At 57.4% G+C, this 115,343-nt stretch carries 98 protein-coding genes and 10 pseudogenes (1 of these 108 running past the window's edge); 60 read left to right on the top strand and 48 right to left on the bottom strand.

What is annotated here, in order from left to right; translation table 11 throughout:
• The 4 genes from BLW62_RS17500 to BLW62_RS17515 form a co-directional block, all read left to right on the top strand.
• Positions 1–980 (top strand): amidase (locus BLW62_RS17500; protein WP_090508330.1); only part of this gene is annotated, 980 nt, incomplete at its 5' end.
• A gap of 473 nt (positions 981–1,453) precedes the next feature.
• Complete coding sequence (locus BLW62_RS17505; protein WP_090508331.1) at positions 1,454–2,218, top strand: IclR family transcriptional regulator; 765 nt, start codon at positions 1,454–1,456, stop codon at positions 2,216–2,218.
• 72 nt (positions 2,219–2,290) lie between these two features.
• Entirely contained in the window at positions 2,291–3,292 is a 1,002-nt protein-coding gene (locus BLW62_RS17510) for an LLM class flavin-dependent oxidoreductase (RefSeq protein ID WP_090508332.1), read from the top strand.
• A 105-nt stretch (positions 3,293–3,397) separates the two neighbouring features.
• On the top strand, positions 3,398–4,186 hold the full coding sequence (locus BLW62_RS17515) for an enoyl-CoA hydratase/isomerase family protein (RefSeq protein WP_090508333.1): 789 nt from the start codon (positions 3,398–3,400) through the stop codon (positions 4,184–4,186).
• A gap of 11 nt (positions 4,187–4,197) precedes the next feature.
• On the opposite strand, the gene BLW62_RS17520 is transcribed toward BLW62_RS17515, so the two are convergent.
• Positions 4,198–6,171, bottom strand: coding sequence for a 3-hydroxyacyl-CoA dehydrogenase/enoyl-CoA hydratase family protein (locus BLW62_RS17520; protein ID WP_090508334.1), 1,974 nt, complete (start codon positions 6,169–6,171; stop codon positions 4,198–4,200).
• Between the two features lie 152 nt (positions 6,172–6,323).
• Between BLW62_RS17520 and BLW62_RS17525 the strand changes: the two genes are divergently transcribed.
• A complete protein-coding gene (locus BLW62_RS17525) occupies positions 6,324–7,547 on the top strand; it encodes an acyl-CoA dehydrogenase family protein (protein ID WP_090508335.1) in 1,224 nt (407 codons plus the stop codon).
• 49 nt (positions 7,548–7,596) lie between these two features.
• Here the strand turns inward: BLW62_RS17525 and BLW62_RS17530 are convergent, their stop codons facing one another.
• Positions 7,597–8,652, bottom strand: a complete 1,056-nt coding sequence (locus BLW62_RS17530) for a phosphotransferase family protein (RefSeq protein WP_090508336.1) — start codon at positions 8,650–8,652, stop codon at positions 7,597–7,599.
• A 236-nt stretch (positions 8,653–8,888) separates the two neighbouring features.
• On the opposite strand from BLW62_RS17530, the gene BLW62_RS17535 reads away from it, so the two are divergent.
• The 5 genes from BLW62_RS17535 to BLW62_RS17555 all read left to right on the top strand — a co-directional run bounded on the left by BLW62_RS17535 (position 8,889) and on the right by BLW62_RS17555 (position 13,868).
• Positions 8,889–10,061 (top strand): CaiB/BaiF CoA transferase family protein, encoded by a 1,173-nt coding sequence (locus tag BLW62_RS17535; RefSeq protein WP_090508337.1) that lies wholly within the window; start codon positions 8,889–8,891, stop codon positions 10,059–10,061.
• Between the two features lie 148 nt (positions 10,062–10,209).
• Positions 10,210–11,418 (top strand): acyl-CoA dehydrogenase family protein, encoded by a 1,209-nt coding sequence (locus tag BLW62_RS17540; RefSeq protein ID WP_090508338.1) that lies wholly within the window; start codon positions 10,210–10,212, stop codon positions 11,416–11,418.
• Positions 11,419–11,505: 87 nt separating this feature from the next.
• Positions 11,506–11,940 carry a universal stress protein gene (locus BLW62_RS17545; RefSeq protein ID WP_090508339.1) on the top strand — a complete coding sequence of 145 codons (435 nt, stop codon included), beginning with the start codon at positions 11,506–11,508 and terminating at the stop codon, positions 11,938–11,940.
• Between the two features lie 139 nt (positions 11,941–12,079).
• Entirely contained in the window at positions 12,080–12,367 is a 288-nt protein-coding gene (locus BLW62_RS17550) for a hypothetical protein (protein ID WP_245726744.1), read from the top strand.
• A 1-nt stretch (position 12,368) separates the two neighbouring features.
• On the top strand, positions 12,369–13,868 hold the full coding sequence (locus BLW62_RS17555; RefSeq protein ID WP_090508341.1) for a sodium:solute symporter family protein: 1,500 nt from the start codon (positions 12,369–12,371) through the stop codon (positions 13,866–13,868).
• 88 nt (positions 13,869–13,956) lie between these two features.
• Here the strand turns inward: BLW62_RS17555 and BLW62_RS17560 are convergent, their stop codons facing one another.
• From BLW62_RS17560 to BLW62_RS17575, 4 genes are all read right to left on the bottom strand, one after another.
• On the bottom strand, positions 13,957–14,481 hold the full coding sequence (locus BLW62_RS17560) for a hypothetical protein (RefSeq protein WP_090508342.1): 525 nt from the start codon (positions 14,479–14,481) through the stop codon (positions 13,957–13,959).
• A 143-nt stretch (positions 14,482–14,624) separates the two neighbouring features.
• A complete protein-coding gene (locus BLW62_RS17565) occupies positions 14,625–15,815 on the bottom strand; it encodes an iron-containing alcohol dehydrogenase family protein (RefSeq protein WP_090508343.1) in 1,191 nt (396 codons plus the stop codon).
• Between the two features lie 111 nt (positions 15,816–15,926).
• Entirely contained in the window at positions 15,927–16,307 is a 381-nt protein-coding gene (locus BLW62_RS17570; RefSeq protein WP_090508344.1) for a Zn-ribbon domain-containing OB-fold protein, read from the bottom strand.
• Positions 16,304–17,476 carry a thiolase domain-containing protein gene (locus tag BLW62_RS17575; protein ID WP_090508345.1) on the bottom strand — a complete coding sequence of 391 codons (1,173 nt, stop codon included), beginning with the start codon at positions 17,474–17,476 and terminating at the stop codon, positions 16,304–16,306. The genes BLW62_RS17570 and BLW62_RS17575 overlap by 4 nt, the downstream gene beginning before the upstream one ends.
• A gap of 163 nt (positions 17,477–17,639) precedes the next feature.
• On the opposite strand from BLW62_RS17575, the gene BLW62_RS17580 reads away from it, so the two are divergent.
• The 3 genes from BLW62_RS17580 to BLW62_RS17590 all read left to right on the top strand — a co-directional run bounded on the left by BLW62_RS17580 (position 17,640) and on the right by BLW62_RS17590 (position 21,948).
• Entirely contained in the window at positions 17,640–19,283 is a 1,644-nt protein-coding gene (locus tag BLW62_RS17580; RefSeq protein WP_090508346.1) for an acetate--CoA ligase, read from the top strand.
• Between the two features lie 293 nt (positions 19,284–19,576).
• The gene (locus BLW62_RS17585) at positions 19,577–21,184 is read left to right on the top strand and encodes a long-chain fatty acid--CoA ligase (RefSeq protein ID WP_090508347.1); all 1,608 of its coding nucleotides are present in this window, start codon (positions 19,577–19,579) and stop codon (positions 21,182–21,184) included.
• Positions 21,181–21,948, top strand: coding sequence for an SDR family NAD(P)-dependent oxidoreductase (locus BLW62_RS17590; protein WP_090508348.1), 768 nt, complete (start codon positions 21,181–21,183; stop codon positions 21,946–21,948). Before BLW62_RS17585 ends, BLW62_RS17590 begins: the two co-directional genes overlap by 4 nt.
• 345 nt (positions 21,949–22,293) lie before the next feature.
• Here the strand turns inward: BLW62_RS17590 and BLW62_RS17595 are convergent, their stop codons facing one another.
• The 6 genes from BLW62_RS17595 to BLW62_RS17620 form a co-directional block, all read right to left on the bottom strand.
• Positions 22,294–23,262, bottom strand: a complete 969-nt coding sequence (locus tag BLW62_RS17595) for an NAD(P)/FAD-dependent oxidoreductase (RefSeq protein WP_090508349.1) — start codon at positions 23,260–23,262, stop codon at positions 22,294–22,296.
• Between the two features lie 5 nt (positions 23,263–23,267).
• Positions 23,268–24,371, bottom strand: a complete 1,104-nt coding sequence (locus BLW62_RS17600) for a hypothetical protein (RefSeq protein WP_090508350.1) — start codon at positions 24,369–24,371, stop codon at positions 23,268–23,270.
• A gap of 4 nt (positions 24,372–24,375) precedes the next feature.
• Positions 24,376–24,963 (bottom strand): UGSC family (seleno)protein, encoded by a 588-nt coding sequence (locus tag BLW62_RS17605; protein ID WP_090508452.1) that lies wholly within the window; start codon positions 24,961–24,963, stop codon positions 24,376–24,378.
• A 303-nt stretch (positions 24,964–25,266) separates the two neighbouring features.
• Complete coding sequence (locus tag BLW62_RS17610) at positions 25,267–25,908, bottom strand: type 1 glutamine amidotransferase (RefSeq protein ID WP_090508351.1); 642 nt, start codon at positions 25,906–25,908, stop codon at positions 25,267–25,269.
• 113 nt (positions 25,909–26,021) lie between these two features.
• On the bottom strand, positions 26,022–27,389 hold the full coding sequence (locus tag BLW62_RS17615; protein WP_090508352.1) for a glutamine synthetase family protein: 1,368 nt from the start codon (positions 27,387–27,389) through the stop codon (positions 26,022–26,024).
• Positions 27,390–27,590: 201 nt separating this feature from the next.
• Positions 27,591–28,115 carry a pyridoxamine 5'-phosphate oxidase family protein gene (locus BLW62_RS17620; RefSeq protein ID WP_245726745.1) on the bottom strand — a complete coding sequence of 175 codons (525 nt, stop codon included), beginning with the start codon at positions 28,113–28,115 and terminating at the stop codon, positions 27,591–27,593.
• A gap of 261 nt (positions 28,116–28,376) precedes the next feature.
• Between BLW62_RS17620 and BLW62_RS17625 the strand changes: the two genes are divergently transcribed.
• Positions 28,377–29,549 (top strand): mandelate racemase/muconate lactonizing enzyme family protein, encoded by a 1,173-nt coding sequence (locus BLW62_RS17625; protein ID WP_090508353.1) that lies wholly within the window; start codon positions 28,377–28,379, stop codon positions 29,547–29,549.
• Positions 29,550–29,808: 259 nt separating this feature from the next.
• Here the strand turns inward: BLW62_RS17625 and BLW62_RS17630 are convergent, their stop codons facing one another.
• The 4 genes and pseudogenes from BLW62_RS17630 to BLW62_RS17640 form a co-directional block, all read right to left on the bottom strand.
• Positions 29,809–31,008, bottom strand: coding sequence for a Cdc6/Cdc18 family protein (locus tag BLW62_RS17630; RefSeq protein WP_090508354.1), 1,200 nt, complete (start codon positions 31,006–31,008; stop codon positions 29,809–29,811).
• A 692-nt stretch (positions 31,009–31,700) separates the two neighbouring features.
• Positions 31,701–31,883 (bottom strand): annotated as a pseudogene (locus BLW62_RS19255) (hypothetical protein); the annotation flags it as partial.
• 123 nt (positions 31,884–32,006) lie between these two features.
• Complete coding sequence (locus BLW62_RS17635) at positions 32,007–32,252, bottom strand: hypothetical protein (RefSeq protein WP_090508355.1); 246 nt, start codon at positions 32,250–32,252, stop codon at positions 32,007–32,009.
• A 38-nt stretch (positions 32,253–32,290) separates the two neighbouring features.
• Positions 32,291–32,701 carry a hypothetical protein gene (locus tag BLW62_RS17640; RefSeq protein ID WP_090508356.1) on the bottom strand — a complete coding sequence of 137 codons (411 nt, stop codon included), beginning with the start codon at positions 32,699–32,701 and terminating at the stop codon, positions 32,291–32,293.
• 83 nt (positions 32,702–32,784) lie between these two features.
• Between BLW62_RS17640 and BLW62_RS17645 the strand changes: the two genes are divergently transcribed.
• Complete coding sequence (locus BLW62_RS17645) at positions 32,785–33,930, top strand: amidohydrolase family protein (RefSeq protein WP_090508357.1); 1,146 nt, start codon at positions 32,785–32,787, stop codon at positions 33,928–33,930.
• A 5-nt stretch (positions 33,931–33,935) separates the two neighbouring features.
• Positions 33,936–34,292, top strand: a complete 357-nt coding sequence (locus tag BLW62_RS17650) for a Rieske (2Fe-2S) protein (protein ID WP_090508358.1) — start codon at positions 33,936–33,938, stop codon at positions 34,290–34,292.
• A gap of 242 nt (positions 34,293–34,534) precedes the next feature.
• Here BLW62_RS17650 and BLW62_RS19260 read toward each other — a convergent pair whose 3' ends face one another.
• On the bottom strand, positions 34,535–34,783 hold the full coding sequence (locus tag BLW62_RS19260) for a DUF3185 family protein (protein WP_090508359.1): 249 nt from the start codon (positions 34,781–34,783) through the stop codon (positions 34,535–34,537).
• Between the two features lie 610 nt (positions 34,784–35,393).
• On the opposite strand from BLW62_RS19260, the gene BLW62_RS18865 reads away from it, so the two are divergent.
• Both BLW62_RS18865 and BLW62_RS17670 read left to right on the top strand, forming a co-directional pair.
• Positions 35,394–35,531 carry a hypothetical protein gene (locus tag BLW62_RS18865; protein WP_175459797.1) on the top strand — a complete coding sequence of 46 codons (138 nt, stop codon included), beginning with the start codon at positions 35,394–35,396 and terminating at the stop codon, positions 35,529–35,531.
• 1,381 nt (positions 35,532–36,912) lie between these two features.
• Positions 36,913–38,781 carry an ATP-binding protein gene (locus BLW62_RS17670; protein ID WP_175459798.1) on the top strand — a complete coding sequence of 623 codons (1,869 nt, stop codon included), beginning with the start codon at positions 36,913–36,915 and terminating at the stop codon, positions 38,779–38,781.
• Positions 38,782–38,954: 173 nt separating this feature from the next.
• Here BLW62_RS17670 and BLW62_RS17675 read toward each other — a convergent pair whose 3' ends face one another.
• Both BLW62_RS17675 and BLW62_RS19050 read right to left on the bottom strand, forming a co-directional pair.
• Entirely contained in the window at positions 38,955–40,370 is a 1,416-nt protein-coding gene (locus BLW62_RS17675; RefSeq protein ID WP_090508363.1) for an ATP-binding protein, read from the bottom strand.
• Positions 40,371–40,592: 222 nt separating this feature from the next.
• Positions 40,593–40,941, bottom strand: a pseudogene (locus BLW62_RS19050) (DNA-binding protein); the annotation flags it as partial.
• A 1,078-nt stretch (positions 40,942–42,019) separates the two neighbouring features.
• On the opposite strand from BLW62_RS19050, the pseudogene BLW62_RS17690 reads away from it, so the two are divergent.
• Positions 42,020–42,256, top strand: a pseudogene (locus tag BLW62_RS17690) (IS6 family transposase); the annotation flags it as partial.
• A 138-nt stretch (positions 42,257–42,394) separates the two neighbouring features.
• Here the strand turns inward: BLW62_RS17690 and BLW62_RS17695 are convergent.
• Positions 42,395–43,393: a deoxyhypusine synthase gene (locus BLW62_RS17695; RefSeq protein ID WP_090508364.1), complete on the bottom strand. Its 999-nt coding sequence runs from the start codon at positions 43,391–43,393 to the stop codon at positions 42,395–42,397.
• A gap of 264 nt (positions 43,394–43,657) precedes the next feature.
• A complete protein-coding gene (locus tag BLW62_RS19060; protein WP_090508365.1) occupies positions 43,658–43,837 on the bottom strand; it encodes a DUF5786 family protein in 180 nt (59 codons plus the stop codon).
• A 700-nt stretch (positions 43,838–44,537) separates the two neighbouring features.
• On the opposite strand from BLW62_RS19060, the gene trkA reads away from it, so the two are divergent.
• Together trkA and BLW62_RS17710 are read left to right on the top strand one after the other, a co-directional pair.
• Positions 44,538–45,872, top strand: a complete 1,335-nt coding sequence (gene trkA / locus BLW62_RS17705; RefSeq protein WP_090508366.1) for a Trk system potassium transporter TrkA — start codon at positions 44,538–44,540, stop codon at positions 45,870–45,872.
• Between the two features lie 46 nt (positions 45,873–45,918).
• Positions 45,919–46,200: a DUF8072 family protein gene (locus BLW62_RS17710; protein WP_090508367.1), complete on the top strand. Its 282-nt coding sequence runs from the start codon at positions 45,919–45,921 to the stop codon at positions 46,198–46,200.
• A 346-nt stretch (positions 46,201–46,546) separates the two neighbouring features.
• On the opposite strand, the gene BLW62_RS17715 is transcribed toward BLW62_RS17710, so the two are convergent.
• Positions 46,547–47,347, bottom strand: coding sequence for an IclR family transcriptional regulator (locus BLW62_RS17715; RefSeq protein ID WP_090508368.1), 801 nt, complete (start codon positions 47,345–47,347; stop codon positions 46,547–46,549).
• A gap of 611 nt (positions 47,348–47,958) precedes the next feature.
• Between BLW62_RS17715 and BLW62_RS17725 the strand changes: the two genes are divergently transcribed.
• Positions 47,959–49,782, top strand: a complete 1,824-nt coding sequence (locus BLW62_RS17725) for a multicopper oxidase family protein (RefSeq protein ID WP_090508370.1) — start codon at positions 47,959–47,961, stop codon at positions 49,780–49,782.
• A gap of 171 nt (positions 49,783–49,953) precedes the next feature.
• Here BLW62_RS17725 and BLW62_RS17730 read toward each other — a convergent pair whose 3' ends face one another.
• Complete coding sequence (locus BLW62_RS17730; RefSeq protein WP_090508371.1) at positions 49,954–51,921, bottom strand: acetate--CoA ligase; 1,968 nt, start codon at positions 51,919–51,921, stop codon at positions 49,954–49,956.
• Between the two features lie 388 nt (positions 51,922–52,309).
• Here BLW62_RS17730 and BLW62_RS17735 point away from each other — a divergent pair, with 388 nt between their 5' ends.
• On the top strand, positions 52,310–53,266 hold the full coding sequence (locus BLW62_RS17735; protein ID WP_090508372.1) for a transcription initiation factor IIB: 957 nt from the start codon (positions 52,310–52,312) through the stop codon (positions 53,264–53,266).
• A 60-nt stretch (positions 53,267–53,326) separates the two neighbouring features.
• Positions 53,327–53,490, top strand: a pseudogene (locus BLW62_RS17740) (TrmB family transcriptional regulator); the annotation flags it as partial.
• A 376-nt stretch (positions 53,491–53,866) separates the two neighbouring features.
• Here the strand turns inward: BLW62_RS17740 and BLW62_RS17745 are convergent.
• Both BLW62_RS17745 and BLW62_RS18395 read right to left on the bottom strand, forming a co-directional pair.
• Positions 53,867–54,531 (bottom strand): annotated as a pseudogene (locus tag BLW62_RS17745) (HD domain-containing protein).
• An 802-nt stretch (positions 54,532–55,333) separates the two neighbouring features.
• Positions 55,334–56,716, bottom strand: coding sequence for an RNA-guided endonuclease TnpB family protein (locus tag BLW62_RS18395; RefSeq protein ID WP_139305428.1), 1,383 nt, complete (start codon positions 56,714–56,716; stop codon positions 55,334–55,336).
• Positions 56,717–57,074: 358 nt separating this feature from the next.
• Between BLW62_RS18395 and BLW62_RS17760 the strand changes: the two genes are divergently transcribed.
• Positions 57,075–57,707, top strand: a complete 633-nt coding sequence (locus BLW62_RS17760; protein ID WP_090508374.1) for a phosphoribosyltransferase — start codon at positions 57,075–57,077, stop codon at positions 57,705–57,707.
• 144 nt (positions 57,708–57,851) lie between these two features.
• On the opposite strand, the gene BLW62_RS17765 is transcribed toward BLW62_RS17760, so the two are convergent.
• On the bottom strand, positions 57,852–58,493 hold the full coding sequence (locus BLW62_RS17765) for a dienelactone hydrolase family protein (RefSeq protein ID WP_090508455.1): 642 nt from the start codon (positions 58,491–58,493) through the stop codon (positions 57,852–57,854).
• 185 nt (positions 58,494–58,678) lie between these two features.
• Here BLW62_RS17765 and prs point away from each other — a divergent pair, with 185 nt between their 5' ends.
• A complete protein-coding gene (gene prs / locus BLW62_RS17770; RefSeq protein WP_090508375.1) occupies positions 58,679–59,497 on the top strand; it encodes a ribose-phosphate diphosphokinase in 819 nt (272 codons plus the stop codon).
• Between the two features lie 105 nt (positions 59,498–59,602).
• Here prs and BLW62_RS17775 read toward each other — a convergent pair whose 3' ends face one another.
• Positions 59,603–60,934: a RimK family alpha-L-glutamate ligase gene (locus BLW62_RS17775; RefSeq protein ID WP_090508376.1), complete on the bottom strand. Its 1,332-nt coding sequence runs from the start codon at positions 60,932–60,934 to the stop codon at positions 59,603–59,605.
• A gap of 993 nt (positions 60,935–61,927) precedes the next feature.
• Between BLW62_RS17775 and BLW62_RS17780 the strand changes: the two genes are divergently transcribed.
• From BLW62_RS17780 to BLW62_RS17790, 3 genes are all read left to right on the top strand, one after another.
• Positions 61,928–62,680, top strand: a complete 753-nt coding sequence (locus BLW62_RS17780; RefSeq protein WP_090508377.1) for an ATP-grasp domain-containing protein — start codon at positions 61,928–61,930, stop codon at positions 62,678–62,680.
• A gap of 325 nt (positions 62,681–63,005) precedes the next feature.
• Positions 63,006–63,764: an alpha/beta fold hydrolase gene (locus BLW62_RS17785; RefSeq protein ID WP_217630546.1), complete on the top strand. Its 759-nt coding sequence runs from the start codon at positions 63,006–63,008 to the stop codon at positions 63,762–63,764.
• Positions 63,765–63,954: 190 nt separating this feature from the next.
• A complete protein-coding gene (locus BLW62_RS17790; RefSeq protein WP_090508378.1) occupies positions 63,955–64,284 on the top strand; it encodes a bacteriophage holin in 330 nt (109 codons plus the stop codon).
• Between the two features lie 61 nt (positions 64,285–64,345).
• Here BLW62_RS17790 and BLW62_RS17795 read toward each other — a convergent pair whose 3' ends face one another.
• The 3 genes from BLW62_RS17795 to BLW62_RS17805 form a co-directional block, all read right to left on the bottom strand.
• On the bottom strand, positions 64,346–65,008 hold the full coding sequence (locus tag BLW62_RS17795) for a DUF2238 domain-containing protein (protein ID WP_090508379.1): 663 nt from the start codon (positions 65,006–65,008) through the stop codon (positions 64,346–64,348).
• Positions 65,005–65,625, bottom strand: coding sequence for a hypothetical protein (locus BLW62_RS17800; protein WP_217630547.1), 621 nt, complete (start codon positions 65,623–65,625; stop codon positions 65,005–65,007). The genes BLW62_RS17795 and BLW62_RS17800 overlap by 4 nt, the downstream gene beginning before the upstream one ends.
• Before the next feature lie 324 nt (positions 65,626–65,949).
• Positions 65,950–66,324 (bottom strand): cupin domain-containing protein, encoded by a 375-nt coding sequence (locus BLW62_RS17805; RefSeq protein ID WP_090508380.1) that lies wholly within the window; start codon positions 66,322–66,324, stop codon positions 65,950–65,952.
• A gap of 301 nt (positions 66,325–66,625) precedes the next feature.
• On the opposite strand from BLW62_RS17805, the gene BLW62_RS17810 reads away from it, so the two are divergent.
• Positions 66,626–66,910: a GYD domain-containing protein gene (locus tag BLW62_RS17810; protein ID WP_090508381.1), complete on the top strand. Its 285-nt coding sequence runs from the start codon at positions 66,626–66,628 to the stop codon at positions 66,908–66,910.
• Here BLW62_RS17810 and BLW62_RS17815 read toward each other — a convergent pair.
• Positions 66,891–67,130 (bottom strand): RtcB family protein, encoded by a 240-nt coding sequence (locus tag BLW62_RS17815; RefSeq protein WP_139305429.1) that lies wholly within the window; start codon positions 67,128–67,130, stop codon positions 66,891–66,893. The genes BLW62_RS17810 and BLW62_RS17815 overlap by 20 nt on opposite strands.
• A 679-nt stretch (positions 67,131–67,809) precedes the next feature.
• Here BLW62_RS17815 and BLW62_RS17820 point away from each other — a divergent pair.
• Together BLW62_RS17820 and BLW62_RS17825 are read left to right on the top strand one after the other, a co-directional pair.
• Entirely contained in the window at positions 67,810–68,259 is a 450-nt protein-coding gene (locus BLW62_RS17820; protein ID WP_090508383.1) for an Hsp20/alpha crystallin family protein, read from the top strand.
• Between the two features lie 254 nt (positions 68,260–68,513).
• Positions 68,514–69,509, top strand: coding sequence for a CapA family protein (locus tag BLW62_RS17825; RefSeq protein WP_090508384.1), 996 nt, complete (start codon positions 68,514–68,516; stop codon positions 69,507–69,509).
• Between the two features lie 55 nt (positions 69,510–69,564).
• On the opposite strand, the gene BLW62_RS17830 is transcribed toward BLW62_RS17825, so the two are convergent.
• The gene (locus tag BLW62_RS17830; RefSeq protein ID WP_090508385.1) at positions 69,565–70,014 is read right to left on the bottom strand and encodes a universal stress protein; all 450 of its coding nucleotides are present in this window, start codon (positions 70,012–70,014) and stop codon (positions 69,565–69,567) included.
• 164 nt (positions 70,015–70,178) lie between these two features.
• Between BLW62_RS17830 and BLW62_RS18870 the strand changes: the two are divergent.
• The 5 genes and pseudogenes from BLW62_RS18870 to BLW62_RS17850 all read left to right on the top strand — a co-directional run.
• Positions 70,179–70,421, top strand: a pseudogene (locus BLW62_RS18870) (universal stress protein); the annotation flags it as partial.
• Positions 70,422–70,480: 59 nt separating this feature from the next.
• Entirely contained in the window at positions 70,481–70,711 is a 231-nt protein-coding gene (locus tag BLW62_RS18875; protein ID WP_175459799.1) for an HAD hydrolase family protein, read from the top strand.
• Between the two features lie 141 nt (positions 70,712–70,852).
• Positions 70,853–72,070, top strand: coding sequence for a CBS domain-containing protein (locus tag BLW62_RS17845; RefSeq protein ID WP_090508386.1), 1,218 nt, complete (start codon positions 70,853–70,855; stop codon positions 72,068–72,070).
• A 167-nt stretch (positions 72,071–72,237) separates the two neighbouring features.
• Complete coding sequence (locus BLW62_RS18880; RefSeq protein ID WP_175459800.1) at positions 72,238–72,381, top strand: DUF7557 family protein; 144 nt, start codon at positions 72,238–72,240, stop codon at positions 72,379–72,381.
• Positions 72,382–72,455: 74 nt separating this feature from the next.
• On the top strand, positions 72,456–73,055 hold the full coding sequence (locus BLW62_RS17850; protein ID WP_090508387.1) for a YbhB/YbcL family Raf kinase inhibitor-like protein: 600 nt from the start codon (positions 72,456–72,458) through the stop codon (positions 73,053–73,055).
• Between the two features lie 235 nt (positions 73,056–73,290).
• On the opposite strand, the gene BLW62_RS17855 is transcribed toward BLW62_RS17850, so the two are convergent.
• Both BLW62_RS17855 and BLW62_RS17860 read right to left on the bottom strand, forming a co-directional pair.
• Positions 73,291–74,322, bottom strand: coding sequence for an AI-2E family transporter (locus tag BLW62_RS17855; protein WP_090508388.1), 1,032 nt, complete (start codon positions 74,320–74,322; stop codon positions 73,291–73,293).
• Positions 74,323–74,557: 235 nt separating this feature from the next.
• Complete coding sequence (locus BLW62_RS17860; protein WP_139305431.1) at positions 74,558–74,803, bottom strand: hypothetical protein; 246 nt, start codon at positions 74,801–74,803, stop codon at positions 74,558–74,560.
• Positions 74,804–74,854: 51 nt separating this feature from the next.
• Here BLW62_RS17860 and BLW62_RS17865 point away from each other — a divergent pair, with 51 nt between their 5' ends.
• The 3 genes and pseudogenes from BLW62_RS17865 to BLW62_RS19265 all read left to right on the top strand — a co-directional run bounded on the left by BLW62_RS17865 (position 74,855) and on the right by BLW62_RS19265 (position 76,903).
• The gene (locus BLW62_RS17865) at positions 74,855–75,049 is read left to right on the top strand and encodes a hypothetical protein (protein ID WP_090508390.1); all 195 of its coding nucleotides are present in this window, start codon (positions 74,855–74,857) and stop codon (positions 75,047–75,049) included.
• A 229-nt stretch (positions 75,050–75,278) separates the two neighbouring features.
• Positions 75,279–75,682: pseudogene (locus BLW62_RS17870) on the top strand (universal stress protein).
• Positions 75,683–76,588: 906 nt separating this feature from the next.
• Positions 76,589–76,903 carry a 3-phosphoshikimate 1-carboxyvinyltransferase gene (locus BLW62_RS19265; protein ID WP_217630548.1) on the top strand — a complete coding sequence of 105 codons (315 nt, stop codon included), beginning with the start codon at positions 76,589–76,591 and terminating at the stop codon, positions 76,901–76,903.
• Positions 76,904–76,905: 2 nt separating this feature from the next.
• On the opposite strand, the pseudogene BLW62_RS19270 reads toward BLW62_RS19265, so the two are convergent.
• Positions 76,906–76,992 (bottom strand): annotated as a pseudogene (locus BLW62_RS19270) (DUF2267 domain-containing protein); the annotation flags it as partial.
• Positions 76,993–77,105: 113 nt separating this feature from the next.
• On the opposite strand from BLW62_RS19270, the pseudogene BLW62_RS18410 reads away from it, so the two are divergent.
• Positions 77,106–77,210: pseudogene (locus BLW62_RS18410) on the top strand (ZIP family metal transporter); the annotation flags it as partial.
• Positions 77,211–77,269: 59 nt separating this feature from the next.
• Here the strand turns inward: BLW62_RS18410 and BLW62_RS17895 are convergent.
• The gene (locus BLW62_RS17895) at positions 77,270–78,160 is read right to left on the bottom strand and encodes a universal stress protein (protein WP_090508395.1); all 891 of its coding nucleotides are present in this window, start codon (positions 78,158–78,160) and stop codon (positions 77,270–77,272) included.
• 130 nt (positions 78,161–78,290) lie between these two features.
• On the bottom strand, positions 78,291–79,241 hold the full coding sequence (locus BLW62_RS17900) for a CBS domain-containing protein (RefSeq protein WP_090508396.1): 951 nt from the start codon (positions 79,239–79,241) through the stop codon (positions 78,291–78,293).
• On the opposite strand from BLW62_RS17900, the pseudogene BLW62_RS17905 reads away from it, so the two are divergent.
• The 3 genes and pseudogenes from BLW62_RS17905 to BLW62_RS17915 form a co-directional block, all read left to right on the top strand.
• A pseudogene (locus BLW62_RS17905) lies at positions 79,227–79,757 on the top strand (DUF234 domain-containing protein); the annotation flags it as partial. The gene BLW62_RS17900 and the pseudogene BLW62_RS17905 sit on opposite strands and share 15 nt — an antisense overlap.
• Positions 79,758–80,209: 452 nt before the next feature.
• Positions 80,210–81,121: a ParA family protein gene (locus tag BLW62_RS17910; RefSeq protein WP_090508397.1), complete on the top strand. Its 912-nt coding sequence runs from the start codon at positions 80,210–80,212 to the stop codon at positions 81,119–81,121.
• Positions 81,122–81,135: 14 nt separating this feature from the next.
• On the top strand, positions 81,136–81,585 hold the full coding sequence (locus BLW62_RS17915) for a DUF8160 family protein (protein WP_175459808.1): 450 nt from the start codon (positions 81,136–81,138) through the stop codon (positions 81,583–81,585).
• Positions 81,586–81,926: 341 nt separating this feature from the next.
• On the opposite strand, the gene BLW62_RS19065 is transcribed toward BLW62_RS17915, so the two are convergent.
• On the bottom strand, positions 81,927–82,157 hold the full coding sequence (locus BLW62_RS19065; protein WP_245726748.1) for a DUF2238 domain-containing protein: 231 nt from the start codon (positions 82,155–82,157) through the stop codon (positions 81,927–81,929).
• Positions 82,158–82,284: 127 nt separating this feature from the next.
• Between BLW62_RS19065 and BLW62_RS17925 the strand changes: the two genes are divergently transcribed.
• Complete coding sequence (locus BLW62_RS17925; RefSeq protein WP_090508399.1) at positions 82,285–83,325, top strand: DHH family phosphoesterase; 1,041 nt, start codon at positions 82,285–82,287, stop codon at positions 83,323–83,325.
• Between the two features lie 83 nt (positions 83,326–83,408).
• Here the strand turns inward: BLW62_RS17925 and BLW62_RS17930 are convergent, their stop codons facing one another.
• Both BLW62_RS17930 and BLW62_RS17935 read right to left on the bottom strand, forming a co-directional pair.
• Positions 83,409–84,257, bottom strand: a complete 849-nt coding sequence (locus tag BLW62_RS17930; protein WP_245726749.1) for a carboxypeptidase-like regulatory domain-containing protein — start codon at positions 84,255–84,257, stop codon at positions 83,409–83,411.
• A 517-nt stretch (positions 84,258–84,774) separates the two neighbouring features.
• Positions 84,775–85,005 carry a DUF7542 family protein gene (locus BLW62_RS17935; protein ID WP_090508400.1) on the bottom strand — a complete coding sequence of 77 codons (231 nt, stop codon included), beginning with the start codon at positions 85,003–85,005 and terminating at the stop codon, positions 84,775–84,777.
• Positions 85,006–86,387: 1,382 nt separating this feature from the next.
• On the opposite strand from BLW62_RS17935, the gene BLW62_RS17940 reads away from it, so the two are divergent.
• A complete protein-coding gene (locus BLW62_RS17940; RefSeq protein ID WP_090508401.1) occupies positions 86,388–87,584 on the top strand; it encodes a 3-hydroxyacyl-CoA dehydrogenase in 1,197 nt (398 codons plus the stop codon).
• Positions 87,585–87,628: 44 nt separating this feature from the next.
• Here the strand turns inward: BLW62_RS17940 and BLW62_RS17945 are convergent, their stop codons facing one another.
• On the bottom strand, positions 87,629–88,699 hold the full coding sequence (locus BLW62_RS17945; RefSeq protein WP_090508402.1) for a phosphotransferase family protein: 1,071 nt from the start codon (positions 88,697–88,699) through the stop codon (positions 87,629–87,631).
• A 203-nt stretch (positions 88,700–88,902) separates the two neighbouring features.
• Here BLW62_RS17945 and BLW62_RS17950 point away from each other — a divergent pair, with 203 nt between their 5' ends.
• A complete protein-coding gene (locus BLW62_RS17950; RefSeq protein WP_090508403.1) occupies positions 88,903–90,186 on the top strand; it encodes an MFS transporter in 1,284 nt (427 codons plus the stop codon).
• Between the two features lie 14 nt (positions 90,187–90,200).
• Here the strand turns inward: BLW62_RS17950 and BLW62_RS17955 are convergent, their stop codons facing one another.
• Positions 90,201–90,977 carry an SDR family NAD(P)-dependent oxidoreductase gene (locus BLW62_RS17955; protein ID WP_090508404.1) on the bottom strand — a complete coding sequence of 259 codons (777 nt, stop codon included), beginning with the start codon at positions 90,975–90,977 and terminating at the stop codon, positions 90,201–90,203.
• A gap of 284 nt (positions 90,978–91,261) precedes the next feature.
• Here BLW62_RS17955 and BLW62_RS17960 point away from each other — a divergent pair, with 284 nt between their 5' ends.
• On the top strand, positions 91,262–92,254 hold the full coding sequence (locus BLW62_RS17960) for a TAXI family TRAP transporter solute-binding subunit (RefSeq protein WP_245726750.1): 993 nt from the start codon (positions 91,262–91,264) through the stop codon (positions 92,252–92,254).
• 12 nt (positions 92,255–92,266) lie between these two features.
• Positions 92,267–94,363: a TRAP transporter permease gene (locus BLW62_RS17965; RefSeq protein WP_090508406.1), complete on the top strand. Its 2,097-nt coding sequence runs from the start codon at positions 92,267–92,269 to the stop codon at positions 94,361–94,363.
• Positions 94,364–94,534: 171 nt separating this feature from the next.
• Here BLW62_RS17965 and BLW62_RS17970 read toward each other — a convergent pair whose 3' ends face one another.
• The 3 genes from BLW62_RS17970 to BLW62_RS17980 all read right to left on the bottom strand — a co-directional run bounded on the left by BLW62_RS17970 (position 94,535) and on the right by BLW62_RS17980 (position 97,384).
• A complete protein-coding gene (locus BLW62_RS17970; protein ID WP_090508407.1) occupies positions 94,535–95,275 on the bottom strand; it encodes an SDR family NAD(P)-dependent oxidoreductase in 741 nt (246 codons plus the stop codon).
• Positions 95,276–95,342: 67 nt separating this feature from the next.
• Positions 95,343–96,515 (bottom strand): thiolase family protein, encoded by a 1,173-nt coding sequence (locus BLW62_RS17975; protein WP_090508459.1) that lies wholly within the window; start codon positions 96,513–96,515, stop codon positions 95,343–95,345.
• An 83-nt stretch (positions 96,516–96,598) separates the two neighbouring features.
• On the bottom strand, positions 96,599–97,384 hold the full coding sequence (locus tag BLW62_RS17980; RefSeq protein ID WP_090508408.1) for an SDR family NAD(P)-dependent oxidoreductase: 786 nt from the start codon (positions 97,382–97,384) through the stop codon (positions 96,599–96,601).
• 636 nt (positions 97,385–98,020) lie between these two features.
• On the opposite strand from BLW62_RS17980, the gene BLW62_RS17985 reads away from it, so the two are divergent.
• The 3 genes from BLW62_RS17985 to BLW62_RS17995 all read left to right on the top strand — a co-directional run bounded on the left by BLW62_RS17985 (position 98,021) and on the right by BLW62_RS17995 (position 100,659).
• Positions 98,021–98,926: a TAXI family TRAP transporter solute-binding subunit gene (locus BLW62_RS17985; protein WP_245726752.1), complete on the top strand. Its 906-nt coding sequence runs from the start codon at positions 98,021–98,023 to the stop codon at positions 98,924–98,926.
• Between the two features lie 102 nt (positions 98,927–99,028).
• Positions 99,029–99,841, top strand: coding sequence for an enoyl-CoA hydratase/isomerase family protein (locus tag BLW62_RS17990; protein WP_090508410.1), 813 nt, complete (start codon positions 99,029–99,031; stop codon positions 99,839–99,841).
• Complete coding sequence (locus BLW62_RS17995) at positions 99,838–100,659, top strand: SDR family oxidoreductase (protein ID WP_090508411.1); 822 nt, start codon at positions 99,838–99,840, stop codon at positions 100,657–100,659. Before BLW62_RS17990 ends, BLW62_RS17995 begins: the two co-directional genes overlap by 4 nt.
• A gap of 225 nt (positions 100,660–100,884) precedes the next feature.
• Here the strand turns inward: BLW62_RS17995 and BLW62_RS18000 are convergent, their stop codons facing one another.
• Together BLW62_RS18000 and BLW62_RS18005 are read right to left on the bottom strand one after the other, a co-directional pair.
• A complete protein-coding gene (locus BLW62_RS18000; protein ID WP_090508460.1) occupies positions 100,885–102,573 on the bottom strand; it encodes an acyl-CoA carboxylase subunit beta in 1,689 nt (562 codons plus the stop codon).
• Positions 102,574–102,708: 135 nt separating this feature from the next.
• Positions 102,709–104,304, bottom strand: coding sequence for a class I adenylate-forming enzyme family protein (locus BLW62_RS18005; protein WP_090508412.1), 1,596 nt, complete (start codon positions 104,302–104,304; stop codon positions 102,709–102,711).
• Positions 104,305–104,478: 174 nt separating this feature from the next.
• On the opposite strand from BLW62_RS18005, the gene BLW62_RS18010 reads away from it, so the two are divergent.
• From BLW62_RS18010 to BLW62_RS18020, 3 genes are read left to right on the top strand one after another with little or no spacing between them, the layout of a single operon-like run.
• Positions 104,479–105,609: an acyl-CoA dehydrogenase family protein gene (locus BLW62_RS18010; RefSeq protein WP_090508461.1), complete on the top strand. Its 1,131-nt coding sequence runs from the start codon at positions 104,479–104,481 to the stop codon at positions 105,607–105,609.
• The gene (locus BLW62_RS18015; protein WP_090508413.1) at positions 105,606–106,943 is read left to right on the top strand and encodes an acyclic terpene utilization AtuA family protein; all 1,338 of its coding nucleotides are present in this window, start codon (positions 105,606–105,608) and stop codon (positions 106,941–106,943) included. The genes BLW62_RS18010 and BLW62_RS18015 overlap by 4 nt, the downstream gene beginning before the upstream one ends.
• Positions 106,940–107,278, top strand: coding sequence for an AtuA-related protein (locus tag BLW62_RS18020; protein ID WP_090508414.1), 339 nt, complete (start codon positions 106,940–106,942; stop codon positions 107,276–107,278). Before BLW62_RS18015 ends, BLW62_RS18020 begins: the two co-directional genes overlap by 4 nt.
• Positions 107,279–107,311: 33 nt before the next feature.
• Here BLW62_RS18020 and BLW62_RS18025 read toward each other — a convergent pair whose 3' ends face one another.
• Positions 107,312–108,499, bottom strand: coding sequence for an acyl-CoA dehydrogenase family protein (locus BLW62_RS18025; protein WP_090508415.1), 1,188 nt, complete (start codon positions 108,497–108,499; stop codon positions 107,312–107,314).
• A 264-nt stretch (positions 108,500–108,763) separates the two neighbouring features.
• On the opposite strand from BLW62_RS18025, the gene BLW62_RS18030 reads away from it, so the two are divergent.
• The 5 genes from BLW62_RS18030 to BLW62_RS18050 all read left to right on the top strand — a co-directional run.
• Positions 108,764–109,945, top strand: a complete 1,182-nt coding sequence (locus tag BLW62_RS18030; protein WP_090508416.1) for a CaiB/BaiF CoA transferase family protein — start codon at positions 108,764–108,766, stop codon at positions 109,943–109,945.
• A 549-nt stretch (positions 109,946–110,494) separates the two neighbouring features.
• Positions 110,495–111,508 (top strand): TAXI family TRAP transporter solute-binding subunit, encoded by a 1,014-nt coding sequence (locus tag BLW62_RS18035; protein WP_175459801.1) that lies wholly within the window; start codon positions 110,495–110,497, stop codon positions 111,506–111,508.
• 63 nt (positions 111,509–111,571) lie between these two features.
• A complete protein-coding gene (locus BLW62_RS18040) occupies positions 111,572–113,635 on the top strand; it encodes a TRAP transporter permease (RefSeq protein WP_175459802.1) in 2,064 nt (687 codons plus the stop codon).
• A gap of 317 nt (positions 113,636–113,952) precedes the next feature.
• Positions 113,953–115,158, top strand: a complete 1,206-nt coding sequence (locus BLW62_RS18045) for an acyl-CoA dehydrogenase family protein (protein WP_090508418.1) — start codon at positions 113,953–113,955, stop codon at positions 115,156–115,158.
• 2 nt (positions 115,159–115,160) lie between these two features.
• Positions 115,161–115,343: the 5' portion of an acyl-CoA dehydrogenase family protein gene (locus tag BLW62_RS18050; protein WP_090508419.1), read on the top strand. It continues 975 nt past the right edge of the window; 183 of the gene's 1,158 nt are visible here — the first part of the coding sequence; its start codon is at positions 115,161–115,163; its stop codon lies off the right edge, out of view.

Here is a 115,343-nt window from a genome sequence, read left to right on the forward strand (position 1 = left end):
GGAGCGCGGCCGCCGTCGCAGACGGACTCGCCCCTGCGGCGCAGGGATCCGACGCCGGCGGATCGGTTCGAATTCCAGCCGCCTGTTGTGGTGTTTACGGGTTCAAACCGACATTTGGACGAGTTCCGAACGGAAACCCGGCGAACGCCTTCGCCGAACACACGCCGTTCGTACAGCACGGCCCGCTGACCAGGACGGTCGAAGACGCGGCGATTTTGCTCGACGTGATGACGGGGCCCCACTCGAACGATCCGTTCACGCACCCCGAAATGACGGAATTGTACACCGATGGACTCGAGCGTAATATTGACGACTTCGAAATTGCGTACAGCCCCACGCTCGGGCTGTTCGACGTCGATTCTCGCGTTCGAGAGACACTCGACCGCGCGGTTGAATCGTTGTCGGCTGCGGGTGCGACGGTCGAGCGAATCGAGGTTACCTTCGATCGCAATCCGGGCGAGATACGGGATGCGTGGCGGACGATCTTTCAGGTGCTGATAGCGGACATCATTCGACAGCTAGACGACACACACGGGATGGATCTGCTCGAGGAACACGGTTCGAGTATCGATTCGCTGGTGAGCAGCATTGTCGAGGCGGGTCGTGCTCACTCCGTCACGGAATACAAGCGAGCCGACGCCGTTCGAACGGACGTGTATGCGGACGTTGCGACCATTTTCGAGGAGTACGATCTGTTGGTGACGCCGACGATGGCGATTCCACCGTTCGAGGCCGAGCAGATCGGACCGTCGGAAGTCGATGGGGTCGAAATAGATCCGTTTATCGACTGGATCTTCAGTTGGATATTCAATATGACAGATCACCCCGCAGCGTCCGTTCCGGCCGGATTCGTGGAGGAATCGCTCCCAGTTGGGATGCAACTCGTCGGCGATAGATTCGCCGATACTGACGTCATCGCGGTCAGTGCGGCCTTCGAACGGGAACGGCCGTGGAACGGTGCATATCCCTGGCAAAGCTGAGGTGTTGATCCCACGCTGGACAAAGCGAACACGGTATTCGACAGAGTAACTCGGCCCGAAGATTGTTTGCTGGTCGGTGGCGAACTCGAGTCGAAGACTTATCGAACCGTTCGATACTGGATCGGCAATTGGGGCGTTATTGTTAGACTCGAACCCACATACTGCCGGAGTACGGAATAACCGGAGCTACCTTCGGTAGAGATAAACATTACAAGTGTATTGGTGTAACGACGGTGTCGATTTTGCCCCACCGTGGAGGATAGTACGCGTGTAGATTCTTGTGTTACCTTATGTTAACACGACACATTCGGTATCGTCGGAATAGCCGGTCAATTGTGTCAACTGGGTTCGATCCACAAATAACGCGAATTCGCGCACGTGATCGAACAACCCACCTCGTGAGTCGTCTATCCACTCCTAACACCTCCGGAATTACCGGAACAATTATTTCCGGTAGAATGGTAGCACGCCGCATGACAATCGAAGTACAATCGATCGAACGGGCCGACCGGCTCTTACAGACGCTCGTGGACGTGGAGGGGGCGACAGCGTCCGAGTTGGCCGACGAAGTAGATATGCCGCTGAGTTCGGTCTACGATTACCTCACGACGTTCGAAGAGTTAGGGTACGTCGTCGACTCAGGCAACGGGCATTACGTGGTCTCGTTCGGCTTTCTCGAGCTCGGGAACCGGGTTCGGAATCAGTACGATGTCTATACCGTCGCGGAGTCGGAACTCAAAACGCTCTCTCGAGAGACCGGCGAATACGTCGTTTTAATGGTGGAAGAGGACGGTCTCGGGGTCGTCATCGGATTGCAGAAGGGGGACGAAAGTTCCAACATCCACATACGGCGGACGCATCCAGGGACGAAAACGCGCCTCAGCACGACCGCGAGTGGCAAATCGATCCTCGCTCAACTCTCCGACGAGCGAGTGCGTGAACTCGTCGATCGATACGGGCTCGCACCGAAAACCGAGAACACGATCACGGATACCGACGAACTGTTCGAGGAACTTGAACGGATTCGAGACGACTGCTACGCGATCGACGACGAGGAGCGATTCGAGGGGATGCGAGGGGTCGGCGCACCGGTAGCGACCGGAAACGAGTCAGTTACCGCCGGTATCGCGATCTACGGACCGGCGAATCGTCTCACCGAGACGGTACTCCACGAGGAGTATTCGAAACGGGTCCTCGAGACGGCCAACGTTATTCAGGTTAATCTGTCGTACTCGTGACCGGATAATACGGTTCACGAGTTGTGAGACGCAGCGCGTGGATTGATGCTGGTCGCACCACATTGGAACACTATGACCGAATTCGGCTTCGTTCTTCCAGACGAGTTCTCGCACGTTCCACTCGACCAGACCCTCGAGTTCGCCCGCCGAGCCGACGAGGCGGGACTCCACTCGGTCTGGAAACAGGAAGCCTCGGGCACGAACGGAGTCGCCACGCTCGCGGCCATCTCTCAGTGTACGTCTACCGTTCGGATCGGGACCGGCGTGGCGAGCGTCTTCTCTCGGAGTCCGTCACTGCTCGGAATGAGTGCGGCGACGCTTCAGGGACTCTCGAACGGGCGCGCACTGCTCGGCATCGGCGTGAGTTCTCCGCCGCTCGTCGAGCGCTGGCACGGGTGCGAGTTCGACCACCCGCTCAGACGACTCCGCGAAACGATCGAAATCGTCCGCCAGGTGACCGCCGGTGGAACGGTCGAGTACCACGGCGAGGTGTTCGACGTCGGACCGTACACGATGGCGCTCGAGACGAACGAAGACGTCCCCGTGTTCAACGCCGCGATCGGCGACGCGAACCGCGCGCTCACGGGGGAGTTCGCGGACGGATGGCTGCCGGCGTTCCTCCCTCGATCCACGTTTTCGGCGTTTGTCGACGACGTTCGAGAGAGCGCGCGAACCGCCGGACGAGACCCCGACGAGATCACCGTCGCGCCGTGGATTCCGACTGCAATCGACGACGACCCAGACCGTGCCGAACGCCGCGTCCGATACCTCCTCGCACAGGAAATGGCGATGGGGTACAACGAGCAACTCGACGAACACGGATTCGGAGACGCGCCGGACAGAGCACACGACCTGTTTCGCGACGGAGACCGTGAGGCAGCGGTTGCCGCGATCTCTGATCAGATGGTCGACGAACTGACCGTCTCTGGAACCGAATCCGACGTGCGAGACCAGTTCGACCGGTACGCTCACGGCGGCGCCGACCTCATCATCGCGATGCCCTCGATGGAAGCTTCGGTTCCCGAGTTGGAGACGGTCGTCGACGTCTTGGGTGAACTCAGCGACTCGACGTGAGCGAGCGGGTGGGCCTCGTCACGGCGCGTTCGACGCGACCGCCGACCGGCGAACGAGCCGCGGCGACGGTACGTATTAGGTGGTCTCCCTCGATAGCGCGTGTGTATGTCTACCGAATACGAAACCATCGAACTCGCCGTTAGCGACGACGGGCGAGCGACCGTCACGCTCGATCGACCCGACTCGCTGAACGCGCTCGACGACCGCATGGCCGAGGAACTACTCGACGCACTCGAGACCCTGCGCGAGGAGTCGGCGCGGGTCCTCGTTCTCCGCGGCCGGGACGGGAACTTCTGCGCCGGCGCGGATATCGGCACGTCGCCCGAGACGACGGCCCCGCACGAACAGACTCGTCGGTTTCGCCGACTACGGCGGCTGTTCGATCGGCTCGAGTCGTTTCCCCTTCCGACGGTCGCAGCGATCGAGGGGTACTGCCTCGGAGGCGGGTGCGAACTCGCCTGTTGCTGTGACACCCGGATCGCAACTGCGGACGCAACGATCGGCGTGCCCGAGATCACGCTCGGCGTCATTCCCGCCTGCGGTGGCACCCAACGGCTCTCGCGACTCGTCGGGCTCTCCCGCGCTCGCGACATGATTCTCCGCGGGAAGCACTACGACGCGGCGACGATGCACTCCTACGGGTTCCTCCACGAAGTCGGTGGCGACCGATCGTTCGAAGTCCTCTTAAAAGACGTCGTCGAGGAGTATCTCGCCAGACCGCCGGTCGCTATCGAATTCGCGAAACGGGTCGTCAACAAAGGATACGAGTCGCCCCTCGATGCTGGTCTCGAGATGGAGGCGCTCGCAACGGGCGTCCTGTTCGGTACCGAGGACGCCGAGGAAGGCCTCGACGCATTCCGTACCAATCGCACTCCGGAATTTAGGGGGGAGTAGTCCTCGCCGCGCTAGCGCTGCCAGTCCGGATCGCGTTTCTCCAGGAACGCTGCGAGCCCCTCGCTCGCTTCCTCCGATTGCGTTCGTTCGACGAGACGGCCCATCGCGTTGTCGAACCAATCCTCGAGCAGATCGTCTTCCATGGTCGTCCAGAAGTCTTTCATTTCCGCAACGGACTTCGGGCCCGACGCCGTCGTTGCGCGGGCGAGTTCGCGAGCGACGTCCGCAACCTGGTCGCCGTCGACGACGTAGTTGACGATACCCATCGATTCGGCCTCGGTAGCCGTCAGCTGATCGCCCGTCAACGCGAGTTCCATGATCGACTTCTTTCCGAGACTCATCCGACCGTAGGTGAGTCCGATCGGCGGAAGCGCACCGATTTTCGCCTCCGGAAGCGCGAAGTCGCTGTCCGGAGAGGCGACCGCGAGATCACTCAGCAAAACGAGTTCGCAGCCGCCGCCGTTCGCGACGCCGTCGACGGCCGCGATCACGGGTTTCGGATGATTCCGAAGCGTCTCTACCGTCGGGCCGAGGACGTTTTCGATCATCTCTGAGGCGTCCTCGGTCGACTCCCAACTCTGGATCTCGGCGATGTCGTCGCCGGCACAGAACGCGCGTCCCGACCCTCGAAGGATCGTCGCGCGTACCTCGTCGTCATTCGCGGCGTGCTCGAGGGCATCGTTCAACCCTTCCCAACTCGGCTCGTCGAGCGCGTTGAGCGCCTCGGGACGGTCCAGCGTGATCCAAGCAACGTACTCGCGTCGCTCGTATCGGACCGTGTCGAACGTCGTTTGCTCGTAGTCCCACTCGTAGAAGCCGACACTCGATTTGCGCCCGCACTCGTCGTTCGAAACCATCTCTTCGAGGTGCGGGTGTGGTTCGTACTCATCCCAGCCTGATCGTTCGCGGAGCGTCTCGAGCGTCTCTACCAACCGATCGATACCGTACTCGTCCGCCATTTTGAGGAGCCCTCGGGGCCAGTTCATCCCGATCCGCATCGCCTTGTCGATCTCGGACTTCGTCGTCACGTCGTTGGCCAGTAACCATGCCGCCTCGTTTACTGCGGGTGCCAGGAGGTGTTTCGGATCGAAGTCGTAGCGGCGTTCCCGCGGGATATCGACGCGCGAGTACTCGCCCGGGGTAGGATAGGAGTAGAAGCCGACTCCGGTCTTCATCCCGTGTTTGTCGACTTCGGTTTTCTCCTCGAGCAAGTCGGGGACGTGCAGGTCGACGCCGCGGTCGCGCATCGACTTGGCAGCCATCGTTGCGACGTCGACGCCGCTGAAATCGAGGACCTCGAACGGACCCATTGGGAGACCGATCCGTCGGATCGCGGCGTCGATCGAACGCTCGTCCTGTTCGCCGTTCTCGACCTGTCGAACCGCCTCGAGCCAGAACCGCAGGTTGATCCGATTGATGAGGAAGCCAGGGATGTCCTTCTCGACGAGGACCGGCGTCTTCTCGATCTCTGTGCTGATCTCCTGAATCGCCTCGAACACGTCGTCGTCGGTCGCCTTGCCACGGATGACCTCGACGATTTCCATCAACTGAACCGGATTCGAGAAGTGCATCCCCACGACCGCGTTCGGGCGGTCCGTCGCGGACGCGATTTCGGTGATCGGGAGCGTACTGGTGTTCGTCGCCAAAATCGTTCGCTCGGGTGCGTGGTCGTCGATCGACTCGAATACGGTCCGTTTCAAGTCGATATCTTCGGGGACCGCTTCGACGATCAGATCGGCGTCGCCGTAGGCCTCCTCGTCCGATGTCGTCGTTTCGAGTCGCTCCAACACGGCGTCGTGATCCTCGCCGAGTTTCTCGAGGCTCCCCTCGATTTTCTCGAGAGCCGTTTTCAGGACGTCGTCGTCGACGTCGACGATCGTGACGTTGTACCCGGCCGTCGCAAACGTCTGGGCGATACCGTGTCCCATCGTGCCGGCACCGACGACGGTAACAGCGTCTACGCGTCCGGCTAGTGAATCGCTCATAGTTGCCTTCCCGTAGAGACTTTCGACGATTCGTGTTATAGCTTTCCCCGGTGTGTGTTCTCGCTACACACGACTACGTCGAAGCGGGAGTTCAATCTAAGACACACTCGCGTCCCCCGTCGTTATATCATGTGAGACCGTACCAATGGACCATGCGGAGTGATAGCGACTTCGACGACTTCCGCGAAGCGGCGCTCGAGTACCTCTGGACCGAGATCGAACCGGACGCGGAAGCGTGGGATCGAACCGGTACTCTCCCCCGGAGCGAATTGTGGGACGAATTTCTCGATCTTGGCTTTCTCACGTGCCGCGTGCCGGAAGAATACGGTGGCCTCGATCTATCGACCCGAGAATACGTGCAACTGGAAAAAGAGTGGGCGAAGGTCTCAGGGGGATTACGAGTCATCTTGCACGTCCACACCGTCGGTGCGGAACTGGTCGCGCAGGCGGGAACGGACGCCCAGCGAGATCGCTGGCTCTCCGAAATCGTCGAGGACGGGGCGTCGTTCGCGTTCGCACTGACCGAACCGCACGCCGGCAGCGGAACCGATATCGAGACCGAGGCTCGAGCGGCCGGCGACGACTACGTCATCAACGGGGCGAAACACCACATTACGAACGCGGACTTCGCGGAGTACTTCACCGTCGTCACGCGGACCCCGTCCGGATTCGCTATCTTCGTCGTCCCCCGCGATGCCGACGGACTGACCATTCGCGAGATGCCGGAAACGATGGGGAGTCACGGGTCGGAACACCGGTATCTACAGTTCGACGACGTTCACGTCCCCGGAAGGAACCTGCTCGGGAACGACGAAAGCGGGGGTCTCGCCGCCGCCGTCGATCACCTCCGAGTGAGCCGAATCTACGTCGCCGCGAACGCGCTCGGTATCTCCGAGCGGTGCCTGGAGGAGGCGGTCTCCTGGAGCAAGAAACGCGTCACGTTCGGCAAACCGATCGGCGAGCGCCAGGCCGTCCAGCGGTATCTTGCGGAGATGGCCCGCGACGTGTACGCGCTACGGCTGATGGTCGCGGACGCCGCCGAAACCGTCGACGAACGAGGGAATGCTGGTATCGAAGCGGATCTCTGTAAGCTGCTGGCTACTGAGGCGAACAGGCGAGTCACCGACAACGCACTGTTGGTCTTCGGCGGTATCGGATACTACCGGGAAGTGCCGATTCAGCGATTCTACCGTGACGCGCGTCTCAACTGGCTCGAGGAGGGAACGCCGTCCATCCAACAGATCACCGCAGCGAAGAGCCTGCTCAACGGCGAGTATCCCTACGAACTCGACGAATGGGCGACACGACGGTACGACCCCGGGCCGTTCGAATACGATCCGACGAACGGAGACGAGTACGAACTCTCTTACGAGTAGCGTCGGCACCGCAACCGAGCTCCCGGTGCCGGATTTCCGCCGCGTCGGATCAAATGTCTCGTTCGCCGTCGATGATCTCTTTCGCCCGCCGACTGATTTCGGGGACTACCGCCCCCATCTTCGGGTAGAGGTCGTCGTTGCTGTTTCCGCTGAGATACCGGGCGTAGAACATCTCACAGACCGCGATGAGCATGTAGAGCCCAAGTGCGACGTAGAACCGTCGGTTCGTGAACTCGAGACCGGAGCGTTCTTCGTACCGATCGATGAGTTCCTCCTTGGTCGGATACCCCTCTCGATCGATAAACGTCGGCATGAGGTCCTCGATGAGCGGGTCACGGTCCCAATAGCAGAGCATCCAGCCGATGTCGGCCGACGGATCGCCGAGCGTCCCCATCTCCCAATCTAACACGGCGTTGATTTCCGGCGGAGTGCCGGGCGCGAGCATGACGTTGTCGAGTTTGTAGTCGCCGTGGACGAGCGTGTGCTCGTAGTCCTCGGGAACGTTCGCCTCGAGCCACGTTCCGAGTTCGTCGATGTGCGGGACTTCGCGTTCGCTTTCCGTCGTCTCGTACGCCCACTCGAATTGCTTTCCCCACCGCTCGACCTGTCGCTCCGTATATCCCTCCGGCCGTCCCAGATTTTCCAGCCCGAGCGATTCGTAATCGAGCGAGTGAATCTCGGCGAGCGTGTCGATCAACGTTTCGCCCACGAGGCGGCGCTGCTCGGGCGTCGCGAACCGGGCGGGTTCGCGGTCGCGAACGACGTCACCTTCGAGGCGTTCCATCAGATAGAACTCGCCGCCGATCACCGAGGTGTCGTCACAGGCCACCACCGGCGTCGGCACCGGAACGTTCGTGTCCGCGAGCGCGTCGATGACCCTGTACTCCCGGAGAACGTCGTGAGCCGTTTCGGCGGTCTCACCGGCCGGCGGACGGCGCATAACCAGTTCTTGCTCCCCCCACTCGATGAACAGCGTCTCGTTCGAGTGTCCCTCGTCGTGGTAGTGAACGGTGACTCCTCGAGCGTCGCCGAATTCACGCTCGAGATACGCCGTTAACGCGTCCTCGTCGACGAGACGGTCGAGATAACTTTCGTTTTCGGCCATATGGTCTGTTTGATACTCGGTAGCGAGGGAGTTTAACCTTCTGTCAACGAGATTGGAATCACGTTCTTTGTTACAGGCTACCGTGCCCCAAATACTTAAGAAGCGAATCGGTGATGTTCGGTTAGTATGACTGTCGAACGACCGTTGCCCATCCGTACCTCCAACCAACACGACCAAGTGACGAACATCGGTGGAACCGGGCTACGAACACGATCACCCGACGAGCGTGAGTGGCCATGAACCTCGAGGACTACACCGTCCTCGACCTAACGTGGTTGCTGCCGGGGCCCTACGGGACGATGCTGCTGGCCGATATGGGTGCCGAAGTCATCAAAATTGAGGAACCGACTCGCGGCGATTACGCCCGCTGGCTCGAGCCAGAAGTCGAACCGACGGATTCGGGCGCGCTGTTCCACTCGGTCAATCGAAACAAAAAGAGCGTCACGCTCGATCTCAAGAGCGACGCGGGCCGGGAGACGTTCTTCGAACTGGTCGCCGACGCGGACGCCGTCTTCGAGCAGTTCCGACCCGGCGTCGTCGACCGCCTCGGCATCGGCTACGACGACCTCCGCGAGGTGAACGAAGAGATCGTCTACTGCTCGCTGTCCGGCTACGGACAGGACGGGCCCTACAGCGACCGCGTCGGCCACGATATCAACTACGTCGGACTGGCCGGCCTCCTCGGTGAGACCGTTTCGAAAGACGGGACGTTCCCGGCCGTCCCCGCCTACCAAATCGGAGACAAGGTCGGCGGCATGTTCAGCGCGTTCATGATCGTCTCGGCGTTGCTCGACCGCGAGGCGGGTAACGGCGGCCAATACCTCGACGTCTCGATGACGGACGTCGTCGCGTCGCTCGGAACGGGCCAGAGCTGGCGGGCGTTCAGGAGCGAGGAACTGCCCGAATCGGAGCGCTCGCCGGCGGCGATGGAAGCGCCGTGTTACCACGTTTACGAGACGAAAGACGGCAAGTACGTGACGATCGCCCCCCGCGAGGAGAAGTTCTGGGCGCAACTCCTCGAGGAACTGGATCGCGAGGATTTGGCTGAGTACCAGTTCGCGACCGGCGAGGACGCGGCGTACGCTCGCGAGGAACTCCAGTCGGAGTTCGATAAGCGAACGCGCGAGGAGTGGGAGGAGTACCTGTCCGAAGAGACGATGTTCGCCCCGGTCAACGAATTCGACGAAGTGTTCGAACACCCGCAACTCCGGGCACGGGATATGCTCGGGGAGATGGAGGTTGGTGACGGCGAGGCGTTCTCGTACGTTGGCTTCCCGGCGAAGTCCTCGAGCGAAATCGAGGATATGCGGTCACCAGCGCCCGAGTTCGGTGAACACACGGACGAGGTTCTCTCTCGAGTCGTCTCCGAAGAGCGATTGAAGGAACTCGAGGAGAACGACGTCATCTGATTCCGATCGTCGACGTAAATCCGGCGACCTGTTTTCGCTGTCGACGGTTCCGAACGTCAATACGACGAGAAAGCGGCCCCAAACTGACGTCACCGAAGCGCGGTTGTCCGGACGTAATTTTAAATCACGCTCGCTCGAGAGTACTGCTATGGAGTACCAAGACTCCGAGCGATCGAGAGAATTAGCCGGGCGAGCCCGAGATTTCGTCGACGATGTCGTGATACCGCGAGAGCGCGAACTACCGGGAGGAACTGCGGTCCCCGACGACGTTATCGCCGAGCTTCGCGAAGAAGCGAAATCTCGAGACCTGTATGCGCCACAGATCGGCGAAGAGTACGGAGGGATGGGCGTCGACTTCCGAGACGTGCTTCCGCTGTTCGAAGAAGCCGGTCGAAGTCTGCTCGCCCCGCCTGCAATGCGCGTCGATGCGCCCGACGAAGGAAACATGCATACCCTCGAGATGGCGGGCACGGAAGACCAGAAAGACCGGTGGCTTCGGCCGCTTCTCGAGGGGGAGCTCACGTCTGCGTTTTCGATGACCGAACCCAGACAGGGTGGCGGTGCGGATCCGAAGATGATCGGGACGACCGCCGAGAAAGACGGCGACGAGTGGGTCATCGACGGTCACAAGTGGTGGATCACGAACGGGGGCGAAGCCGACTTCTACATCACGCTCGCACGAACTGACCAGGAGAAGCATCCCTACGAAGGCTGTTCGCTCATCGTCGTCCCCGAAGACACGCCCGGACTGGACGTCGAACGCGATATCCCACACCTTGGAGACGACGTCGTGTCCCACGTTCACTCGGAAATCCGCTACGACGACGTCCGCGTCCCCGAAGAGAACCTACTGGGCGAAGAAGGAGAAGGGTTCACCATTGCACAGAAACGCCTCGGACCGGCGCGACTCACGCACTGCATGCGCTACTCCGGGATGGCCGCTCGAGCGCTCGAGGTCGCGAAGGCGTACACGAGCGACCGCGAAGGGTTCGGCGATCCGATCGCCGATAAACAAGGGGTCCGGTTCGAGATTGCGGAGGCTGAGACTAACTTGCACGCTGCGCGGACGATGGTTCGTCACGCGGCAGATGAAATCTCCCGTGGGAACCAGGCACGCGTCGAGGTGTCGATGTGCAAGTTCTTCACCGCGAACGTCACGGAAAACGCGATCAACACCGCACTTCAGTTCTGTGGAGCTAGTGGCATCGGCAAAGATTTGCCGATCGCTGACTTCTACGAGAACGTTCGACAGTTCCGTATCGTCGACGGTCCAGACGAGGTTCACAAGCGGGTGATCGCTCGTAACGCGTACGAAAACGTCGATATGGATGAATTAGATCCGTTGCCGACGTTCTGAGGACATCACGAGTACCACTCCGTGTGTGTGGTATACTAGCATTCTTATAAAAAATGCTATTTGGGACTACTGTGACTCTTTACGTGTATGTATCAGAACGTACTCGTCCCGGTAAACGGGACCGAGATTTCGGAAACGGCGATTCCACACGCGTTGGAACTGGCAGAAAAACACGACGCGGTCATCCACGCACTTTGTGCGTACAATCGCGAGGGTGGGTACGGGTCGCTATCGATCGAATCCGCCCAGCGTCAAGAGGAGGACCTACAGGACCGTGCCCAAGAGATCGCAACGGCGGTCGCTGATCGCGCCGAGGACGAAGGAATCGAAGCTGTCAGTGCGGTGAGCAGCGGTGACCCGGCCGATTCGATACTCGACTATATCGACGAGAAGGACATCGACATCGTCGCAATCGGTGCTCGAAAGCGGTCACCAACCGGCAAATTGTTGTTCGGTAGTGTGACTCAGACCGTGCTTCTTCACGCGAATATTCCAGTCGTCGTGACCGGTTCAACGGAGTGAATGCGATTGTTAGGTAGTATGACTGCGAATACGTGAGAAAAAACAAACATAATGTTTTAGTAACCGGGTCGGAACAGATGTTGTGAAGGTATGGTACGCCATGGCAAATAAAACACCAGAAGATAATCCGTCGACAGCAGTGAACGATTCGAACGGGGGTGGAGCACCCGAAACGTCAGAGGAAAACGTGATCGCGTACGAGGACATCAGTTTCACGGACCAACCTGGTTTCAAGCCGATGATCGTCATCGGGTCGCTCGTCATAATCTCGTTCATCCTGCTCGCCGGATTACCGCAATATGCCGAACCCGGGGACGGCGAATTTACGCTGTTCACGTACACGACCGTGGTTTGGGGACTCGTGATTGTCGTCCTCGGATTCGCCTACGAGTACTGGCTGATGAAGATCGAGGGAGGTGGGTGGTAATATGCTCAACCCACTGCAAGTCACACCGGAAGTTTCGAGCGGACCGGAAGCGGTCACGATGCTCGTCCTGTACTTCATTCTGGTCACCGCGATAGGAGTGTACTTCTTCCGGAAATCGCGCGAGAGCACCGGTGATTTCTGGATCGCAGGCGGGAACATCCCGCTTTACGTCCAGGTCTTCGCGTACTTCGCGGTCACGGCGAGCGCCGGTTCGTTCTTCGGATTCGGTGGCTTCGCTTACGACTTCGGGGCAGCGTTCTCCTCGATGGTCGTGATCGCCGTCTGTGCAGGCGGATTGATGATGATGGTCACGATCGCTGCACCGATGCGACGAAGCGGCGTTTACACCGTACCGGATTACATGAAAAAACGATACCAGAGTACGAGCGTTCGGTTACTCGCTGGTATTCTCTTCGCCGTGGCGTCCTGGGCGTATCTCGTGCCCCAGCTGACCGCAGCGGGGATTACGATGGAGTTCGTTTTGCCCGATCTCGGCTACGAACTGGGGCTGTTCGTCAGCGTGGTCATCTTCGCACTGTACGTTTCACTGGGCGGGATGTGGGCGGTCACCTGGACCGACTTCATTCAGGGGATAATGATGTTCATCCTCACCCTACTCCCGCTCCCCATCATCTTCGCTGACATGGGCGTCGGCGGAACGCTGAGCGGTGCGATGGCGAACGATCCGGCCTTCGCGAGTAATTCCGCACCCTACCTCATGATATTGGGTGTCGGCTTCTCGTGGATTTTCGCGTACCTCGGTCTGCCGCAGTTCGGACAGCGAGTGCTCTCGAGTTCCGATGCGAAGACTGCCCGCCGAGGCTTCATGTGGATGAACTTGCTCTACATTAGCGCGTTCGTGCTATCCGCGTTCTTCGTCGCGGGTGCCGCGATGGCGCTCGAGCCGGACCTCGCGACCGCTGATCACTTCTACTACGCCGTTCTGGAAGAGTACACCGGACCGATCGTTCAAGGGATTGGTGCGGCCGGTTTGCTGGCCGCAGTGATGTCCTCGACGGACGCGCTGCTCGTCGCGCTCAGCGCGAGCGTCTCACACGACATCCCCGAGTCACTGGACATGGGACTAACGGAGAAACAAGAGACGCGGTTCGGAACGGTCGTGATCTGGGTCGGTGCGCTCGCGGCCGCGTACGTCGCGATTTCGCCGCCGGGAATCATCGGCGTTATGACCACGATCATCGCCGGCTTCGCGGCCTCCGGGTTGTTCCCCGCGTTAGCGATCGGTACGTGGTGGAAGCGCGCCAACGCACCGGGTGCAATTGCGGCGATGCTCGTTGGAGGAATCTCGTACGTGGTCTTGTTCCTTGGTGGATTCATGCCCGTCGAACAGTCGGAAGTCCTCGTGACGGTTCCACTCGGCGTGATTACGTTTATCGTGGTCACGTTGGCGACGCGCCGGCCAACCGGCGAAGAACTGCAGGGCTTCATCCAATTCCACCGTACCGACGACACGCCGACGACGGTCGTCTCTGACGACTGATCGACTCGAATTTGCTGTTTTCTCGAAGGGGACGAACGGTCGTCGTACGACCAACAACCGAGTGAGACGAAATCCGAGAGATTAGACGTCAGGCAGCGTCCGATACCGATTCCTGATCCACGCCGAGCCAGTACGTCCAGAGAACCCGAATCTTCCATCGAAGGAGGAACGCGAGACGGAACCCAACGTGATGGGTTACCTTCCACGGCGGATGGTCACTCAGGTCGACCATCCGTTGGACGAACCGTGCAATGTACGGACGCGTCGTGTTGTCGATGTCTCGAAGGTCGACGACACACGCACCCGACGTCATCTCCTCTCGCTCTTCTTCGGGGGAGAAGAACTTGAGCGCAAATCCAACCCCCGGATTCGACTTTGCGGTCACCGTCTGGATAGTAAACGGGACCGGCGATTCGACGGTGATTTCGTCACCGGTTTCGCCGGCCCCGAGCATGAACCGCTCGCCGTCTGTCGTCTCTAACTCCTCGAGAGAGTACTCGTACCCGAGGTCTTCGAGCGCCTCGGTCGCCAGTTCGACGAACTCCTCGCGCTCCAACCCACAGAAGGTACGCCACCGCCGACCGATGTACAGCGTCAGCAGTCTCCGGAACATACTCGGAAAACAATGGGGCCGGGAAAATCAATTGTGGTTAGTGTACAACGAGCTACGTTACGCGAAAACGAGGGTCGCAGTCGTCGACTCGCAACTCGATTCGAGTGTAATTCTTTCGTCTTCAGCGTCCACGTCTCACCGACTTACCACGCCTTTCGGAGGACCGCCTCGAGTTCGTCCGCGGTCGGTTCGAGTCCGTCGGGCGCGTTCGTCATCATCACGTCGTCTGCGACGTCGGTCGCGATTTCCGACAGGTCCGATTCGGACATGTCGTCGATTTCGCGAAGCCCCGTGGGAAGGTCGAGAGCGTTCCGGACCGTTTCGACGGCATCGATGACGGCGGCGGCAGTCGCGTCCGGATCGTCGGCCGGACCGACATCGAACCCTTCAGCCAGCAGGTCTCTGCGACCGTAGACGTTGTCGAAGACGTACCGAAGCGCGTGGGGCGCGATAATGCCGTGAGCGCCACCCTGTTGGATGGCGTACCCTCGAGAAATTCCGTGACCGAACGAGTGAATGACCGACGCGGTGACGTTCTCGCCGCCCAAGGCGCCGTATTGGGCCAACACGGTGCCGACGATCGAGTCGTGTAGCGTCTCTTCGCTGCGGTCGCCCTGTCCGAGGCGCGGTAGCCCTCGACCGAGCAATCGGAGACTCCGAACCGCCGTTCCGTCCGTTATCGGCGTCGCATTATGCGCGTACAACGACTCGACCGCCTTGTCGAAGCCGTTCATAGCCGACGCACAGAGAATCTCGTGCGGCGTCGTCTCGAAGAGCGCCGGATCGTAACACAGCGCTTCGGGCATCAACCGTCTACCGATGAGGGCACCGCGAGTGAACCCCGACTCGCGGGCGGTGATCCCAGCAACGGCGGAGAGGTCCGAACCGGCAAGTGTCGTCGGTACCGCGACGATCGGAACTACCTCTTCCTCCGGCATCGGAATCGTTCGCTGACGTTCGAACGTCGATCGAACACCTTCCTCCGACCGGTCGCCGGCCGAAACGACGCTCATCACTTTCGCGATATCCAAACTGCTTCCACCGCCGAGACTCACGAGCGCGTCGACATCGTCCGCGTTCATCCGATCGACGCCGTCGAAGACGGTCGTCAATCGCTTGTCCGGAGTCGTCTCGTCGAACACGCCCGCGAGCCTATCGCCGATCCCGTCGACGACCGGATCGATCACCGAGTCGGTCGCACCGACGGTCGATCCGCAGACGATCAACGCCCGCTCGGCGCCGATACGCTCGAGTTCGTCCTCAATTCGTGCGACGCTGTTCCGGCCGTAGACGATCGTCCCCGGATCGTACGCGAATCGGTAGTTAGCTGCCATATGGTAACTCTGCACAGAGTCTGCGAAATACATTTGGATCGGAACGATCGAACGTCTCTCGACGGAGAACGCGGATGCAAAATAGCGGTGGTCGGTGTGGTCGGATTCCGGTCAGTTCGGTTCGAAAACAGGGGCAACGCCCTCGTTCTCGATCGTACCTGCCAGTTCGACCGTCTGGCCGATCTCGACGGGCTCCGGAACGTGGGCCATCACTCGAGCGTCGTCGAGGTCGACGAGCACGATGTGATACGGACCGTCGAACCCTTCGGGAACGACTTCAAGTCGCGTCTCGGTGTACACCGTACCGGTTGTCGGCAGTTCGACCGTCTCGATGTCTCGGTTGCCACACCGAGCGCACGCCGCCTTCGGTGCGGCAGTCGCGTGACCACAGTCACCGCAGTGTTGTCCGAGCACCGTTCCATCGCGAATCGCGGTCACCCAATCGCTGTACGTCAACTCGTCCGGAACAGTCTCGAGATCGTCCTCGCTCATGGTGTGGCCTCCATGACGGTTACGAACGTCGTCGCAGTATCGCCACCGAGGTTGTGTGCGATGGCGGTCTCCGCATCCTCGACCTGTCGCTCTCCGACGTCGCGGCGGAGTTGTTCGGTGAGTTCGACGATCTGAGCGGTACCGGTGGCACCGATCGGATGTCCCTTCGCTTTAAGTCCACCGCTGGGGTTGACCGGGGTCTCGCCGTCGAGCGCCGTGCGACCCTCGGCCGCTGCGACGCCCCCGTCTCCGTCAGGAACGAGTCCGAGCGCCTCGATTGCGATTACCTCCGCACCGGTGAAGCAGTCGTGAACTTCGGCGAAATCAACGTCGTCGGCATCGATCTCGGCTTGTCGGTACGCTTCCGTTGCCGCGTCCCGTGCAGCCGTCGTCTCGGTCAGCCCCTGCTTATCGGCGACCGGGACGATATCCGTTGCGTGACCGATGCCAGTCACCATCACGCCCTCTCCGTCATAGCTGTCCGCGAGGTCGGCGGACGTGACGACGACCGCGGACGCGCCGTCCGAGAACGGACAACAGTCCATAAGGCGGAACGGGTCTGCGATGATCGGACTCTCGAGGACGTCTTCGACCGTTGCATCCCCACCGAAATGGGCGCGCGGATTCATGCTTCCGTGGTGTTGGTTTTTGACTGCGACCTCGGCGAGTTGTTCTCGAGTCGTTCCGTGGTCGTACATGTGACGCTTGGTTAGCAATGCGAAGACGCCGGGAAACGTAATGCCCGTGGGCTGTTCGTATTGGCGGTGAGTCGCGCTGGCAAAAATCTCGGTCATTTCGTCGGTCTCTTTCCCTGTCGTCGGCGTGCACCGCTCGACGCCGCCGATCAATACGGTGTCGTGAATTCCGTTTTCGACCGCCTGAACGGCGTGTTTAAACGCGCTCGAGGAGGTTGCACAGGCGTCTTCGAATCGTTGACAGGGGATCCCTCGAAGACCGATGTGACTCGCCACTGCGGGCGCGAGGTGGGACTCGTTTTCCGTCATTCCACCGAGCGTGTTCCCGAGATAGAACGCGTCGATTTCGTTTCGGTCGATGCCAGCGTCGTCGAGCGCCGGCAAAGCGGCGTCGGCGAACAGTTCCGACAGTGGTTGGTCGTGAGGACCGAATTTCGTCATACCGGCCCCTACGACTGTGGCTCGTGCTTCCATACGGCGTATGCTATGTGACCTGTTATCATAAAGACTGAGACGTGGTAACTGGCTGTGTCGTCTCGAGTCCATACCGATTCGACTAGCCCGTCCGAGCCGATACACCCCTCGAACGAACACCGGGCGGTAAGTATATGAGATGGAAGGTCGAACGCCAAGTTGTATGCTAACAGGCGACGAGTACGAGAGTGTCTACGAGTCGTACGACTGGGACGCGATACTCGACTCGTACGATTGGGACGCACCGGCGGAACTGAACATGGCACACGAGGCGTGTGACCGTCACGCCGGGTCCGGGAACGTCGGCTTCGCGTGGGTTTCGAAAGATGGAGCGCTCTCGGAGTACACGTTCGCAGAACTACGGGACGCATCGAACCGCGTCGCGAACGCGCTGACGGAACTCGGGGTCGAAAAGGGCGATCGAGTCACGACGTTGCTCCCGAAAATACCCGAAACGATCGTCACCGTTCTCGGCGTCTGGAAAACGGGCGCGATTCACGTTCCCCTGTTTACCGCGTTCGAGAAGCAAGCCCTGGAGTTCCGAATCAACGATTGCGAACCGGACCTGCTGTTGTACCACACCGATCACGACGAGACGGTCGCCGAACTGGATATCGATGTCGGTCCCGAGTTCATCGCAGTCGGTGACGAGGAAGGTGACGCAAGCGACTACTCGTACGACGAACTCGTCGACCGTCAATCGTCCGAGTTCGACGTCGTTCGAACCAGTATGGACGATCCGTCTACGATGCAGTACACCTCCGGGACAACGGGGCCGCCGAAGGGTGTCGTCATGTCTCACAAGGTGTTGCCGATTCTGTACCCGCACACGACGTACGCGATGGACGTCACCGAGGACGACGTCGTGTGGGGCGCTGCAGACCCAAGCTGGTCCTACGGACTCTTCACCGCAGGATTCTCTCCCATGGCGCTCGGTGCGACCCGCGTCCTCCACTCGGGACAGTTCGATGCGGAGCGATGGGTCGAAATCCTCGACGAACACGATATCACCGTTATGGGCGCAGCACCGAGTGCCTACCGCGGGATCATCGCGGCTGGAGCGGATCTCCTCGAGGGGCACTCTTTCGAGAGCTTACGCGTCCTGAGCAGCGCCGGCGAGGCGCTGAACCCGGAAGTGAACAACTGGTTCGAGGACAACTTCGGTCTCAAAGTCCACGACACGTACGGACTCACCGAAGCGGGGATGATCGTCAACAACTACGCCGGACTCGACATGGACGTCAAAATCGGGTCGATGGGTCGACCCTGTCCCGGCTACGAGGTCGAACTCCTCGACCCGGAAACCAGGGAGCCGGTCGGCACCGACGAACTCGGTGAGGTCGCGGTCAAACCCAGGAAGTGGGTCCTCATGGAGGAGTACTGGGGGATGCCCGAGAAAACCGAAGACGCATTTCACGACGGTTGGCTGCTCACCGACGACCTGGCGCGGAAAGACGACGACGGGTACTTCTGGTACGAGGGACGAAGCGACGACGTCATCATCTCGTCGGGCTACCGCATCGGGCCGTTCGAGGTCGAGAGCAGCCTCATGGAGCATCCAATCGTCGCCGAAGCCGCCGTCATCGGTGTCCCTGACGAGCAGCGCGGCCAGCTCGTCAAAGCGTTCGTGGTCCCAGTCGAGACGCCAGACGATGCCGAGTCGACGCTCGAGGACCTCCAGTCACACGTCAAGGAGCGCCTAGCGAGGCACGCCTACCCCCGGGAAATCGAATTCATCGACGAACTCCCCACAACCGCGACGGGGAAGGTTCAACGGTACAAACTCGAGGAACGCGAAGAGGTGTGATGGCGGAGCAGTGATCGGTTCGCAGACTCGAGGCCGTACCGGCACTGCGGACTGCTCGTTCCGATCCGCCTGGCGTCCGGTTGGTTCGTTCCCGCTCAGGACACTGTCGAGCGTTCGTCCGGCGAAATCGTCGACTCACCACACGGGTAGCGGGAGGGAACGACGAGTTTCATATGGGTGGAAGTAACTACCACGAACGAAGGATGATGACGAAATGATCGACCGCATCGACCGCGAAGTCACGAGCGGAGATGGCTCCGCGAACCAGACCGCGCGATCCGACTCACAAACAAATGACTGAGCTGACGCTTCGACCGTTCTTCTGGCGACCGACGAATCTCTTTCCCGAGAAGCGCATCGCCTCTCGAACGCACGACGGGATCACCGACTACACGTACCACGAGTTCGGCACCCGCGTCCGGTCGCTCGTTGGTGCACTGCTGGAGCGCGAGTTCGGGCCGGGAGATCGGATCGGGACGTTCGGCTGGAACCACCACCGTCACCTCGAGACGTACTTCGCTGCGCCGCTATCGGGTGCACAACTGCATACGATCAACGTGATGCTCGGCGACGACGATATCGTTCACATTATCGAGGACGCCGACGACGACGTTCTGTTCGTTGACCCCGGCGAACCGCTCGAAACGATCGAACGGCTGTGGGACGACCTCCCGGTCGAGACGGTCGTTGTCATGGCCGATTCGGTACCCGAAACGGACGTCGACGCGATCGCGTACGAAGAGTTGCTTCAGAAAGCGGACCCGATCGCCGACAACGAATTCCCTCACCTCGAGGAGGACTACCCCGCCGGAATGTGTTACACGTCGGGAACGACCGGTCGGCCGAAAGGTGTCGAGTACACCCAGAAGATGATCTACGCCCACGCCATGATGGTGATGACACCGGCTGGGCTACACATCGACGAAACCGACGTCGTCATGCCCGTCGTCCCGATGTTTCACGTCAATTCCTGGGAGTTCCCGTACGCCGCGACGATGGCCGGTGCCACGCAGGTCTATCCCGGCCCGTCACCCGAACCAGCAGATCTTCTCGAACTGATCGAGCGAGAGGACGTCACGATGACCGCGGGCGTTCCGACCGTCTGGATCAACTTGCTCGAGCACGTCGACGAACACGGCGGAGACCTCTCGAGTCTCGAACGGATCGTCGTCGGCGGAAGTGCGGCCCCCGAGGGAGTCATGCGCCGGTACGACGAGGAGTTCGACGTCACGATGGAACACGCGTGGGGAATGACGGAGACGATGAGTATCGGCTCGGTCTCACGACCGAAATCCACCATGGAGCAGTGGGATTCCGGTCGAAAATACGACAAGCGAAAGAAGCAGGGGCTCCTCTCACCCGGCCTCGAGATGCGCGTCGTCGACGACGACGGCAACGAGGTCGACTGGGACGGACGATCCGTCGGCGAGTTGTGGGTCCGCGGCCCGACCGTCATCACCGAATACTACAACCGTCCTGACGCCAACGAGGAAGACTTTCACGGTAATTGGCTCAAGACTGGTGACATCGTCTGCGTCGACGACGACGGCTATATCGAGATCATCGATCGAACGAAAGACGTCATCAAAAGCGGTGGCGAGTGGATTTCGTCGATTGAACTCGAGAACGCATTGATAGCCCACCCGGACGTCGTCGAAGCAGCCGTCATCGGCGTTCCTCACGAGAAGTGGCAGGAACGGCCATTCGCTTGCGTCGTGACCGCAGCGGACGCCAACCCGTCCGAAACGGAACTGTTGGAGTTCCTCGACGACGAGCTCGAGCAACCGAAGTGGTGGTACCCGGACGAGATAGCGGAAGTCCAGTCCATCCCGAAGACGGCGACAGGAAAGTTCGACAAGAAAATACTTCGCGATCAAATCGACAGTAAATACCAACAATGAACGAACAATTCGACCTCACTGGGCGAGTCGCACTGGTAACCGGCGGTGGGCGCGGTATCGGACGGGCCATCGCAATCGGTCTCGCAAACGCTGGCGCGGCGGTCGTTCCCTCGGCCCGGTCGACCGACGAAATCGAGCGAGTCGCAGATGAAATTGAATCCGCTGGCGGCGATTCTCTCGCAGTCTCAGCTGACGTCACCGACCCCGACGCCGTTGCGAACATCATCGAACGCACGAAAGACGAATTCGGCGGAATCGATATCGTCGTCAACAATGCGGGGTTCAATCCCGACGACGCGCTCGGTCGCCCGGAAGTCGTCTCCACCGACAGTCTCGACCGCGTCCTCGACGTGAACTTGAACGGCGCGTACGAAGTCACACAGGCAGCCGCCGACGAACTGTTCGAATCCGACGGTGGCACGGTGATCAACGTCGCAAGTGTCGGTGGATTAGTCGGCCTTCCCCGGCAACACCCCTACGTCGCCTCCAAGCACGGCCTCGTCGGTCTCACAAAGAGCATGTCCCTCGACTGGGCGCCGGACGTCCGCGTGAACGCAATCGCCCCCGGGTACGTCTCGACGGAACTCACCGAGGAACTCGAGTCAAACGAGCAACTTCGACAATCGGTAATCGACCGGACACCGCTCGATCGATTCGCCGAACCGGAAGAGATCGCGGGTCCAGTCGTGTTCCTCGCGAGCGACGCTGCAAGCTTCGTCACCGGAACTGTACTCGCAGCCGACGGCGGCTGGACCACGCGGTGAACTGCCTCGGGGTCAAGCCCCGAGGCACTCGCCTTGCTCTTCTGTAGACCATCGCACAGAACTCAGTGTTTCGTGGAGCTACTTTGAAAAGTGAACAGGTGGCCCGAGATTAATTCGGCTGAATCTATGAGGGGTGTTAGGTAGATGGATCACTGAATCATTGAATTAGTGAATCACTGAATTAGTGAATCACTGAATTGGTGATGTCCGGAGTCCTGATCTCCAGAGATAGGCTCTGAGAGTTACAGATGGCTAGATCGTCGACGAAGAATACGGCCTCGGAGCGGTCGTCGTTCTCGCTCGTTCGATGGGAAACGCCGATGCTGGCTTTTCACCGCCGCGTATTCACTCATCAAGATACACCGATGCCGACCGGACGGCGGTGACGCCGTCGCCGAGAGCAGTGGTAATCGACTGCGGCGAGGACTGCCGAACGTCGCCAGCGGCGAACAGTCCGGGAACCGCCGTCTCGAGCGACGGATCGACGACGACGGCGCCGCAGTCGGTCCGCGGTATCCACTCCGGGAGGAACGACGCCTCCGGTTCGACGCCGTGTTGAACGTACAATCCGCCGACGGTTTCGACGGACTCGGTTCCCTGGGTGCGGTCGAACAGTTCGAGCCGCTCGAGGACGTCGTCACCACTGACGCCCCTAATCTCGGTGTCAGTCCGTACCTCGATGTCCGGATGGTCGTCGACCCTCTCGCGAAGCGTCTCACCGGCGGACAGTTTCGGCCCCTCCTCGATGATCACGACGCGTTCTGCGTGCTCGGTCAAATAGAGCGCGTCGGTCAGCGCCCATTTGTCCCCACCGGAGACGGCGATACGTTCGCCGGCGTACAGCGGTCCGTCGCACATGGCACAGTTGAAGATACCGCGACCGCGGTACGCATTTGCGTCGGGGACGTCTAGCCGGATCGGCCGACCGCCGGTGGCGACGATGACGGTCCGGGTGCTGTAGGTACCCGCTGTCGTATCGATCTCGAAGCCGACGCGTTCTCCGTCATCGGCACGATCCGGAGTGCCGTCGTCGTTTGCCGCCTCACCGTCCAACTGACGGATGTCGTCGACGGCCGCAAGCTGGACCTGGCCGCCGACATCACGGAGTTGGTCGACCAGCGTCGAGCGGAGTTCGGGACCCGTGGATTCGGAGCGACCGGGAAGGTTCTCGAGAGTGTGGCGGTTGACGAGTTCACCGCCGACGGACTCCCGCTCGAATAGAACCGCCTCTACCCCGTGGTGGCCCGCTTCGATGCCAGCGGCTAACCCTGCCGGCCCCGAGCCAATCACGAGGAGGTCGTAATCGTACACCATCTAAGCTAGTCGTCGCTCGGCTGTCCCCACTCGCGGTCGAGTTCGTCGCCGTAGCGCTCGAGGAGCGCCTCCCAGTCGTCGGGCAGTTCGACGCGTTTCGTCGTCGGACCCCCGAGGGTCGGCCCCATCGCGGCGTTGAACCGACCGCTCCCGCCGGTTACGAACAGTTTGATGCGGTCGGGGTCAGCGAACTGTCGCCGCCAGAGCGACTGCAACCCGTCGTCCCTGGCGCTACCGCCGCCGAGACCGGACACCTCTTCGGCCCGTCGGAGGGCATTTTCGGAGATGTACTCCTTGATCTCGGCTTTCGTGTAATCCTCGAGTTCTTGAGCGTTGTACGGACAGAGCGCGTAGTACACCTCGAGTTGGGCACCTTCGTAGCGCTCGTTGGCCGTCTCGGTCTTGAGCCCGACCATGTGGGGCGGCGTGTTACGGATCAAGCTCTCGACCATCTCCTGGTCGCCTCGCGGACCCGCTTCGAACTTGTACTGGAGGAAGTTATTGGGTGCCGCGAACGTGATCGTGCTGTCGTCGCGGTCGTAGCCGCGCTCGACGTGCAGCGGCTCCCAGGGGCTGCGCTCCTCGTTCTCCCCGGCGATCAGGCTGAATTTGAACGGGTTGCCGATGGTTGCCATCTCCTTCTCACCGGGATGGATGCGGGCGGTGTTTTTGTATGCCAAGCCAAGCGCCCGCCCGACCGTCTGGTTAGTGCGGAAGCCGGGGCCGAACGCGGCGGTGTCGGAGTTGACCTCCAGCGCTCGCCGAATAGGGCCGTTGACGACGAAGAGGTAGGCCCACGAGCCGGTGCTGACCGACGCTTGGATGGCGTTGGACTTGGGATCTGCCAGCGCCCGCGCGCCGGCGACTAACAACGGCATGTGGATCGGCAGACAACCGGCCATCACACCGTTGACCGCCAATTTCTCGACCGTGAGGGCACCCTCGCGGGTCCCGAGTCGGCCGATCACGTCGTCGCGCGGCAAGTCGGTCCCCTCGAGCATCTTATCGACGCGTTCCTCGGTCGGCGGTACGACCGGCAGGCCGTCGGTCTTCCCCTTGCGGTAGAACGACGTCGTCACACTCTCGATATCGGTTTTCTGTTGGCTCATGGGTCTACCGATCCCCCCCAGCGACGACCGTCTTGTCAGACTCTGCGTCCTCGGTGGCCTGCTCCTCGGGTGACGGCGGCCGCGTCACTTCTTCGAGAATGTTGTCGAGGACATCGGCGGTAATCTGCTCGCGGAAGCGATCACGGTCGACTACTTCCGAGATCGCCGGCAACGTGTAGTAGCGCATATCACGGCCGAAGTCGCGAGCGTTGGTGTCCCAGTCGAGCGCGAAGCCCTCGTCCACAATGCCGACGCCCGGCGTACCGCTTCGTTCGACCGCCTCGATGCCGTAAACGAGATACTTCGTACAGGAACCACAGTCGCCGATAGCGCCGATGCAGGCGTCGAGATTCTCGTCGGCCCACGCCTCGATGTCCGCCATCTCCTCTTCGTTCTTAATGCGGTTGAGATGGGCGACGGCGTACCGATCGACCGTTACGGTTGGATACGCTTCCTCGAGGCGCTCCTCGACGACGTCTAGCAACGGCTCCGCCGCCGGCTTCCCGTTGTCGAACAACCCGATACGCGTCCCCTCAATCTGCTCGAGTCGCGGGGCGATGGGTTTTCGCTCTGCCTCTTCGGAGTCAGCCACAGGGTCGTACATGCTGGTCTTGTCATATGTTATCAATTGTATTGAAGATGAAGGTTTGTCAACGTGACTTTCAGGGGAACTAGTATAGAGATTAGAACCGATTAGATGAGGACGAGAGAGGAAATGGACGAACGATACGGTCCGACGGTGTTCGAGTAGGAGGTACTCGAAGCGGTCGAGTCAGAAACCAATACCGAACTCACCCGCTAAACACCGCCGGAGGTGCGTCGATATTTCGCACAGTTCTGCAACAGCCTCGGTAAAAGTAGTCGCTCCGTCCGCGCCAGTACCACTAGATCTGGTCTATGTCGCTTCGCGACAGTACTGCGCAAAGTTCTCGAGTACCCGCGTCGCGTTCGAGTCGTCGAACGAGTGGGAGCCGTCGGCCCAATCGCTCGGTTCATCGCGGACGCGCTCGGTGAACTCGGGGTGGAACTGGACGGTCCAGATCGGCGCATCCGCGTGTCGGCTGCAGAAATGCGCGTTGTAGTCGGTCCGCGCGGTGGACGCTAGTGCGTCGGCTGGATCGACGACGAAGTCGGCGTGTAGAACCGGAACGATGGGATCGAGATCGGCGAGTGCGAGGTCGTCCCTGTCGGTGGACTCGAGTTCGACGAACGTGGCGCGGCGTTCGTCCCGTTCGACGACGCCGCCGAGTGCTTGATGGATCAGCTGGTGACCGAAGCAGACGCCGAGCAAGGGAACCGTTTCGTCGCGACAGCGGCGGACGAGGGTTTCGGCCGGTTCGATCCAATCAGCGTGCTCGTCGTCGTAAACGCTCGCGGTACTGCCGCTCAGAACGACGCCGTCGAACGATTCCAGGTCTGGAAGGATCGGCTCGTCGACGAACACCCGATACTCCGTCTCCCCTGGAGTCAGGCGAGCAATCTCTGGAGCGAGATAGCGGTAATCGGGTTCCACTTCCAGATCGAGGACGAGTATCATTGGCCCATACCTAGTGTGCGTCCGTAATGACTCTGACGAGGAGCGACATGGTAGGGAGGGTGCAGACGGATACGGAAAGAAGAGAACATACGTGAATTTATACTACTTCGACGTCATAGAGTCTTTACGTACTGTTCTCGTTCCCAGTCGGTCACGGTGTCGCGGAATGACTCGAGTTCTGCTCGCTTGGCGGCGACGAACGCCTGGATCAACTCGTCGCCGAGGCGGGCTGTCAGCGTGTCGTCGGACTCGAGTGCGGCGAGTGCGAATTCGGGCGACTGCGGCAGCGGCGGCCAGTCGCCTGCAGGGTCGCCGGAAACAGGGGGCTCGGGCTCGAGTTCGCGTTCGATTCCGTCGAGGCCGGCCGCGATGGTGGCCGCGATGACGATGTAGGGGTTAGCATCTGCACTCGGGATTCGGTTCTCGATGCGAGTCGTGCCCGAGGGGATTCGGACCCCGGTCATGCGGTTGTCATATCCCCAGGAGGCGGTGTACGGTGCGAACGAACCTCGCTCGTAGCGCTTGAAGCCGTTGATAGTAGGGGTTCCGAGGGCCGCAAGAGCTTCTGCGTGATCGACGATACCGGCCACGAACTGGCGGCCGGTCTGTGAGAGGGAGCCCGAATCGTCGTTATTGGCGACCACATCTGCGTCGTCGGCTTCGAATACGTTCTCACCGTCTCGAAACGCCCCGACGTGCAGATGATAGCCGCTTCCCGCTCGCCCGCCGAACGGCTTGGCCATGAACGTCGCCCAGAGATCGTGACACCGACCGGTTTGCTTGACGAGTCGCTTAAAGTCAAACGTGTCGTCGGCCTGTCCCATCGGAGTGCCGTACTCGAACAATACTTCGAGCTGGCCGGCCCCGTGTTCGTGCATGAGCGACGTCACCGAGGCGCCGTATTCGTCGCTCCAAGCGGCCAGATCGTTGTAGTAGGCCGAGACCTCCTCAGTCGCCCAGGAGATGCACTCGTGTTTGTGGGAGGTGACCGGCTCGTACCCTTCCTCCGTTTCGGAGAGCAGGTAGAACTCGAGTTCACTCCCGACGGTGAACTCGAACTCGTCGGGGGTGGACTCGAGTACCCGCGCGAGTGCGGTCCGCGGGGAAGCGTCGACGGGTTCGTCGCCGTCGACGACATCACAGAGAACGCGTGCGGCGTCGTCGCGCCAGGGGAGGCGACGCGCCGTGTGCGGGATCGGACGAAGTGTCCCGTCACCGTAGTCGATTTCCTCGCCGACACCGGAGCCCTCGGGGACGGCGTTGCGCGGCGTCTGTGCGAGAAGCAAGAGATTGACCGAAAACCCGGACGCCCACGAGTCGAGGAAGTAGTCGGTGCGCAGCTGTTTGGTCCGCGAGATGCCGTTGATGTCGGAAAATTCGGCGAAGACGTGGTCGATATCGGGGTCCGAAAGCAGGTCGAGCATCCGTTCGACGTGGTCGTCCTCGTGCTCACGTGGAGCGGGTCTACTCGCGTCAGTCATCGATTTCTCCGGTGTGGCGGTCGTGAGCGATCGCAGACGGTTCGGTCAGTGGCTGGCTTTCCGCCCCTGTGTCGACGTACCGTCGGTGCTCGGGGGTACGGGCTCTCATTGTCTGTTCGTACCGTCTTCCGTCTCACTCGGGCGTAATAAGTTACTCGTTGACACGGGACACAGATCGCTCCGGACCGTCTCTCGTAGCGATCACCGAAGCGGCGACTCGTACGCACCCGGCTCATCGGCCGGCTTCTCGCCGCGCTTGCCGCTCCAGCCCTCCACGTCGAGTCGATAGACGGCTGTCCGGTCGATCGACTCGTTACTCATCAGATCGTAGTCCTCGCCAGGGGTGAGCTGTGGGGCGAACTTGTCCATGAAAGACTCGAGTACCTCCCGCTTTTCAGCACGCGTCGTGAGGAGGTCAATCGACCCGCAGGCAACGACGCTCGCGTATTCGACGGTGAAGCTTACTGGCTCGTCCGCTGGAATGAATCGCCCCATCTCGCTCGTCGTGAAACACGCCGGCGGTTCGTCGCCACGCTCGACGATGTCGTAGGCGCGACCGTCTCTCGCACCGTGAACATAAATTGCGTCGTCCTCGCAGACGAACAGTTGCGTCACGAGGTGAGGTGCCTCCTCATCAATCAGCCCAAGAACGCCGGTTTCTTGCCCGGACAGGAAGTCACAGATCCATTCTTCGTCGTCAATTGCCTTTCCCTGGCACCGTATCAAGTCGGACGTAACGGTCGGCGAATCCTCAATGCCGTTCGTATGCCAACATGTAGCATAAGTTTGCACGATACCAATTCCCGTTCACTTTGTTCGAGTACCGGTCAATTCTCGCTGTGGTAGACACCGACATTCTCGAAGACGCATTGTGGGGAGTCGTATTCTCCTAACGGTGCCTGTCGTACCACAGTGGTGAGTTCGGATCGAGCCGTTCGCACCCGACCGACATAATTTATACACATTGTTATCATACCACACTGGACGATGGAGATAACAGACGTCCGTGCAGTTCCGCTATCGGCAACGATTCCGGAGGAACACCAGTTTCGCAGCGATTTCGGGGCCAGAGTCAAAAACGACGCGACGCTGATCTACGTCGATACCGACGCGGGGATCACCGGCATCGGGACCTCGCTCGGGACGCCCTCGGTCGTGAAAGCGATCGTCGAAGACAGCCTACGCTCGGCGTTGGTCGGTGAAGATCCGACTTACGTCGAGCGACTCTGGTCGAAACTCTACAACGGCTCGAGAACTGAACCTGCTTTGGAGCGGGGCTACACACAGCCCCGGTACGATCGTCGCGGGATCACGTTCGAGGCGATTTCCGGGATCGATATCGCCCTCTGGGATATCTTAGGGAAACACCTCGAGCAACCGATTTACAAGCTGCTCGGTGCCGCTCGCGATTCGGTGCAGGCCTACGGCAGCGGCGGCTGGGCACCAGGCGAGGAGGCCGGGCCTCAGTTACAGGGGTACGTCGACGAACACGGGTTCGACGCGGTCAAGATGCGCGTCGTCGGCGAGGACGACTTCGGGATCGAGCACACGGTCTCGCGGGTTGAGTCCGCCCGAGAGACGCTCGGCGACGATATCGACATCATGGTCGACGCCCACGGCTCGCTGGATGTCACGACGGCAATTCGACTGGCCAACCGACTCGAGGAGTACGACATCGGGTGGTTCGAAGAGCCGGTGACGCCGGACGACCACGCGGCGCTGGCCGAGGTCCGCGCGTCGACGGAGATTCCGATCGCGACGGGCGAGAGCGAGTTCACCCGGTTCGACTATCGGAGTCTCCTCGAGCACGACGCGACCGACATCCTCCAACCGGACGTCGCTCGAGCGGGCGGGTTCACGGAGATCAGGCGGGTCGCCGCGATGGGATCGGCGCGAGGGGTCCAGACGATTCCACACGCCTGGGGCAGCGCCGTGCTCCTTGCGGCCAGCATCCATCTCGCGATGGCCCTACCGAACTGCCACATCCTCGAGGTTCCCCAGGCGCCGTACATGCCGATGCTGTGGGACTTCTTCGAGGAAGATTTCGAGATCGATGACGGACGGGTGGTCGCCCCCTCGAGGCCCGGCCTCGGGTTCACCGTCCAAGACGACGTCGAGGAGCGCTTTGCGTTCACAGAGGGACCGGAGTACGTGTATTAGCGAATCTCACGAACCCATTCGACGTCACGTAACTCTCGAGCCACCGTCGTACAAACGAAGATTGGGGGCCAGCACCGCTCTCAACACGACGGCAACCAACGCATTTGCGCTGGAGCCAACCGGAAATGTCCGCGCAACAACGACTCCAGTGTGGGTCCTGAAGAAGGACGACCACACAGACAGGGAGTAGGAGGTTCGCACGATTCAAGACGCGTAGAAAATTGTGATTCGGAACGCCCGATCAAAGAACAAATCTGGCTCACTCCGATTCGTTGCAGGCTGCAATTATGACCTCTGGGTCGTCGATCAATCGATTCTCCATATAGTTTCCTTTCCCCTTTCCAGCCCACTTACGCTCTTGATCGATGATCGAGAGAAATTCGAGTTCCGAGAGGATATCACGGACACGCCGCAGTTTCAGGTGATCAGAGCCATCTCGATCGCACAGTCGTTTGTAGAGATCGTAGACTTCGTTCGTCTTGATCGGAGCATCGTCATCACCTTCTTGCTGGGTCAAGAACGCCATTGCCTCGAGCACGAGTTTCGCATGGCTCGGGCTCTTTGAGATGAGTTCTGCAAGGCGACTCGTCTCTTCGCGTTCGTGGGCCTGTTCGACGCATTCCTCAGTGACAGTGTTGTCGCCGTTTTCTTCGGCAATCTCACCTGCAAAGCGGAGGATGTCGATTGCTTTCCGTGCGTCACCGTGTTCTCGAGCCGCAAGTGCAGCCACCTGTGGGATCACTGCATCGTCGAGGACGTCTTCGTGGAAGGCATCAGATCGAGAGTTGAGAATTTCGCGAATTTGAGTCGCATCATACGGTGAAAAGACGTACTCACGTTCGCACAGACTCGATTTGATCCGCTCGTCGAGTGATTCCTTGTATCGCACTTTGTTCGAAATGCCGATGACGCCGACAGTGCTCTCAGTAAGTTTTCCTGATTCCACCGCACGGGAAAGTTGCATCAGGATATCATCGTCTTCGATCTTGTCGACCTCGTCCAAAATGATTAGGGCGACATCGAATCGGTCATCGACGATTTCCCAGAGACGGCGGTAGTATTCAGATGTGCTCAATCCGGAGTGAGGGATTGAAACGTCCGTCACAGTTGGTTCGTTGAGTTGATGGCCGATCGATTGGACGGCCTGTGTTTCAGTCGATTCCTGTAGGCAGTCGACATAGGCGACACCGATCGAGTTGCCGTTCGCTGAGGCCTGATTGATTGCTTGATTGGTAATGAACTTCGAACACAGAGATTTTCCAGTTCCAGTCTTGCCGTACACGAGAACGTTGTTGGGTGTGTTCCCACGTGTTGCTGGCTTGATCGCATTCGCTAATTGCGTCAACTCGTCTTCACGGCCAATTATTCGATCACCATCGGGTAGGTGTGAGACCTGCAACAGCTCCTTGTTCCGGAAAATCTCGTTTTCGCTTCCAAAGTAGTTGACCGAATCCGACATTCCCTTGGTGGGATGTCACACTCATTCGGCTTAAACGTTCGGAACCGGAGTGCCGCTTTATAGGTGCCTATTCCCGGGTTTGAGTGTCTATACCCGGTATATGACACCCCGGAGTGCCGCTGTATTAGTGTACTTTCCACCCCACGGTTCCGCTGTATAGTGGGTAAGGACCCCCGAGTGCCGCTGTATAGGAGTGATAGAGCTATTCGATTACATCATAGTCACGATAGTTTATAACTTGAGGAGACACACCACGTTTCCGCTGTATAGCCAATAGAATTGCATAGAGACGGACTCACTATAGGAAACCAGACCCCGTGTTGCCGCTGTATTGGGAGACACACACCCCGTGTTGCCGCTGTAACGAGTCAAGGGTGTGTTCGACCAGAAGCAAACACTTGGTTCCAGATATCGGTAAGAGAACCGCGCAGAAAGTCATTACTGCGTTGGAACAGCAAGTGCCGTTCATCTCGAGAAGGTGTTTTTGTTCAATACCGATTGAACAAGTTTGCAATCAATACCCTTAATGGACTTTTCGCAGGCGAAGTATTTAAAGTTACTGGCCATTGATTGTCTATATTAGGGGCCTTATGTGAAATCCTTAACTCAATCACTTGAGTATTGGTTTCACAGCTTCACCTTTGGATCTATACAGCGGCACCGAGGGGTGTGTCCGCGTTTTCAATTCGCCGCTATTTTTTGACTATGCCTCCTGTGAGTCCGAGAACCGATGTCAGTCGCGCCGCCGGGCGAACGACCAGCGAACGTACCAGTGACCGACGTCGGGCACTTTCAACAACCCAATCAGCAATCGGCGGACTCATCGAGTAGTAGCAGTGAATCGCTAATTCACCGAGAGCGTTCCCCTTTAGCGTTGTATCTCGGAAGACGAGAACTCGGCCGGGAGAACTGAGTCTGAATCCTCAACGGTCTCACTTACAGTGATATCTGCATCAGGATCGAACTCCCCAGGTTCCTGGATCGTTGTTATGATTTCCTCATCTCTGTGCCTCGCTGAACGTGGCCAACGGATACTCTCCCTGAACGTGGCCAACGGATACTGGGTCTTCGGTGAGTTCCTCCTCGTCACTATCCCCGACACGAATCGCTAACTCACCATATTCATCTAGGTCTTCCTCACTAGAGACCGCTTCTAACTCAACAGAATCCTCCCCAGGAGTTGGGTCCTCGAAGAACGTAATGTGCGTTTCGTCATCGTTTACGGCGTGGATACGCGCTGTCACTGGATGACGCTAAAAACGATGATACGCTGCTATCTCCATCACTGGTCACCGACGCCCGACCGAATAATTGACTCGAATTCCGCGCTCGAGCGTTCGAAGACGGTATGTCCATCCCGCGATCGCCGACGGGGGATCGACGCAACCAGCTCGTCGTCGACGAAGACGGTCCAGTCATCGCCGTACCGTACGTCCACGCCGGCAATTCGAATGGTGACGTCGAAATCGCGCTCGAGTCGGTCGACAACCTCGTGTGTCAGCTCACCGTCGGCGAATCGAGAGGGACGGAACGGGCGCAGATTGTGGTTCTCGAACAATCGAACCGCCTGTGCCCACCAGTCGGGAAGCGTTTCGAGTGTAACGTCCTCGTATGGATCGTCGGAATCGTGGCCGGGTGGACGAGAACGCAGTCGTTCGATCTCGTCGTCGGTTGTAGCCCGGTCGTCGTCCATGGGACTAGATACAGCCGGAGTGTCAAAAAACCGCTTATCGGTCAACCGAACCATTATACGGCCATACAGAGACAATACCAAACATGGTAGAGTCACAGCGCGGTTCTACGTCGATACGATCGCTTACCGACATGACGATCGTCGATACGGATTCGCACGTCACCGAGACGCTCGAGGATCTCATTCCATACGTCGAACGGCAGAACCCGGGCGTCGTTCGGTTCTTGGAGAACGCGGCGGACGCGCGGCGCGATGTGTACTCCGCAACGCGTGCGACCGCAGCGTTCAGCCAGACGCCGGGGCCCCTCGATGGCCAGGAGACCGGTTCGTCAGACATCGTCAACTCGCCGGTTCGCGAACCGTCGGTGAAGATCGAACTAATGGAGCAGTTCGACATCGATTACTCGATTCTTTCGCCAGGGTTGAACCTGAACCTGGCGACAGTCAACCACGATTCGACGGCCGCCGCAATCGCGCAGGCGTACAACTCGTGGCTGACCGACACGTTCCTTGACGTACACGACGGGTTCCGAGCGACAGCGATAGTCGCCCACCAGAAACCGGCCAAAGCAGCTGAGGAAATCGATCGTATGGCGAGCGAAGACGATATCGTCGGTATCCAGTTACCTGGGTCCGGACTCGTCCCGCCCGCCGGACACACCTGGTACGACCCGATCTACGAAGCGGCCGAAGACCACGGACTCCCGGTCGTGATGCACAGTGGGAACAACGGTGCGTCCGCCGTCTTCCCAATCCAGCGTCAGTGGGCCGAAACCTTCCTCGAGGACCATGCGTTCACGTTCCCAGTCGAGTCGATGTGGCACCTCATCTCGTTGGTCTGTCAAGGCGTTCCCGAGCGGTTCCCAGACCTCGAGTTCGTTCTCCAGGAGTGTGGAATCGAGTGGTTGCCGTGGTTAATGTGGCGACTCGACGATCACTACCTCCAGAACTCGCAGGACGTCCCATTGCTGCGTCGGATGCCAAGTGAGTACATCAAAGAGCACTTCTACATCACGTCCCAGCCGCTCGGGCACACCGAACGCAATGACCACCTCGCCTCGATTGTCGAGATGGCCGGCGGCGAGGAGACACTGCTGTTCGCGATGGACCACCCACACCCCGACTTCGATACACCCGAAGAGCTGTACAATCCGCTGTGTGCAGGCCTCGACGGTGACAGTATCAGCCAGATCATGGGTGAAACGGCGCTCGAGCTTTTCGACATCTGATTCGTATGTGTGGGCGTCACAAAGTCACCGACGAATCTACGATCGCCGAACCGGGCGAGCGCGTCCTCACCGAGGTCAAAGGCGTCGAAATCGCCGTATTCAACGTTGACGGCGAGTACTACGCACTCGCGAACTTCTGTCCGCATCAGAGCGGTCCGCTCTGTGAGGGACCGACCCAGGGTCGGGTGACAGTCGACGATGACCTCGAGTGGGGGTACGATGACGAAGAGCGACACGTCGTCTGTCCGTGGCACGGCTGGATCTTCGACGTCACGACGGGAACGAATATCGACGCCGAGCAGTACGCCGTTCCGACGTACGACGTCGAGGTCGACGACGGGGTGGTGTTCATCGTGACCTGACTGGTCGGTGATCTCCTCGTAGGTCGGCCGACTCGAGAAGTCGAACCCGTGACTCGCAGCGATTTCTTTCGCCGTCACCCACGCTCGTGCTGATCGACCTGGTTGGCGATCGCGTTCGCGATGGCTAAACTCGACGAGTGCTTCGACGACAATCAGATCCTCCTGTGGCGTACAGTCGTACATCATCGATGTTGGTTCCGGCTTCGTAAGAAAAATATCAGTAATACTGATATATGGCCGGATTACTCTGAATCCTGAACGGTACTAAGGAGGTCAATACCACCAACAATAGCGATGATTACGCCAATAGTACGTGTCCACCAGTACCGCTCATACTGGTCTTGGTGGTCACCCGAAAATGTCCGAGCAAATTCACCAGACATCGACTCATATTCCACAATACCTTGGTGGCCATAAAACACCATAATAACTCCGAGGGCAAGCAATATCAGCCCAACAACACTGTACAACCGAAGCCGGTATTTCTTCATGGAATACTGTCAAAACTGTTCCTATATACATATGTTGATTACATTTTCACTCAAGTTTCAGGACTGCTGATATGGGCTACTATAACCTGAACCAAAAGGCCTGATCGAGTACAACTCAGTAGGATTGATTTTCGAGGCAAGGTACTAGCGGATCTACCTCCGGAATCATGGACTGCGTTCGTAATGGCCGTACTCGACGATTGCTTCAGGTAAATTGGAACTGCCTGTGGTTTCCAGTCAGGCACCGTCGACGTTGGCTGCAACTTTCGATAAGAACTCTCGTCTGAGAATACGTCGGTGGTGAGCCGACGCGAAATTTTCCCTGATTAAGGGTGGGTGTCAATTGGGACGGTTAAGTGGAACTTGAAGCCCCCTGAGCGGCCGATAATGATTTCTCAGGTGCGGTGTCAGTGTCACCGGCCGCTGAATGGCCCTTTTAGCCAGCCTAAATAAAACCTATCGGCCGTCATATAGGATATTGTCAGAAATAAAATCAGCGTACTGTTCGCACTGATCTCGAAAAATGAAGGCAATTCAATTGGCAGCCCAGTATCGGAAGTATTGGAATCGGCTCACCGACGGTTATCTACCTCACCTTGCGAGCAACGCGTTGCAATCGCCGTCTGACCAACCAATCCCCGAGTTGCCCGCACTCGAGGCCGGCGTTACGATCCTCGAGTCGACGAAATCAGGGCCGCTACAGACACTCGTTTTCGACCACGTGCTTCTCGAGCGAGAGAACGCCTAATGGATCGATACGTTCGGCTACGCGCAAACCGAGCCACTGTCCGATATCGCGCCCAGCCGTCGGGCACTAGACCGAATCAACGTTGCACGGGCGTTCACGGGCTATCAACACCATAAGCTCGACTCATAGGTGATGACAGTTACATTGGGAACGCCGTTGACGCAGACGATATCGGACTCATCGTCGTTTCGGATCAACTGCGAAATACGGCCTGTCGTCACATCGTGTTCAGCATCGATTCGGTCGCGTGGAAGCACATGATCTGGTTGTGCGGCAAGTTGGCGAAGAATCGCAACCTTTCGACCATTAACATCGAGCACGCGGCGAGCAGCGTTCGCAGTCTTGATGATTCGTTTGCTGCTTCGGTCTTGATTGCGGACTCGCTAATCCCATCGCGGTAAGATCGGTGCCGGTCAGCGACCTGTTGGAGTGTAGAGTGTAACCCGGTAATCTGAACATCCAGGCCTGCAGCAAGGATCTCGAACAGGTATGAATTCGCAATCACCGCTCACGTCACGTAACACCCCCATCGGACTCTGTTGCAACACTGACAGCGTGATCGGTTCAATTGGTATTGGATCTGGCAGAATACAGGAGTACAAGCCTGCCAAAAGTGATGACGGGATCGGTGTAGAGCCCCCATTCAATGGGTGGTGAGCCCATTGATGGGTGATTGAAATCGGCGTGTCAAGTGGGGTCGACGGTGGCTAATTTCAACCGATGGCAAGGGTGTCAGATGTCTCAAGTCGGACGAACTCTATCTACGACGATAGTCAATCCCCCCTGCCACCTGAGGAATGTCAGCCGATGTGATTAAAGCTACTGGCCGTGAAGAACGTCTTACGCAACCATCAGAGTGTTAGAGACGTCTTTTTGCCGGTCTCCTGCTCGGCCGGAATTCTTAGTTCTTGTACTCACTGTTGCGTTTCTTATTTCCCAAGATGCGAACAACCGTGGAAGTCGTCCACTCTCGCTTGGGGGTTCGGCTCATTTCTCGGTGGTCCTATAGTTTGGATTCTGTATTATTTTGTGCGTGATGAAGTCGATACAGACAATTCGAAGTGGGAGCTAAAGTCAGTACTTCTATTTTCAAATCCCTATGGGACTCTACTCGGGTCACGTTCAGTTTACGATCCCATAGGATAAATTCGCTAATTACAGCTGATACCGAGCGCGAATTGGTTGAAGACGGGATACTCTGGAAAGTGCAATGAGTTGTAAGTGCTCGTATGAAGATAACATAGAGTGAGTACCGAGGAGGTGCTCACCTAGTTTGCGTCAATTTAGCTACAGGCTCGGGAGAGGACGCTGGCCACCGTAAACGAGAATCTCTGTTGTGGGGCCAGAACGACTATCCACTGATAGATGTATGCACCTAGCTATGAAATCCCCGATCCGCGTGCTCTACATCGATGGCGATCCCCAGTTCGCGGATCTCACCGCCACCCGTCTCGAACGTGCAGACGAGCGCATCGAGGTCATCACCGAATCCAACACAGCTGACGCCATTGAGTTACTCGCCGCGGAGGGCCCCAAGATCGACTGCCTCATCACCGAGTACGAGCTGCCGGGGATGGACAGCTCGGCCCTCCTAAAACTGGTCCGCCGAGAGCGGGACGAACTGCCAATTATTCTATTCACTGATCTGGACGACGAGGAACTCACCATCGATGCTGTCACTACCGGCATCACCGAGTACTTGTCAAAGACAGGTTCCGACCACCACGATGTGTTGGCCGACCGGATCATTGATGCAGTCGAATGGTACCGAAAGACCCCCGTGGGCGACCGGAGCGATCCACAGGTGCAGGAGTTAGCCGACAGATCAAACGATGTACTCTGGATGTATTCCGCCGACTGGAACGACCTGCTGTTCGTCAACGCCGCCGTCGAACCGATCTTCGGCACGACGCCTGAGCAGCTCCATACGGCTCCCACGCGATTCCTCGACGCCGTCCATCCAGAGGATCGAAAGCGAGTCAAAACCGTCATGGATACCCTTTCGGCAGGCGAGCCGGCGGAGTTCGAGTACAGGATCAACGAAGCCGAAGATTATCCACGCTGGGTCTGGGTGCAAGCTGAGCCGATCTTCGACCAGAACGGGGCTGTCGATCGAATCGTCGGCATCACGCGCAACATCACCGCTCACAAAGAGCGAGAACGGACCCTCCATGCCCTCAACGAGGTGGCCGTCGATCTCAACGGGTGCGACTCGGCCGAAGCCATCTACGATCGCACTATCGCCGCCAGCGAAAGCCTCCTGCAGTTCGATCTGAGCGTAATCGATATCGAGGAGGACGGCTACTTGACCAAGGCGGCGATCTCCGAGGACATTGTTCCGATGAACACGACGACGATGTCCATCGAGGAAGGGATCGCGGGCAAAACCTACCGGACAGGGACATCGCTACTGATCGATGACATCGACGTGTATCCCGACGCGAACCCCCAGGGACCGTTTCGGTCGGCGATCAGCATCCCAATCGGAAACCACGGTGTCTTCCAAGCGGTCGCCGAGGAGCCGGCCGCCTTTGACGCGGTCGATCTCGAACTCGCGGAGTTGTTGACCAGCCACGCAGCCAGCGCACTCGAACGGCTCGAGCGAGAACGCCGGCTACGCCACCAGAACGAACGCCTAGAGGAGTTCACCCGTATCGTGTCGCACGATTTGCGCAATCCGATGAACGTGCTCGGCGGTTCGCTCGCCTACGCCCGTGAGAACTGTGAGTGCGAGTGCGAATCGACCCACTTGGCGACGGCTGCAGAGGAACTGGCGCGGATGGAGACGATCGTCGAGGACACGCTCGTGCTCGCTCGAGAAGGGCAGCTTGTCGACGAGATGAAAGCGGTGCACCTGCAACTGATTGCTAGAACCTGCTGGGGAAATTTGGAGACTGCCTCCGCCACGCTCGTCGTCGCCGATGATGCGACGATCCGGGCCGATCGAGATCGGTTACACCATGTCTTCGAGAATCTGTATCGAAACGCCGTCGAATACGGGGGGCCCGAGGTGACGGTTCGCGTGGGCGGACTCGACGGCGGTTTCTACGTCGCAGACGACGGGCCCGGCATTCCCGCCAACGACCGCGAGCGGGTGTTCGATCCGGAGTACACGGAGACCAACAGCTCTGGCTTCGGACTAGCGATCGTTCACCAGGTGGCCGACGCCCACGGGTGGACAGTTGAGGCAACCGAGAGCACGGCAGGCGGCGCGCGGTTCGAGTTTTCCGGCGTTGAGACTATTGACTGACCGGGACTCGAACGGCGCCCTAATTTGAACATGACTCAGTGCCAAATCCACGCGTTATTCGACACGTATCATCTCGTTGGTGTCTTTCATTTGGTTCACCCCTGGGAGACGTTTGATTTCCCCGCACTCTTTCTGAGGGTCGAACAACCCACTAAGCTGTTAGCTCTCTGGCGTTAATAGGCGGTTCCATTCTCGAGAACGGCAACGATATCGGAGAGATCAAAAAGGCGGAGGTTTTCGCGCTCGTCTGCAGCTTCCTCGACGGAGCGTTTGAACCCAGAACGACTGAATAAGGCAAATTCATACGTCGGCTTACCACCTGTGGTGGGCGTCCAGTCGATGTGCTCCACGTCGTCTTCGAGATCCGCGAGCACGTCATAGCCGAGGGGGGTGTTGGTAAATTTCGCTTCACCAGCAATCAGCGTTGACTCGTCAGTTGGTGCGACGACATCTATCTCCCGGCCCTTGTACCACCACTGGCTCGGCACCTGCGTGAGTTGGTAGTCTGCATAGAGTTCCGTCATCGCCTGGTGACAGAGCGATTCGAACGTTTCGCTAACGAAGTTGGGCAGTTCCGGTTCGATCAGGTCCTCGTAGGCGTTCTCGCCGTAGAGTTCGTACTGCCCCCCGCGGCCGTAGAGATACCGGAAGTAAAACCGGAATACGGGGTCCCGAATTTGGTACCGAGTCCGCTTGCTGCGTGCCGGATCGGCGAGCGCCGGATGGTGTTTCTCGATGATTTGGAGTGTTTCCAACCGGTCGAAGTAGTACGACGTGTTGGTGCTCTCGATGCCGGCTCCCTGGGCAATCTCGTTACGACTTCGGTTCCCGCTGGCCATCGATTCTAGCACGGAGAAGTACGTGTTCACCTCGTTGAGCTCCATCTGGAGGACGGTTTCGGGCTCGTCGTGGAGTGGGCCATCCGGGTCGCACAGCAGCCGCGTGATGTTCTCTCCGAGGCTCTGAGATGGATCGAGTGGGCTGAGATATCGGGGTGTGCCGCCGAAGACGCCATAGACGAACACCCGTTCTTCGGGGTCGTACGTCGGCACGAACTCTTGGATGGAGCGAAACGGCAGCTGAGTGAGTTCGAGGCGGCCATTCGGTGTCTGGGACACCCGGCCGTAGAGTGGTGCACCACCATCGAGGACGTGGGTGTGAATCATGCCGATTGCAGAGCCTGTGAGTACGAGCGTTGCCTGGCTCTCGTCGACGGCCGTATCCCACAGGTGTTGAATGACTGAGGGAAGCCCCTCGTTCGATTCGATGAGGTACGGGAATTCGTCGATGACGACGATGGCGTCTCTGTCGGTGAGGTACGTCAAAAGTGGTTCCCATTCCTCTTTGACGGCCGTGATGTCTGGATAGCTCGTCGCTGCTGCCTCGACGAATCGCCTGAGCTGTGTCGTCGCTGTTCCTTGGACTGCCTGATAGTACACGGCATCGTCGCGGTCGGCAATCGATTGGCGGACGAGTTCGCTTTTGCCGATCTGCCGGCGCCCATAGACGATTGCAAGTTCTGCAGCGTCACTCTCATAGAGGGTTTGCAACCGATCGAGTTCATCGATACGATTGACGAACTGGTCCATACTCCCAGTCGTCGTGGGAGATACATATGTGCTCCGAAGTTAGGAACCAGACTATTATAGCTCAAACTATAATATCTCAGGTCCTAAAAAGTGACCTATCACCGTCATCACGAAGGGGCCTCACTCTTTCAAACGAACCCGGCCAATAACCTGAGAAGCCCGGAACGTGGTGTTGGACAGTGGCCGGTGATCGTACCCACCAACAAAAAGGTCTGCGACTGGCTAGTCCCACCACGTATCCCGTTCCGGGAAGACGACCTCCGACCACCGAGTGAGCACGATCGAACATCGTCCGTTGTACTCATTTTCGCTACGGCCCTGAACCGCACCCGTTCACCCTCGTCGACCAGTGGCTGCTTGCTCTTCTTCCAGACAGTGAACTTCGTTCGTCCCGTCTCACCCTCGAGCAGCCCAACCTGTTGTTGACTCGAGCAGGCGAGTTCCCACAGCTCGAGCACACGCCCTTCGACACTGACCTCGCTACGATTGGTCTCCTTGAGTCGGTCAATCGGAACGATGTCCCTGCCTCGTGGAGCATCTCTTCTTTCGTATCCATCACGGCTTCGAGCAGGTCCGCATCCTCGAGCGTACCCGACTGATTGTGTTTCGTCTCAGTAGTGGAATCGGGACCAATCACCGTCTTGTTCTCCTCTTGAGCCACCGATCCAGCGATGTACTCGTTATCCACGGTCTCGAGTGCACCAACCCGTTCACCGACTCGAGACGGTGTCGACTCAACGTGCTCGCCAGTCACGGTGAAAAACCGTGCCCTCTTGTACATCTCGACCGACCCACGCCGACTTCGATCACCAGGAATCGACCCACGAACGATGACGTGATAGCCAGTCCCCGATGGCGACACCTCAGTAAACGAATCCAATTGTTCGATAATCTCCCGGCCCTCCTCGCTCGGTGATCCCGTTTCCGGATCGCGACAGTCATCGAAGTCATCGTCATCTCTGGATCACGCCGTACTGTGAGTGGCACGTCGACGAAATTACTCCTCGGGCCGCCTGTACAGACGCGGCAGTCGTCGGTTCCGAGTGCACTCGGATGCAGACACGTCTTTCCCATTGTCATCCAGACCACGCAACTCGGGAGATCAACGTATCGATCTATGTGAGATGCGATAGTAGTCTGCTATGTCTATTTATAAACGAACTGTAGTCGACTATGGGAATAACACACCACAGGCCTCCTAAACCCACTGTAGTCTCATCTTCTGGCAACTAGAATTGGTATCGCATTATGCGGTTTATTCTTGTCGTGTATTCTGGCGCTTGCTATAGCGTGGGTTCAGCAGACTCTACCAGTCAGCCAAGCCCACAAACTAATAAGGAAGTCAACTAAAACGTTGAGCAACCCGAATATGATCTTCTTAGAATTACCAACCGGCGGCGCGAGTGGGCTTCTAACAGGAATCCGTGACACTCGAGATCCGAATAGACAACACTCTGAGAAACAATCCGATGAGTCAGTCAGAACCTGATCAGGATACCGAAACCGAAGCAAAGCGGACACCATCATTCGACAGTATCAGATGGACATCGTGCTCACTCAAGGACATCCGCTCATTGGCGGATGAACCGTGGAGATCATTGGTCTTTAGCTAAGCCTCAGCATTCGGTTGGACATTGGTAGCGAGTTACGACGTCAATGACGCCGTGTTTCTCATTGATGGCGATAAGTCGCTGAACTACGCCTGTCAATGACATGGCCTCGATCTCAGATACGAACGACATGGAAATCGGAACAGTGTCGAACGTGTTTTTCGTGAGATAAAACACCGAATCTCATCCTTCTCAAACTGCTTTAACAACGCTTATGCAGAAACTGCTGATCAGTGGCTCAGATCGTTCGCCTTCGCATGGAATCAGCTTATCTGAACACGATAGCTGAGGTGGACGAAAACGTTTTACAGTAACCCTCATATCGAGAGTTGAAGCTACACTAAGTGCATCCTCACGGTGATTTTGTGTCGAATTACGGATCCACGAGGGGGGATGCGGGCTTGAGCCATTCGTTCAGGGGTCGACGTTCCGCTGAATGTCACCATTGAATGCTGTCGCCACAAGCAGCGGGAAGACGAGCGTTGCTTCGGCTTCGACTTGCGTATAGTTCGTCCGTTCCTCCTTGATTTTTCCCCAGGAGACCGCTTCGTTCGGCGGCGCTCCCGATAGCGATCCGTCACCCTCCATCCCCGTCGAGATGTAGACGACGTAGTCCGCACCGCCGCGGAACAGATTCGTCATGATTGCGTGATGTTTTGGCACGCCGCCACCGACGGCGATCAACCCCGTCGTATCCGCGAGCAACCCGTCTTCGATGAGCGAGTCGTAGTCGTCCAGGATCTCGATTCCGACCTCCGAGTCGTATCCTTGCCGGTAATAATAGAGGAAGTTACCGACTTCAGAGTCCGTCAGCGCCGGGCAGTAAACGGAGACATCGTTGTCTGCGGCCTGTTTCAAGACGGAATCCTCGTCGTCGAGTGTCCCCCCTAGTTCTCGTGCGAATGCTGTCGGCGTACGTACTTTTTCGTCCGCAAAAAAGTCATCGAAGAAGTCGTAGAGGTACTCCTCGAGCCACACGTACCGATCGGACGGAACGAAAATATTCCCGAGACGGTTAACCCCTCGATCGCGGAGTGTTGCCTCGTCAGCGTCCCACTCGCCCATCTTGAACGGCTTTGCCGTCTTGATGACGTCCTCCGTCAACGACCCAGACGTAGTGATGAGCACATCGACGTACCCCTCGCGAACCAGATGCGCGACTACTTCACGCAATCCCGAGGAGATGATGTTCGAAGTGAACGTGAGGTAGATCGTTGCCTCCTCTTCTTGCATTTGCTCGGCAATATCGACGGCCTCGGCGAGTTGCGTCGCCTGAAATCCCGTCGTCTCGTAGGACGCGATGAGATCGTGAAAGTCGAACTCCCCACGAAAATCGTATCCACGGACGTCCGCCGTGGTTAGTTCGTCGTCACTACTTGGAACAACATGGTCGCGAGAGTCGTCTTCCTCCATACGCTTCCGTAGCGCGACGACTGATTTGAATGTCTCGAGACAGATCGCTCGCCCCCGAGACGACTCCGTCTATCCAATGGTTGCTCTCGTGAACAATAGGAGAATAATTCCAGCTGCTACCACCAGTGTTAGCTATGCAAAGAAGGTTGTCGCGGCTTGTCGGCCTGTAAGCTGGTCACCGCTAAGGACTTCGTCAAGCGCCATGTATAGTAGTACCCAACAGATTGAGATAAATCGTTTGGTCTGGTTTGTTCTCCACCGGAGTCACGATTCGTTCGACTTAATTTTCTGAAATTTCTCGAGGAGTTCGCCGGTCGAACTGCCCCCATCGAACGTTATTTTCCCCCGATATTCGTTCGGCTGATCGTCCGAGTCCGACTCAATCTCGGAGATCGTTCGTTCGCGACGCTCGTACTCACGCTGGTCATAGTCACCTATTCCCATATGAACTCAAATATTCGCGAGGAGTCGCAATCAAGGTATCGGTCACCGACAGAATAGCGATATAGACATCGTAGGGAGATCTACTAGCACCGTGATTATAGTACAGTATGATAGTATCTTGGTCAATCTGAGGTCGATTCCATCTCTGAATTTCATTACAAAAGCGCGGCCGTAATATACGTGCCCGCATAGTTTGTTTCAGGCCGTTCATCGTAGTTCTATATAGATAGTGGACCCAGCCGTCATTTGGGAGGGGACTCGAGAATTTTCCCAGTATATAATAGTCAATATTTCTCGGGCAGTTCTGTCGTACTCTCGAGTAAAGACCGACACTCAATTGAGGGAATTGACCTACTCAAGCCACACGGCTGACTGGTAAGTAAACCGTCGGATGGTATCACACTTCGGATGAGGACCCGTCTCTATTCTTGACCTCATCTTTCACCAGTGATCGCAGAAACGATGGTGGACTGATAGTGATCGATTCAGTCGCTGTTGCTCTGTGATTTGGGACTGGCCGAGGACTGAATCGTTCATGAACGAAACTCATAATGGTCGACGGATCCTATCTGTGAACACATCCGGAACAAGGCGACTACAGCACCGGTCGATTGGTCTATCGGATGGTCCACAGAAATCAATGACGGTTACTGATGACACTTTCAGGCAAACCCTCGATTATCCGTTGAGTGAGAGTTCGATGCGTATAACGGTCATCGGAGCTGGTGAGGTCGGACGAACGATCGCTGCAACGCTCGCAGACCTTCACGAGGTAGTTGTTGTTGATTGTGATGAGCAGATCGTCGAGGAACTCACGTACGCGTACGATGTACTCGCCGTCCACGGAGACGGCCGAGATATTGAAACACTACGAAAGGCCGAAATCGATCGAGCAAATCTCGTGATCGCGTGTACCGACAATGATGACGTCAATACCGTTATCTGTGCGACCGTAACGATGATCTCTGATGCGTTCACGGTTGCCCGAGTGAGGCACCGAACGCTCTTCGAAACGTGGAACGACCGTCCGGATGCGTTCGGTGTCGATTTCATGATCTGCACGGACTCGTTGACGTCCGAAGCAGTGTTTCGGATTTCTGGACTCCCTGCTGCACAGGAGGTTGATACGTTCGCGAACGGTCTCGTCCGAATGGCTGCGTTCGAAATCGACCCGGAGAGTCCGTTCGTCGATCAAACCGTGCGCGAGATCGGTCTGGATGAATCGGTAACGGTCGCGGCGATCTTCCGCGACGACGAGTTGGTACTTCCAGCCGGAGAAACTGTGATACAGTCCACCGATCGGATCGTAGTCATCGGAAGCGCTAGCGGCGTTACGAACGTCGCGAATCGTATTTCGCTATCGTCGCGAAGTCCGACCGACGAGGTCGTTATCGCCGGAGCGAGCGAGATTGGTCTTCGAATAGCCCGGCTGTTTGAAGAACACGGCTATCATCCTCGGGTAGTCGAACAGGATCCCGATCGCGCCCGAAACGCGGCCGAAGCACTTCCCGACACGACAGTACTCAAGGGAGATCCCACAGACGCCGGATTTCTGGAGCGCGAACACACCGGAGACGCCGATATCGTCATCGCTACATTGCCGAACGACGAACGGAACTTACTCGTATCGTTAGTAGCCCGCCAGTTTGGCGTCGGTGAAACCGTCGCTATCGTCGAGAACATCGAGTATACCGAATTATTCGAAACCGCTGGCGTCAATGTGACCGTCAATCCGCGCGAAGAAACCGCCGAAGAAATCATTCGGTTCACCCGATTGATTCCGACTGAAAAGATCGTACTGCTCGACCACGATCGCGCGGAAGTGATCGAGATCGTCGTTACCGAGGAGAGTATTCTCGCAGATCGTGAAATCAGGGATTCTACGGCGAGCCTTCCGGATGGAGTCATCATCGGAGCGATTGCTCGAACTGGTGAACTCGTAACGCCTCGAGGGACGACCGTAATCAGACCGGGGGATCACGTCATTCTGTTCGTGGATACGGACGCACTCGACGAAGTCACCGAAGTGATCTAATGCGAGATCAGCACGACTTATAGGCTGCAACCGCCAGTACGTAGGTATGGCAGACCTCAACCCGATCGCGAAGCGAATACACCAGATCAGTCCCGAACCCGTCGAGCTTACGCTCAACGACGGAACGACGGCCGTATTTCGTATTACCGGGGCCGAGTTCTTCCAGCAGGAATTTCAGGCAGAGGGTGTTCGCGAGGACGACGATGCGGACTATCGATTCGTCTCGAGCGCGGATAACGAATCGATTCTGGTCGGACGAAAGGGCGTAGACGAATCGGAGTGGACGATGGTCGGAACGGTAGCTAAAGTCAACAGGCGCGGATCGTAAACACCTGTTCGCTGGGTATCCCACTGCACCCGTTCGCTACGTATCGCTTATCCAGTGTGAGGGAAACTTCCCATTCTAGTCGGTCCCTCCCTGACCTAGTTGCCGTCAGCACGGTTGACGACGGTCGGCGGTTCTCCTAGAACGCAGCGCCCATGCGGAAATATATAATAGTCCAGATTCTCCGAACTATATTGACGACACGTCGTGTGGTTCTACAATTGCACACATTGTGTTACAACCATACGAGTGTAATTTGTTGTGGTGATTTCGTTCCGGATACAGGAGGCACATATAATGATACGGTATATTCGGACCGTTTGTCGAAACTCGTGAGCGATCCGATCACTTAGCGATAATCGTCCAAGTACGAATCTCTGATTTCGGTCTCGAGGTCGTTAACGTATTCCGTTAGTATCTCCGGCAACTCGGTAGTGTACCGTTCGTCCGTGAATCGATACTTTGGGCCGATAATGGCGATTGCACCGAGAATGCTCCCATCGGGACCCGTCACGTGCCGCCCGACTTCTCTGAGACCGTCGACGTACTCTTCATCGGTAAACGCAACGCCTCGCTCGCGAACCTCCTCGAGTTCCTGTAAGAGGTCGTCTCGGTCTGTGATTGTGTGTGCCGTTTGTCTGGGGAGTCCCCAGTCGTCCAATACCGCTTCGACGCGCTCGTCGGATAATTCGGCGAGAATTGCTTTCCCGGTTGCAACGCTGTGGAGATAATAGTAGATCCCGGCGGAGCTATGTGCAGTAGAGATATGTCGTTTCTTGGACGGAAAGTGGCTATCCGGATGGAAGGATTCGTGGACGAGAATGCCGCGATTATCGTTCTCGACGACGAATTCGACCTCTTCGTCGATTCGGTCGGAAAGTTCTGTTACAGTCTGCTTTGCCAGCGTGTACGCCTTCTTGCGTGAGCGTGCATACTCGCCGTGGTTGAGGAATCGCAACCCGATGTGGTATACCGCACCCTCCTTCGTGAGATATCCTTCTTTGAGAAGGGTCTGGAGGTGGAGGTGGATCGTACTTCTCGAAATCTCCAATTCACCGGTCAATTCATCTAGTGTTGCGCCGTCCAATTTCTGAATCGTGTCGATTACGTCCAGCGACCGTTCCGTGGTTTTCGCCGTCTGCTTGGTCATAGCTGTCTGTACTGATTGAAACTATATAATGGTTTTTCTGGATAGGACTATTAAGTCTTCTAAGTACTATCCTTCTTGGTAGTCCTATGCAGAGAACGTTAGCGGAGATGCTCTTGCAAGATCCGATACCGATACGATCCGTTGTATCCTCTCGACCACTTCTCCAAGTACGATCGGCTTTCACAAAATAATCCGAACAGTTCCAGGGAAAACCGGTCGTCGATCTCGTCTTCGATTCCCTCATACAGTGCTCGTGATTTTATGTACGGTCCTCTCGTCGGATGACCCAGGCATTCCGTTTGTAGATATTCTTGCACTACGGTGTCGGTTTCCGCGATATCGAACGTCTGTAACTGGGAAGGGACTTCATTCATGGTAATTGAGGGATCTCTAGCGGCTATTGGGATGTGTCTAGATAGTTTATTTCGGATGAACCATAATGATGGTGATGTGGGAATATCGACTTTGGATCGATATATATCCTGTTCCACGTTTCGGAAACGAGGATGGCTGCAATAGGCCACTTCAGGTGATGTACCCTCTTCAGATTCTGACTCAGTAGGAATCGGCCGACCCCGCATATGCTGGGGCATCATATGCTTACGTGTACTATGAGTGATCGCACTGGAGGACCTCAACCAGTGATATCGCGTCGTGAACTGCTCGTAACTACTGGTGGTGCGAGCATCTCGGCACTTGCGGGCTGTTCATCGGGAGAAACGAATCCACCGCCGGCTGAAAGTGCGGGGACGATAACGGATCACTCGTCGCCCGACCTCGAGAAGTGGGTTGACGAGGTCCCTCGGCCAGACGTCGCAGAACCGTCCGGGACGAAGGACGGACAGCCCTACTACGAGGTGACAATGCGCGAGGTCGAGCAAGAGCTACACCGCGACCTCCCACTGACGACCGTTTGGGGGTATGACGGGCAGTTTCCGGGACCAACAATCGAAGCCGAGCAGGGCGAACCGACCTATGTCCAGTGGACGAACGACCTCCCGGACGAACACCTCTTGCCCGTCGACACCACGATTCACGATGACATCATTCCGTACGATATGCCGGGCGTCCGGACAGTGACACACCTTCACGGCGGAAACATCGAATCAGAGAGCGACGGACAGGCGCAGGCATGGTTCACGCGTGACTTCCAGGAAACGGGCCCCAAGTTCGAGAAGAAAGACTACTACTACGTGAACGACCAACCGCCGGCGACGCTGTGGTATCACGACCACGCGCTCGGTATCACGCGGCTCAACGTGTACGCCGGGCTCGCAGGATTCTATCTCCTGCGGAACGATCACGAACGAAACCTCGACCTTCCCGACGGCGAGTACGAGATTCCGCTTGTACTCCAGGATCGGAGTTTCAACGAGGACGGGTCGTTATTCTATCCGACGGTCGTCTCGGACGAGCAAGGCGGCAGCGACGATTCACATCCGGACCCAAGTATCGTGCCGCAGTTCTACGGCGACACATCGGTTGTCAACGGGAAGGCCTGGCCTCGGCTCTCCGTCGAACCCAGATCGTATCGCTTTCGGCTCCTCAACGGCTCAAACAGCCGCTTTTATACCCTCAAACTCCTCCAGTACGATGAATCGTCAGGCGATATCGGCGGCGACGGACCACCGTTCGTCCAGATCGGGAACGACGGGGGCCTCCTCTCGAGTCCGACCAAGATCGACGACCGTCTCGAGATCGGTTCGAGTCAGCGTGCCGATGTCGTCGTCGACTTCACCAAATATGCTGGAGAGACACTGGTGCTCCACAACAACGCGCCCGCTCAGTACCGCGGTGAGGTAGGTTCGACCGATGATGACATCGTCTCGCTTCCCGAGATAATGCTTGTAGACGTGGGCGACACGGGAAACACACGAGACGACGATCAACTCCCCGACAAGCTGACACAGGTCCCGGAAATTCCCGTGGAGTCGGTCGACAATAACCGGTATCTCACACTCAACAGCGGAGCAACCGATGACTACGGTCGACAGCTACACTTGCTCGGAACAGCCCAAGACCAGGACGGCCTTGAGATGGGTGCACCCGTTACCGAGGACCCCTCGCTCGGTGATACCGAGATCTGGAGTTTCGCTAACCGAAGTGCGATGTCTCATCCGATACATCTCCATCTCGTGCACTTCCAAATGCTGGGGCGACAGTCGAACGGGGACTACGATCCGGAAGACAAAATCGATCTGGACGCGCTTGAGACACCCGAACCGTACGAACGAGGATGGAACGACGTTATCACCGTCGATCCCGGCGAAGTCGTCCACGTGATCGTCCACTTCGGAGAGCACGACGGACTGTTCAACGATCAGACGGGCACGTATATGTGGCACTGCCACATGGTTGAGCATGAAGACCACGATATGATGCGCCCATTTGAGGTTCGTCCCCGTTCAGACGATGGTGACACTCGTATTGAATAGAACACAAGACAGCAACCGCAGTCAGCCGCCAATGAGAAATGGGGCGAGCGACTGCATTGGTATCGACGGGACCAAAGCCATTCGGCAGGGACTCGAGAACGTGAAAATGTCCCGCCAGTCAGCGGACGAGGCATTCGTAGTCAGAAAGACCCTTACGCGACCCTCGACTGCTCACTTCTGATTCAAAATTGTTGCAATTTCACCGAGAATTTCCGGGTTTCGAAGGGTGTCGCTGTCCGTAAGCGGCTGTTCATTGACGACGCCCTCGAGAAGTCGGTACATTGTCTTTCCAGCGTAGGTTTCAGGTAGTTCAGGCGTGAATACGACGCTCGCTGGCCGTGCGAACTCGCCGACATTCTCAGCGATTGCATCCGCGATGGCGTCTCGGACGGCGTCCCGGTCTCGCTGTTCTTGTTCGAGGGTTGCAAACACACAGAGCGTAGTCTCGCTGGCAGTACTCTCAGCAACGGCAGCGGCTTCAGTAATGCCATCAACAGTCGTGATTGCAGCCTCGAGTTCGGCCGTTCCGAGGCGACGGTTGCCGATCGTAATAACGTCGTCGTCGCGGCCGATGATCGTCACGTACCCATCGTCGTCGACGACGGCACGGTCACCGGTGAAGTACCGCCAGGAATCCGCCCGGGGGTCTGAAAACGCTTGCCAGTACTCCGCGAGAACCCAGTATTGGTCACTCTCGAGCGGAGCGAACATCGATGGCCAGGGGCGCTCGATCGTCAGATAGCCGGGTTCGCCCGGAGGGAGTTCACGGCCGTCTTCGTCGACGATCTGGATTTCGATTCCGGGTAACGGTGGGCCGACCGAACCAGGCTTTAACTCGTCGATCCCAGGACGGACCGAGATGAGGACGCATCCAGTTTCGGTTTGCCACCACGTGTTGACGATCGGGCACCGTCCCTCGCCGACGTGAGTGTAGTACCACTCCCAGGTGTCCGGACCAATCGGTTCGCCGACGGTGCCGAGCAGTCGCAGTGACGAAAGGTCGTGAGACGAGGGAAACGACTCGCCCCACTTCATGAACGTTCGGATTACTCCCGGCGTCGTATAGAAGACTTCCACGCCGTTCCGTTCGATCACCTCCCACGGGCGGTGGCGGTCCGGATAACGGAGACTTCCCTCCGCGAGGACGACCGTCGCACCCGAGAGCAGTGGCCCGTAGACGACGTAGGAGTGACCGGTAATCCACCCAGCATCGGCCGTACACCAGATCGTGGTCCCCGGCGTGAGGTCGAATACGGTCTGGGCCGTCCACGCGACACCTGTGAGGTAGCCCCCGGTTGCGTGAGTCATCCGTTGCGGTTCGCCGGTCGTTCCTGACGTGTGGATGTGAAAGAGGGGGTCGGTCGCCTCCCGTGGCACTGGGGGCACGTTCGCACCGGCAAACGCCTCGACGAGATCGTCATAGTCGTATTGGTTCCTACCGAGATGCATATCGTGACTCGAACCGAGTCGATCGACGACGATTGTCGGAAGTGATTCCCCGATCGATGCCAGTGCCGTATCGGCTTTCCGTTTCTGATTGATCACGGTCTCCTCACGGAAGCTACCGTCGCATGTGACGAGCGCGCGTGAGTCGACACGTTGCATCCGTTCAGCGAGTGCGGTGGGGGCGAACCCCGCAAAAACGACGTTATGGAGCGCGCCGATACGAGCACAGGCGAGCATCGTGATCGGTAACTCGGGGAGTTTCGGCAGGTAGATCGTGACGACATCGTCTTCTTCGACGCCGATCTCGCGGAGCGCGGCTGCGACAGCTGACACCTCGCGATAGAGGTCGTAGTACGTATAGGTTCGACGCTCGCCACGTTTCCCTTCCCACCGCAATGCGACCTGATTCTTCCGCTCCTCGAGATGGCGATCGATGCAGTTTTCCGCGGCGTTCAAGTGTCCACCAACGAACCATCGGTAGAACGGCGCATTTTCCTCGTCGACGATGCGCTCGTAGGGCTCGCTCCACTCGAGCAACGATGCGGCGGCGTCCCAGCACGCCGGCCACTCGTGATCGGAGCAGTCGCCATCGGCTGGCTCCGTCGAAGTTTCGTCGCGACTGAACGCTTGCGGAGTCCGGTGACGAACCGTTCGATTCTCGAGGGATGGATACGCCGGTCTCTCTTCGATCATAGATTCGTCCCTTCGACGCCCATCCTCCTGTAGATTCTGTTTATTACCATTGAAGGTATTATGGTTTAAAGACAAGACAGGAAGATATTAGCATAGTGGGTCCGAATTGATCTACGAGAAGCAGTTACGGACAGCGACTAAAAGTTGCCAGCACATGTTTGCCTCGAAGGCTCAACTTCGACACAGTATGGTGCGTAGAATCATTTCGTGATCTCAGACTACCCGCTAGAGTTCTTCGTTAGGACTCACTGATGATGCCATTGATATGCTTGAGCATGCTACCAAAGATAACCTCAATCTAGTTCTAGGCTACGAATTATTGGGATGAATGGTATACCTATCTCGAGATTCAAACTTTATAGTCCTGTATCTCTATTATTAAATAACAATGGTCTGGTCTGTTCGGCTCAGGGACGACGAATATGAAACGGGACAAACCGAGTCCGATGCAACTATCTCCACATGTTCAGAGTGTGGATCGAGTAACGTAGTCCGACACTCTGCTCAAGGTGAGCGAATTTGTGAGGAGTGCGGTCTAGTGATTGAGGAAGCAATGGTTGATTCGGGACCAGAGTGGCGCGCGTTTAATCACAAAGAACGACAGGAGAAGTCGCGTGTCGGTGCCCCAACTACTCAGACAATGCACGACAAGGGGCTCACCACCCAAATCGACTGGAAGGATAAGGATGCATACGGCCGCTCGATTTCCTCGAAGAAGCGTTCGCAGATGAACCGGTTACGGAAATGGCAGAGCCGTATCCGGACGAAAGACGCCGGTGAGCGGAATCTTCAGTTCGCGCTCAGCGAGATCGACCGGATGGCCTCGGCACTGGGCGTCCCACGATCGGTTCGTGAGGTAACAAGTGTGATTTACCGGCGAGCGCTTCAAGACGATCTCATTCGTGGACGATCAATTGAGGGCGTTGCCACAGCTGCACTGTATGCTGGCTGTCGGCAAGAAGGTATTCCGCGCTCATTGGAAGAGATCACAGAGGTTTCGCGTATCGAACGAATAGAGGTAAGCCGTACCTACCGATACATCTCGAACGAGCTCGGTCTTGAACTGCTCCCTATCGATCCGAAGCAGTACGTACCTCGCTTTAGCTCAAAACTGGATCTCCCACAGGAAGTCGAAGCTAAGGCAAATGAAATTATTGAAGAGACCGCTGATCCATTACTCTCTGGGAGAGGTCCATCAGGATTTGCTGCCGCCGCTATTTACGCTGCCGCCTTGCTTTGCAACGAGAAACGGACCCAGAAAGAAGTAGCAGATGTCGCTCAAGTTACTGAAGTTACAATTCGTAACCGGTATCAGGAGCAAATCGAGATGCTTGGCATACATTAATTGAACTTCCGAAGGTACTCACCCGCCGAGCTCAAGGTATACAATTACAAACAATTTACCATGTCGTCCATTGAGCTTACTCCGAGCCAGAAAAAGATTCTCCGCGCACTAACGAACCTCCACAAGGAGTCCGAGGGCGTCATCAAGGGCGAAGACATCGCCGAGCAAGTTGACCGGAACCAGGGACAATACGCAACCAGATGCAGAGTCTCAAGGCGCTGAGACATCTTTGGGTCGTCGTACTCGCAATCGGTGCTTGGAACAGAACCCGCTCTGAACGCACTCGAGCAACGTCTTAGCTAAAACTAGCTTATGACCGTCGCCACGTTCGTGGAATCGCTAGAGGCGTTGACGTTGAGTGGAACGCGACATCACTGTAGACGCCAGCCAAATAATAAGCGCTGCAATCGACCCTACTCCTACGGTGCTCATCGACGACGCTGAGGTGAGCAAAGTTAGTAGAAACCGGTTGATGAAGCCTCGTTGAAATCCTTTGACGTTGACATTCGGAGGCGGTTCTCCCTTGGCCGCTCACAACCAAAGTCGTAAAAACTTGTTGCTACACGAAACCGCAAGACGTGAAGAGGATTTCCACAGAGCCTATTTCTCGCCTTCTATCCCGGTTTCTCTCTCAAATTGAGAGAAGAACTTGTCGATAAAATCCCATCGAGACGTTCCAAGGCGACGTACTGGAGATGTATATAGAAGATCAAGGCGTTCCCTTGTCCAATTTCGTAGTAATTCGATATCTGGAGAGTATAAAGTAGTCGACTCAAAAACCGATAAGTCATCGATTATTGCGTATTTTTCTCCTGCTCTTCCATATATTTCGCCAATAATGCAAGCCAAGCGAATGACATCACGTGCTCCAGCAGCTTCCATCTTATCTGCATCAAAAAGCAACTTTGCCTCAAGAATCTCTGGTTCTGGAGAACTTGACCGAATGCTATGTGCTTCAATGCAGTGTTTGATTGCTTCAATTCGATCAGATTCCACACCTTCAACCTGTAGAAACTCCTCAGATTTTGCTGCAGCCCATTTGTCGTGATCATCGATCAAGCCTTTTCGTTCTCGTGGTCGACCAATATCGTGTAACCAGGTTGACGCAGTGAGGGTATCTCTATTAACGGACTCTTTATATTCATCCGATAACTTAATTACTAAACCATGAAAACGTTTGCATAAAACCTATCGTGTGCCGGAAGAGCATTTTCATAATACGATAACGACAACTCTCGAGCGAGTAGGCCTAACTCCTGACTCATTGAAGACGAAAAGTTCGTATTCAGTGCAGATTATTGTGCTGGTTATCAATGGTGCTCGTTAAGATACACTGTACTGATCTGCATAGATAGTCCCTTGCACTCGAGTCAGAAGCATTCGACCAATGGCCTCAGCACAGGCTTCGCGACGTGATGTCTTTCGAACGATCTCAACGGGCCCCAAGAATTCTATATAGCATTATGGTATTTATAACTCCAAGTTCTGTAGCTACACGCCTCTAAAGTGCTGAAATCGAACGTATTAGTCCCATATTGAATTACTTTGCTAAAGGGAGATTTAACCAAGTAAATCCCCCTGGATCGTCGCCCTATCCCACAGCGAGGATCATGTCCGGCGGAAACCGCGAGCTACAACCGTCCACCAGCCGTTGAGCGCTCCCTCGAGTTGGGTGGTTGCCGGTCGACGATGAATCCTGCTCTCGAGACGTTCGCCGCGTTCTGTGCCCGAGAGGAATTGAGCACATCGATATCCAGGGTCTCGAGTGACCGTCGAGAGTTCGGTGTCGAGTTGCGAGAGCATTCCATCGGCGGCGAGATTGCCGACTTGACCGCGAGCATCACCAAAGAGGCCGCCCGCCAGATTCTGAACCAATCACTGATGAATAGGCATCGAACTCGAGGGCGATTAGGAGTACCTACAACCCCACGGTGCACGACGAGCGCTCGGTCAGAGCTGTAGAAACAGTTCACCCGGAACTCGCCCACTCGGCGCTTCGACACGAGTTGATCGGGACGACCCACGAGGCGTATTTCGGATTCGCAGCGAGGGGCGTCACCGAATCAATTAGTGAAGTACCACGGGTCGGGTGACCCGTGGCGTCCGTGTCTGCCCTGTAGTCGGGGCAACGGTCTTTAATTCCTCTCGCGCTTGACTCTGCGAGTCTCGCGCCGACGTTCCGTGTCGGTAAACACCCGAAGCGAAAACTGCTCCGTGAGAGTCGGCCTCTTCACATAGGCCCGATGCCGTCCGTCTCACCTTCCGAACTCTTGGAAGGGTTTCGAGAGACGGCACATTTCCATCTTGGTCGTCAACCCATTCTTGCGCTACACACACCGCTGCTTTTCGGTCAGCGTGGTCTTGGAATCCACACTTATTGCACTTGAACCGCTTCCGACGACGATTCGCTCGCTCAATGTGCAAACACCCTGTTCGAGGACACCGCTGAGACGTGTATTCCGGGTCAATGTCGTCCGAGGGGATTCCTTCCCACGCGGCTTTGTACGTCACCATGACTCGAAGAGCGGCGAACGGAAGGCTGTGCAAGCGGCGGTTCATTCGCGTTCCGTAGTCAATGGAGTCTCGTATGTCTTTGAGGTCTTCAAAGACGATTACCGGGTCGTTGAATTGTGAGACCCACTGGGTTACGTCGCGCGATACTTTGTGGAGTTGGTCGTGAACGAAGTCACGTTCTTCGGTTCGGACAACAGTCTCGAATGCGGTTTGTCCAACATTTTGCATCCGCTTGCGTTTGGTGAAGAACTCGTGGCGAACTCGCTTGATGTCCGGGTACTCGATGACGACCGAATCGAGCACGTCACCAGTATCTCTATTCAGCGCGGTGAGTGCCACGCAGTCCTCGTTAATGTCCACACCAACTACTGTCTCTGCGTCATCTGGAGCTGCTACGGTACGTGTCTTATGAGTGACTGTAACGTGGAGTCTCCATTCGTCGTGTTTGTACACGAGTTCAGCGGCTCCAACGCACCACGCGTCCGATGCTAACGCGTTTTTCACTCCTTCGAGGTGGTAGGGACTGCCACGAAGTACGCCTTTGACATGGTTGTACGGTTTGTAACTAACTCTGAAGCGAACGTCTCCTGATTCGTCCAGAGTGAGGGAGTATCCTTCATTGTGGTTCATCCGCATCGGATACGTTTCGTCAATGTAGGGAAACGGTCGGCCCCACTCATTGTCTTTGTAGTCGTAGTACGTCTCAAGCTCTTTGAGTGCTTTCTGGACGATGAGTTGAGTCGTGTTTTTCACGAGGTTGGCGTTATCGACAACGGTGTCGTGGATGTCGTCCCAGTCCCACCCTTCGTTGTCGAGTCGGTTGACTTCGTTTCGGACTCGTCGAGCTTCGAGACAGCCTTCGTGCAAGTTCTCAGAACTACCCTCGTGGATGGTTAATCCAAAGGATATGGTCTGGGTTAGTCCTGAGTCTTGCATCATCGATTACTTGTCGTGAATTGTTGTAAAGATAGTGATTTGTCGGCATTCACCCACGGGTCAGGTGACCCGTGGTACTCTGCCTCGACCGCCTATAGAGTACGAAAATAAATCGAGTCGTCTGATGGAGCGTCCGTCCACGACGTGGACGGAGTTGAGAACGCCGGGGTCGAGACCGACCGACCGACCGACTCGTATTTTGTAGCCACGGATGGTACATCGAGTGGTGGTTCAATGACGACACAGTACGGCGTTTTGAAACGATCTGTGGGGATCCCCATCCCCCCGTCCGTCGGCCAGCTCCACGACCGACCGTGCCGATCTCGATCCAATCGAGACGCGACGCGAGGTGATGTCTATGTTCGATGATCGAACCGACGCCGGAGAACACCTCGCGGCGGCGGTGTCCGAGGAAAACATCGACGCAGATGTTGCTCTCGCTATTCCCCGAGGCGGACTTCCACTCGGAAGAATCGTTGCGGACGAACTCGACGTCCCGCTTGACGTCGTCGTGGCGAAGAAAATCGGCGCACCGGGGAATCCAGAGCTTGCGATCGGTTCAGTGGCAAGTGATGGCTCCGTCTGGCTCAACGACGAGATTATCAGTCAGCTTTCGGTCGATGAAAAGTACGTCGAAGCACAGCAAGAAGAAGTGGCAGCAGCTGCGAGCGCGAAAGCGGATCAGTATCGAGCGGGTCGAGACGCGATCGATCTCAAGGGAAAGCGCGTGATCGTGGTCGACGACGGTGTTGCGACCGGTGCGACGACTCGCGGATGCCTCAAACGTGTGCACAACGCCGATGCCGCGCACATCACCCTCGCCGTCCCGGTCGGGCCGCCAGAGGCAATCGAGAGCCTGCGTGATGAGGCCGATACCGTCGTCTGCGTCGAAACGCCAGCCTGGTTCGGCGCCGTCGGACAGTTCTACAGAACGTTCGGGCAGGTATCGGATACGGAGGCGATGGCATACCTGAACAGCGACGAACAGTAATCCGAGTGACGTTTGCCAATAGCGGAAGTGAGACGAAGTCGGTACCCTGGAGAGTTCCCTCGACTCCGTTTCCTGGCGACTCAACGGCGAGTCGCTGGCAGGTGACAGCGCACGTTTCGAAAAGGTGGCTATCGTGATACTCGTTCACCGCAGATTTTCTGCAAACCAACCGCCCGCGTGATCAGCAACCATCTCGAGCGCGCCTGGTTCTTCGAAGAGATGCGACGCGCCCTCGACGACCTCGAGTGACTTTTCTCCCGCCAGCAGTTCGAACGCGTCCTCGTTCCACTCGAGGACGGGCTGATCGTCTCCACCGACGATGAATAGCGTCGCTGCGGACACGCGATCGAGGACGTCTTCCGCCATATCGACACGGCCGCCGCGCGAAACGACGGCCGCGACCTCGGTTTCAGGGCGCGCCGCGGCGCGGAGTGCCGCGGCGGACCCGGTACTGGAACCGAAGTAGCCGATCTTCAGGTTGGCTGTGTCCTCGCGGCTGCGAACCCATTGCGTTGCGCCGACGAGGCGATCGGTCAATAGTGAGATATCGAATCGCGTTTCGTACGTTCGATCCTCGGCTTCGGTGAGCAGATCGAACAACAACGTTCCGACGCCGCGCGCACGGACGCGCTCGGCGACGAAGTTGTTCCGCGGACTGTGTCTGCTGCTACCGCTTCCGTGCGCGAACAGGACGAGACCGGTTGCTCCGTCCGGTACGATCAACTCTCCTTCGAGGGCGACGCCGTCGACGGTGACCGTGATGATCGAGTTATCTTTCGCTTCCATCGTTGATGCTTCGACGACCATGCTATTGAGTCTGGAGGGACAACCGAGCTTCGACCGGGTTCGGTCTGCGCGCGACGGTCTGATAACACTCCCCTCAGATTGACTTTCAGAGGGTGTGAGTGCTACGAGACCACGGAAACGAACTTAATGCTCGGAACCGAATGTCGAAGTGACGGCTCGCCTCCATGGAGATCATCGTTACACCCACAGCAGAGCATCTCGAGCTCGACGCCGCACGACTGAACTCACATCCCCAGAACGAGTCTCGACTGTTTCCCGACGGCGAGGTGTACGTCCAACTCGAGTCAGTAGCCGACATCGAATCCGCGCTCGTCGTCCACTCGGGACAGCCATGTCCGAACCAGGGACTGGCGTACCTGTATGGACTGCTCGATCTACTCACGAAACACGACGTCCTGATCACCCTCTGTTTCACCTACGTTCCCTACGGCATGCAGGACAAGTCGTTCTATCCGGGAACGGTGAATTACGCTCGAGCACTCCTGGATCACGTCACGCGGTATCCCGTTCGACAGGTGTACGCGATCGATCCCCACTTCAGCCACCGTGACTGGGTCGCAGAGTATCCCGTGAGCCACTTGCACGCCTTCCCGCTCGTTCAACAACGAGTGAACGCCGATCTCGACGACTACGTCGTCGTCGGCCCAGACCTCGGCGCAGTAGAGCGATTTGGAATTCCCAGCTACGAGAAGACTCGGAACGGTGCCTACGAGGTCGAACTCGAGGGCGGACTGGACATTGAGGGACGGAACGTATTGGTCTTCGATGATCTAATCGAGACCGGCGGAACGATGGTCGCGGCGTACGATCGTCTCAAAAGCCAAGGTGCGGACACAGTAGTTGCGGCGGCGGTACACGGCGTGCTCGACGAAGGTATTCAACGCGTTCAGGGTACGTACGACGGACTCTACTTGACGAATACGATCGAAACGGACGCGGGAAACGTCGCTACTGAATCCCTCGTTCAGACCGCACTCGAGTGAGTCGTTCGTGGTACATATGCTTTCGCTTCGTTCGAACGATTCGGGTGACACATCCCCGTATCTCGGTCGTCGGATGCGATCGGCACCCGCGTCAGACGTGCAGAGTCACTCTTCGAGACGATCGCTCTCTCTCTCGTCGTACCTGTTTCCGACGTCGATTCTGAAGTCCGAGAGCACGTCTCGCCCGATCAGTAACGGGTACGTGTGTTCCGCTCGGTCCTCTACCGTGGCGTCGACGGTTTTCTCGGTTCCGGCGATTCCGACGACGATGTCGACGACTGGCTGTCGGTGGCGGCGGCCGTTGCGGTCAGATTCACTGTGACCGACCTGAATCGGACCAGCTCCAATCCCGGCTGCGAGCTGGAGGTCGATTCTCGTCCGTGCACTCGTCGGATCGGTGCGCCCGGTCACCGACTTCGTATCGGTGGTGCCGCTGACGACGACGCGCTCGGTGAGCCCGACGACCGGAGCTTCGCTCCCGATCGGTTGCACGCGTTTCGACGCACGTGATGGGACCGAACCGTCGAGCGTCGTTCGAAGCACGTCGACCAGCTCGTCGTTCACCGACCCGCCGGCGCGCTGGATCGCGAGTTTCGCGATGGCGGGAGCTGGACTGCGTCCCGTCGCGTCAAAGAGCCCTTTGAACCCGGCGGTCGGGTTCACCTCGAGCACGAACCAGTTGTCGTCGCCTTCGATGAGATCCACGCCGGCGCAATCCAGACCGACTGCGGACGTGGCCCTCTTGGCAATCGCCTCGACAGGGTCGGGGAGCGATTCGGTCGCGTCCTCGACGGAGCCGCCGCGAGCGACGTTCGTCCGCCAATCCTCCTCGACTGCGTAGCGATACATCGCCCCCACGACACTTCCGTCGACCACGTATACGCGGAGATCTCGCGGTCTCTCGCGGTTGGTCTGCACGAGTTCCTGAAGGAACGCCCGGCGCATTCCCACAGTTCCAGTGATTAGATCTGTCTGATGGACCTTCCACGCGCCGCCACCGTGGGTACCCACAATCGTTTTGTAGACGAACTCCTCGCCAAACTCCGGACGGATTCGACCGACAGTCGACGTTCCGAGGGCCAGCGCCGTTTCCGGAATCGGCACCCCCTCCTGTACCAGGGCCGCGGCCGCGGCGATCTTGTGCGAGGCGAGCGCAGCAGCGTCAGGGGCGTTCACCATCGGCCGAAAGCAGGCGATCGCGTTTGCGATCCCGATAGATTCCATAGGCTGTTTCGCCGTCGACAACAGCAGGCGATTTATCACCACGTCCACATCCGGCTCGAGAACGAACCTCCCATCCGTAAATCGGAGGAGGACGTTGTTTTCCCGTAGCCAAACAGGTTCGTGTCCGAGTTCCTCGATAGCGTTACAGATCGCCTTCGACTCCTTGCTGTTGTGAAAGCTCAAGACGCCGACCCTAACGCGATCTTCCTTCATACTTATTCTATCGGGCACAGTTCAGTTAAACGTAGTCCGCACTGAATACGCGTGGCCGCGCAGCGATCCCCGAGCGTCCGCCTCGAGGTCGGACACCCCTCCGGTCTGTGGGCACTCGGCTACGGGAACGACACGCCCTCGATTACGATCGCTGATCGAGTACGTCGAGACGCTCGAGTTCGGCGCGCGGCTTTACAGAATACAAGGAGAATGCCCCGGGGCTTGACCCCGAAGCGATTCACATTTGGAGCCTCCGAGCTGAGCGACAGGCGGACGATACCTTCCGACCGTCGTGCTCGTCGTCATTTCCGTCTCGTACTCCGAGCGATTCGGTCGCCTCGTCGAGGAGTCGGTCTGCGGACTGCTGCGTTTGCTCATAGGCTTCATCCGAATTGAAGCCGCCCATGCCGTCAGGACTGGACCATTCTCGCGGGTCGTATACGTACAGAACGTGAAAAAACGACGTGTTCCGAAATCGACGAGGTGTTGCCCCAGATCCCACCAGGACCCGGGTGTGGAACCCTCAACGTCGGTCAATACAGCCCCACGAATTCATTGAGATAGGCGTCGTAATCCCGGTATGTCGCCGCAAAACCGCCACCACCGCTGTAACCTCTGCGGTAGCGACTTCGATACCGGCGAGCAGCTTTGCGAACACGTCGAGCGACGTCATCCGAAAAAGGATGTTCACTGGTGGGTCGTCGCGGAAGATCCAGCTAAAGAACTCCGATACTCTCGAGAGTAGACGGAACAACGTGACGAGTTTCGCCGAATGAACTCACGAGGTACTCGACCTCCGATGGGCAACGACCCGCTTCACGGCGGATTCAACCGATCGTTACTACTGAACTGTTGGATTCTGACCCTGAGGGTTGTCAGAATTAGGAGGACTACGAGATCCACCACCCCGATACAGTGTGGCGATTTGCCAGTGCATAGAAAAGTGACCACCAGTACCTTATTACCCGATCATGACGGTACTACTCGTACGTCATGAGCAGTAATGACTCTCCGACGATCGGGATCACGTACTTCGCGGAGGGAGGCGAACCACTCAAGCGAAAACTATTCGACAGAGTTTGCTCGTGGGCCGACCTCGTGCTCCTGAGTCCGGAGCAGACACATCCTGATCTTTCCGAGATGGGCCTGGATCTGTATCACATGGCTCGCTGGTCGTGGTCGGCGTATGCAGATTTCGAACGGGCAGCCGACGCCGGAATTCCGACGATCAATTCGTATCATGGAGCCAGAATTACCGCGGACCGCGTGAAATCTGCGCAAGCGATGCTCGACCACGGACTGCCGTTCGCGGAGTTCGAATACGGAACCGACGACGAGGTGACGCTCACACCACCCGTTATCGTCAAACCGCGACACGAACTCCACGACAGCGGACACGAATTTCGAGTGGTCTATTCCGGTGACCTCGACTTCGATGGAGCGCGAATCGTCCAGCGATACATCGTTCCGAACCGATCCTTCAAGCTTTTTTCCGTCGGCGAACACGTGCGAGCGACCGAAATCGTTCCGGGCGAAGAGGAACCGCAGGAAGTCCCCGTTTCACGCTACTTCGACGAACTGGTGGCGGAAATCGCTACACTATTCGATCTGGAGTTGTTCGAACTCGACATTCTCGTTCACAAGGCTTACTATATCATCGACGTCAATCCAGTGGTGAGTCTCGCGGGCGTCAGCGACGCGCTCGACGTGTACGAGGGCCTGTTTCGATCGATCTGCGACGCGTAAAGAGACGGGAATGGCGAGTTGCCGCGTCGATAGTGTATCCGTACTCGAGGTGCCCGCGGTTCGACGATGGGTGCGACAGAATGCACACGATAGAGGTGTCCCAACTGAAATGATTTACACGCTGCTCGCGAGCGACGTCCACGAGCAATGATTTTCAGATCGTAACCGTAATTGATGACACTATTCCAACAGATATCCTGCGCAGAGGGAGTGTATTAGTAGTGTCATGTCGTGACCATTTACATGGCATACGTAGAAGCGCCGGACGGAGTGCCACTATACTACGAAGAACGGGGAGACACTGCTCCTCATTCACGGTTGGATAATGAACGCGGAATATTGGTGGCAGAAGAACACGGAGACCCTTGCAGACGACCACCACGTGGTCACCGTCGATCTCCGCGGTCATGGACTCTCCGGAAAAACCAGCGAGAACCATACGTTAGCGCAATACGCACACGATATCCGCCATGTCGTGCGATCGTTGAACCTAGAGGACGTTACGGCGATCGGCTGGTCGATGGGTGGTGCCGTGGTGCTGACGTACCTCGACCAGTTGGGTAGCGACCGGCTCCGTGCCGCTGGACTCGTTGAGACGGGTCCCATGCTCTTCCCAGATGCAGGCTGGGACCATCCGACAATGGGCGGACTCACCCCCGAAGCATTTGAAGAACTCGTCGAGACCATCCACTCCGACCGTCCCGCCTTCGCCAAACAGTTCATCAGCGATATGTTTGCTGACCCGCCGTCAACGGAACGGATCGACGAAATGTACGCGGAGACGATGAAGACGCCAACGTCGGTAGCAACGGCAATTACGCGAGACGTAGCCGAGAGTGACCTCCGCGGTGTGATTCCCGAGATACCCATCCCAACGCTCCTGCTCTACAGCGAACAGAGCAAGGTCTATCCTAGCGACCTGGGCGAGTGGATGCACGGTCAGATTCCCGACTCGGAACTCATGTTGTTCCCGGAAAGTGGTCACTGTCCATTCTGGGAAGAACCCGACGAGTTCAACGACGCGGTCACCTCGTTCGTCGAGCAGCGTGCCGATCGCGACGTGGAAACCGAAGGGACAGAATAATCCACCTTCCAACAGGAACTCCGTTCTCGTCGGAGAGAAGTCACGAAACGTATCGTTCACTCATCTGCACCGTCATAGCGAAAATGATTCATCTGGTATCACAGGCACAGCGTTATAAACAGAGATGTCGTGTGTCCGTTTGAGTCGATTGCAACTAGTCCCGCTGTCACGGCTCGAGAGAAGTATTCATATGAACAACTGGACCAAAACCAACGTAAAAGAATCAGGTGACGAGACGATGCAAAAACCCCGTCAGACCGCGATTTCGGAATCATCTCGACTGGACCCAAACGCGTTTGGGTTGGCGTGTGGAATATTCTGGGCGGGCGCGGTGGCGGCTATCGGCCTCACTGCTCGAGTGGGGTGGGGAAAACGATGGGAAGAGCTACTCGCAGACATGTATCGTGGCTTCAACGAGACCAGGTCCGGACTCGTCATCGGTGCTGGCTGGGCGTTTCTGGACGGATTTACCAGCGGATACATCGTCGCTTCATTGTACAATCGCATCCTGCAGGGATGACGATCGGAATCCGCACACCATTTCGTTTTCCCACGCACACAGAAAAATACGATTTGGGTCGTCAGGGTGCTCGAGTGCCCAACAGGTCGGCTAGTTGGTTCGAAACGTCCGTGAGGTAGGCGGTTCCGAGACCGGAGACGAGGAGTGCACCGACCAAATCGTACGCAAGATCGAGGACGGTGTCTTCGAGACCGTACTGCATGAGAATTCCAGGAACACCGAGGAGTTGCGCTGCGACGGTGACGTAGAACTCGTAGAGTTCCCAGACGACACCGAACGCCATCATGAAGATGAGGAGGTACACGAACAGAAACGTCGGCGGAAAATTGACAGCGTCGGTGTGTACGTCCAGCGCCCGTGCGGTCGCGTACCCGACTCCTGCCACGAGCGAGGAAGAGAGCGCGTGGGTCAGGTGGTCCCACCACCACACCGCCTGATATGGCGTCAGAAAGTCGAGCCCGGGTAGCGGTACGGTCCCGAGCGCGTGGAGGATCATCGGGACGGTGATCCAGAGGACGAGTCCGACGTTCATCGTGAACCCGTAGCGACGACTAAAAAAGGCGGGGAGTTGCGAGACGAGCAGACCAATCGTCGCGTTGACCACCATGCTCAAACTCCCGACCCAAAATCCGGTCACGAGGATTGCGACCATGAGGAGTTGAAGCACGCGAACGAGTAGGGTAGCTCGTTTGCCGGTGAGTCGCAATCGCTCGCGGATCGTCACGTTGATTCCACCTCTCGTAGTGGTGACTGTTCGTGTCGGAGTCGCCACCGAAAATACAGCCAGAAGGTCAGGCCCGAAACGAGCCCCGCGACGAGTGCGACGCTGAAGATCAGCATGAGTTCGTCGTTCGTCTCGACGAACGTGCCACCGAGATAGCCCGCACTGAACGCCGAGCCGACCGCCCAGAAGCCGGCGACGGCGAGCGTGGTGATACAGACGAAGAACGCGGCGAAGGTGGGCGTCATCCGAAGCGTCGTCGTGAGCTGGAGCGTGCTGACGACGAGCATGCCAAGCGCCGCGACGCCGACACCGATGAAAAACTGGCCGAGGAACGCCGGGTGCAGTGGCCCGAGTACGAGCGGCAGCGACGCGATGGCGAGGAGTGGCCACGGGAGCGTGTGCGACCACGAACGGACAACCAGCGGTGGAACTACTGCGGTTACCGTCGCGACAGTCGCGAACGCTGCCCCTACGAAGTAGCCTACGGAGAGGTGCGCAATTACTGCAGCGGCGAGGATTCCGGTAAGCACCCACGTGATCACGGCATTCGCTTGAGTGTCAGTAACGAACCACTCTTTCGGTAGTTCCTGACTCATACTGTTCGTATCGAGGTCCATTGCACAGTACCAACCACTGAGTCTAGTAGCCTCGAAGGATCGCCGGTCATATTGTTCTAACCGCTGTCGAGAAACAAAGTACCCCGATATCGGCGGTCCGAACGGTTACCATTGACGGGATATTAAGCCAGGAGTCATCGCAAACCGATCCGATTCGAAGAACGTGCATAGCCCAGCCGGCTACAGAACGTGCTGAGCGCCCCTGTATATATTCAGCGCCTCTTTTCTGAATTGGGTCGATAATTCCTGAGTCGGTACAAGAGATAAAGTATAGCAAGCCACGGCCAACCAACCATCGTTCCAACTGAGTCTCGTTCCCCGGGCTTACGGCGACTCCAAAACTGTCAGCTCACCATCTCCTGATTCAGCGAGGAAGTAGACGTGACTGAACGAAGACGTCGCGTCCTCTGTGTTCCCGTGCCAGTGTTCTTCACCTGAAGGGAAGACTATCAGATCGCCTTGTGATACCTCCCGTTCTTTGTCGCGTGTCGCGACGATTCCTTCTCCCTCGGTAACGTACAGAACCTGCACGCCGGCGTGAGTGTGGAACTTAGTCCGCTCACCCGGTCGAAACGTCACTTCCGCCGATTGAACGGTATTCCCGTCGAACTCGCTCTCGACACTCTCCGAGAGAAGTGCCGCCGTCACCTGGACTTGATGGTCCCACTCGTGCTTTTCCGCGGAGTTCGTCACGTCCATGATTCGTACCCAGTCTGGACGTCGATTCCCGGTGCCTTGAAACGCTATTCGAATTACGATTGAACGTCTCTCTCCGAGAAAAGAATTCAGTCGTTTATCTCGGGGCGGAGGCAATACACGCCGGCGGAATCGATCTCCGAACCAGTGCGAGAACGCCGGCGAGCCTCGCCCCGCGAGCGGGTTCAACGCGTTGTTCGTACTGAACGCCAGTACCGCCAGCGCACAACTGACAGAAGAAGACACCCGACTACACCCAGCAGATGGGGGGTTTATGCCGCCTGGCGGTGGAAGAGCCGATACAATGCCAACGTACATCACACTGTTAAACTGGACGCAGAGGGGGATTGAGAGCGTCGAGGAGAGTCTCGATCGAGACGAAGCTGCGACTAAAATAGTCGAATCACAGGGGGGAGAAGTCAAAGACGTATATTACACGATGGGACCGTACGACAACGTCGTAATCTCTGAATTTCCCGATGATGAAAGTTACGCAAAGGCAATCCTAAAGGTCGAAAGTGAAGGGTACATCACCGGTCAAACACTCAAAGCCCTCTCCGAAGAGATCATTAGAGATTTCCCCGAATAGTCTCCTCCCCGGTCGTATGATCGACGTCGAGGTACCCACCCATACCGAAGGCAACCGAAATCAGTCGGTAGAGGAAATCGCCGAGTTCCTCCTCGCGTCCCTCGACGTCTTCGTATGAGAGGTCCGTTCGCAACACTCGCACGCCACAGTCGAGGTCGAAGCCAATTTCACCGAGGCTGATCACGCCGTTGTCGAGGTCCACTGCGGCGACGCCGCCGATCGAAAATCCCTATCTTAGCCCCCTCCGGGAAGAGTACCGAGAACGTCTGGATGCCGGACACCGTGGCAACGTTGCTCGCTTGCTCGAGTGTCAGGTCACCTTCTTCGAACACCTCTTTCAACAACGGTTCGGACGCGTGAATACGAACTGGAACCCGCATTTACCCCGGCCACTCGGTCTCGTAAGGTGATATTACGTCCAAAACGTCGCTACCGAATCTTGCCGATCTAATCTGAGTGAATCGAAGGGCCGACTAGCAGCGAATACACCAGTTTACCCGTCTTCTCAATCCAATCGTTTCAGTGTACCAATCCTCTTCTTTGGTATGCTGTTTCGACATTCTCCCTCTATTTTCTTTACGCCCGTATGCATGTAATTACAGGTGTAACATGCTGTGGCATCCACGCTACGGGATAGTGGTATCCCGACGTTGACCATGTAACAGTCGACTCATCCCGGGGAATACCGCTATACCTGTCGTTATGACGAACAGATCGCCCAATCACGTTTTCACACAGTGCGCCGTCCGAGATAATCATCACATAGACGATACCAGAACACACTGGTTACAACCGTAACTCGCTGACCCAGTCGTCGGAACGGCTGAGTGTATGGTGAACCTTTAACCAATTCCGGATGGCACTATCTTCGGGTGGACTGAACACCCGTGTAGAGCAGTATGACCGACGGAAACACACCATTCGAAGGACTCGAGAAGCAATTCGAACGTCTCCAGCGGCAGTTCGAGGACGTTACGAGAACGTGGAATTTCGACCGGTTCGGTTTCCCGGAGATGGAAGCGGCGTCGATGGGAATCGATCTGGTCGACCGTGGCGACGAGTTCGTCCTCACCGCGGATGTCCCGGGATTCGAGCGCGACGAAATCGACGTGCGTCTCTCGGACTCCACGCTTAGTATCACGGCGGAGCACGAGGAGGAGATGGAAGAACGGGAGGAGCTGTATCTCAAGAGCGAACGAGCACACAGGGCGATCAGTCGATCCGTTCGGTTACCGGAATCTATCGACGAAGACGGTATCTCGGCAACGTACAATAACGGCGTACTCACGCTCACGCTGCCGAAAGTGGAGCCGACGGAAGTCGGCGGAAACAAAATCGAAGTCGAGTAATCACCACCCGGAATCACGCTCTGTCTAGACTCTTGGGCATCGCGCTAATCTGAGCGTCGAACACGACGGTTTGACCTCGTACGCAACCTCCAACTGGCGTGACATGGTCGTCGATCCGTTGAACACCGTACTCAGGGTGTAGCCTCCTCCGGGTTCATTATTCCAGATGACCGTACCGACAACGCTTTTCGTTGGCGTAGGAAGCGTGGAACTGAGGTGAGAAGATTTGTTCCTTCGGAACGAGCGGGACTATCATGGCTCTCCAGATTGGATTGACCGGCGACGTAATGCTCGGCCGTCTCGTCAACGAACGACAGCAGGGTCGACCCCCCGCGGCGGTGTGGGGAACGCTGCTGGACCGTCTTCGCTCCTGCGACGGGTTGTTCATTAATCTCGAGTGCTGTCTGTCGAGACGAGGGAACCCGTGGCAGCGGACGTACAGACCGTTTCACTTCCGGGCGGATCCAGACTGGGCGATACTCGCACTCGAGCGCGCCGGAGTCGACGGTTGTGCGCTTGCGAACAACCACGTACTCGACTTCGAAGTCGAGGCGCTGCTCGATACGCTCGACGAACTCGACGCGGCGGACATCGCCCACGCTGGTTGCGGACGGACGCTCGACGAGGCACTGGATCCAGCAGTTGTCACCATCGGAGATCTTACGATCGCCTTCGTCTCGTTCACCGATAACGTCATCGAGTACGCCGCCGACGAAACTTCGCCAGGGACGGCATATATAGAAATGGACGCGACCAACGATACGACGCGGAACACCGTACAGGAGGTTCTCGAACTGACTCGAGCCGAAAGTCCCGATCTCGTTATCACGTCGCTCCACTGGGGTCCCAACATGGCCGAAAGCCCACCCGATTCGTTCGAGCAATTCGGGCGGTGGCTTCTCGACGAGGGCGTCGACGTCATTCACGGTCACAGCGCGCACGTCTTCCACGGCATCGAGGTACACGACGGGAAGCCGATCCTGTACGACACGGGTGACTTCGTCGACGATTACGCTATTGATAATCACCTCCGTAACGATCGAAGCTTCCTCTTCGAGCTATCCGTCACCGGTGACGGACGAGTCTCCGAAATTCGTCTACAGCCAACCGAGATTTGCGACGACGCAGTGCACGAGGCGAGCCCTGACGCAGCAGCGTGGAGTCGAGATCGGATGCGGTCCCTTTCCGACGCGTTTGGAACGACGTTCGAACGAGATGGCGAGGGACTCGTCCTCTCGCTCGGGAGCTGAGTAGACCGGTACGGATATGTTTCACGTCCTCCTGATGGTGCGACGGAGTCTCGCATCAACGTACGACGGTAACCGGAACGGTCGCGCGTTCGACGATCGCTTTCGCGACGCTGCCGAGCATCAGTTCCGCGCGTCCGGTCCGCCCGCGGTGGCCGACGTAGATCCCGTCGAATCCCTCGACCTCCGCGTAGTCAACGATTTCCCCGACTGGATCGCCGTACAGGAGTTCAGCCTCGACATCGACACCGGCGTCCTCCGCGCGATCGAGCGCGTCATCGAGAACGTCTGAGCCCCGCTCTTCGGCGCCCTCGATGTTCTCGAGTATCAGTCGTTGTTCCGCGTCCGAGAACGTCGTAATCGGTTCGCTTCCCCCTTCGTCGTAGACGGCGGGATGTACGGCGTGGACCACCGTTATCTCTCCTTCTGCCGCAACCGCGATATCGGTGGCGTACTGGAGGGCGTTTCCAGCTTCAGTGGAGCCATCAACGGCTACGAGGAACTTCATGACTGCTGGTTCTCCCCGGAGTGAATTAAATCGATCCCCCATCTCCTCTCATCCACAGCGTCGAACGCTGTAAATCTCGAATACCCGCGAAGTGATCTGCCCGATCGAGCACAATCGGCTATACCGTTCGAACCCGTTGAACTCGATGCGCGAGCAACGATACGATGTACGAAACTATCCTCATTCCGACCGACGGCAGTACGGGAACCGAGCGAGCGATCGTCAATGGACTGGATATCGCACGGCAGTACGATGCGACCGTACACGCCCTGTACGTAATCGACACCGCCGAACTGTTGGAAGTCGGTTACGCCGGGAACAGGTCCGACTTCGAAGCGACGATCGAACCGCTCGAGGACGAAGCAAAACAGGCCGTCGACGATATCGGCGAGCGTGCACGCCAACACGGCGTGGACGTGATTACGGTCGTTCGTGAAGGAGTTCCGTCCGAGACGATCACAAGGGTGTGGCACTCGCCGAACTCGCCGCCGCGGAGGGGATCGACGTGGGACAGACCATCGCGGTCGGCAACGACGCGACGGATCTTCCGATGCTCCGACTCGCCGGAACCGCCGTTGGATTCGCGCCCGAACCGATCGTCGAGAATCACTGCGACGTCGTCATGACGTCGATGCGAATACTCGAACTCTACTTCGAACAGCACGCCATCGTCGAATTGGGCGACTCAGGTGGGTGAAGACATCGATGGGACGGAACATTACCGACGACCGGAGAACGACCGTCGGTTACTTGCCCGTGAGTGACGAAGGACACGTAGTTACGGCGACAACCGGTCGTACCGCACTCCGATCAATCGACCGCCAATACAATCACAATCATGGACATTGCAGATATCGTTTCCACCGAGTACGCCGAATTCACCCCGGAAACGCCCGTTTCGAAACTCGTCGGCACCTTCGCGGATTCCGACGTTCGGGGCGTCGTAGTACACGGTGATGAGTTCGAAGGAGTCATCACCAGGAGACAACTCGCGACGTCGCATCACAAACCGAATCAAAAGCTAGGGTCGCTGCGCTGGCACGTTCCCCGTCTCTCCCCCGACGAGGACATCCGTAAAGTCGCACAACTCATGATCGACAGCGACTCGCAGTTCCTCCCGGTTTTCGAGGGACGTGAGTTGATCGGGGTCGTCACCGCCGACGCGGTCCTCCGAAAGGTCAAGCCGTTCCTCGAGGCGGCGACCGTTTCCGAAGCGTACTCCTCGGATCTGGTCTCGATCGAGCCATCCGCGAGCCTCGGGGATGCGCTCCACGTCTTCCGGGACGAGCACATCACACACATTCCGGTCGTCGAAGACAACGTAGCGGTCGGGATCTTGAGTCTCTACGATCTGACGGACTTCACGACTCGTGCCGAGGTACGGAGCCAGGGCGGCGACGCGGGCGGGATGGACCCGTATGGGGGCGAGATTTCGGACAGCACCGGCCGGACGCGTGCCGGTGGCTTCGGCGCCCGCGAGGGAGAGCGGACGCGGATGCTGGATCTGCCGGTCCGAGACGTGATGGTCTCGCCGGTGCGCAAGATTCACCCGAACGAGACGCTCGAGGCGGCAGTCGAGGAGATGTTCGAAGTCGACGGCTCATCGCTGGTCGTCACGACGGATGGCTCTCCCCACGGTATCGTCACGAAAACCGACGTCTTGGACTCGCTTACGTGGGAAGCCGGGGGCAACCGCGGCGTCCAGGTCTACGGTGTCGATCTGATCGAAGACGTGAGTTACGACGAGATCGTCGCGATGATCGATAAGTTCGACGACAGGGATCACGGGATGTCCGTCCTGGATGCGAAGGTTCACCTCCACGAACACGACGAGAAATTGCGCGGGACGTCGCTCCTGCTCGCCCGCATCCGGCTCCACACCGACCGGGGTCTATACATCGCGTCGGGAGAGGGCTACGGTGCGAGCCACGCGCTCAACGAGGCGAGAGACGTCCTCGAGAGACAAATCCGAGACAAGAAGACCTACGGACGGAGCAAGAAGCCGCCAAGTCCGGAGTTCTGGGAGAAACGCTTCGGCTGGATGCTGGAGGAGTGACCGCCGTGCGACAATAGCACGGCGACGTATCGAGAGGAACCGCACTCGACGCCACCGTCTTCGGTCGTGTCCCCGGCTTTCAGGCATACTGTCTCCCTTACACGAGCGCTGGTGGGTCCACGGTTTGGGGTCGTGATTTATTCGGCTGGCGAACGTCGATTCCGGTGATGACCCGAACGATCGAGCTCGAGGACGACCTCGCAGAACGAATGGAAGGCCACCTCGAGGACGACGAGACGCTCGAGGAGTTCATCGAGGAACTGGTTGCGATATACGAACAAGAAGGCAGGCTCCTCCAAGAAGGAGCGTAGAGGGGTAGTGAGTCGAGGCGCGAATAGCGGACGAACGACTGGAAACGGCTTCGATCGGATCACGCGGTGAGAATATGGAAAAGGGGAGTTCGACGGTTACACGACGGAAGCTCTCGGCCGCGCTCGTGATCGCAATCGCTGGGTGCATCGACGAGTTCGACGACGGCGGCGGTGACGAAACTGAAGAGGACAACCCCGCACTGTCGGAAGCGATCCAAGAAGGAGACGTGCGACTTACGAGCCCGGCGTTCGACGACGGCGAAGAAATTCCTGACGAGTACGGGTACGACGCGGAGAACGTCAATCCCTCGCTCGAGATCGACAACGTCTCGGACGACGCCGAATCCCTCGTGTTCGTGATGGACGATCCCGACGCAGTCGAGCCGGCGGGTCAGATCTGGGTTCACTGGCTGGTGTGGAACGTTCCACCGGAGACGTCGACGATACCGGAAGATTGGGACTCAGACGAAGCCGTCGAAGGAAAGAACGATTTCGACGAGATCGGGTACGGCGGACCGAGTCCGCCGGATGAACCACACACCTACCGGTTCAAATTGTACGCCCTCGACGCCGTACTCGATCTCGAGGAGGGGGCGACCGTCGACGATCTCGGTGAGGCGATGGACGAACGCGTCGTCGCTCGAACGCAGTTGACAGGCACCTACGCACCGTGAGATCCGTTCGCATTCGGCCCTCCGCTAAACTCTGTGCGTACTGTGCATATTTGTCGTCTCGAGGACGCGGACGGAGCGAGCGACGACATTAGCCTAGTCAGCTATACTGCCGTCATTCACCCTTGTTGAAACCGTTGCTGACAAACTATAGTGACAACTGCAACTATTTATACACCGATTGCACAGCAGTCGTGCGATCAGGTATGCATTGGTTGCAGTTGTTACCGTACCACGCTTACTGCTGCTGGGTCGGTGCTGGCTCGGGATACTCCCGAACCCAGATATCGATGATCAGTTTCATCATCCCGAGGACAATCGGACCGATAAAGAGGCCGACGAAACCGAAGAGTGCGATTCCGCCAAAAATACCGATGATCGTGATAGCTGGATTGAGCTGGGTTCCCCGGCGCATGACAATCGGACGGAGAATGTTATCTACAGTACTGATAATGAGTGCGCCGAAGGCCAGCAGTATGATCGCGGGAATGGGGCGGCCGACGACGAACAGGTAGATCGATGCAGGAGCCCAGACGATCGAGGCACCGACGAGGGGAATCATCGCTGCGACGAACGTCGTCACGATCCAGAAGATGACGTTGCCGAGGCCGAGAGCGAGGAACACACCGCCAAGCAGGACTGCTTGCACCGCGGCAACAGCGGCAGTACCTACCAACGAATTGTGGATCAACAAATTGGTTTCATCGAACAGCTCCTCACGCACCTCTGGCTCGAGTGGGAGGACGGTTCGAGCCCACGCAAGAGCCTGATCGCCGTCTTTGAGCAAGTAGAACAGGACGAAAAACAGTACGGTAAATCCAATAAAGAGCTCGGGCAATCCGCCGATGATACTGAAGAGGTTTCCAGCAAGGCCTCGCGCACCCGTTCTGACGACGCCACTGAACGCATCCTCGAGGGTCGCGAGATCGACCTGAACACCGAACCGTTCCACGATCACGTCGTCGAGTTGGGAGACATCTTCGGGCTCGAACGCTGCGAAGAGTTGCCGGGCCTGATTCGCCGCAACACCGAGGATGAGGACGATCGGAAAGACGATCAAAAAGAGTCCGATGAGAATCGAGAGGCCGGCGGACAGTGCCGCACCGAACCGCTTTGAAAGTCGATTGTTGATGGGGGAGAGCGCGTATGCGAGGATCACGCCGACCAAAATCCAGGTGAGAAACGGCAAGACGATCAGTAGGGATAGCAGTCCGACGAGAATGCCGATCAGCAGGAAGAACCGCTTCGAACGCGCCGATTCTGCACTCATCTATTCATGAAACGCTTTGGGTATTGGGTACGCCAACGATACCTCTCTTTTCGACTGCTACTGACTCGTGTGGAGTGGCGCGTCAAACCCAGCTACTCCTCGAATGCTATTAATAGGCAATTCGTGACAGCAGTGAAACTCGTCTTCCAGTGATCGTTGACCGAGCCATCTAACGATCAGTACAGCGCAAGCAGTTACCGAGACAGCTATTAACTGGATCTGACGATCCACATTCTCAGAAGATATTGCCACCCCTTCTACAGTTGGTGATCAGGATTGCGCTTCCGTGGTTTGTTGTCGTATTGATATACTGCTTTTCGTCAGGACCGATAGTAGCCTGGCCGTTCAGCAGGATATCGTTTTCGACGAACTCGGACGCCTCTTCGACCACGCGACTGACGGTCACATCGAACTCGAGTACGCGATCGACGACGGACGCCACGTGACTGCCGTTCCAGTCGGCGAACAGTAGCGCGAACACGATTCCTCCGTCACTCAAAATATTATCTTGCTCGAACGCATACCTCGTCTCATGCAGTACGATGAGATCGATTTGCGGGTTCGTGAGCGCGACGGCGAGCGAAGAATAGAAGTCGACGGATACTTTCGACCACATCCAGAATCGAAGTCATCCGAATACAGACGAAGTGCGATCGTCGACCTCACGGAAGCACAGGCGCGGCAACTGTACGACGAACTCGGTGAGCAGCTGGCGGCGTGGGAATGAGGGAATTGGTGCACGAGTAGTGTACCCGAGAAGACACACGGTACCTCGATATTTACCAACGAGCGCAACCACTACGGTGCGTTCAACAATAGCAACAACTGAAACGATTTTACACTGATCGCACAGCTGTCGTGCGATCTAGTACGCATTGACTTTCAGTGGCTACTATATCTGTGCGACTGTGAGATCGGCAGGATAGTTGAAATAAGTGCCAATCGAATGGAAGCGTATGTTCGATCGGGCCCTCGTTCCAACTGACGGAAGTGGTCCTGCTACTGCCGCCCTCGAACTTTCCATTAAGATCGCGTCGACAACGACAACCGTTCATCTCTTGTACGTCTCCGAGGTGGACGAAACCACCGATGTCGTCGGCGGCGACGAACTCGACGCGTCCGAACGGGCGGGTGACGAGATACTCGCAGACGCTTCTGAGTTGGCAAGGCCGCTGGAACGTCCATCGAACGTGAGGTGCGACGAGGAAGTCCACGAGACAGAATTCTCGAGTACACGGCGAGCCACGACATCGATATCATCGTCATGGGCTCTCACGGACGCAGCGAAATCGACCGCGAAAGAGAATTGATTGCAGCATCACGGAGCGCGTTCTCCGTACCGCACCGGCACCGGTGCTAACTGTACGGGCGCCCGGAGCAACCGAACGGCCGCTCGGTCGATGACTCGCTCTTTAGAATGGGCGACCTGGTCGACGAAACCGCATTCCCAAGTCCGTAGTTGCCAGATTGATCCGCCTCCTCCACTAAGTCGCTGCTGCTCACCCAGCGAAGACACTCGTCGTACTCGCCGTCGCTCAGCGTTCCGATCAATCGGGCTTTCTCGACCATTTGACGGGTGCAAATCGGCTCGAGCTGTCTGGAGGTGACGAACAACTCGACGATGTCGTCGAGGAGTACATCGCCGTTTTATACGTCCGAGTGGCCCATGCGGATCGCACGAAGGACGCTCGTGCGATTGATTTCGACCTCCGCGGTCGCAGTCTCGCCTGCTCTCATACGAGCGTTCGCTACGGGGGTATCCTAAACTAGCTTCTCGTAACCGGTCCAATGTGTGTGATGATCACCGATAATACGTAAGGTCTCGATCCCGTTGTAATTCGCATGAGTGCTACCGATCGTTTCGGCTTCGCCGTCGCGGTACTGTTCCTGTGGATCCTGGCTGTTGGCCTCGCTGGAATCGCACTCCAGAGTTTCGAGGGGGTTCCGTCTAGGTATTCGTTTACCCATACTATTTCGCTCATGGTCTTGGGAGGGGTGTTGTATCTTCTCAGCTTGACCTTCGTCAACTACTATGGTGGGATCGAATTTCGCTTATTCTAACTGGATTGCGATAACGGGCTCACTGAGCCACCGAATACGGGGGGAATTCTGACAGTCGCGGTTCCAGTGTATGAACGCCGTCGACGCGTTCGACCGGAACGTGACAAAATACGAGAACGATCTCGGCGTCGTCGGCTTTGAGAGGAGACCCGCCGTTCCCGTAAACGTAATCGATTGTTAGAACAGCGGGACGGCGATACGCCTAATGAGCGGACCGGCCGGGATCGCTGATGGGACCACGGTTCTTACCAGCGACAGATCCCTCCGTACACGACCGCACGGTCCACTACTAGACGCGCTCGATCAGCTTGACTGTCGCGCCGAAAGTACGCAAGGAGACGGACGGGCACCGCTCGTAATAACAGGCCCCACCGACGGCGGCCAGGTATCGTTAGCGAACGACATCTCTTCGCACTTCGTCGCTCCTCTCCTGATGGTCGGCGAACGTTTCCTCGATGACTCGTTTTCGCTCGGAAAATGGCGGAATCGGACGAGGCTCGTGGCGGGTTTCTATCGCTAGTCCGTCGCTCGTATCGCGCGCACCGTTTCAGCGGTTCCCGAGAGTTCGAGTCGATGCTGAATTCGGCCCGCGGACTCGTCAAAATTCATTCTTGCCCTTACTTTTTCGACGACGATCGCGGAGATAAATCTCACACCGGTAGAATGGGTTCCCGTTCCCACGATTCGAAATGCTAGCTAGCGTTCTACCGCAGCGATTTTCAGAGGTCGTTCCCAAAACGTACGCTCGAGGGCACGAACGGATGGCGACGCTCGGAACGATGGCCGGAGTGATCGTCATGCTGTTTCTCGACGTCACGCTGGGTTGACACCGTTCTGATCCGGCCACTGGTCACGTCTAGCTGCAATCGCCAGATCTGATCCGCTGTTACGATTCATCCGGATGGCCGCTTACTAGCGTCACAGGAATTGACGATCGACGTGAGACGGTTTCCGCGACACTTCCAGTGATAATTCGCGTCGGCAAAGATCGGCCGTGACTACCCATAATGATCTGGTCGTAATCGTTCTCCACTGCGTATTCGCCGATGGATCGGGACGGCTCTCCGTACTCCAGTTCCGCTGTCTCGACGACGACGTCGTCACCTTCGATCGCTTTCTCTGCCGACGCGAGGATCGCTTCTCCTCGTTCGGTTAGATTATCGACGAAATTCTCTACGTACGTTCCTTCGATAGCGTCCACCTCGTACTCGAAGGGGAGCGCTACGGTGTGGAAAATCGTGATGCGCCCCTCGGGAAATCGGCTGGCAGCGTATTCGAGCGCAGCGACTGACTGTTCCGAGCCGTCAACGGGAACCAGAATGCGGCCGGATAGCTCTCGCTGCTCGAGTTCCGACTGAGATTCTGGAATGATCGTCGTCGAAACGGGCACTCGCCGGACGACCGCTTCGCTAACGTGTCCAAGGAAAGGCCGAACGATCGGTGACTCACCGTGGCTCCCCATCACGACGTGATCGATGTCGTGTTCGACTGTGTACTCGACGATCTTGCGATGTGGGATGCCCGTCTCGAGCACCGACTCGACCGTGCGATCGTACTCCGACGCAATTTCGGTTGCGCGTTCGAGGATTTGTTCACCAGTTCGTTGGCGTTGTTCGTCGGATGGTTCACTGGAGCCAACCTCTCCGTAGGCGTCGTGCTCTACATCGAGGACGTGTAACGCAGTGACGGTTGCATCTGGAAACGATACGAGCGGATACACGAGCCCTTCAATCGATTGTGACGATCGATCGATGGGAACGAGGATGGTGACTGACATGGTTTTCTTTAACGGCCACATCGTCCGGGACGACGTGAGACGAGAAGATCGACCACGTCCAACCGGATAAATCAGTAGTGATCGATACACCTGAGCAACCCACAATCGTTTGGATGCTTCTCATTGTAGATTACCATCGAGTTCGATTAACCGGTTGTGCTGACTCGCCGGACTGCCCGTTGGGCTCTGGAACCCCAGTGTACTCTTGCGCCGAGCGGGCGAATCCGATGTTGAGAGCGGTAACGACGTCCGTACGCGTTACGAGTCCCGCGAACTGGTCGTGCTCGTCGAGGACGACCAACCGACCAATGTCGTTTCGCTGAAGCGACGTGAGCGCTTCGATCACGTCATCGTCCAGAGAGAGGGTCTCGAGGTGGCTCGTCATCACTTCGCCGACCGTTATCGAATCTCGCTTCGACGGAGCGACAGTACGAACGTCCTCGAGCGTGACGACGCCGACGACGGAACCGTCCTCAACGACGGGGTATCCCGTGTGACGCTGGTTCACCATCCTGTCGAGGAGTTCGTCCACCGTGATATCGGGCGCGACGGTATCGAGGGTATCGACAGGAGTCATTACGTCCTCGATCGCGATTCCCTCGACGGCCGCTTGAAGTGCCGTCTGGCGAGCTTCGGCGGTCGCCGTGATGTAGATGAAAAAGGCGATGGCGATCAGGATGAAATTGAAGGCGAAGAGTCCGAATAGCCCGAGTAAAATGGCGAACCCTTTTCCCACCTGTGCCGCTTGCGCAGTCGCCACGGCGAATGGGCGGTTGCGTGCCAGAATTGCGCGAAGGACCCGGCCACCGTCCATCGGAAAGCCCGGTAGCATGTTAAAGGCCGCGAGCACCACGTTGATGACCGCGAGATACGCGAGTACGAACTGAGCCGACTCGAGAGAGGCAGGCATCACAACGACGAGCGAATAGAACACGACCCCGAGTCCGACGCTAACGATGGGCCCAGCAATTGCTATCAGAAGCTCTTGTCGCCAGTTCGTCGGCTGGTCGGTAAGCTGTGCGACGCCTCCGAGCAGCCACAGCGTAATCGAATCGATGTCCGGTGTCTGGTTGAGCGTCATATTCCCGTCACTGAGTCGCCGACGTCATCGAAGCGCGGTCGGTACCGAATCGCCGCCCCGTTGTTCCGATTCTGGTTCGTCTACGGCAACCAAGACCGGCTTCGAATCCTCGGAGAGAGTGCGTTTGACGAACTCGTCGCACCCGAACTCGCAGATCACGTTAGTCCCCTGTTCGAGCGACTCTGTCAGCAGGCGCTATCACAGTTGACCGACCAGCGATTCACCGATGTCGGTCAGTGGTGGTTCAAGCAACACGAACTAGACGTGCTCGGACTAAGCGAAGACGGACTCGTTGCAGGCGAATGTAAGTTCACGTCACGACCAGTAAGTGAAGGTGTTCTCTCGGATCTCGAACGAACCGCAGACGAAGTCCGATGGTCAAACGAACCCGCGAATGCAGACCCACTGTACACTCTATTCAGTCGATCCGGGTACACTGACGATCTCAAACAAACTGCACAAACTCGGAATGATGTTCGGCTCTTTGATTTAGAAGGCATCCTCTCCGCGATATGAGTTCTAGCCAAAATCACAAAACACATTAAAATCTTTAATATTTGGTACCTCGTGATGCTTACGACCCGCTGATCGTCTATCATACTGTCCTAAGCAAAGACGTGGATAGACCGAGATCCTGCTTCACTGGTGATAGTCAGATCAATCCTGTCTCAAAGCGGCGTTCCACTAATAGTCAGTGAATACTCAAGTCAGGGGTTCAGCGACTCGGTAATCGGCCGGTGGTTGAATCGTTGGCTCGGTGAACCAACAAATCACTGATTTATTGACTCAGTGGTTTGTGGAACTGCTAAATTGCCGATTCTGTGAATCAGTGATTTCATGATTCATTGATTTATGCCGAAATACGGAAAATAACCACTTATGGGGCTTAATGCGACATTTGAGGGTGGGGGAAAGTACAAAAGAATGTCTGACAAGGATTTATGAGTCACTGATTCAAAGATCTAATCATGACAGAGACACCACGTGGATGGGGCGTCGTCCCATCGACCGAAATACCCACGGTCGCATTCGGTAACCAGAAGGGCGGGACAGGAAAGACAACGGCAACGATAAACAGCGCAGCGGCGCTGGCGACTCGAGATCACGATGTACTCGCAATCGATATGGACCCACAAGCGGATATGACGAAGGGAGTCGGATTGGGACCAGGCGACGATGATGATCCGTCGAGTCCAAAAAATAATCTGCCGAATACACTCGTTACCGACGACGGGAACCTTCTAGACGTACTCGTTGACAATCCACGCACGCACGATACACGAATTTCAGAGATTTTGATTCAGGCTGACGAATACGATCATTTGAACTTCGACCTGGTCCCGAGTCACAAAGATATGGGCCTCGCTCGAGATTGGATGGACGATGCAAATGCTCGACTCTCACTGAAGACAGCCCTCGAAGAGCTCGTTGATGACGGATACGACTATGATTTTATTTTGATCGACTGTCCACCCGACCTCTCGGTCCTAACTGATGCAGCGTTCATCGCTGCACAGAATGTGTTCTTGGCTGCACAGACCCAGGCAACGTCACGAGATGCCCTAGACGATCTCTGGGACCAACTGGAATCGATAGAGGACAACCAACAGGCCGACATCGCAATCATCGGGTTACTAGCGAATATGTACCGAGATGACGGCCAATCACAAAAATTCCTGAACGCGTTTGACGAGTCGTTCGCGGCGATGGCGCCGATTTTCAAACTCCCAATGCGAGTGGCAATACAGCGCGCTTGGGACAATGGGAACGATATTTTCGAGTGGGAAGACGCGAACGACCAAGAAGTTGAACGCGAGGTGTTCCTCGAGATTGCAGAGACGATGGAACGTGCGTTCGACAAAACGCAGGTGGAGGTGTAACTATGCCTCGAGGAATGGATGAACGATTTGAGAATCCTTCGGACGAAGCGGGTGATGGCGATAATAGTGATGCTAGCACTGAGGAGGAAACTTCGGAGACGTCGTCGGAATCAGACGGAGAAGTGAGCCAAACTGCAGTGACTACCGAAGAACAACCCGGACGGCGAGGTACTGCTGGCACAACTGCTTCTGAATCGTCGGCCAGTGACGCAGATGAGACAGATGACGAACCGCTGAATATTCGACAAGATTGGGACTCTTCTACGATATACGTCGAACCGGAACAAAGTGAGGATATCGAGGTTACCTTCACTCGCTTGAAAAAGCAACTGAAACGCGAAGATATTGTACTAGAGAAAAACAAGCACTTTTACCGCGGGATTTTCGAAATAGCGTTCGGTGAGCACCGGGAAGAAACGAAAGAACAAATTCGCGAACTCGCGAAACAAGACGTCGATCAATGAATCAGTGACTCACTGAATTTAGGAATTTGTGTGGATGAGTCTACAGGGCACTACCACGAAGTTTAGAGTCGCTCGAGTGCATTCTGAGCGTTCTCTCTTTCAAATACGCTCTGATTGACGAGCACAACGACACAAGGATGTCTCAGCTTTGTTCGCCCCGTACTCACGATTCGAAAAGAGGAACGTTCCCCTTCGGAGTATGTACACGGGACGCGACGACCGCCGAAAGCGAAACGAGTAACGTGAGCGGAACCGGGTCCGAACCGACTACATTCCCCGTTATCTGGCTGCCCTCTCTAAGGGTTCTCGGTCAAAGTTGATCTGCCGTTGTCGTCCGATCACTAATCGAAAACGGGCCATCCATCGAGACGATCCGTCACAACGTCTGTAACGTCAGTGAGGTACGGCAAACCCCACCGTGCGACCACAATTGCACCGATCGTATTAAACACGATATCCGTCATCGTGTCGTCGAGACCATGCTGGGCCAAGGGCATTTCGAGCCCGGTAAGGCCAGCAACGACATCGAACCCGAATTCACCAATTTCCCAGAAGACGCCGAACGAAAGCACGAAAATCACGATGAAACCCGGTGTCAACTCCGGTGGCAGATAGACCTCGTCGCGATGTTCGTCGAGAATCCGGATCGCAACGTATCCGACCGAACCGGTGAGCGTTGCTGAGAGAGGACGAGTGAGGTTGTGCCACCAGAACGAGCGATCTCGAGCAGATCGGCTGGTCGACCTGCTGGAGGACGTCGGATCGCTCGCGGTCGTCTGTCACGATAACCCGGACCCGGACTGTCTGGCGAGTGCGCTGGCGCTGAAGCGCGTCGCCGAGTACGCTAGCGTCTGGGACATCGAATTCGTCTACAGCGGCGAGGTCACCCACCCGCAAAACCGAGTGTTTGTGAACCTACTCGACATCAACCTCCAAAAGGTTACTTCCGATGCCATCGACGGCTACGATTGCGTCGCTCTCGTTGACTGTTCGATCCCCGGACGAAACAACAGTCTCGAGCCCGAGACTGAAGTCGACATTGTGATCGATCACCACCCCGGTCACGAACCGTCGGCGGAATTCGTCGACTTGCGCGGTGATTACAGCAGTACGACAACGATCATCGTGGAGTACCACCGTGCGCTTGATCTCCCACTCGACGCGGAACTGGCGACGGCATTGCTGTTCGCCATACGGCGCGAGACCCTCGACTTCCTTCGGAACGTCACGGAAAAGGAGTACGAGGCGGCACTGTATTTGCACCCGTTTGTCGATCTCAACCTCCTCAAGAAGATGAACGATCCACCCCTCTCCGAGATCACCGTCGACGCGATCTCGAACGCCATTCAGACGCGGACCGTCCAGTCCGCGTACCTCGTCGCCACCGTCGGCCGGAGTACCGAACGAGACGTGCTCCCTCAGGCGGCCGATTACCTCCTCGATCTGGAAGGCGTCCAGACGATAGTCGTCTTCGGCATCAGCGGAAACGAGATCCACGTTAGCGGCCGGTCGACGGACTCCCGAGTTGATCCCGGCGGTCTCCTCGAGGAAGTGTTCGGTGACGTCGGATCCGCTGGCGGTCACGAAGACATGGCAGCGGCGCAAATTCCGCTCGGGTTGTTCACTGATGTCTCTGAAGAGGACGAAGACCTCATCGACATCGCCGTCAGAATCATCGAACGGCGCTTCTTCCGAGCGGCGGGATATGAAGACAAGGACATTCCCGGCCGGCCTCGGTGACCGGACGGGACGATTCACTTGCACTTGCTGCTCGACGAGCGGTGCCTACCCTCGATAGCAACTGAGATTCGGTCTGGAAGGTGTTAGTCGTTAGTTCGAAGCGTCAGCGTGTATTCTACGTTAGTGTCGGACTCGATTTCCCGCTCCAACGTCGGGTACCCCTCAGCCTCCGCGATAAGTGTATATTCTCCGGCTTCGATCCCGAACTCGGTTTGGCCTTGATTATCAACGTTTTGCGTCTCACTCCAGCCATCGGAGTTGCCTTCGGTGATTCCGACGATGGCGTGATCAATTGGATCTCCGTCACCGTCTTGAACGGTTACCCGCAGCGTGTGCGTTCCGGCTACCACGTCGTTCTCGTCTTCCTCGTCTGCACTATCATCCTCACCGTCAACTTGCTCGTCGTCATCGTCGTCAGCCTCATCCTGCTCGGTAGATTCGTCTTCATCCTCGCTTTCCACATCTTCGTCCTCGTCCTCGGCTTCCTCGTTTTCATCATCGGGCTCTTCGTCACCTCCGTCTCGTTCATCTTCTTGAGCTCGCTCGTCGGAATCGTCGGTCTCCTCTACGCTATCTTCCTCCTCAGTAGAGTCGTCAGTAACCTCGAGGTTGCTGATATCGAGTCTGTATTCGGCTGTTTCCTCACAATTGTCTAGCTCGAACGAGTAGACCGCGTCATCCTCGCCCGGTTCAGGCCCCGTGACACCTATTTCTCTAGTCGAGGAAAGGTCAGTGCCATCCTCATCAAAAATTCGAGCCTCCATATCGACTATCAATTCTGCGTCGCTCGTGTTCTCGAGCATTATGTGTACATGACACTGATCACTCGATGGTTCGCCCAGCCATGAGAAGGCGTGTTGCACGACATCGATGTGGTCAATGGCGTCATCCGACAGTAAAATCTGTCCCGGGATAGATTCGTCTTCGTGCATCTCCTCTTCGCCGTCTTCGTCGGTCTCAGTGTCGGAACCCTCGGCGTTTGAATCGTTATCGAACTCTTCGCCGATATCTTCATTCTCATCGCCGTTTCCGTCGTCGTCGTCCGAATTGTCATCGGATGCGCTACACCCCGCAAGGATCGACGACAGCGAAACCCCCGCAACTGTGCCAAATTCGCGGCGATTCAAATTCACGAGTCTTTCTGTCATGGCTGCCCTCCAGTAATTCTATGTGGAGACATTAATCCTCGAACTGCTATTTTCGTCTCAAGCATGTTTAGAATACCGGATTGATGCAGAATATATTAGAATAGTCTCACATTATTTTCAGAAATTCACGAAAAATTAGGATATCCATATTATATCGGTTTTCTTTAATAATGTATTGTCAATAATTGACGAGAAAATTCAATCCCTGAGTGAGGGAGTACAGCTGCAAGTAACGAGTATAGCAATCGCCCCTAAATGCCTGTAACACTACCGATAATTGTCACGGCTCGTAATTGGAATTCTACCAATCGAAAAGTGCTGAATCCGGGTTCTCGCAGTTAGTGGTCCCACAGATGCCGGCGTCGGCTCCTGCCCGTTCGACGCCATCGGCGACGTGATTGATCTGCCAGTCGACATCGTGTCCCGTTCCCACCTCGTGATCGTTAAGCGCGACACGCGCTCGTCCCAAATTCGCGTACGATTCGAGGAACTCGCACTTACGACACTCGACTACGACGTTTTCTTCACCCATACGAGTTGGTTGGCTCGAAGCCGTGAAAACGCTCCGGTCGGAGACCTGCCAAATTACGCTCAATCCCATATGTGCTATAATATACACAAGAGGACTCGTAAGCTACGACGTTGGTAAATGAAGGAAATACCACTACGGATGCCTCGATATGTCAATTCAGTGTTTACAGCATCTATAGATATTTGATCCGTACATATAGCTGTGTTCGAATAAATGTGAGCCAAGAGTAGTTTAGAATATTTATAATTTTTCTAACAACATCCGCAGATCTGAAAATCGTATATCGCTATATTATTTGCTTGCTCCATCGGTAATGGAACGAGTAGAATACCACGTCTGGCGCCTTTTAGCTCCCGGATACGAACAAAAGAGTCTGGTCGTCACTCGAGCGGGTGAAGCAAGAGTGGTTACGGTGACCCGTGACCGGGTGAAATGATCGATAGTGCGAGCGCATACTCGTGTCTTCAGGCGCGGGAGGAAGTCAATGTACTTCTCAGAGAGAGCAACCAGTCGGTGGAATTTAGACAGCGAATACCCAGGAGGTGTCGTTGTTCGCTCTCGCTGAGTAAGTCTGTGAGCGACATCCTGAACTAACTCCACGAACTGCTCGCTCCCCAAACTAGCCTAACTAATCACTGACGATCACAGTGTAGCGTCGAATTCGGTAACGGTGCCCCCCAGGTAATCCACATATACATTGGCGACGGTGAGTTCTTCGTAGTATTTTTCAAGTGTTCGCATCGTCATCGACAAGTATAAGTGAACTATATGATTGGTATCGTAACCGAGATATAGATGGCGACACTCGGTTCGCTCGCCTACACCGTGCTTTGTGGGTGAGTAGGCAACGAGATATTACCATAGAGATATTGGTGGGTCGCCGTTACTGGCCCAGTACTGACGGGCGAACAACATAGCAGTTCGTACTTCGAGACGTTTGCTGGCATACCAAGTAACGAGTGTCCCATGCAATCAACACTTCAAAGTTGTATTTACTGTAGTACTCATGTAAACACAACCGATGCCCGTTTCCTATAGTGTGTGGGACTAACACGCAAGAATTCAGATGTTCGACTGTCACGAACGAGCGAGAACAGTATGTAGTGTATAGATTATCCCCACTGCCGCCAAATTTCACAAGTTATGGGTGGGGATCTTATTTTCTCTGACGAGGAACGTAGTTCAGAAGCGATGAGCGGTCCATAATAAAAACTGGCATAGAGTGCATTTAGCGCTGTCCTGCGTTGGTGGCGATATGACCGACAAATGTGATTTCTGCTCATTCAGAGAGGCGAACACCTTCCACATAACGAAATCATGCGTACTGGAAACGACCAACCGTCAAGGGAATACTTTTATGACCGACTGACAACTGCAGCGGTATGGTCGTAGACAGTAACGAGATCGAGACTGTTACAGTTATCGGAGGTGGACAGATGGGACGTGGCATCGGTGCCGTCTCCGCTCTATCAGGATACGAGACGTACATCAACGATATCGATGAATCACAGTTGAACGAGGCTAAAGAACGGATCGAGTGGTCCTACGAGAAATCTGTTGAAAAGAAACAGGCTACCGAGACGGAGATAGAAGACGCGCTGGACCGGCTCTCCTTTACCACCGAGCTCGAGGAGGCGATCGAAGGTACCGATTTCGTCATGGAGGCGGCCGTCGAACAACAATCAGTCAAAGAAGACATCTTCGAGGATCTCGACGAGATTGCGCCTGCCGACGCGATTCTTGCAACCAACACCTCCGGACTCAACATTACCCGGCTCGCCGAAGTCACCGATCGACCGTCGCAAGTCGTCGGTACGCACTGGTTCAATCCACCAATGCTAATGGAGTTGGTCGAAGTCATCATGACCGAATACACTCCCGACGAGGTCGCAGACACCGCCGAGGACCTCATCGAATCCTTCGACAAGACAGCGATTCGGTGCAGAATCGATATCCCATCGTTCATCGTTAATCGACTCATGCGGCCGTACGGAGAGGGGCCCGCCTGGATGGTCTATCGCGGTGAACACACCTTCGAGGAGATCGACTCGGCGATGAAGTTCAAGGAGGGGTTCCCGATGGGTCCATTTGAACTCGCGGATTTCACCGGCGGGATCCAGATTCGGGTCGAAGGGGAACAGGACCACCTCGAGGACGATCGTCCCATGTCCTACGACACCGAAGTCTGCCCCCTTCTCCATCAACTGTACGACAAAGGTCGCTATGGGCGAAAGGCGGACGCCGGTTACTACGAGTACGACGAACAAGACGAACCGCAGGTTGCGGTCGATGCGGGTCAGGGTTTCGACACGCTCCTCGTGTGGGCACCGATCGTCAACGAGGCGGCGAAAATGGTCCAGAACGATGTCGCAACGGTCGAAGATATCGACACGGGTGCCCGACTCGGCGGAAACTGGCCGGTCGGACCGCTCGAGAAAGCGGACGAAGTCGGCGTCGATACGATGCTTCAAAAACTGACCGAGGTCTCGAGTCGACACGAGGACACGAACAAACTCGCGGAAACGCTCCCGTGTGATCTCCTGGTCGAGAAGGCGAAAACGGGAGATACGTTTTACTGAGCCCACCCCCGTCCGCACCGACGGGACGGCACCAACGTCCCGGGTTACTCGAAATCGTCGCCGTCGATGATTCGTTGAGCCCAGTCCGCGAGCGTCAGTGTCCGTTGCTCCATCATCGGATACGTCTCGTTGTCGGCGTTCCCCTCGAGGTACCGTCGGTAGAACATCTCGCTAAGGGCGCCGATTTTGTACACCGCCAGCGCGCGATAAAACCGTTCGTTCTCGAACGTGTAACCCGTCATCGCCTCGTAGCGCTCGATCAGGTCATCTCGCGAATCGTATCCGTTCTGCAACTGAAATTCTCTTCCACCCGGTGAACCGAAGATTTCAGTTTCCGCACCCGTCTCGGGCCAAAACGCTAGCAGCCACCCGAGATCCGTGAACGGGTCGCCGAGGGTCGATAGCTCCCAATCGAAAATGGAGACGATCTCCGGTAGCTGCTGCGTTCCGAGCATAACGTTGTCGAGCTTGTAGTCCCCGTGAACGAGCGTGTGCGGATACTCGGAGGGCACGTTTTCGTGTAGCCACGCCGTCATTTCGTGGATGGCGGGTACCGGCCGCTCGTTGGACGTGACTTCGAACGCCCACTCGTATTGCGATTCCCACCGATCGACCTGTCGCTGAGTGAACCCTTCCGGATAACCGAAGTCGGCTAGTCCGATGGCTTCGTATTCGACATCGTGTATCTCAACGAGCGTCTCTATTAATTCACTACCGACGTTCGAACGGTGTGACGGTTCGGCCAGCAGGTTCGGTTCCTCATCCCTGACGACGACGCCGTGCTCACGTTCCATCAAGTAAAAATCGGATCCGATAATATCGTGATCCTCAGCGGAGATCACCGTTTCCGGAACGCGAACGGGAGTGTCCTGAAGCGCATCCATCACTGTATACTCTCGGAGAACGTCGTGAGCGGTGTCCGCTGTCTCGCCGGGCGGGGGGCGGCGAAGCACGAGATCTCGGTCTCCCCACGTTACGAACAGCGTTTCATTCGACTGTCCGCCGACATGCCGTTCAACCTCAAAGGCATTCGCCTGTCCGAGGGACTCCTCAAGAAACGTTTGGAGCCGCTCCTGGTTCACGAGCCGGTCGAAGTAATCGTCGCATTCGTTCATCCCGATTCACCTTCACTTACAGCCGATTGTCTGTTGGTACCGCGAGTCACCATACCTCTATGTGCATTCCGTAGTACGAAATAACTCTCGAAGGATCTACAATACATTCTAATGACAGGTGCCGCGACAATCTGTTTTCGCTCACGACGTCTACTTGTTCAATTTCAGTAATTTATTTGAGTTGACCGAACGATTGACATCGTGTGTTCAGTTGGTCTTCACCATATCATCGCCGATGGATTCTCTGGGGATTGTTGGCGACGACGTTCATACTAGTGAATATCTATCGCCTTTCGACGGCGGTGATTTCGAGCGATCTCGTCGTAGCGCTACAAACGACGGGCACGCAACTGGGCACCCTCCACGCGGCGTTCTTTTTTGTTTATGCTGCGATGCAGCTTCCGGCCGGGATTCTCGTAGATCGGATCGGACCCCGACGTACGGCGACGACCGGTGCCATAACGATGAACGTGGGTGTCCTCTGGTTCGCGCTCACGACCGACTACGGCTCTGCACTTGGTGCTAGGTTATTGATCGGGCTCGGCGGGAGCGTGATTTTTGTTTCGATGCTTCGATTCTGTGCGAACTGGTACCGAGCCGATGAGTTTGGAACGATGAACGGACTCTGTTTCGCCGCCGGCGGAACGGGTGGCATCCTCGCGACAACGCCATTCGCCGTTCTAGTCGAATCGACGACGTGGCGGACGGCGCTCCTCTCGTTGGCGACTTTCGGTTTGATCGTTTCAGTCCCGCTATTTTTCCTCGTCCGCGACTCGCCTGAAGGGGCCGGGTTGCAACCGGTCGACGGCGTTCCTGAACAGACGCATCTCTCGTTTCGGGAAGTCTGGACATCGCTGTTAGGAGTGCTGGGTGACCGGTGGACGTGGGTCGCAGGTACGATGTTGTTCTGTACCGGTGGCGTTAATCTAACACTCTTCGGGCTGTGGGGTATCCCGTATGTGGTTCAAGTGTACGACGTTTCCGTGACCTTCGCATCAGTATTCACATTGATGGGGGGACTCGGTATCGTCGTCGGTCCGCCGATGTTCGGACGCGTCACTGACAACATTGGTCACCGGACCGTGTTTATGATTGCCGGGGGGGTAACGTACGTTGCGATCCACGCAACGATTGCCTTGCTGGGTACGCCGCCACTCGGGTTCATCGCCGTCGCGTTCTTCCTGAGCGGTGCGCTGACCGGAACGTTCGTTCTCACGTTTCCGATGATTAAGGAGCGACACGGCGATCAAACGAGTGGAATTTCTATCGGAACGATCAACGGATCGATGTTCCTCGGCGCAGCGTTATTCCCGACGCTGATGGGCTGGGCGCTCGACGCGTACTGGACCGGAGAACTGGTCGACGGCGTTCGAGTTTACACTACGATGGGCTATCGTATTGCGTTTGCTATCGCCGCTGGAGCAGGGTGTCTCGTCGTCTGCTGTACGGTTTGGCTTCATCTGCGCGAGAAAAAATCAGATCTTTGATCGCCGTTATGGATTCAACCCCGAATGTAGCCGCCGTTGACACTCACTACTTCGGCAGTAATCCAATCCGCTGCGTCACTCGCGAGGAAGGCAACCGTGTCGGCGATATCCTGCGGTGTGCCCAGGCGCTCGAGCGCGTACGACTCGAGAATCTTATCGCGGTACTTGTCGATCCACTCCGCGGTCGCGGGGGTTTCGGTCGTTCCCGGCGAGACGACGTTCAACCGAATGTTGTGCTCGCCGACCTCCTTAGCGACGTTCATCGTGAACGCGACGTTCGCGGCTTTTGCGCCGCCGTAAACGGCCAGCGAGGGGTCGTTTCCTTTGTACGAGTCACTGGCATAATTAATGACGCAGCCACCCTCCTGATCGATCATGTGTGGCAGTGCGGCGTGCGTACAGTTCATCGTCCCGAAGTACGTGACGCCGACTGATCGATCCCAGTCCTCGGGAGTCGACTCGAGAAACGACGATGTACGCGTGCTGAGACCGGCGTTGTTAACGAGCACGTCGATCGAGCCAAATTCGTCGACGGTGGTTTCGATCATCTCCTCGGCAGCGTCGTACGATGAAACGTCCGTCTCGATCGCGATGGCCCGTGTGTCGTACTCGTCTTCGATGGCGTCAGCAACTGTTTCCGCCGCGTCGGCGTCAATGTCGGCGACGGCCACGTTCGCTCCCTGACCTGCGAAGGTTTCACAGACTGCTTTGCCGATACCGCTTGCACCGCCGGTCACCGCGACTGCTTCGTTCGTAAAGTCGAACTTCGCTGCTAATGGGGTCTCAGACATGCGCTGTAGTTTCAGGTTGAACTATATAACAATACTGCCTTTTGCAGTCGACTTGACCGTTTCGCTCAAGAGACTATCCTTCCCATACCGCTCCAGAGCACTGACAAAAGTGAGCCCATCCACAACAAGTATTACCTACGATCTGTTGACTTGTAAACCACACCCTTCAGTATAATTTCTTGTGTTTACAAAACGTATAAACGAATACAAATATATTATACCACCACATCACCCATGGTATGGGTCAACATAGTTTACCAGGAGCAACCGGGCGGAGGGCATTCATGGCTGCGGCGGGCGCGGGTGCTATCACGACGATTGCAGGCTGTACCGGTGGTGATAACGGCGATGATGGGACAGTTCGCATGATGACTGCGACAGATACGTCGACTGCGTACGCTGCGAACGAAGGACTCGCAGCAGTAGTCAACGAGTACGGTGATGATGACGAGATCTTCGTCGAACCGTTGCCGGGTCCCGGTACCGAAGGAAACATCGGTGCCCTCAACAGCGAAGATACGGAGATGGCCTACATACAGAACTGGTCGATAGAGCTGATCAACGAGGGCGAAGAACCGTTCGACCAGATCGAGTTCGAACCAGCACAGGTGTTTCACTTCTACCAGTTACCATGGTTCTTCGTGACGCCCCACGACGACATCGAGATGCTTTCCGACCTCGAGGAAGACCACCAGATGAGTCCGACTCCAGAGGGGTCCGGTACGAGACCGGCACTCGAGCTTGCCCTTTCGTTTGCCGTAGACGACTTCGACGATACGAGTTACGACTACGGCGAGCAGGGTCCAGCAATGGACGAGGGCCGACTTGACGTTGGCGTTGGAACGCTCATGAACTTCGATATCGATCCTGGTTGGCAACAAGAGATGATGAGCACCGTCGACACCTACGTGATCGACATCGACGACGACATCGTCGAAGAGTGGGAAGATGCTCCCGGTCTCGAAGTCGAATCGTTCCCCGGCGAAGACCTCGAGTACGCGACGGGTGCACCTGATGAGGCGTACACGCCGGTCTTCGAGTACAACTTTATCGCCAGACAGGACTTCGACTACGACACGGTCTACTCGTTCCTCGAGGGACTGCATCAAAACCGTGAAGAGCTAGAGTCCTACCACGAACTGTTGGGCGCCATGGAGGACGAACAGTTCTTCATCGATTTGCTCTGGGAGCACACACCGCTTCACGCTGCAGCCTACGACTACTGGGAAGACCAAGGACTCGATATCGACGCCTACGAGCGAGCAGACGAACCGTAACTCAACGTACAAATGAATCGTTTTTCACAACTCCGTCAGCAGGCGACAGCATACAACGTACTCAGTGGAATCACGACGGTTCTCGCGATCGTATTCACGCTGTATACTATCCACTATGCGACAACGCTCTGGACGATGCGAACCCGCTATTCGGTACTTTTTCTCGGTCTGGGGCTCGCCGTTTTCTACTTCGACGAGGCGCGTCAGTGCTTCAAGACAGAAGGGGACGAATCGGGCTACGAGAAAAAAGCCGCAGTCGCAGACGGCGGAACGACGAGTGCCGATAGCTCCGGAAGAACGCTGTCGGGCAAGAATCGAACGGCCATTGCCCGCACGAAGACGGTGTGGGCTAAGGTAGACCCATACCTGCTTATCGCATCGGGCATCGCGGCCCTTTTGACGGCCGCATACGTCGAATTTCACTTCTATCGACTGCTCCAGGACGTTCACTTGCTCGGATTCACGGACCTCGATTTATTCGTCGGTGGTGTAATCATCTACCTCGCGATAGACGCAACGCGCCGGGCGTTCGGATGGATCATCGCTCTCGTAACAATCGGTTCTATCCTCTACGCGACCAACTACGTTGGACCGAATTTACCCAGCTTCTTGCGACACTCCGGATTCGACCTCGAACGAATCTCGAGCGAAGGTGCGATTTCCCTCTCTGGCGTGTACCACGAAACGTTGATGGGAATCGGATCCACGTGGGTTGCGATCTTCATCATGTTCGCTGGAATCGCCAAAGCCTACGGGTTGATGGATTTCATCCTCGACGTCGGTCGGGAACTCGGCAAGAGCCTGACGACCGGTGTCGTACAAATCGCCGTTATCGCAAGCATGATCATGGGATCGATCACCGGTAGTGCGGCGGCTAACACGGCGACGACGGGAAGCTTTACCATTCCGATGATGCAGGATCAGAAGGTCAGAGACGATTACGCCGCAGCGATCGAAGCCGTCGCTTCGGCGGGCGGGCAGATGCTCCCGCCGGTGATGGGCGTCGCAGCGTTTCTGATGGCGGATATCATCGGCGTGAGTTATCTCCGAGTCATTCAAGCGGGCGTGATCCCGGCGGCGCTGTTCTATCTCAGCGTGGGGATCGCTGTGCACTTCACCGTGCTCAAATTCGGATGGACATCGAAAAACACGGGTTCGTTCAATTACGGCATGTTGACCAGAGGAGCGCACTTCGCTATTCCGCTCTTCGTCCTGCTGTATCTGCTCGTCGTGATGCGGTGGACGCCGCTGACTGCCGGCCTGTACACCATTATTACGATGATTGTCGTCGGACTCCTAACCTCAGTAGTTAGTAAAGTAAGAGCGTCCGAGATCGATTCCGGCGTCGTGAAAGAAGAGTCGAAAACGATATTGCTGGGACTCCGACGCGGCGGTCTCGAGATGGCACCGCTCGTCGGCGTGCTCGCAGCGATGGGTATTATTATCGAAATGCTCACCCAAACCGGATTGGCACAGCGTGTGAGTACCGCAATCGTCGGAATGGGCGGTGGGCTCCTGCTCGTCGTACTACTACTCGCGATGGTCGCGAGCATCCTGTTCGGGCTCGGTATGCCGACGCCCGCAGCGTACATTCTGGTCGTTATCCTCGTTGCGCCTGGCGTTATGGAGATGGGGGTCCCCGAAATCACGACCCACATGTTCGTCTTCTACTTCGCAATGTTGTCCGCGATCACGCCGCCAGTGGCGATCTCCGTCGCAGTCGGATCCCGAATCGCGAATACAGACTTCATAACGTCCTGTATTAACGCGTTGCGCATTGGAGCTCCTGGGTTTCTCATTCCGTTCGCCCTCGTCGCCAACGAGAGTCTCATTTACTGGTCGAGTACGACGCTTATCGAATTCCCCGTCGTCCTCGCGGGAACGATCGCTCTTATCGTGGCGACGGTTCGCTTCGACGGTGCTCGTCTCCTTTCGATTCCGTGGCGCGGTTTCTACGGCTTGCTTGCGTTTATAGCGATGTTCGGTGGACTCGCTCACATCGGCGTTCAGGTCGGCGCTGCGATCGTCATCGTCGCCGGTCTAGCCCACGCGAAGTATGTCGTCGGCTACGACACCGAGGCCCAGGTCGAAGCGACCGCAACGGACTAATCTTCACTCACTCTTCCACAAGTCAGATTTTTGGTTACTCGAGCGACTGTCTCGGTGTGCACTGCTCTCCGTCGTGAGAATCGGGCACCACAGTGAACGAACGGAACATTCTCCCTCTCCGATACCGTCCGTGGCGAACAGATCACGAGGGCGAAATCGAGTGCCGTCGATTTAGACCATGTCCTGGCCGCCGTTCACGTTGAGTGTCTCGCCGGTGACGAACCGCGCGTCCCGAAGGTACGCCGCGGCTTGTCCAACGTCTTCGGGCTCGCCGAGCCGCTGCAGCGGCAACTTCTCCCGTCGTTCACGTTTATCCTCCGCGGTGTTGGTTCGGTCCGTCATATCCGTCACGATGTATCCCGGTGCGATCGCGTTAACTCTGATATCCGGTCCGAACTCCTTCGCGTGACTCTTCGTGATGGCGATGATCCCGGCTTTCGAAGCCGCGTAGTGTGGTTCGTGGGGTGCGCCGGCGTGGGCGAGACGCGACGAGAGGTTGATCACCGACGGCCCTTCCCCAACCGCCGACTCGAGGAGGTGCTCGTGAGCCGCCTTGGTCACAGAAAAGACGCTCGTCGCGTTTATCTGCATCAGGGTGTCGAACTCTTCGACGGTAAGTTCGGGCGTGTGCTTGTGTTGACTGATGGCCGCGTTGTTTACGACGTGATCGAGACCGCCAAACGTCTCGACGGTCGTTTCGACCAGCGACTCGACCGCACCTGAATCGCTGACGTCGGCTTGAATCGCGACGGCATCGCCGTCGGTTTCGGCTCTGATCGTTTCAACGACGTCTTCCGCAGCCGTTTCGCTGCTGTGGTAGTTCACGGCGACGTCGTACCCGTCTCGAGCGTACTGCTCGGCGATGCCGCGACCAATACCCCGCGAGCCGCCAGTAATGAGTGCTGCTGGCATAGGCGGTCTTTCGCGTGAATTAGTCTAATGCTTTTTGTGTGTTCTATCAGTTCGATAGCGAGACCAGCTACACGCGCTCGATGATCGTGGCGACACCCTGGCCGAACGCGATACACATCGTCGACAGCGCTCTGTCCTGTCCCGTTCGCTCGAGTTCGTGGGCGAGTTTGGTGATGAGTGCGCTGCCGGTTGCCCCCAGCGGGTGGCCGTGTGCGATCGCCCCGCCGTTGACGTTCGTATCCTCCCAGGAGAGACCGGTTTCCTCGAGCCAGGCTGCGATAACCGAGGCGAAGGCCTCGTTCACCTCGAAGAGATCGATGTCCGACGGCACCATATCGGCCTTCTCGAGGATCTGTTCGGTCGCAGGGATCGGTCCGGTGAGCATCAGTACGGGATCGACGCCGACGACCTCGGTCTGGACGATGCGAGCCATCGGCTCCCAACCGTACTCTCGAGCTGTCTCGCGACTCGTCACGAGGACGGCGCTCGAACCGTCGACGATGCCCGACGAATTTCCGGCGTGGATAACGCCCTCTCCGTCGTCCCGAAACGCGGGCGGGAGGTCCGAGAGGGAGTCGACATCGGTTCCCGGTCGCGGGTGCTCGTCTTCTTCCACAACGATGGTTTCGCCGTCAAGTTCAGTTTCGACCGGAACGAGCTGGTCGTCGAACCGTCCCTCGTCGTGTGCTCGTTTCCACCGACGCTGGGATTCGACGGCAATTTCGTCGAGTTCGCGCCGGCTGAAGTCCCACTTCTCGGCGACCCGTTCTGCGCTTTCGCCCTGATGCGTTATTTCGTCGAAATGCTCGAAGTAGGTCTCGGACATGTCGGGCTCGGCAGTCGACGCTCCGTCACTCCGGTTGCTCGACATCGGCACGCGCGTCATATGTTCGACGCCGCCCGCGACCACGACGTCGCTGAACCCGGCTCGAACGTTCGCAGCGGCGAGGTTGATCGTTTGCTGGCCCGAACCGCATAGTCGGTCGAGTTGAAACCCGGGAACCTCGTCGCCCCAGCCGGCGACCATCGATGCAATGCGTCCGATATCCGAACCCTGCTCGAAGACTGGCTTTACACAGCCGTACATGACGTCATCGACGATCCCCGGGTCGAATCCGTTTCGTTCCTGTAGCGCCTGCAGAGGTGCCGCTGCGAGATCCTGTGGATGCGTGTCGCGAAAGGATCCGTTGTACTTTCCGAACGGCGTCCGCACTGCATCGACGATTACAGCTTCCTTCATCATCAACTGTGTCAATGCATATCACCTTAGACATTCCGGATCGGCACATCACTCGAGTCGATTGCGTTCACGCAAACTGTCGGTTACACGTCGTGGTGTTCGGTCAGCGCGATTCGTGGAACGCCTTCGACGACGATCGTCTCCCCTTGGATATACTGCGCACCGGGACTCGCGAGGAACTGGGCGACTCGAGCGATCTCGTCGGGCAGCCCAAGCTGGCGATCGACGCTGTCCGGATCGACATCGTCCGACGTCATGCTCCGTTGTTGTTCGACGCCTTCCGTGAGAACGAGTCCAGGCAAAATGGCGTTGATTCGTATTTCGTACGGTGCCCACTCGACGCCGAGCGTTCGCGTGAGCGTGTTTAATCCCGATTTTGCGGCCGCGTAGTGGGCCATCATCGGCGCTCCGTCACGGCCGGCGACGCTCGAGACGTTGACGATGGTGCCGCCGTCACCCTCGATCATGCCCTCGCTGACGATTTGAGCGCAGTTGAACGCACCGGTGAGATTGATGTCGACGATGGTGTTCCAGGCGTTCGCGCTCAACTCTTCGGTGGGAGCCTCGAAACTCGCACCGGCGTTGTTTACGAGAACGTCGATCGGCCCGAGTTCGTCCGTCGCGGCTTCGACGACAGAACAGATCGACGCGCGGTCCCGGACATCGCATTCGACAGCGAGAGCCTCCCCGGAGGCGTCGCTGTCGTTGATCGAATCCGCGACGCTATCGACTGCGTCCTGGTCTCGAGACGTGACGACGACGTCGACGCCGTCCGCGGCGAATCGTTCCGCGATCGCTCGACCGATCCCCCGGGATGAACCGGTGATGAGTGCTGTCTCACCGTCTACCGAGAAGGTCGTTGTTGACATTCCAGTTTCGGATCCCAGCGGGTCGATCAAAAATGTATTGTCTCAATATTGACTGGTTGTAGAACCACGATGATTGCGCAGAGCTACGCCAACTCGTGCAACCCCACCGCCAGACATTCGCGCTGATCTAATTGAACGTTCGCACAACCTAGATGGTGAAATGCGACCGGGTCGATCTACCACTGAGCGTGGAAACGTCGTCTGCAAACGCTCGCCAGTGACTCGCACTTCGGGAGCGTACAGTATCAGGAGTGTACTCGAGTTCCGTTAGTCGAGTCCTTCACGTCGGTTTGAATATACGGTTACCCTTCATTAGATGAGTATCGAAGTGGGTATCGACCTCCCTCTGACAGTTTACCGTCGTCGCAATTATATTCAACATTCATAGAATCGTGTACTCCACTCTCCTTTTATAACCTGAGTTCGGGAAATTGTTATTCTAAACTCATGTGGGAAATTAAGGAAGAGATTATTCGAAGCACCGCGTCATTTGGTGCTATGGTGGTAAAAAAGCACTCTCAGTCAGTGGGTAAGAGAGCGTATCGGCGGACGTTCCTCGCTTCGGTGGGACTGGGAGCATCAGCAGTACTTGCAGGGTGTACAGGCGACGATTGGACAGACGAGGATACGATCCGAATGCTATCGTCGACAGAAGGGACAACAGCGTACGCAGCAAATGAAGGACTCACCGCCGTTGTCAACGAACACACTGACGACGTGTTTGCTGAAGCCCAACCTAGTCCAGGCACCGAGGCAAATATCGGTTCGCTCATGGACGAAGACGCGGAGATGGTTTTCAGTCAGAATTGGGGGATGAACTTAATAATGGAAGAAGAAGAGCCGTACGACGAACTTGGCTTCGACGTCGTGCAATTCTTCCACTTCTATACCCTCCCTTGGTTTTTCGTGACCGCAAACGAGGAGATCGAATCGATCGCTGATATCGACGAAGAGACGCAAGTTAGCCCGACCCCTGAAGGGTCCGGGACAGCTGCCCCGCTCGAGCACGCACTTTCGTTTGCGACCGACGATTTCGATCGCGTCAGCTACGACTTCGCCGAACAGGCTTCTGCAATGGAAGAGGGACGGCTCGAAGTCGGCGTTGGTTCGTACATGAATCTCGAAATCGAACCCGGGTGGCTCCAAGAAATGGGCGGAACGGTCGACTATCACATTCCAACTATCCCGGACGAGGTTCACGATGAATGGGAGAGTGATTCTGGTATTGCCGTTGGCACGTTCCCCGGTGACGAAATCGAAACCGCTTCCGGTGCTCCAGATGAAGTTGTAACACCAATATTCGAATACAATTTCGTTGGTCGTCAGGATTTGACCTACGACATGGTTTACGCATTTCTCGAGGCGCTTCACGAAAACCGAGAGGAACTCGGGGGGTATCACGAGGTTCTCTCGAAGCTGGAAGACGAGGAGAACTTTACAAACGAATTGTACGAAGACGTGCCACTTCACGCGGCGGCGTACGACTATTGGGACGAGGAGGGTCTCCTGAACGACGATCACGAACGCGCCGACGACCCCTAATCCGCTACAGTACGCCGCGGGTTCTCGTCGGATTCCTCTCCCCCGTGATGAAATATATCTAACATAAATCTTTAGATCACATATAACAACGTCTACTGTACAATGCCAACACGTAGCACCGACCTCGGAAACGAGGACCTCGAGGTAACGATGAGCGACGACGGCACCGTCGTCTGGGCGACGATCGACCGGCCCGACGTCCACAATGCGCTGAGCGAGTCCGTACTGACGGGGCTTTCCGAAATCGCTGCCGCGACACGCGAACGCGATATCCGGGTCGTCGTCATCCGTGGCGCGGACGGCACGTTCTGTTCGGGCGGCGACTTGCAAGGGATGGACGAGGCTGAACCGAAGTCGATGTTCGAACGACGGGCCGGCTCGTCGGGGTTGGCCGATCTACTCGAGGAGTTGATCGACGCCGACGCCCTCACGGTCGCCGCGGTCGAGGGGTACTGCCTGGCTGGCGGCTGTGGGCTAGCGGCCGGTTGTGACTTCGTCCTCGCGGCTGAGGACGCCGATTTCGGGACGCCTGAGGTGAACGTCGGCATGTTTCCGATGCAGGCGATGTCGGCAATCATGCCGGCCGTCGGCGAGAAGAAAGGACTCAAGCTCATGTTCACCGGCGAACACATCGACGCCGAGACCGCCGAGCGAATCGGCCTCGTGACAGACGTGCTGGACGCCGACGCGTTCGAGGACGAACTCGAGGCGTACGTCGACAGTCTGGCCAAGAACAGTCCGGTGATGATTTCGATGGGGAAAGAAGCCTACTATACGCAACGCGATATGACGGTCGAACAATCATACTCGTATCTCAAGGAGATGCTCGTGCTGTTAATGGAGAGTGAAGATCACGAGGAAGGTGTCGCGGCGTTCGTCGAGGATCGCGAACCTGAGTGGGGGACACGGCCATGAGCGACGGTCGGGGAACGCCGCCGAGTACGGACATTTTCGCGTCCGATCTCCTCGAGGGAGAAACCGCGCTCGTCACCGGCGGCGGCACCGGCATCGGGAAACACATCGCGCTGGCGCTCGCCGATCACGGCGCCGACGTCGCTATCACCTCGCGCGACATGGACCACCTCGAGCCCGTGGCTGAGCGGATTGAGGCGAAAGGGCGGCGCATCTGTGCGACGACCGCCGATATTCGAAGCCGAGACGAAGTAGACGCGATGGTCGAAACCGTCCTGGACGAACTCGGCGAGATCACAATTCTCGTGAACAACGCCGGAGCGAACTTCCTGAGCCCCGCCGAGGAACTGAGCGAGAACGGCTGGCGGGCTGTCGTCGGAACGATCCTCGACGGCACCGCCTACTGTACCTTCGCTGTCGGCGAGCACATGATCGACAACGGCGGCGGCTCGATCGTCGCGATGGGAGCGACGAACAGCGAGCGCGGCGCACCGTATCACGCCCACTCCGGTGCCGGAAAAGCGGGCATCACGAACCTCATGCAGACCGTCGCTGCCGAGTGGGCTCAGTACGGCATCCGCGCCAACACGATCGCACCCGGCATCATCGAGACGGAAGCACTATCGAGCGTCTGGGACGAGGCGGGCCGCGACCGCGACCAAATCGGACGCGACATCGCCATGGAACGTCTCGGATCGCCGGCAGACTGCGTGCCGATCACGTTGTTTCTCGTCAGCGATGCCGCGGCCTACGTAACCGGCTCGTACTTCGCCGTCGACGGCGGCCAACTCGTCGCGGACGCCGGACACCATCTCGAGTAACTGCCCGGGCGACCGTGGATCTCTTCCGACAGCAGTTGGATCACATACCAACTATCAATTGTTGAAATCGTTGGAATCGAGCAAATTCACTATCCTACTATTTGTCTTGAGGTGATCATAGCGGGCTCGAACGGGAGAAGTGACACGGCGACGAATACCGCTTGCGACCGCACCGTTCCATTTTGGAGACTGATTTCTTCCTGTTCGAAGCTACTGGATATCCGTCTAGAACAGCACCGTTCCATGATGTCGGTCGCGTTCAATACGACGCTTGTTGCGATAGGCATCGATGCGACGCTCGAGTTGGCGGCGTAAATCGCTCGCAGCGGCCAGTTCGTCGACCTGCATGCTCGAGGCTTGTTTGCGGATGTCCTTGCGATACAGGTCTTTCGTCTCCTCGACGAAGGCCTCGCGTTCGGCCGGATCGTCGATCTCGTCTATCTGGTCCGAAAACATCGCCCGAACCGCCGCGTCTGGCCCCATCACCGCCAGTTCCGCCGACGGCAGCGCGAGCGTCGAATCGGGTTCGAACGACGGTCCGCACATCGCGTAAATGCCCGCACCGTAGGCCTTCCGCGTGATGACGCAGAACTTCGGCACCTGTGCGTTCGAGGTCGCGTAAATGAACTTCCGGCCCTTCTGGAGGACGCCCTGTCGTTCGACCTGCGAGCCGACCATGAACCCGGGCGTATCACAGAGGTAAATCAGGGGGATCCCAAAGGCATCACACTTCCAGATGAAGTCCGAGGCCTTTTCGGCGGAATCGGGGAAAATTGCCCCGGAGACGTGATTGGGCTGATTCGCGACGATTCCGACTGGGCGACCGTCGATCCGACCGAAAGACGTGACGAGTTCGGGGGCAAATCGCGGTTTGAGTTCGAACAACGAACCCTCGTCGACGATGCGCTCGAGGACGTCGTGCACGTCGTAAGCTTCGTTCGGATTCTCAGGGATGACGGCGTCCAACCCTTCGGGATTGCGACGCGGCGCCGTTCCCGGTCGTTCGGGAAGGGGAGACTGGTAATCCTGAGGTAGATACGAAAGCAGGTCTCGAACTTTCGTCGCTGCGGTTTCCTCGTCGGGAACGACGAGGTCTGCGCTGCCGGAGTGAGTCGCGTGAACGTCGGGACCGCCCAGTTGCTGCATATCGATGTCCTCACCGGTCACCTCCTCGACGATCCGAGGCGAGGCAATCGCCATGCCGGAGATTTCCTCGACCATGATTAGGAAGTCACAGAAGATGGGCGTGTACGCCGATCCTGCGATATTCGGACCGTAGAGGACGCCGATCTGTGGAACCTGTCCGGAGTGGATGCACTGGTTGAAAAACGACTTCCCACCAGTGTATCGGCCAGCGTGACTCGAGGACTCCTTACGGTCGCCGGGGGAAAGCCGCGCTCCCGTCGAGTCGATGAGTCGGACGATCGGCGCGCGAGCGGTCACCGCTCGTTCGGAGAGCCGGATTGCCTTTTCGATCCCCTGCTGGCCCAGCGAACCCGCCTTAACCGTGTAATCGTTTGCCGTGAAGAACACGTCGCGGCCGTCGATCGTTCCGACGCCCGTTATCATCCCGTCTGCGGGCGTTCGGTCGTCGTTGGCGTAGCCGGCGAACGATCCGTCCTCGTACTGGACGTCGTCGAAGACCATGTCGATCCGATCCCGGACGAACTCTTTGTCCAACTGTTCGATTTTCTCGTGACCTCGCTCGGGACCGCCCGTCGCGATGTCCTCGAGGTCCGCTCGGATACGCTCTTCTCGATCGGTAAGGATGACGCCCTCGTCGGTAAACGACGCCCCGATGTCGTCGCTCCCGTCGGTCTCGAGAGTAACGGATTCGCCGAGGTGATGTGAAAGCGCCGTAACGATCGCACGAACCGTTTCTTCGTCGTACTCGCCGTCGATTTGTACTTTCATGGTCTCTCTGGTGTCGATTGGGGTGCCCGCATCATCGTCGTACAACTCGGGCCGATTCCAAAAGTGTACCGTCGGTGATCGGTTGGTGGACTCCCCAGATCGGCGTTTCGCTGCCGACGTACTCGTGTGTGCCATTCAACGGTAGTAGTCTTCGTGATTCTCGGAGACGACGTGTTTTTGTACTTTGCTGGTCGCCGTCTGGGGCAACTCTGCGAGAAACTCGACGGCTTTCGGGGTCTCGAAACCGGCGAGAGTTCCGCGGGCGTACTCGAGGACGTCGTCCGGATCGGGGTCGTCCCCGTATGAGACGGCGAAGGCGGTCACCGCTTCGCCCCATCGCTCGTGAGGGATGCCGACGACGGCGACTTCGTCCACGTCGGAATGATCGAGCAGCACCGATTCCACTTTCTGCGTCGAGACGTTCTCGCCGCCGGTCTTGACCATGTCCGTCTTGCGGTCGACGAACTTCAGCAGGCCGTCCTCATCGAAGTAACCCACGTCGCCGGAGTGAAACCAGCCGTGGGCGAACGCCTCCCTAGTTCGTTCTTCGTTCTCGAGGTAGCCGTCCATGACGTTTGGCCCGCGGTAGACGATTTCACCGACCTCGCCATCGGAGAGCAACTGACCGTCGTCATCCATGATCGCGATATCCGTATTCGGCAGTGCTGTTCCCCAGTAGTTTCCCTCCTTCTCGAGTTGCCACTCGGGGTGGTAGGTACAGGTCGGCGGGTAGGCTTCGGTTTGACCGGAACCGAGGCTGAACTCGGCGCCGAAGACCTCGATGCACTCCGCAAGCGTCTCGTTTCCGATCGGCGTCATCGCGTACGTACACCGCCTGAGCGAGGAGAGGTCGCGATCCCTGATATCGTCTCTGGCCAGCAGTTCCGTGTACATCGACGGCAAGAGCGTTACGTCGGTCACGGCGTAGGTTTCGACGCACTCGAGGAACTGGTTCGGTTCGAAGCCCCGGAGAATCACCATCCGCGCGGAGACGTGCAATACGGCCTTGACCTGCGAGAGCATCGCGCAGTGAAACATCGGCAAGAGTCCGCACTTGACGTCGTTTCGGGATACCTCGCCCCCGACGACGTTGTTGATCGACCCGGCGTGCAACGCTCGGTGAGGGAGGCAGACTCCCTTTGGTCGTGACGTCGTCCCCGAAGTAAACATGATCTGGGCGAGATCCGAGCCCTCGAGTTCCACCTCGGGTTCCGCGGCGTCGTGCTCGCTCGCAAACGCACGGAACTCCGGCACCGGAACCGTCCCCTCGTCGCTCCACTCGATCACAGCGAGCGTTTCGAGGTCCCGCTCCTCGAACACGCCCTCGAATTTCGGATAGTACGTGTCCTCGACGACCAGCGCGTCGACTGACGCGTGGTCGAGTTCGTAGCCGACGTCGTCGGTCGTGATCTCGGGATTGATCGGAACGACGACGAGCCCCGCTTTGAGCGCGCCGAAGTACGCTTCCAGAAATTCGAGGGAGTTCGCGGCGACGATCGCGAGCCTGTCTCGCGACGCCAGTCCCGACTCGAGGAACGCGTTCGCCGCGCGATTAACGCGGTCGTCGAACTCCCCAAACGACACTCGTTCGTCGGTCGCCGGAACCACGAACGCGTCCTTGTCGGGTCGTCGATTACCGGCACGCCGAACGATATCACCAGCCGTCACGCGCGTTATTCGAGGGTCGCGCAACTCACCACCTGTGGTGTGTGTTATCGATTGATCTGTCATAGATTGACGACCGTATACAGAATCAAAATTCTGTCGGTCAGTGTGACACTATGAGGAGGAGTTCGTCGACGCGTCGATGACCTACTCAGGGTGCCTGTCGGACGAGCACTGCTCCTGTGCGGACGGAAAACAGCGGTAGCTATATTAGCGCAAGTCTATATGTCACTGCTGTCCATGGTAGACTTTACGCTTAGCGAACAACAGCGCGCCGTTCGGGAGACGGCGCGGGCGTTCGCCGAGACCGAAATCGCTCCTGTGGCCCGCGAGGCCGAGGAGACCGGGACCTGGCCTCGAGATGTCTGGGAGCATGCGGTCGAGGCGGGACTCGTCGGCGTCGAGATCCCGGAGGCTTACGGCGGACCGGGGATGGGCGTCCTCGAGAGCGCGCTCGTCGCCGAGGAGTTCGCCCGCGTCGACGCCGGTATCAAGGCGGCCCTGGGTACGGCCTTCGGCACCCGGATGATCGCCGAGTACGGTTCGGAGGAACAAAAGGAATGGATCTTGACTGGCGTCGCGACCGGCGAACTCATCACGGCGATGGCGAACACGGAACCCGATCATGGCAGCGACGCCAGTAGCATCGAAACCAGCGCACACAAGGACGGCGACGAGTACGTCATTGACGGCACCAAAACTTTCGTCACGCACGGCACGATCGCCGACGTTATCCTGACGCTGTGCCGAACAGGCGAAGAGGGTGCCGGCGGCATCTCGGCTCTCCTCATCGAAACCGATCGCGACGGCGTGGTCGTCGACTCCGAGATCGAGAAGATGGGGTGGAACGCCTGCGAGACGGCCCAGTTGCGGTTCGACGGTGTTCGAGTCCCCGAAGAGAACCTCGTCGGAGCGGAAAACCGCGGCTTTTACCAGCTTATGGAGTTCTTCGAAGCCGAGCGGGTCGGTATCGCCGCCTCCTCGCTGGGAATCGCGCAAGGTTGTTTGGAGCACGCCCTCGAGTACGCCTCCGATCGCTCGCAGTTCGGCCAGCCGATAGCGGAGTTTCAGGCGATCCGCCACAAACTCGCCGAGATGGCGGTCAAGGTCGAGAACGCACGCCGGCTCACCCTCGATGCCGGTGCCCGACTCGATGACGGGGAGAAACCGACGAAACTCGCGAGCATGGCGAAACTCTACGCCAGCGAAGTTGCCGAAGAAGTCGCCAGCGATGCCATCCAGATCCACGGCGGCAACGGGTACACCCGTGATTACCCCGTCGAACGCCAGTACCGTCACGCAAAAATCTACCAGATCGGCGAGGGAACGAGCGAAATCCAGAAGAACATCATCGCGGGGGAGTTACTGTGAGCGTTCGAATCGCCAACGCGGCCGGCTTCTGGGGAGACGACAACGAGGCACCGCGTCGCGTCCTCGAGCACGCTGAGGACCTCGACTACCTGACGATGGACTACTTGGCGGAGGTGACGATGACGGTTCTCGTCCGCCAGCAGGAGAACGATCCCGAGAAGGGGTACGCGACCGACTTTCCGTCGGTCGTAGACGACATCTTGACCGAGGCGATGGACCGCGGTGTGACGATCTTGGCCAACGCCGGCGGGGTAAATCCGCAGGCGTGTCGCGAAGCCGTCGCGTCGGTCGCCGACGAACGGGGCCTCGAGCCGACGATCGCGACGGTCTCCGGCGACGACTTTCGCGACCGGATCGAGGAGTTCGACGACGAACGCCTTCGCCACGCCGACACCGGCGAGGCGCTTCCCACGGATCCGGACGTCGTCTCGGCGAACGCCTACTTTGGCGGTTTTCCCGTCGCCGAGGCATTGGCGGCGGACCCCGACGTAGTGATCACCGGCCGAGTGATCGACGCTGCGTTGATTCTGGGGCCGCTTATCCACGAACACGGCTGGGACCGCGACGAGTACGACCGACTCGCTCGAGGCCTGATCGCCGGTCACATCATCGAGTGCGGCGCCCAGGCGACGGGGGGCAACTTCCTAGGCGACTGGCGGGGCATCGACTTCGAGCATATCGGCTTTCCAATCGCGGAGGTCGAGGCGGAGGGCTCTACCGTCATCACGAAGCCGTCGGGCACCGGCGGGCTGGTGACGCCCGACACCGTCGGCGAGCAGCTGCTGTACGAGGTCGCGGATCCGGGTGCCTACTACGGTCCGGACGTCGTAGCGGATTTTCAGCACGTCCGCTTAGAGCAGGTGGGCGAGGAACGGGTCGCGGTGGAAAACGTCACGGGCACCGCACCGACGGATACCTACAAAGCGAGCCTCCACTACCGCGACGGCTTTACCGTCCGAAGCGACGTCGTCTACGCGAACCCGAACGCGGCGGCAAAGGCGAACCGGGCTTTCGAGTACATCCGAAACCGGGCGGACGAACGCGGTATCGAGTACGACCGGTTCCGAACCGAGTCCTTCGGGGTCGACGCACTCCACGACGGCACGGCATCCGGCGAGCCCGAAGAGGTGGTCGCCAGAATCGCCATCGAAACGCCGAACAAGGGAGACGGCTACGAGTTTGCCAGCCTGTTCGCGAATCTAGGCCTCGGCGGGCCGCCCAGCGTGACGATGTTCAATCCAGGTCGATCCTCACCGACCCCGAAGTTCGCCTACCACCCCGTGCTCGTTCCGAAGTCTGCATTCGAGCCGATCGTCGAGGTGACCGGCGCATGAGACTCTACGACGTCGCACACGGCCGTTCGGGCGACAAAGGAAACAAGGCCAACGTTGGCATCATCGCCACCGACGGCGACGACTATCCATTCCTCCGTGATCTACTGACGGAGACCTATGTCGCCCGAGTTTTCGATGAATTTCTCGAGGAACCGGGCGCCGAGAGCGTCGACCGATACGTCCTCCCCGAGATGAAGGGGTTGAACTTCGTCCTCCACGGCGCGTTAGACGGTGGCGCGAGCGAATCACTCCGGACCGACCGCCAGGGCAAGACACTCGCGGCGATGCTTCTCCGTCAGGAGGTCGGTGACGAGTACGAGCAGTACCAGAAGTAATCAATCTCCGGTGCTGTCCCCTGTTCGGAGCAGTCAGTACGATCGCGGCAGTCCGAGCACCCGTTCGCCGATGTAGTTGCGCATCATCTGACTCGAGCCAGGGGCGATCCGCCCCAGTCGCGAGGCCTTCCAGAGGTCGACGACGAAGTAATCGGGGCTGAGACCGTTACCGCCGTGGGTCTGGACGGCGACGTCACAGGCCTCGTAGCAGGCTTCTGTCGCGCGGAGCTTCGCCATGTTCGCCGCCGCGCCGGCTTCGCCGCCGTTGTCGACCGTCCAGGCGCCTTTCCTAACGAGTAGTTCCGCCGCCTCGAGTTTCGACCACGCGTCGGCGATGGGGTGTTGGACCGCCTGATGAGAGCCGATCGGCGCGTCGAACACTTCCCGTGAGTTGGCGTACTCAATCGCCCGGTTGAGGGCGCACTTGCCCGCGCCGACGGCGTTCGCTGCGCCGACGAGCCGCTCCGGGTTGACGGTCTCAAACAGCTGGTAGAGGCCGTTATCTTGCTCTCCGATGACGGCGTCCTCGTCGAGGTGGTAGTTGTCAAAGTGGATTTCGTACTGTGTTTCGGGCGCCGGAATGCCGGTCTCGAGGGGGTGATACTCGACGGCGTCGTCGCTCGGATCGGCGAGAAAGAGCGTGATGCCGTCGGTGCGGCGCTCGACCTCGGACTCAGGTTTCGTCCGGGCGACGAGAAGCATCTTATCTGCCCGATCAACCCCGGAAATCCACTGCTTCGTGCCGTTAACGACAAATCCATCGTCGGTCGGTTCGGCAAACGTATCCAGGTTCAACGTGTTGTGACCCGCCCTGGGTTCAGTGAGAGCCATACAGAACTTCATCTCGCCGTTCGCCAGTTTCGGGAGATAGCGCTCTTTCTGTTCCTCGGTTCCGTTTTGCGAGAGCGTGATCGAACCGAACACCGGGGTAACGACCCAAAGCATGCCGGTCCCCATACAGCCGTTTTCGGCAAACGTCTGGACGATCGTCGTCACTTCCTGGATACCCATTCCTTCTCCGCCGTACTCCTCGGGAACGGCGGCGCCGAGGAAGCCGGCATCAGCACAGTCCTGCCAGAACTCCGTCGGTTCAACCTGCTCGTGGTTGACAGCCTGCCAGTACTCGTCGTCGTACAAGTCGGCGATGTCACGCGCTGTTTCTCGGATGAGTTCGGACGCTGGACCGTCTTCGAACGCGCTCGATTGATCGCTGCTGGACATGAGCGCGGATTCTACGTGGGGAAAGTAAACATTGTGCATACGAGAGAAGGTAACACGGACGACGACCGAGAGAGGCTAACTGCGTTATGGTAGTCTACAGCGGCCCTCGCCCTCAAAAATTCCCCTCGTTCGTTCGGCAATTTGCGGAACTCGCTCTTCTATCATCGAGTGCGTTTCGTTGTCGGCGTTGCCATCGAGGTAGCGAGACTCCTAAATCTGAAACCAACGTGAATCATTATTATTGATAGTGTTGAATAGGCGACCATGCAGGCGTTCACTGATGTCGACGTACTTGATCTGACCCAGTCCGTCGCGGGACCGCTGTCGACACAGTTTATTGGAATGCAAGGGGCGAACGTCGTCAAAGTGGAGCCGCCCGACGGCGATAAGTTTCGAGACCTCATAGACGGGGCGATGTTCGCTTCCGCGAACCTTGGTGGCAAACAAAGCATCTGTCTCGATCTCAAGACTGAGGACGGGCAAGCGATCGCCCACGAGTTAGCGGCGAACGCGGACGTCGTTGTCGAGAGCTTCCGCCCGGGCGTTTTAGAGCGATTCGACCTCGACTACGAATCGGTACGTGCGGAAAACGACGATGTAATCTATTGTTCGATTACGGGTTACGGCCAGGACGGACCACGATCGGATTGGGCAGCATACGACCCACTCGTACAGGCGATTTCGGGACTGATGGCGACGGTGAGTCCGTCGGACGATCGATCGATCAGGATCGGTGCCAGCCTCATAGATTACGGAACTGGACTCAACGCTGCATTCCTCGTGTCGTCTGCCCTGCGCGAACGCGATCGGACGGGCGAGAGTAGGCACATCGACGTCTCACTGTTCGACACTGCAGTCTGGTACATGGGCTACTGGATCGCTCATTACAACGCTACGGGCGAATATCCGGACGAGGCCGGCTACGAGTTCGGCGGCAGCGCGCCCAACGGCGGCTTCGACACGGCGGGTGGCGAGGAGATCTACCTAACCGTCGTCGACGACGATTTCTTCCAGCGGCTGTGTGGGGCAATCGATCGGGAAGATTTGGCAACCGACGATCGATTCAGACAAAAGGCCAATCGGTGGGAGAACCGATCAGAACTGCGGGAAATTCTCGACGAGGAGTTCGAAGACTGGTGCCGAGACGAACTGATCGATGTACTAGTCGATGCCGGTGTTACCGCCGCACCGATCAAGACCATCGACGAAATCGTCGACGACGATCCGCAGGCCGAAGCACGAGAGTTACTGACCGACACGTACAACCTCCATCGCAACGTCGAGGTCACGACGGCAGCACCGCCGTTTCGGTTGGACGGCGAGCGACCTGATATCGGCGACCGGCCGCCGACCCGTGGTGAGCACACCCGGACGGTACTCGCTGAGCTAGGGTACGGCGACGAGCAGATCGACCGACTGCTCGAGTGCGGCGCCGTCAAGGAGTAGCGATCCGCTGGGCCGCTTTCGTTGCCCCGCTCGGTGAGTTGACCACAGTCGACCGAATATCTAGCCGTGCCGACAAACGGTGGTTGATGGTGGATATTGCCGGATTCATCTCCGCGCTGAAACGTGAGCTGTTCTTCTCGGTTCTCCGTGAGCCGCGGCTTGTCCGGTGTCTTGTGACTCCCCGAGACGCTGCAACGGCAACTTCTCCCGTCGTTTATGTTCACCCTCCGCGCTGTTAGATCGGCTCGCCAAATCCGTCACGATGTATTCCGGCGCGGTTGCGTTGACTCTGCTATCCGGCTGAACTCCTCGGCGTAACTCGTGAACTGACAATTTTCGGGCCATCTGGATAGAAGCGCCGAAATTATCAGTTGTACACTCATATTTTCGACTTGCACACCAGTATGTCAGTCGATATCGGAGAACGAGGCGTATATTTCCAAGAACAATACTCATAGAATATTAGCATATATTGAAGCTAAGTGGGGTTCTCGATAGCGTATGACACACAGGGTGCTAGGACGAAGATCGTATTTAGCGGCGGCTGGAGTGGGTGTAGTCGGTCTGGCTGGTTGCATCGGTGAAGATGACCCCGACGAACTGGACGAACTGGAGAACGGACCAGAGGGCGACGAAGAGGAACTCATCTGGACGACGACGTCCGAGGGCAGCGCTACGACGGTCTCGCTTCAGGGCCTCGCACCCACTGTCAACGACGCCACCGATGACCTATACATGGAGGTCCGACCGTCAGAAGGAACGGGAGCGAACATGGGTCGACTGGACCGTGACGAGGCGCAGGTAGCGTACACGCAGAATTTCGATGCGGCTCGGGTTACACAAGGAGATGAGCCGTTCGACGACCTCGGATTCGAACTCAACGAGGTGTGCCACTGGCTAACCACGCCATGGCTTTTCATTACACCAGACGAGGATCTACAATCGATCGAAGATATCGACTCCGACACGCGCGTGGCTCCGACACAGACAGGTGCCGGGACCAGAGACAATCTCGAGTTGGCACTCGACTACGTTGTTGACGACTACGATGACGTCAGCGTCGACTTTACCGAGCAAACAGGACCCTTCCAGGAGGGAGCACTTGACGTCGGCGTTGTTCCAATCGTGAATTTCGAACTAGAGGGTGCGTACGCTGAGGAGCAAAAGAGCGTGGTCGATCTTCACATCATGGAATGGCCGGAGGACGCTCTCGACGAGATGGAGGACGACCCAATGATCGAAATCATGGAGATCGATGCGGGTGACTTAGACGGCTACGCGTCATACCCGGACGACCAACCAATGCGGAGTCCGGGGAACTCGTACAATTTCGTCACTCGCAACGACGTCGACTACGACACCCTATACGACGCACTGTCGGCAATGTGGGACGCTCGCGACGACTTCGGCGGAATCCACGACCAACTGGTCTATCACGAGGATCCCGAACACTGGGTCGATTGGACGTTCCCGGATGTCCCGTTCCACCCGGCTGCTGCGGACTTCCTCGAGGATGAACTCGGCGTCTGGGACCAAGCCGAAGGCGGCCGCGCGGACGAGTAGTAGACCCACTCCGCGACACTACCAGCACACATGATATCTTATCAGTTACCGTCGAGATCATCGATGACGCCCCAGCGCGTGCTGGCCGGCGTCATTTTCATCCTCGGGGCAACGCTAACGTTGACCACGCTCACCTATGCTTGGCGATTGCCGGTTGACGAGCTTCGGTACTCGAATATCTTCCTCGGTCTCGGTCTGGCACTGTTTTATCTCGTCGAAGCCCAGAAACACATCACCGACGAAGGGACGGATCCAACAAGCGTTACGGAGACAACGGACGTCACGGAAACAACTGATTCGGCGGCCACAGAGCAAGCATCGACTGACGAGCCACCGTCGCTGCTCGACGATCGACTGACGGCCGTCGGCGGACCGTACCGGCGGCGGATCGGTACCGTCTACCGGCGAGCTACTCCTGCGATCTGTCTGTTGCTCGCCATCATCGCCATCGCGGCCACCGGCTACGTCGAATTCCATTACGATCGATTGCTCCACGAGGCCCGGATGGTCGGCTGGACGCAGACCGATTTGTACGTTGGACTCGTCATCATTGGACTCGTTACTGAGGCCACCGGGCGCGCTTACGGGAAGGTCGTCGCTGGGGTCGTAGCCCTCTCCGTCCTGTACGCATCCAACTTCGTCGGGCCGCACCTCCCCGGACTGTTCCGACACACAGGAATGGACTGGGAGCAGATCAGCCGCGAGGGGGCGATCTCGCTCACGGGGACTTACGGCTTTATCCTCACTGTCGGCGCGACGTGGGTAGCGGTGTTCATCATGTTCGCAGGAATGGCGAAAGCGTTCGGATTGATGGAGTTCATCATCAGGGTTTCCCAGGAAATTCGAAAGGTGCTCAAAAGCGGGGTCGTTCACATCGCCATCGTCAGCAGCATGGCAATGGGATCGATCACGGGCAGCGCCGCGGCCAACACCGCGACCACTGGCAGCTTCACTATTCCGATGATGCAAGATCAGGGGATCCGGGGCGACTTCGCCGCTGCAATCGAGGGATTTGCCTCGGCAGGTGGCCAGATCCTCCCCCCAGTAATGGGCGTCGCCGCGTTTCTTATGGCAGACATCCTCGGTGTCTCCTACTTCGTTATCATCCAGGCGGCAGTCATTCCCGCCGTCCTGTTTTACTTCGGTGCGATGCTCGCAGCACACATGCTGGTTCTCAAACACGGATGGACCGCGTCCGAAACCGGTTCGTTCGATCGTTCACTGCTTTTGGAGGGGATTCACTTCCTGGTGCCGATCACTGTGCTGATCTACACGCTAGTGGTGATGCGTCTAACACCGCTGGGAGCCGGGTTCTATACGATCCTCACGCTCGTAGCGACCATGTACGTCCGAAACCTGTTCGTCGATGGGATCACGATGAACACGCTCGTTGCAACAACAAAGCAAACGGCAATCGGGCTCAAACAGGGAGCCGTCGAAATGGCGCCGCTGGTTGGCATCCTCGGTTCGCTCGGTGTTGTGATTAACATGCTGACCCAGACCGGCCTCACCCAGAAGATCAGCGCCCAGATGATCGCGCTCTCGGGCGGCGTCTTCGTCGTTCTCCTGTTGCTCGCGATGGTCGCGAGCATTCTGTTCGGACTGGGGATGCCGACCCCGGCGGCCTACATTCTCGTGGTGGTGCTCGTCGCTCCCGCGATGATTGCCTTCGGCGTTCAGGAGATTACCGCACACATGTACGTCTTCTACTTCGCGATGCTCTCGGCGATCACGCCGCCGGTGGCCATCTCCGTCGCAATCGGCTCGAAGATCGCGGGCGTCGGCTTTCTCGTCTCCTGTAAGCAGGCGCTGCGGGTCGGTGCACCCGGTTTCGTCATCCCCTTCGCGTTTGTCGCCAACGACAGCCTGATTTACTGGTCGTTCCCTGAGACTCTCGTCGTGTCAGTGCTCGTCTTCACCGGCGTCGGTGCGCTCGTCATCTCGATGACCGGCTTCGACGGTCGACACGTCCTCGGACCGCCCCGTCGCGTGGGCTACTTCGTTTTGGCGCTGGCCGCCATGGTTGGTCCGTTCGTCGTCCAGGTCGGCAGCGTCGTTCTTATCGCGTCACTGCTGGCGAGCACGTACCTTCGTTCAGCGCCGCAGCCCCAACCTTCCACCGACTAAGCCATTGCTCGTCGACAGATTGTGGCCGGATTTTCGCTCCATAATTAGACAGGGAACGCGACTACAGTGACAATTGCAATATTGTTTCTACCACATCCAATAGAAACCAATGCGGAGTAAACACGAGCCGACCTATGGATATAGAGAGTACAGAAACCTCGAGAATGGAGATTTCCAACCGGTTCCGTTTATATTGGGAGATTGAAACTGTTCGAATGCTAGTCGCACGATTACGCGGAAATAATAACAAAATTTTTATGATATGATTTATGTGACAGACCATCCTCAAATGGGTATGAGGACGAGAGAAAGCGACAATGGACTTTAGTTACACGGTTGAGCAGGAGCAGTTTCGAGACGAGCTACGGACGTGGCTCGAGGCGAACGCACCGGACGGATGGATCGAGGGCGACCGGGAGCTTCCGGACGACGACGAGGAGCGCGTCGCCTTTCTGACAGACTGGCAGCGGACCCTCGCGGAAGACGGTTGGGCGGGAGTTCACTGGCCCGAGGAGTACGGCGGTCGCGGGGCGTCGCTGATCGAACAGACCATTTACCGAGAAGAGATGGCACGGATCGACGCGCCGCCACAGATCAACCTCATCGGCATCAACCTCATCGGACCGACGCTGATAGCGGTCGGCACGGAATCGCAGAAAGAACGGTTCGTGCCGAACATCCTCAGTGCCGAGGAGATCTGGTGCCAGGGGTACTCCGAGCCAAACGCCGGCTCGGACGTCGCGGCGCTGATGACTCGTGCCGAACGCAACGGTGACGAGTGGATCATCGATGGTCAGAAGATCTGGACCAGCTACGCACACATCGCCGACTGGTGTTTCGTGGTCGCCCGAACCGATACCGAAGGGACGAAACACGAGGGACTGACTGCCTTCCTCGTCGATATGAACCAAGACGCGATCAGCACCGAACCGATCCATCAGGCGAACGATGACCGGAGCTTCAACCAGGTCTACTTCGACGGCGCGGTGACAACGAACGACCTCGTCGTTGGAGAGGTCGACGAAGGCTGGGACGTTGTCATGACGCTGTCGGCGATCGAACACGGGATGACATCGATCTACACCATCGAACAGCGCTACTTCGACCTCCTCGAGTACTGTCGCGAGGAGACGCGGGGCGGCGCGCCGCTGATCGAAGATCCACGGATCCGACAGGAGTTAGCCGACCTCGACGCGCGGATCCAAGCCGCGAAGACGAGTCACTTCCGAAACGTGAGTAAGCAAGTCGAGACCGGAACGCCCGGTCCGGAGGGGTCGATGGATCTGGTCGTCAGCGACGAGCTCCGCCACGACCTCCTCGAGTTCGCCGTCGACGTTCGAGGGCCGGGTGCGGCGCTCTGGGAGAACGGCCACGAGGCGTTCGACGTCACCACCGGCTACATTCGATCGTATGGATCGTGGATCGCCGCCGGAACCGGCGACATCCAGCGCAACATCATCGGCGAGCGCGTGCTCGGCCTGCCGAAGGATATCAAGAGCAAAACGAGCCACCGAGGTGAGTGATCATGGACGCACGACTAACCGAAGAACAACGACGCGTACAGGAGACGGCACGCGACTTCATCGAATCGGAGGGGGGCATCGAACTCGCGAGGAGACAACTCGAGGGCGACGACATCGTCGTCGACGAACTCTGGAACGAGCTCGCCGACCTCGACTACACGGCGATCACCGTCCCATTAGCGCAC

The organism is Natronorubrum sediminis, from assembly GCF_900108095.1.
GTDB lineage: Archaea > Halobacteriota > Halobacteria > Halobacteriales > Natrialbaceae > Natronorubrum > Natronorubrum sediminis.

Excerpts from the sequence above, each read along its gene's own strand:
- BLW62_RS17900 (WP_090508396.1), bottom strand. The coding sequence starts at position 79,241 with ATGACGCTCAACCAGACACCGGACATCGATTCGATTACGCTGTGGCTG.
- BLW62_RS17810 (WP_090508381.1), top strand. The coding sequence starts at position 66,626 with ATGCCAACGTACATCACACTGTTAAACTGGACGCAGAGGGGGATTGAG.
- BLW62_RS19265 (WP_217630548.1), top strand. The coding sequence starts at position 76,589 with ATGAGCGGACCGGCCGGGATCGCTGATGGGACCACGGTTCTTACCAGC.
- BLW62_RS17630 (WP_090508354.1), bottom strand. The coding sequence starts at position 31,008 with ATGTCGGATTCGGTCAACTACTTTGGAAGCGAAAACGAGATTTTCCGG.
- BLW62_RS17855 (WP_090508388.1), bottom strand. The coding sequence starts at position 74,322 with ATGAGTGCAGAATCGGCGCGTTCGAAGCGGTTCTTCCTGCTGATCGGC.
- BLW62_RS17980 (WP_090508408.1), bottom strand. The coding sequence starts at position 97,384 with ATGTCAACAACGACCTTCTCGGTAGACGGTGAGACAGCACTCATCACC.
- BLW62_RS17830 (WP_090508385.1), bottom strand. The coding sequence starts at position 70,014 with ATGAAGTTCCTCGTAGCCGTTGATGGCTCCACTGAAGCTGGAAACGCC.
- BLW62_RS17820 (WP_090508383.1), top strand. The coding sequence starts at position 67,810 with ATGACCGACGGAAACACACCATTCGAAGGACTCGAGAAGCAATTCGAA.
- BLW62_RS17530 (WP_090508336.1), bottom strand. The coding sequence starts at position 8,652 with ATGGCCGAAAACGAAAGTTATCTCGACCGTCTCGTCGACGAGGACGCG.
- BLW62_RS17895 (WP_090508395.1), bottom strand. The coding sequence starts at position 78,160 with ATGTCAGTCACCATCCTCGTTCCCATCGATCGATCGTCACAATCGATT.
- BLW62_RS17610 (WP_090508351.1), bottom strand. The coding sequence starts at position 25,908 with ATGATACTCGTCCTCGATCTGGAAGTGGAACCCGATTACCGCTATCTC.
- BLW62_RS17670 (WP_175459798.1), top strand. The coding sequence starts at position 36,913 with ATGAAATCCCCGATCCGCGTGCTCTACATCGATGGCGATCCCCAGTTC.
- BLW62_RS18020 (WP_090508414.1), top strand. The coding sequence starts at position 106,940 with ATGAGACTCTACGACGTCGCACACGGCCGTTCGGGCGACAAAGGAAAC.
- BLW62_RS19260 (WP_090508359.1), bottom strand. The coding sequence starts at position 34,783 with ATGAAGAAATACCGGCTTCGGTTGTACAGTGTTGTTGGGCTGATATTG.
- BLW62_RS17965 (WP_090508406.1), top strand. The coding sequence starts at position 92,267 with ATGAATCGTTTTTCACAACTCCGTCAGCAGGCGACAGCATACAACGTA.
- BLW62_RS17590 (WP_090508348.1), top strand. The coding sequence starts at position 21,181 with ATGAACGAACAATTCGACCTCACTGGGCGAGTCGCACTGGTAACCGGC.
- BLW62_RS17985 (WP_245726752.1), top strand. The coding sequence starts at position 98,021 with ATGCTATCGTCGACAGAAGGGACAACAGCGTACGCAGCAAATGAAGGA.
- BLW62_RS17785 (WP_217630546.1), top strand. The coding sequence starts at position 63,006 with ATGAACGCGGAATATTGGTGGCAGAAGAACACGGAGACCCTTGCAGAC.
- BLW62_RS18880 (WP_175459800.1), top strand. The coding sequence starts at position 72,238 with ATGACCCGAACGATCGAGCTCGAGGACGACCTCGCAGAACGAATGGAA.
- BLW62_RS17910 (WP_090508397.1), top strand. The coding sequence starts at position 80,210 with ATGACAGAGACACCACGTGGATGGGGCGTCGTCCCATCGACCGAAATA.
- BLW62_RS17995 (WP_090508411.1), top strand. The coding sequence starts at position 99,838 with ATGAGCGACGGTCGGGGAACGCCGCCGAGTACGGACATTTTCGCGTCC.
- BLW62_RS17955 (WP_090508404.1), bottom strand. The coding sequence starts at position 90,977 with ATGTCTGAGACCCCATTAGCAGCGAAGTTCGACTTTACGAACGAAGCA.
- BLW62_RS17800 (WP_217630547.1), bottom strand. The coding sequence starts at position 65,625 with ATGGACCTCGATACGAACAGTATGAGTCAGGAACTACCGAAAGAGTGG.
- BLW62_RS19060 (WP_090508365.1), bottom strand. The coding sequence starts at position 43,837 with ATGGGAATAGGTGACTATGACCAGCGTGAGTACGAGCGTCGCGAACGA.
- BLW62_RS17990 (WP_090508410.1), top strand. The coding sequence starts at position 99,029 with ATGCCAACACGTAGCACCGACCTCGGAAACGAGGACCTCGAGGTAACG.
- BLW62_RS17575 (WP_090508345.1), bottom strand. The coding sequence starts at position 17,476 with ATGGAAGCACGAGCCACAGTCGTAGGGGCCGGTATGACGAAATTCGGT.
- BLW62_RS17970 (WP_090508407.1), bottom strand. The coding sequence starts at position 95,275 with ATGCCAGCAGCACTCATTACTGGCGGCTCGCGGGGTATTGGTCGCGGC.
- BLW62_RS17580 (WP_090508346.1), top strand. The coding sequence starts at position 17,640 with ATGCTAACAGGCGACGAGTACGAGAGTGTCTACGAGTCGTACGACTGG.
- BLW62_RS18030 (WP_090508416.1), top strand. The coding sequence starts at position 108,764 with ATGCAGGCGTTCACTGATGTCGACGTACTTGATCTGACCCAGTCCGTC.
- BLW62_RS17650 (WP_090508358.1), top strand. The coding sequence starts at position 33,936 with ATGTGTGGGCGTCACAAAGTCACCGACGAATCTACGATCGCCGAACCG.
- BLW62_RS17765 (WP_090508455.1), bottom strand. The coding sequence starts at position 58,493 with ATGGAAGCGAAAGATAACTCGATCATCACGGTCACCGTCGACGGCGTC.
- BLW62_RS17935 (WP_090508400.1), bottom strand. The coding sequence starts at position 85,005 with ATGGGTGAAGAAAACGTCGTAGTCGAGTGTCGTAAGTGCGAGTTCCTC.
- BLW62_RS17645 (WP_090508357.1), top strand. The coding sequence starts at position 32,785 with ATGGTAGAGTCACAGCGCGGTTCTACGTCGATACGATCGCTTACCGAC.
- BLW62_RS17760 (WP_090508374.1), top strand. The coding sequence starts at position 57,075 with ATGTTCGATGATCGAACCGACGCCGGAGAACACCTCGCGGCGGCGGTG.
- BLW62_RS17930 (WP_245726749.1), bottom strand. The coding sequence starts at position 84,257 with ATGCACGAAGACGAATCTATCCCGGGACAGATTTTACTGTCGGATGAC.
- BLW62_RS18025 (WP_090508415.1), bottom strand. The coding sequence starts at position 108,499 with ATGTCCAGCAGCGATCAATCGAGCGCGTTCGAAGACGGTCCAGCGTCC.
- BLW62_RS17715 (WP_090508368.1), bottom strand. The coding sequence starts at position 47,347 with ATGACCAAGCAGACGGCGAAAACCACGGAACGGTCGCTGGACGTAATC.
- BLW62_RS17695 (WP_090508364.1), bottom strand. The coding sequence starts at position 43,393 with ATGGAGGAAGACGACTCTCGCGACCATGTTGTTCCAAGTAGTGACGAC.
- BLW62_RS17735 (WP_090508372.1), top strand. The coding sequence starts at position 52,310 with ATGGTCTGGTCTGTTCGGCTCAGGGACGACGAATATGAAACGGGACAA.
- BLW62_RS18045 (WP_090508418.1), top strand. The coding sequence starts at position 113,953 with ATGGACTTTAGTTACACGGTTGAGCAGGAGCAGTTTCGAGACGAGCTA.
- BLW62_RS17845 (WP_090508386.1), top strand. The coding sequence starts at position 70,853 with ATGGACATTGCAGATATCGTTTCCACCGAGTACGCCGAATTCACCCCG.
- BLW62_RS17915 (WP_175459808.1), top strand. The coding sequence starts at position 81,136 with ATGGATGAACGATTTGAGAATCCTTCGGACGAAGCGGGTGATGGCGAT.
- BLW62_RS17675 (WP_090508363.1), bottom strand. The coding sequence starts at position 40,370 with ATGGACCAGTTCGTCAATCGTATCGATGAACTCGATCGGTTGCAAACC.
- BLW62_RS18000 (WP_090508460.1), bottom strand. The coding sequence starts at position 102,573 with ATGAAAGTACAAATCGACGGCGAGTACGACGAAGAAACGGTTCGTGCG.
- BLW62_RS17560 (WP_090508342.1), bottom strand. The coding sequence starts at position 14,481 with ATGTTCCGGAGACTGCTGACGCTGTACATCGGTCGGCGGTGGCGTACC.
- BLW62_RS18040 (WP_175459802.1), top strand. The coding sequence starts at position 111,572 with ATGACGCCCCAGCGCGTGCTGGCCGGCGTCATTTTCATCCTCGGGGCA.
- BLW62_RS17585 (WP_090508347.1), top strand. The coding sequence starts at position 19,577 with ATGACTGAGCTGACGCTTCGACCGTTCTTCTGGCGACCGACGAATCTC.
- BLW62_RS18010 (WP_090508461.1), top strand. The coding sequence starts at position 104,479 with ATGGTAGACTTTACGCTTAGCGAACAACAGCGCGCCGTTCGGGAGACG.
- BLW62_RS17805 (WP_090508380.1), bottom strand. The coding sequence starts at position 66,324 with ATGGACGTGACGAACTCCGCGGAAAAGCACGAGTGGGACCATCAAGTC.
- BLW62_RS17615 (WP_090508352.1), bottom strand. The coding sequence starts at position 27,389 with ATGACTGACGCGAGTAGACCCGCTCCACGTGAGCACGAGGACGACCAC.
- BLW62_RS17725 (WP_090508370.1), top strand. The coding sequence starts at position 47,959 with ATGAGTGATCGCACTGGAGGACCTCAACCAGTGATATCGCGTCGTGAA.
- BLW62_RS17865 (WP_090508390.1), top strand. The coding sequence starts at position 74,855 with ATGCAGTACGATGAGATCGATTTGCGGGTTCGTGAGCGCGACGGCGAG.
- prs (WP_090508375.1), top strand. The coding sequence starts at position 58,679 with ATGGAGATCATCGTTACACCCACAGCAGAGCATCTCGAGCTCGACGCC.
- BLW62_RS17710 (WP_090508367.1), top strand. The coding sequence starts at position 45,919 with ATGGCAGACCTCAACCCGATCGCGAAGCGAATACACCAGATCAGTCCC.
- BLW62_RS17975 (WP_090508459.1), bottom strand. The coding sequence starts at position 96,515 with ATGAAGGAAGCTGTAATCGTCGATGCAGTGCGGACGCCGTTCGGAAAG.
- BLW62_RS17545 (WP_090508339.1), top strand. The coding sequence starts at position 11,506 with ATGTATCAGAACGTACTCGTCCCGGTAAACGGGACCGAGATTTCGGAA.
- BLW62_RS17525 (WP_090508335.1), top strand. The coding sequence starts at position 6,324 with ATGCGGAGTGATAGCGACTTCGACGACTTCCGCGAAGCGGCGCTCGAG.
- trkA (WP_090508366.1), top strand. The coding sequence starts at position 44,538 with ATGCGTATAACGGTCATCGGAGCTGGTGAGGTCGGACGAACGATCGCT.
- BLW62_RS17595 (WP_090508349.1), bottom strand. The coding sequence starts at position 23,262 with ATGGTGTACGATTACGACCTCCTCGTGATTGGCTCGGGGCCGGCAGGG.
- BLW62_RS18395 (WP_139305428.1), bottom strand. The coding sequence starts at position 56,716 with ATGCAAGACTCAGGACTAACCCAGACCATATCCTTTGGATTAACCATC.
- BLW62_RS17540 (WP_090508338.1), top strand. The coding sequence starts at position 10,210 with ATGGAGTACCAAGACTCCGAGCGATCGAGAGAATTAGCCGGGCGAGCC.
- BLW62_RS17640 (WP_090508356.1), bottom strand. The coding sequence starts at position 32,701 with ATGGACGACGACCGGGCTACAACCGACGACGAGATCGAACGACTGCGT.
- BLW62_RS17940 (WP_090508401.1), top strand. The coding sequence starts at position 86,388 with ATGGTCGTAGACAGTAACGAGATCGAGACTGTTACAGTTATCGGAGGT.
- BLW62_RS17535 (WP_090508337.1), top strand. The coding sequence starts at position 8,889 with ATGAACCTCGAGGACTACACCGTCCTCGACCTAACGTGGTTGCTGCCG.
- BLW62_RS18005 (WP_090508412.1), bottom strand. The coding sequence starts at position 104,304 with ATGACAGATCAATCGATAACACACACCACAGGTGGTGAGTTGCGCGAC.
- BLW62_RS17960 (WP_245726750.1), top strand. The coding sequence starts at position 91,262 with ATGGCTGCGGCGGGCGCGGGTGCTATCACGACGATTGCAGGCTGTACC.
- BLW62_RS17505 (WP_090508331.1), top strand. The coding sequence starts at position 1,454 with ATGACAATCGAAGTACAATCGATCGAACGGGCCGACCGGCTCTTACAG.
- BLW62_RS17790 (WP_090508378.1), top strand. The coding sequence starts at position 63,955 with ATGAACAACTGGACCAAAACCAACGTAAAAGAATCAGGTGACGAGACG.
- BLW62_RS17850 (WP_090508387.1), top strand. The coding sequence starts at position 72,456 with ATGGAAAAGGGGAGTTCGACGGTTACACGACGGAAGCTCTCGGCCGCG.
- BLW62_RS17730 (WP_090508371.1), bottom strand. The coding sequence starts at position 51,921 with ATGATCGAAGAGAGACCGGCGTATCCATCCCTCGAGAATCGAACGGTT.
- BLW62_RS17780 (WP_090508377.1), top strand. The coding sequence starts at position 61,928 with ATGAGCAGTAATGACTCTCCGACGATCGGGATCACGTACTTCGCGGAG.
- BLW62_RS17825 (WP_090508384.1), top strand. The coding sequence starts at position 68,514 with ATGGCTCTCCAGATTGGATTGACCGGCGACGTAATGCTCGGCCGTCTC.
- BLW62_RS17515 (WP_090508333.1), top strand. The coding sequence starts at position 3,398 with ATGTCTACCGAATACGAAACCATCGAACTCGCCGTTAGCGACGACGGG.
- BLW62_RS17555 (WP_090508341.1), top strand. The coding sequence starts at position 12,369 with ATGCTCAACCCACTGCAAGTCACACCGGAAGTTTCGAGCGGACCGGAA.
- BLW62_RS17945 (WP_090508402.1), bottom strand. The coding sequence starts at position 88,699 with ATGAACGAATGCGACGATTACTTCGACCGGCTCGTGAACCAGGAGCGG.
- BLW62_RS17625 (WP_090508353.1), top strand. The coding sequence starts at position 28,377 with ATGGAGATAACAGACGTCCGTGCAGTTCCGCTATCGGCAACGATTCCG.
- BLW62_RS17510 (WP_090508332.1), top strand. The coding sequence starts at position 2,291 with ATGACCGAATTCGGCTTCGTTCTTCCAGACGAGTTCTCGCACGTTCCA.
- BLW62_RS17775 (WP_090508376.1), bottom strand. The coding sequence starts at position 60,934 with ATGAAGGAAGATCGCGTTAGGGTCGGCGTCTTGAGCTTTCACAACAGC.
- BLW62_RS17520 (WP_090508334.1), bottom strand. The coding sequence starts at position 6,171 with ATGAGCGATTCACTAGCCGGACGCGTAGACGCTGTTACCGTCGTCGGT.
- BLW62_RS17570 (WP_090508344.1), bottom strand. The coding sequence starts at position 16,307 with ATGAGCGAGGACGATCTCGAGACTGTTCCGGACGAGTTGACGTACAGC.
- BLW62_RS17565 (WP_090508343.1), bottom strand. The coding sequence starts at position 15,815 with ATGGCAGCTAACTACCGATTCGCGTACGATCCGGGGACGATCGTCTAC.
- BLW62_RS17600 (WP_090508350.1), bottom strand. The coding sequence starts at position 24,371 with ATGAGCCAACAGAAAACCGATATCGAGAGTGTGACGACGTCGTTCTAC.